This is a genomic window from Aquimarina rubra (assembly GCF_042684305.1).
Lineage (GTDB): Bacteria > Bacteroidota > Bacteroidia > Flavobacteriales > Flavobacteriaceae > Aquimarina > Aquimarina rubra.
Genome location: NZ_JBHULE010000001.1, coordinates 1 through 115,343 on the forward strand (window position 1 = coordinate 1; position 115,343 = coordinate 115,343).

A 115,343-nucleotide genomic window follows, 5' to 3' on the forward strand; every position below is an offset into this window, starting at 1 on the left:
TTTTTTGTTAAATAACTTATAAGTGTTTATTGTTTACATACTCTTTAGTGAATCCTTAAATAAATATTACATAGGTCATACGGCCAATTTAGAAGATAGACTTAAAAGGCATAATCAAGGAAGAAGTAAATCTACAAAACCCGGAATGCCTTGGAAAATTATGTACACCGAAGAATACCAAACTAAATCCGAAGCGTATCAACGAGAAATGGAAATCAAAACACAAAAGTCTAAAATTTATATAGAACGACTGATAAACTCAGCCGGATAGAGCATCCCGATTTCCAATCGGGACGGTCACAGGTTCGAATCCTGTCGCGATCACAAGAACCCCGAAAGTTGCGGGGTTTTTTGTTAAATAACTTATAAGTGTTTATTGTTTACATACTCTTTAGTGAATCCTTAAATAAATATTACATAGGTCATACGGCCAATTTAGAAGATAGACTTAAAAGGCATAATCAAGGAAGAAGCAAATCTACTAAATCGGGCATTCCGTGGAAAATAGTTTATACCGAGACCTATGAAACTAAATCGAAAGCCTATCAGCGAGAAATGGAAATCAAAAGACAAAAGTCTAAAATTTATATAGAACGACTGATAAACTCGGCCGGATAGAGCATCCCGATTTCCAATCGGGACGGTCACAGGTTCGAATCCTGTCGCGATCACAAGAACCCCGCAAGTTGCGGGGTTTTTTGTTAAATAACTTATAAGTGTTTATTGTTTACATACTCTTTAGTGAATCCTTAAATAAATATTACATAGGTCATACGGCCAATTTAGAAGATAGACTTAAAAGGCATAATCAAGGAAGAAGCAAATCTACAAAACCCGGAATGCCTTGGAAAATTATATACACCGAAGAATACCAAACTAAATCCGAAGCGTATCAACGAGAAATGGAAATCAAAAAAAAGAAATGGATCCAGAAAATATTCTTTGAACGCTTTCTTTTCATTATAGCATAGTTTAAAATAAAGCTTTCAACTGTTTACTATAATATTCAGTTAGTATTTTAGCTGTTCATTTTTATCCCAAATGCCCCAATAAGCACCCACATCTCCTTCTGCACCCACTTTCCAGGACTCATCAAAAGACGAGAAAAAGAATATCTCAATATCGTCCTCTGCAGACCATTTTTGGGTATTGATAAAATACTTCATAGCATTTTCGTATGATGGGAATGCACCTTCAAGGTTTGTACCTTCACTTGGCCATCCTGTTTCAGAAATGATCACTTTTTTTCCTTTACCTGCGCGGAGTGCTCTTTGGTACATATCTTTCATATATAACAATGAATAATCCATATCACAACCTTCCCAAAAAGGGTAACAATTCGCTAATATAATATCACAAGCGTCACTAATTCGAGGGTGATCCACAAACTCATAATACGCATCTACATACCCCACAGGGACATTTTTTATTTTTGATTTGGCGTGGTTAATGAAATCCAACAATTGTTGTTCAGTTAAATCACCTCTATACATCACCTCATTGCCTACTGCAGCAATATCAACATAACCTTTTTCGCATAACTCAATAAGATTAGCCACCTCTTTTTGGTTTATCTCATCATCATCCCCAAGCCATGCTCCGACCATCGTTTTTATGCCATATTCTTTCGCTATCTTAGGTATTAACTCATTACCTTCTGTAGTAGAAAACGAACGGACCCATTTAGTATATGGCGCAATGATTTCTATCCTGCGTCTTATTTGTTCCTCTGACAGTTGATCTCCTGGTTTTTGTCCTTCTTCATATGGGCTAAAACACAATCCATGCATACCACTTTCTAAGACTTTCTTGTACATCTCCTTTAAATCGCCTACAGTTTTACCAGTATAGTCTAAACTAGCTAACGTTAAAAACTTTTCTTTTCTAACTGACATAAGATAGATATGATTAATTAATAGTATTAAAGTTCTCCTCTTCGTTCTACCAACGTGGCTTTTATTTCTCTAGCTTTCTTTTCGTTAAGACTATATTTCCACATTACCCAGACAGCTAATGCTGCAGTTACTGAAGGGACTAATATGTCCGCTATTCTAAGCCCATTCATGGTTTCTAAGGATTGTTCACTAACATTAGGGTCAAATCCTACAATACTCAAAATTACTCCACCTAAAACCAGCGCAATAGATTGACCTATTTTAACCATCAACCAATAAATAGCCCCAAATGTTCCTTCTTTACGTGGCATTCCATTTTCTAATTCATCTAAATCGCATACATCTGCCGTCATAGACATCATTAATGTAAACAATCCACCCATTCCGAAAGCAAACAATGGAATTGGCATAAATATAAGCCAAGGAACTTCGCTTCCCGGATCTATGCTAAACCAAGACATGCCGATCTTATCCAGTATAGGATTTAAAGATTCGAAAATCGAACCTATTCCTTCATTTAATGATTTACCTAATCCCGTTTGATTGAATTGATTATTAAGTTCTTTATCAAAACCCCACCATTTTAAAAGATATCCTACTATTGATAAAACTGTAGAAATTATAAAAGCTTTTTTCTTCCCCCATTTATTAGCCATTTTTGAAATAATTGGTATGACAATAAATGCGGTAATCATTGCATTAATCGTGTTGAACCATGCCGGCCAAGTACCCGCTAACTCATAACTACCATTATACATATAAAATACAATGATGAAAACGCCAAATGCCGCAACCAATTGAAACCCGTTAAAAACCAAAAACGTAGCTCCACATAATTTCATAAAAGGTTTGTTTTTAGAAACCTGAACAATTCCTGCAAATAAGTCTTTCAAGTTAGCAGTAAGCGTTTTGAAATTAATCTCTTTTCGATTTTCCATATGTGAAGAATCAATACCTTTACAAAATAATGCAGGTAAAATTCCAAAAACTGCACACATGAAACCTACAATGAGTGCCATAGTACGTACTCCTTCTGCCTGAGTATTAAATGTATTTGTGTCTGGAATAATAACATACAGCCACGGCACAATCATCCAGGCTATTTGTCCCATGGTATTAGAAAATGCCATCAAACGTGTTCTTTCATTATAATCAGATGTCATTTCATAACCTAACCCAACTAATGGAGTAGCAAACATGGTATTACCTATAAGGAATAGTAATTGAACTATCATCACATGCCAAATAATATAGGATTGGGTTGCATTATCATCAATTTGCCACATTAAAAAGAAAAGAATACCACTTATAATGGCTCCAACAAAAATATAAGGTCTTCTACGTCCCCATCTAGATTTGGTATTGTCCGAAATAAAACCCATTATTGGGTCTGTTATCGAATCAAATATTCTTGGCAAGCCACCTAAAAGCCCTGCCCATAAAGGATCAACTCCCCAGGCTGTTAATAAAAAGAATTGGATAAAAACTTGTAGCGTTCCCGGTAAAATATTTAATATAAAATGACCAGTACCAAAGGCGGCTTTTTGACCTACGGGGACTTTATCTTTCACGGCAGTTTTGATATTCGACATAGTTTTAATTTTTAGTTGACAATGACTATTGTTTGAATAGCCTGTTCATTAATAGAAATATCTTTTGATTTTTCACCTAGAGCCAATGAAAATTGTTTTAATTTTTCCGTAGGATTGAATACAACCACCGCAATGGAACCATCTGGGTTTTTTGCCGCGGTAATCATAACTTCATCGTCTGTGACCTTAACATCAATTACTTTCGCATCCGGACGAATATATTTACTGAAATGTGCCATAGTATAGTATAAAGGTGTAAAGTATACCTCATCATTATCCGGGTCCACAATTACTGGTGCTACACACCAGTTTTTAAACCAGTTTGGTCCTCCTTGTTTATCCAGCACCATGTTCCAATCAACCCATCCATCTACCCAATTATTTAAACAACCAATGATATCTCTAGCATAGCGATAAACAGGCACATATTTGGGATGCAAATGTTTCTGGTCTTCTGGAGCCCAATCCCAACCCCAATCAGTTGCTTCTTTAGACCAATACCAGGCATCATCCTTCCATTTAGGAACTTCTGCATCCACACAAGCTTCGGTTTGAATCAAGTATTTATCCGGTGCTTTTTTATGAGCATATTGTAATGCTTCCGGAAAATAATCAAAGGTGCTCTCATACCAATGTACAGCAGTACCATTATAATATTTAGAGGATGCTTCATCTTTGTACATCACATCTACCCATTCTTTTAAACCTTCTCTATTTTGATCATATCCTAGTATGATTTTATCTCCTTTACCATCTTTTTCTAATTTTGGCCCCAAATGATTTTGCACAAAATTTGTCATTTCTTCTGGCGCAAAATGCATACTCTCCCAGTTATCACCATTGCCATGAGGTTCGTTTTCTACTGTAAAGCCCCAAATATTGATTCCTTGTTCTTTATAAGCATCAACATACTTAGAAAAGAACAATGCCCAAGTATCGTAGTGTTCGGGCAACAACTTTCCGCCAACCCAACCTTTGTTATCCTTCATCCAAGGTGGTGCTGTCCAAGGAGATGCAAAAATTTTAAAACCATCTTCTGAAGCTACCATTGCCTCTTTAATCATTGGGATTAAATCATCCATATCTTCCTTTACCGAGAAATCTTTTAACTCTTTATCCTCATTAGGAGTATATGAATATTGGCTTAATGAAAAATCACAAGAATTCATATGTGTTCTTGTAAGCGAATAATTAGCGCCTTCTCTTCCGAAGTATGCTTTTATAATTTTATCTCGATTTTCTTTACCCAATTTATTAAGTAGATAGGCTGATGACTCTGTAAAAGCTCCTCCGAAACCTGTAATGGTTTGATAGGTTTTGTCTGGATTTAACTTAATACTTGCTCTTGTTTCTGTAGTTGAAAACTCTGTAACTTTCGTCAACTTGTTACCGTTTGCAGAAGTTTCATAAACCTCTACTTCCAGATTTTGTTCGTTAATGCACGCATTCATCGTTAAAACAATTAGTAGTATTATGTAAACCTTTTTTCTCATCTTTTTAAAAACTAGTAGTCATTAGTTCTTTGACTGCTGGTAGTTCTACATCTTTCATCATCTCGTTTTTATTTCCATTATAGGTTTTGATAATTGGGTTCCCTCCTCTGGTTAATCCTTCAAAAACTCCTCTATCTACCATATCCCATAGTGCATATTTTGCTTTACCATCAACAGTGAATAATCCAAAATGATTTTCTGAGCCTTTCTGATTGTGAGCATCTTTCCAAGGTTCATCAAAGGCCTCAAAATAAAAACACGAGATACCTTCTTTATTGGTCCACTCCCTGATGTATTTGTAATACAACGCCTCTTTAAACTCATCTGTAGCCTTAGAACCATTTGGTCCATAGTGTCCGTTAGAGATAGTAGCCCAACCTGTTTCTCCTATATGAATTGGCTTTTTTAATCCTAAACTTTCAACATAAGCTGAAACTGCTTTATATTGTTTTTGTGCAAATTTTAATGCTCTTTGCATCGCAGCTTCCAATTTTTCTTCTGAAGAGAGGTGTTCTTCATCATCATCTATCCCCCAAAAATCAGGGTTATAATGTGTATTATGATATGGATACGTATGCATTGATACATAATCCACCGCTTTAATTAAATCTTCTAAATCTTTAACCTGATAACTTTCTTCGCCTCCTCCCCAAGAAGCAAAATCATCTGAAGAAGTGATCCATAAATCTTCTGAGAGTTTACCTTCCTTCTTTAAATTCTGTAAATAATCAACCCACTTCAGTATTACGTTTGGCTGCACATAATAACTGGTTGCCCATCTTATCATGGCTTCATTACCTACCGCGATTACTTTTACAATATCCGGGTATTGATTAGCCAGCGCTACAGCTCTATTGATTTCACTTTCATTTTGTTCACTTTCTACGTTATGATCTGGTTCTTTATCAGTCCAGGCATTCTTGCAATCAATCCAGGCACCAAGCATTACATACATCTCAAAAGTTTCATCTTCTGCTTTTAATTGACGAATTGCCTTTAATACATTAGAAGCCTGCGCCAATTGCACATTATACGTCCTTAAGACTTTAATATTCATGGCCTTCAGGATTTTCATGTCTTCTTTTAATTGAGCAATTGTAGGCTGAAACTCTCTCGATGTTTTACGATAACCGCCATAGGATATTGCCTGATAATTAGAGTTGCCTAAAATGTCTTTTGCTGTTATGCTTTTTTGGGGACGCATAGATTTTTTAGTTTTTTGTTCTTGATTACAAGACAGGATAAGCACCGCAAAAAATAATGTAAGTACTATGTAATGTCTTCGTGTCATTTATTTTTACTTTAAAATAGTTTTCTCGATGTTTACTTTTATGCTTTCTATTTCACCTGTTCTTTTAAATATTTTTTGACTAATAGATGTATTTAGATTTAAGCCTGTATATGAAGTTATCGAACTATCACTGTAAGTTACTTCTAGACTATTCTCTCCTGATAATGTGTATACAACAGGTACTTGACAATAGGTAAAAGCCAATTCGTGTCTATATAATTGCAGTTGTTTTTTATTTTGATATATGTCTACGTATTCAAACATCTTTGGATTTTTTAAAAACTCTCCTATTCTTAAGAGACAGGGGTAGAACTGCAATTCACCATTTTTAACGGTAACACCCAACTCTCCTATACGGCTTAGAATATCTTCTTTTACTTGCCCTGTCATACCCGGTTGCTGTGCTCCTTTGCCAGTTGGTGTATGTGAGTAAGGGTCCGTCGGAAAAGCTCCATATAGCTCTGGAGATTTGTGAACTCCTATGCCTTCATTAATTTCATAATAATGTTCTAGTAATCTTCCTACTACTTCACCAGATTCTTGATCATTTATAGCTTTTAAACAACATTCTTCTACTGCCAGTAATAATTTTGAAACCATATGCCAATAAATAGAACCTAACCCTTCATAGCCATAAAAGGTTCCGGAACGTCCGGTAAACGCTTTATGATTAAATACTTTTTCAAAAGTCTCTAATACTAAACCTCTATATTTTTGAACTAAACTAAAATACCCTTTAGTCGATAAATTTTCTAATTCTTGTTTTACACTCTCTGCGTTATTGAAACTTCCGTTGAAATGATAATTTCCGTTTACATCTTTTTCAATAATTTGTGTATTATTATCCGCAATTAATTGCGTTAGCAATGCTGAGTTTTCCACAAACTCTTTAGGAATAATATTTTTTTCTGTAAATTTTGGTAACTCTTTATTTGGATACAGTAAGTAGCTATATTGATCTGCTCTAAACAATGCACTGTTTTTCATAGCATCTAATAAATTCAAGTTATCCTTTGCTGATAGATATCCTGAACTTAATACAGCTACTTGGCCTTCCAACATTTCATCTAAATAGGTAATGGAAATTTCGTTTTCATTATCCACAGTCATTAGATTATATGCGTGGTACATATTATCATCCCTCTTATTAGCCTTTATCGAATGATTTAGATATTCTAATGTTAAATTTATAAAAGCTTTTAAGTCTTGTAGGGTAAGAGTTCCCTTTTTACCAGACAAAGCTTCGCTATAAACTTTAGTTCGATAATCGCTTCCGGCTCCACCTAAGTCATCAAGAATTTGCTTTCTCTCTTTATTCGATAAATTACGAGATAAAACTCCTTGATAGTTTTGGAAAGTATTGTGTACGCTATTATAAAACTCTAAAAGTTCTTCAGAAACTTCTATGTCCGTATTTACTGTATTTTCAAAAATAGTTTTAAAGAACTGTAAGAAACGCCTCAAGTAATAAAGTGTCACCATAGAAACTCCATTACCTACTAAGGCATTATTAGCATCATTCCATTCTGGGCGCTGTGTATTTAACCAAATACCTGCTTCGGGTATAAAATTAGACAACTTAGCCAAGGTCGTTGTTACTATTTTTTCTATGAAATTTACCTTATGAATACTATCATTTTCATCTCGTAACAACACTCCGTCCGCTCCAATTTTGGCACGTTTTGCCTGCACTTTTTTATCAAGATCATGATCAAACTCTATTGTATCTTTTGGATTCTTTAAGATATCTTCATAAGTCTTAATTTTATAGGGAATATTGGCATACACAAACATATCCTCTTTGAGGAAATTCTGAAGCCTGTTTGGGTAATGATCTTGAAAAAATTCTAAAAATTTTAATAGGTAAATTATTTGATGATCACCCCAATAACCAATGTAAGACCAAGGATCGTGCTCCTCGATAACTTCCCAATCTATACCGCCTTTTGTGATTCTATATGGATTGTACCCATCAAACGTACTGGCGTTCAGGAATTTGTGAATCATACTTTCTACAAACTCAGGATACGAATGTGCAAGCGCTTCCCAATTTTGAAAAATATCTCTCCAGTTACCTTCATAATCCAATATTTTAGAACCATCTATCTCGTCCCTTGTATTTATTGAAAATCTATTCCAGGGACGGCTAGGATCCCCGTGACGTCTACTAAACTTAAGAGGCATATACTCTAAAGCGAGCCTCCTGAAGTCCATATCCTCATTTTGATGTGCTATTTCTCTAAGATCGAAAAGTGTAAAAGTCTCCGGAAAATCCTCTAACAACCCTTTATTATTACTATATACTTCTTTATTTGCTGATGCAAAATAGTCCGTAAAGTCCTCTTTTTCTATAACATAATTAGCATCAAAAATACCACCGCGCATTATATTGAACAGAGTATTTGAATAGTGTCTGCTATTTCTCTTTTTATCTGCTGTTAACTGAAGTCCATCTGACGCTGACACCAAATTAATCAAACGTTGTGTTCCTAATTCTATATCATCATTAACCTTCTGAATTAAATCATTTTCAGTTTTGATCATTTCAGAAATTTCACTTACTTGAGAAGGTCCCTGATTGACATCAGCAACTATCATCCAGTCTTTACTTTCTCCTGCCGATAAAGTGATTTTGCAATTGACAAAATATGCCCCTTTTTCGGCTTTTACATCAATTTCTTCATCTATATGATATCCATTTCTATAATTATTCAACTGTAAGGACGATAGGAGATGCTTCGGATTTTCAAGACCGGTAGACCATACTATATTTGCTTTCAAAGCCTCACTTGGTTCTGCGCGGTCCACAATAATAGCACTAAGCGCATAAATACCAAGTTTACTTGCTTCTACAAGTTCACTTCTTTTATAAGCATCCACCAAGTTGCTTCTTATTGCTTGTAAATCCGTATTAACTCCATAAGGAAGGATATTCTGTAAACCGTCCAAAATTTCCACATTTATAGGTTCATTGGAGTTATTTGTTAATGTACTTTTTCTAACGAAACCGTACTCATCACTAGAACACCACATATACCTGTAGGTCAAACCTGCATCGTGATTTATTTCTTCGAATAAGATTTTATTTCCATAGGCATTCTTATAAATATTTCTGGAATATTGATAGGTTCCAGAAAAACGTTCAGAAAAAGGTTCCCATATCAACAACTTATCTTCTTTTTTTATTCTAAAAACGGATTTACTACCTGTAATGTCATACGATTCTGTAATCTTATCATCGGTGTAATATGGAAAAATAGCATTACTCGAATCTTTCCTTCCCGCAGATAATCCTCCATTACTAGATATAAACATCCAATGATTAGAATCACTAACGATACTCATAAAAAAGGGACGCATTGCATCACTATTAGAGATCATATAAAATCCCTCATCATTAATAGTAACGTGTTGGAGTTTTACCTCTTTGTCTCTTATTCTTTCCTGCATAATAACCAAATTATCTTTCATTATTGAATGAAAATTTTTAGAGATGTTTTTTTAAAAGGTCGAGAACTCTACTTCTCGACCTTTTATTTGATAGACTTAGAAGACTATTAAATATTAATTTGCTGTAATATTAAAATCATCTACATAAAAAGTAACGTCTGCCGGTGTAGAACCAGGGTCTATATTACCTGGTTTTACCACTAACATGGTGTATACTGACTCGTCTGATGCATTAGGGAATCCATTAACGGATAAGTCAAAAGACATTTCTACCCAGTCATTTGCTGTCGTAAGCGTTTGGGTATATGGCGCAGGATTACCAATGGATCCATCATTAGGAATGGCCACAATCTCTAGACGAATTTCCTGGTTTGGTAATGTCGAATAAATCTTGAAGGTAATGGTGGCATTGTTTGTAAAGGAACCAGCATCGAAAATGTTTTGAAAACCACCAAAACCGTCTGCACCCGTTAGCTTTGTAAATTGATACACTTTATCAGAAACGTTAATTCCTCCAGATACTGGATTATCAACAATTTCTCTTGATTGATTAGATCCAAAAGATACATTAAACCCTTCACAACTTTCAAAATCTACAGGAAAAGCAGCCACATCTGTTGTTGGACCTCCCGTACAACCACCAGAACCACCATCATCCAAGAAAAGGGATACATTATCAATATTTACTAAACCTATTTCTGCTCCTGAATCAAATAAAACACGTGCATCAGCAGCTCCAAAACCAGAAGCAGTGAGTGTTAATGTATATGTCTGTCGATCTGTAGTAATATTAACAGGTTGAGAATTATTCGCAAAACTTCCTCCGCTCAATCCAATCCCTGCAACGATTGATCTCGCCCTATCAGACCAGGCATCAAAGGTCAATACATATGTTTCATTTTCAATAATTTCCAACTTTTGACTTACGTTAACATCAAATGAATTTCCTGCAGCCTCCACATTCACAGAGTAAAAACTATTACTTCCGTCAGACACTACGGGAGCTGGGTCTGTGCCCACACCAATAGTCCAAGGTTCAGCACCATTTTCAAAATCTCCATTGGTTAATAAACCATCATCAAATGGTTCTGGAATAACCACTGAAACTTGTTCTATATCATCTACATAAAAAGTTCCTGCGGCGGTACCTGGGCCATCCACAAAAATTACCATATCATTATACGAAGCAGGAGAATTGAGTATAAATGTTAATTCTTCCCAACCAGTACCTCCATGGTTTTGTGCATTCTCAACAGGTGCTTCGGTACCATCCTCGAATTTTAATAATACTGGAAGCGCTTGATTCGAAAACAACTTCATTCTTACCCCTTTATCTGTAGAAAAATCAATAGCTGTATCCAAATTAAAGAACGCGTTTTCAAAATTGGCTCCTACATTTGTAATTCTACCAACCATCGTTGGTTCACTATTTATACCTGATAATTCTGGATTATCTACCACAGTAAATGATACGTTACCAACAATTTTAGTTGCGTAATCAATACCATCACAGTCAAAATCAATAGGAATTTCTAATAAGGTATCTTGACAAGGAATATCTGCAGTATCGATCTGTGAAATATCATCTATATAAAATGTTCCTGCGGTCGTACCCGGACCATCAACAAACATCGTGAATCTTGAAAATGCACTAGACGAATCGAATGTAAAGAATATTTCTTCCCAACCTGTTCCGCCATGACTTGCTGTAGTTTCTACATCTGCTCCTGTCCCTTCTTCTAGTTTCAATAAAATATTTATTGGAGTATTTGACCAGAAAAGAACTTTTATGGATTTTAGTTCAGTTAAATCTATTGCATCTCCTAAACCAAAGAAGAAGCCTTCAAAAGGAACTCCACTGTTGGTAATTTGCCCTACATTGGATGTACTTGGATTTGCTCCTGATGGATCTGGATTTTCTACAATTTCGAAAGCAACACCATTAAATGTGGTAACATCATAGTCTACATTAGTATCGTCAAAATTAACAGGGAATGTTACAGGAAGAGGGATATTTATAAAGATCTCATCTTCAAAGGTACCTTCTGCTCCTGCTACGTTTTTTGCTGTTAGTTTTACAGTATAGTTACCTGTTGGATATATTTTAGTAGGATTAATTTCGGTAGACGTTGTGCCATCTCCAAAATCCCAAATGTAACTATCAGCATTTTCGGAAAGGTTGATAAAAGATACTATACCGGTGTCTGCATTTATGGTTTGAGCAAAACTTGCGACAACTGTTGGTAAAGTAGCATCATCATCGTCCTCACATCCAAAAAAAGCAACAGCTACGATTAAAAGCCACATTATCTTTGTTCTTGTGATAAACTGTTTCATAGATATTATTGTTTTAGAAGTTACATGTAACCTGCCAAGTAATCATTTCAAGGTGTATCAAAATTCTTTTAATGGCTCGTTTCATGATTTCGTATTGATTAATTTTAGTTTGAATTAAAAAGGTTCGTATACTCGTACATAGTCAACGACCATAGTTTGCGGAAATACTGTGTCTTCATTTGGTGGTCCCGGTAATTGGCCACCAACAGCCAGATTTAGAATAATATAGAAGGATCTATCGTTAAAAACCCATTCACCGGCTCCATTAGTTTCTTCATCTACGTCTTCAGGAGTTATTTGGTGATATAATACATTATCTACATAATAGTTTATGTAATCTGGTCCCCATTCTATCCCATATATATGAAAGGCGGTATCCACTCTGGAATTATTGAAGTTATACGTTTTTGATATGGAATTTCCACCGGAAAATCCAGGTCCGTGTACAGTACCAAATATTTCTGTTGGCGCATCTCCGGTATTCTCCATAATATCTATTTCGCCTATCTGGGGCCAAACGCTACCATCGCTATCATCTCCCAACAGCCAAAATGCAGGCCACATTCCTTGGCCGAAAGGTAAGCGTATACGGGCTTCAAAACGTCCGTAACGTTGTTGAATTTTTCCTTTGGTTTGTAATCTGGCAGAGGTATATTGAGAACCGTTAAAATCTTCTTTTCTAGCGGTAATCAATAGAAAGCCGTTTTCTACAGTAACGTTTTCAGTTCTGTCTGTATAATATTGTAACTCATTATTACCCCACCCAGGGATGCCTTGTTCTGAGCCATCGCCAATGTCAAAATTCCAAAAAGAGGTGTTGATTTGGCCATCCTCATCAAAATTATCTTCAGCTACTAAATTATTGAATCTTGCTACCGTTTGAGTTTCGTCAGTTTCGCAGCCCATTATTAAAAGGCAGGAAATAAAAAGAAATCCAATTATCTTATTTAAATTCTTATTCATTTTTATTTTTTTTTATTCTCTGTAGAAATATATATTATCAACTATAAAAGAACTGCCATTAGAAACCAAAACAACTCTCGCTATATTATTTAGATTTGGAGAACCAGAAAACCCTCCTCCTGTAGCTTGAGTGAAAGCGTTAATTGGTATGTCAACACCAACCCAAGCACCTTCTGTTAGTTCTGAACTCGCTACGACAAACCCTCCACCTGTATCATCTCCACCACCCTCAGAGTTATTCGCTCCAAAATCAATAAGCTCAACGGTGAGTGCTGGACTTGTAGAACTAACTAGTTGCACATCTACGTGCAGATGTGTCATGGCGGATACATCATTTGTTCCATCCCAGCCTAGTCCAACAAAGATTAGATTCTCATACGTAACAATTTGGTCACCATTAAAATTTTGCGTTTGGATCTGTATGTCGTCATTATTAAATACAGCAAGATTTAAGTTAGTAACACTGTTATATGCATCACTAAATATCGATATGACATCCGCGGGATCCCTTATAGGAGGTGTGTCTGCACCAACAAAAGTACCAAGGACTTCTAAATTCAAAGATCCTTTGGCTAAGACACCGTTAAGTTGCCCTGTAATAGTAGTTGTACCCTCGCCAACGATTTGAATTAATCCCAATTCATCAACAAATGCTACATCGGTATCTGAGGACGAAAAATCAAAATATCTCGGTGCAGCCCCGACAGTAATATCTTCGCCGGTAGGAGCATTAAAAGTTGCTTCTAAATCAGTGATTGATCTAGTCGAACCTACAAAACCTTGTTCTGTTAAATCTTCTCCAGCAAATATAGATGGCCTTAGCTGGGCTATCGTGCCTAGATTTTCAAACTTTAATTCATCAATCCAAAAGGTAAAGCCAATTTCGTTTCCGTTAGGCACTGAATCAACTACATCTAACCCTCCTGCGGAGAAAATGAACATCCCTTTTTCTTGTACTAATTTTGATGGATCTGGAATCGGTACAATGTATTTTCGCCAATCTGTAGATAGCTGTATATTTGATCTTTCAACAGCAAATTTATTTTCATCAAAGTCAGTTCCAAAACCAACTAGTCCAATATTAGCTGTAATCGAACCCTTGGCCCAAAAAGATAATGCGGTATAACCTGTTAAATCTCTTCCTTCTCCTCTATCTAAAAATATACCTCCAACAAAACTTCCGTTTGGATCGTTTGCCGCTGGTACATCAATTCTAATTGAAGAGTTCCCTGCAAAGGCTACATCATCATCTGTTCCAAAGGCCTCTGGATTAGCTCCAAATGCCGGATCAAAGGATATAAAAAATTCGTCTGTAAGACTTACTGGACTATCCGTAAAAATATCGGCAGTATTGGGAAATGTAGCAAAAACTGCTTCGTCTGAAAGATCTCTTTCACAGCTAAACAGTAGTCCTAAAACCAATGTTAAAGAGAATATGGTTTTCAAGTTGATATGTTTTCTATTCTTCATTTTCATTGTATTATTTTCCGATGTTAATGTGTACATATGTTCTTATTTCCCATTCCGTACCGTTGTCAAATCCGACTGGACTTAATGTCGGTTCTGGCGGAAATGTATTTGGTGGTACCGCAGTAGGAGAATAACGAGGAGAAAACTCATTTAATGAACGCCAAGTTCCTCTTATCCCTATTCTAGTACTTGGTAGGATAAACCAATCTGGCTTGCCAATAGACGTGGACACATCTAGCATTAATTGTACCGGATATGTCAGGTTGAAATCTCGGTGATAATCATATGGTCCCCAATCATCTATTTGGAAAGTATGTTGAAACATCCATTTTCTATAGATCACCCGAATATCACCTCCCATTCTATCAATTTCTCTGGCATCACTACCATTTGCCTGACCATTCCCTACAAATAAGTTTGCGATTAGCCCTAAATCTGGATTTATTTTAGATACGATACGTGAACGAGCTTCCCATAAATCTCTAGCGGGTGCAGAATTGGGGAACGCGAATATGGTACGATCCGCTAGGAATCCAATATGTGCATCCATTGTTGTGGGAAGATGCCAATACGTAAATCCAAAATTAAAAGCCAGTTTAGCATCTTCTGATCTATCGTTATCCCATTGATAAAACCATGATCCAGGAGTAGGATCATAGGTAAACAATATTTCACCAGCTGTTGTTTTTCTATTTGCTCTTACCACAAAAGGATCTACAAGTATATTTCTTAATCTTGCGGTTCCACCAGCCTCATTTGGTATAGCATCTACTAGTGGTTCTTGCCATAGAAAGTTTGGGGCTATTTGCCAATTCCCAACAGAATATGTAAAACCTGTTAGAAAACTATTTTGGTTTCCACTCCCATTGTCTCTAAGCCTCCAACCCGCGAAGGATTGTGTTTGATCTGCTCCTCCATTTGCTACCAACCCGGTAGTGGCACCTTGAGCATACCAATTAAACTTTCCTTTAGAATATGTTATTTTTGCTTTAGCACCCCAGTTATCTTTACTATTTACCTTGTCTTGATATACGACATAGTTTCCTGCTTCTCCTCTAATATCTTGATAGGTAATATCATTTAACGGACTACCTGCCCATATCCCTCCGAGTGTGACCCCAAATGCTCCTAAGTCTCTCTCTACAACAAGGGTAGCTCTCTCGGTTGGCCAGGGTGGAATTACACCGCTTCGTACCTGATTTGCATCCAGAACGCGACGCCCACTTTCATCCGACTGTATATCGGTCTCAAAATCTCTATGGTAAATACCGGTGATATCGAACTTTTTTATCTTGGTACGATACTTCAGTAGCGCTGTAGGGTTAGCTCCCCACCACAATTGCGGTCCGAATGCAGCTTTTAAACCATTTAGACTGCCCTTACCATTTAGTTCCATACCTAAAATTTCACCATTATAGATATCTAGGTTTGGGCCATAATTAGCTTCTGGATACAATCCGAAAAAATCACCTTCATAGCCCCAATGGTAGTGCCCAGTTCTATAGAATCCTTTTATATCAACAATTTTAGTATTCCATTCATATTCTGCGTTATACACCCTTAACCTATTAAAGTCAGATATTTCTACACCTAAATCATTTCCTCCTTCTACTCCTTCTACACCTTGTACTACAACTGGCCTACCTACACTTTCGTAAAATAATTCATTGATAGGATTCCCGGCAACATTGCCAAGAATATTAAAATTAACGTTGGCTCGCATACTTGGAGAAGGTCTTCCTTCTACGCCTATATAATAAGATTGCATATGGTCGAAACCTTGTTGATTAGGAAAATCATTTGCATTGGGATCTTCATTTTCGGGGGTTGTAATTAATTTACCTCCAGTATTGAACGTAGTAAATTCTGCTCTTAGTTGGCTTAATCTTATTTTCCCTCCACGCTCGGCTTTTAAAGCAGCTTTATCTCCTCTTGCTTTCAACATTCCTTCCATGATTTGAATGTTGCTAAAATAATTATTGATAAAATTGAGGGTCATTCCTTTTTCATATGGATTAAGTCGATGAGCTTCTTTTAAAGCATAGTAGGCAGCACGTGGATATAATTCATAAAGCCCTCTTTCATTAGTTGGCCCTTTGGCACAAATACCAAACCACTCTTCGTTCATATTATTATCACCTTCTTTTGCCTGATCACGGTTATAACCTCCATTAGACCAAGAAGCGGCATTATCGTGGACGTCTAAATTTTCTGTTTGCTTATACTTCCACCAACCATCACTAAACTGAAAGGTGAAACCTCCAATGGAGTTTCCCGCTTTTCCTAGTCCGGCGGCGTTTTCGTAAATTTCTTTCCAATTTCCTAAGTTATAATATGCCTGAGAGTATTGATCTTCTTGGTTATCTCTTGCGTTGAACGCATCTGCACCAAACTCTGAGAAAAGAATAGGTAAGTTTAGTTCGTCTTTAACTTTTTGAAATGCATCTCCAAAAGAAATTCCACGATACATATTGGTTCCATAGATATCTATATCTGTACATTCTTCTTTTACTATGTCTAAAAAACCTAAATCTCCATTACAAATAGCTACCGGAATATTAGCATCTATTTTTTTAACCTCTTTGGTGGCTTCATTAAATGCACGATACAAAAATCGAGCAGCTAGTCTGCCTGTATCTCCTTTATCTGCAATAGGTATATCTTCTGTTTCGGCACCAGACCAAAATAAGTGATAGTTATTTTCATTACCCAGCATATACATTAATAATCCGGGAGTCCCTTTATAGGTATTTGCCATATCTCTGGCTTCCTTCATTAAGACTTCTTTCGTATCTTGATCAGCATAATCCGTTTGTGGTACCCAAGCTCCATTTATAGTAAGTCCATAAGCACCAAACGTAATGTTAAGCATGGTATAAATACCGTAATTTTCGTAGATGTATTTAATCCACTTGGGCTTTAGATTGTATGTGCGGATGGCATTAACACCCATATTTTTTAATAAGGACATCTCACCATCTATCGCTGATTTTATTATATCATCGGACTTTGCCCAAATTCCGGCATCGGTTATAGTGGATCCGATCGGGACATAATCCCAATTCACCCCATTAACCACGAAATCTTTTCCGTTGACTACTAATTTTATCCCTTGATCGTTATTTATTATCGATACCTGATCCGCTTGTGAGTAACCAACTATCGTAAATAAGAGAATTATTAATTGTAGAAAATTAGTTCTCATTATACTTGTTGTTTTTAAGAATGACTGTAAAAAATATGAAGAAGCTTCTTTTGCTGTATTCGCCCCAAATACTACTTAGCATGATTATTTTAGATTAAATTAAGTGACTGATTGTGTTTTGTTATTCGTCTGTTGACTTAGTAAACTTATTTTAAATAAATGCGAAATCATCAAAAAATACCTCAACAAAAAACATACATTGTAAAAAAATAAGGTTTTTATTAAACTATTCTTACTTAAGTGCCCGTGGCACAATGGTTTTGGCAAACCATTAAACAACCGTTAAAAAAAGATTATGATATAGTGTTGTATAGGTAATGTTGAGGTATTTAAACTTCTTGTATAGGCATTATAGCTCTAAAATATAATTCACCAGGTTTTCTTCGTGTTGTAGATTTAATTTTTTCCGAAGTCGATAACGTTTGATCTCGACACTTCGAGCGGAGATATTGAATAATGGAGCTATTTCTTTTGAAGACAAGTTTAGACGTAAATAAGCACAAAGTTTTAAATCATTTGGAGATAAATCAGGATGTGTCTTTTTTAGCTTTTTCAAAAATTTTCTATCGACATTATTAAATGCTTCTTTAAACATTTCCCAATTGTCATTATGATCGAGATTCTTGTCGATAACACCAATTACCTGTTTAACAGAGGCCTTATCCGAAATCTTAGTAAGTTGATTTTTAATTTGTGTAAGTAGTTCATTCTTTTTTGCCACATCTATGGTTGAAGCCGCCAGTTCTTTACTCTTAACTTTAAATTCTTTTCTTAATTGTTCATTTTTAATTCTAATAATCTCCTTCTCATTTCGAACCTTAGTCAGCTCAAGTTTCCTTTTGTTTTTTTCGATTAATTCCTGTTGCTTTTTCTTATAATATCGCTTGTACATTATGTGCATAAAAACAGAAAATAAAATAGTAGCCAACAAATAAATTGTCAGCATGATGTTGGTAATATACCAGGGTTTTCCAATCTTAAAAGAATAGCTTGCCGTGTTATCAGAAACTTCGTTTCCAATTTTGGATTTTACATTAAAAGTATAGCTGCCAAATGGGAGGTTTTCAAAGAAGGCTGTAGGATTCTCGGACCACTCACTCCAATCATCATAGATTCCTAATAACTGGAATTGATATTTTGGTTTTACGAACTTATTAAACTCGGGAGCGTAAAAAGATATTTTCAAATTATTCTCTGTACTCTTGAAATCACCTTCTAAATTCTTATCAATAAATTTTATTTCTTCTTTGTTTCTCTTAGTACTTCCATTGGTGATATTACCTATTTGGACCTTAAAACTCTTGACATTGAGATTATCTATATCCACCGTTAAATACCCAGAACTTGTACCCAACAAATAGGTGTTTCTATTCTCAAAATTCATTACACTTTCATATCCGGCAACACTTTTCCGTTCTTCCTTTGTTATAGGAATTTTATTGATCTTTAGTGAATTTGTTAACATCTCCTGGGTAACAAAACTTATATTAGAGTTTGTGAAAACCCATAAATTCTGGTTCCTTTTATCCACAATCAGTTTACCCGACACGTATTCTTCATCCGAATATATCGTGCTCAAAAGACTATCCCTTACAAACTTTTTTTTAACGTTATCGTATTTTAAAATTCCTTTCTTAAATGCATACAACAAATTATCATCATATCTTATCAGTCCCGAATTAGAACCTTTGATTGATGTATCTATAGTGACATTTCGTGTTTCAAAGAAATCTGTATCCACCTTTATTCGAAAAACACCATTGTATTCGTGATTTACAAAGATTTCATTTTTAACAACTTCAAAATAACGAGATGAATTATTAAAACCTCTGATCTTATTTCTGAGCTGCCAATTATTATTTACTTTTTTTAAAACATAAAGACCATCATAGTTTCCTTGTAGCAAAAGCTCCGGCTTATCATTTATTTTGCTAATCTTCCAAGTTCCAGGGACATTAGATACTTTTTTTACTTGATTATTATCTATAATAAATGTCCCCGCATTGTGTCCGCAAAATAGCGTTCCATCAATATTTTGTAGATCCCAAACCTGTCCTTGAGTACCTTTGACAAACTTAAAATCATCATTACTTTGCCTTTTTTTATAGAAAAGTCCTTGATTTGTTCCTAGATATAAATTATCATTAGTAGTGGCAGAAGCATAAACACTTCCCAGAATCCCCAGATTATCGCTGTATATCTTAAAAGGGGAATTTAGATTGATATAACTTATTCCGTTGTCAAGACCTAACCATATATTATTATCTACATCTTCAAATAGCGATAAAATAGTATTGTTTAACAATCCTTTGTTTTGATCTACTTTATACAAAAAATCACCTTCTTTACTTAGGTAAATTAAACCACGAGAAATTGTTCCTAACAGAAAACTACTATCTTTTAGTCGAATAGCATTGTAAATGCTGATTCCTGACAGTAAATTTACTGTACTTATATCCCATTTGGTTAGCTTCTTATTTTTAAACCGATAAAAACCATTGTCTCTTGTTAAGATTGTCAAGTTCTTGTCAGTACCAAAAACATTAACCACCTCGCTATTTTTAACAACCTCATCTTCAACAACTAAAACATCTTTACCATATTCGATTTTGAATAGACCTTTATTAATAATTTGAAAATAAATACTTCCGCCAACTTCGAATATTTTGGTTATGGTATTATCAGAATATATAGTATTAATAGATCCATCTTTAACGTTATAAATGTATATTCTCTTCAAAGATTGGAAAATAATGGAATCATCGATATCTATTATATTCCAAAACTCTTCATCATCAATTAGTTTGATATTTATTTTTTGGGATATGGAAGTATACTGTAAGACTCCTAAAGCATCTTTTTGCCAATAACCAAACTCCATATAACATCCGGTATACACTCGATCACCAACGACTTTTACTGATCTTATAATGGATTCATTGGGGGCTGCATACAATTTCCACGTAGAACCATCAAACTCCAACAATCCTTTATTATTTGCAACATAAATTAATTTCTCAGAAGATTGAGAAATAGCCCAGTTCTGGTTTTCTGCGTGGTAATCCTGAGGTGAATAATTTTGAATAGGCGGTAACTCCTGTGCCGTTGCGCAAACACAGAGAACAACTATTGCGAAAAATGATATTACTTTGTTAAATCCCAATTAAGAAAAGAAATATGATGTTAATGTAGCAATACGAATTATTAATTCAAAGTAAGATTAACTTAAATTTACATACAAACATAAAATTCAAAATGCGTATTCTAATAAAAACTTGGCACATTAGTTGATATTTCCCGATTGGTGTGATTAATTCTATTGCACTATATAGCATAATTTTAAAAATTAAATATATTTGCAACCATTAAAAAACCTAATTATGAAAAAACTATTATTATGTGCCATTCTTATGGCGACCTCAATCACCTTTGGTCAAAAGAAATTAGAAGGAAGTATTAAAAACCTAAAAGGAATTTCTGAATACAACCTTGTTTTTGATTACGAAAATTTAAAAGTTCACAAATTCGATACGGAAGAAGATTTCCTAAAGGATAAAATGGACAAAAGAGAAGAAAAACACCCAGGAGAAGGTAGAGGTGAGAAATTCAAAAAATCTTGGTTTGCTGATCGCGAGAATTTATATGAGCCTAAATATATAGAATCATTCAACAAGCGATTCAAGAAACAAGAAGTAAAAGTCGACAAAGGTCTTGAAACTGCTAAACACACAATGGTAGTAAAAACAACTTGGATTTACCCTGGTTACAATGTAGGAGTAATGAAGCAACCTTCTAAAGTAAATGCAACTATTACTGTTTATGAAACTGCAAATCCGGACAACATTCTTTGTTCTGTAGCTTATAAAAACATGCCTGGAGCAACTTTTGGTGGTGGAGACTATAACTCAGGAATTAGAATTGCTGAGAGTTACGCTAAGCTTGCTAAAGAAATGGCAAAATATATCATTAAAAAGGCTAAGTAGTACTTTAGTAAACATCTTATAGAAACGGCTGAAGTTTTGAATACTTCAGCCGTTTTATTTTTACGCTCATTTAAAATACACGTTATAGGCATTTTTTGGTCATTCTATATAAACCTTCAAGACTGGTAAATTAAGTTTCTTAAAAAGTATCTAATTGATCGTTCTTTGTAATATTAGTTATGACTACCTAAAAAACAAGTTATATCCAACCAAGAAAAAGATATTGTTTTTTAAGAAATATTAATAATACCAATACCTTCATTACCCAATTAACAGATAAACTAGCGGATCATTCAATATTAGACTCAAGATTGATTTTAACCATAACAGAAAATATCTGAACAAAAAAACCTGTAGAACAAAATTCTACAGGTTTTATTATTTCGATTTTCCTCTATTTCGACTTAGTTAATTTGTAGTCGAAAATTGTATCGTTTCTGTATTCTCTGACGAATCACCTTTTAGCATTAATAAGTAGTTGGTCATTGGTTGAATATTAGCCTGAGCTGACATATCAATAGTGATAGTATTACATCCTTCATCTAAGCTTTCTGAAACCGCTGGTCCAACTGATGTCCCATCCATTGTATAAATTTCGCAAGTAACAGGCTGAGCTCTGTTCACAGCAATATCTACATTCATTAGTCCCGAACTACTAACAGGAATTGGAAATGCTGTTGCTTCGAACACTCTGCTAAGACAAGGATCTGATGAAACATTTACCGTAACACTGTCTTCTGCAATACATCCATTCTTAGTTACAGTAACTTTATAGGTTGTGGTTACATCAGGTGACACTGTTATTGAAGCTGTTGTCGCTCCAGTAGACCAGAGGTACGATTCTACATCTCCCACTGTATTGGCTGTTAAAGATACTTCAGCATCTCCCTGATCCATTGATTTATCATCTCCTGCATCAACTGATATATTAGAAACCGACACCATTATTTCGTCTGAAGCCTCACATCCATTTTGATTCACAACTACCGAATAGGTCGTATCCTGAGTTGGTGTTACTGTGATATACTGTGTAGTTTCTCCCGTAGACCATAAGTAAGAATCTGCTATTCCGGCATTTAGTTCTACTGCTTCTTCTGCACACATATTTATATCAGCTCCTAAATTAACAGTTGCATCATTTACAAACACATTTACCTCATCGGTTGTTGTACAATCTGCACAATTAGAAACTGTAACAGAATATGTTGTATCTTCTGTTGGAGATACGGTGATACTAGATGTAGTTTCTCCTGTAGACCATAGGTACTCAACCCCGTTCGACTCAGTAGCAATACAATCTCCAAGATTGATATTAAAATCTCCAAAAGAAGTAGGATTTCCTTCTAAATTAAACCAACCGGAACCTCCATACACAGCAGGCGTGTATTCAAAAACGTTTGCTCCGTTTCCTAATTGGAATGCTTCACCTCTTCTAGAAATATCATAGCTTAACGATCCGTTTATTTGGGTTACAGAACCACTTAACTCAGTATAATACACCCAACCAGATGGATCTTCTGTTTGACAAGAACTAGCTTTTGGACTACCTACCGGCGGTACACTTGTAAAACCAGAATACGTGGCATCTACCATAAATGCTGTATTCGTAGAGTTGTATTCAAAAACTTCTCCTTTTAAGGTAGCGGTTCCATCCGCATACTCTTTCCAAACCAAATCAACATTTCTCATCCATAGTCTCGTACCTTTATCATTAATATACACCACAAACTGATGGTGTCTACCTCTACAATAATCAGTGTCCTTGATGCCGTACTCTACACAATCTTCGCACTCTCCTTCTCCTGTAACAGCCGCGCTTAGTGTAATTTCTTCACCTTCACAAATGAATTCATCCGCTCCTGCATCTACAGTAATCACTTCAACTTCTTCGATTGTAAAAGTTCCGAGGTCAACAGGACAGTCTTCATTACCCCATCGTACCCATAAATTATAATCTCCAACTTCTAAGTCATTAAAACTGAATGAACCTGAATCGTCAGGAACTTCTGTATAGGTAACGCCTCCATCAATAGAAAACTCAATATGTGTGCGTTCTTCTACATCTTCAAAAGTTAATTCAATATCTCCTGTAGGATCTGTACAATCTGCATTGGTAAGAATTACTTCGGCAACTGGAGCTACTCTTACATGCAGGTCTACACTATTAGAATACACATAGTCTCCACATTCTTCGCTTTTTGCACCTCTTCTATACCATAAAGAACCTGATTCTATACGAGGAGCAGTATAATTTATTTCGTTAGCCCCATCGATGTCTTCCCAAGATTGTCCTTGTTCTCTTTTTACCTGCCATTGGTATACTACTGTCAACCCGGTTTCGTCTTCGAGATCGTTTCCTGTAAACTCTTCAGGATCAAAAGCTTCACAATTTACTTGTGTTTCTTCTATTTCACCACCATCTTCTAGCTCTTTGGTATAGGTAACTTCTACGCTATCAGTTGCTTCACAATCATTACAATTTTTTACAGTTACGGAATAAGAACCTGCTTCATTAACGGTAATACTTTCTGTTGTTTCTCCTGTAGACCATAAATATGTTAAGTCATCTTCATCTGTTGCAATGCAGTCTCCAAAATTAATATTAAAATCTCCTACATTATATTTTTGATCTGTAGTATCAAACCATCCACAAGCACCAAATTTACCTGCTTCAGTTTCAGTTTGATTAGCTCCATTTCCCATTTGGAATGCTGGTCCTCTTCTTGATAAATTAACAGACCAAGAACCATCAGTACTTTTAACTGTGCCTATTAATCCTGTGTAATATGTCCATCCAGTACTGTCTTCATCATTACAAACATGCTCTTTTGGACTATCTGCAGGAGTGTTTACAGTTTTTCCTGTAAATAACGCATCTACTTCATACGTTTTTTGTTCTAAAGTATGATCATAAACCGTTCCCGAAAGTTTTGCTGTACCATCTGCAAATTCCTGCCATTGAAGGTCTACGTTAGAAAACCATCTTGGGTTATTTCCATCGGTTAACCACATTACATAACTTTCATTACGATTACAGTTGTCTGTGTTCAAAATGCTATAGCCAACACATTCATTACAAGTTTGATTTCCTTCTACCGAAGCTGTTAAAGTAACCTCTTCTCCTTCGCAAATTTCTACATCCTCTCCTGCATCGACAGTAATTGATTGGTCTTCAATAGTCACTACTCCAAGATCCACTGGACATTGGTCACTACCCCAACGCACCCATACATCATAGCTCCCCGAAGCTACATCTTCAAATGTGAAAATTGAAGAATCGTCTGGAACCGTTTTATAGGTGATTCCTCCATCCATTGAAAATTCTATATGAGATCTATTATTGGTGTCTCCAAAAGTAAAGGTGATTGCTCCGTCTTGCTTTCCACAATTAGCATTCTTTACACTAACATCTGCTTGCGGAAGTACTATTACATGAATGTCTACTACATTTGAGAAATAGTAATCGTGACAACCCTCTATTTTAACAGCTCTTCTATACCAAACGGATCCTGATTCTCTATAAGGTGGCTGATAATTTTGAGCATTTGCTCCAGCAATATTTTGCCATTGTCCTCCTCTATTTTCTTTAATCTGCCATTGGTATTTCACATTTCTATGATCTCCGCTTGTTACGGCAGTTCCCAAAAATTCTTGAGGTGTGAATCCACCACAATTTCTTTGTGTACTCTCGATTCTACCAGCATTAAGTTCGCAATTATTATAATTCAAAACCTTTACTTCGAACTTTTCCCAGGAGCGAGCCTTTTTCCTATCGCATATCATCGGTTTTTTTCCATTCTCTGAAGAAACATACTTTCCGTTATGTCCTTTTAAAGCAATTTTACCGTTTCCAAATTGTATCACTTTAAACTTTTGCCAAGTACCCAAATGATTTACATTACAGTGCATCGGTTTTTTTCCGTTTTCAGAAGATATGTATTTTCCATTATTACCTTTTAGAGCAATCTTTCCATTACCTGCATCTACTACTATAAATTTCTCCCAAGAACCTATTCTTGTTCTATTAGCTATTATTGGTTTTTTCCCATTCTCTGAAGATACATATCTACCATTGTTAGCTATCAATGCTATAGTTGACCCGATTGGAATGTTCGTGTAAGTCTCATCTACACTCTCAAAAGAGTTAATTTCGTTTCCTGCCTGTGTTGTAAACGACACAAAACATAATAAGGCTAGTAATATGCTAGTCATACTACTCCTCTTTGGTTTGTAATAATTGAAAGTAATTTTCATCATACGGTTGGTTTTGTTGTTAATGATTTATGTTAGTATACAAATAAAAGCGGCTCCAAACTTAAAAAAGAAAAGAGCAAAAAATAAATAATGAAAATCAGAAATAAATAGAAAAATTGACAATTAAACACTAATTATCAACACGTTAAAAATGATTTAACAATAAAAATTCACCCCTATTTCCCCATGCAAATATTGTGATTTATTGAACGTTAAAGAAGAAAAAAAAACGAAAAACGTTAAAAAACAGATTATCACTACAAAATGTTAAAATTTATAATTAAATGTTAAATTGTAGTAAAAAACTTACCTGTTTTAAGTGTCATACATTTTATCGAAAAATCAACATCAAACATCCTCATTAAGGTTGTTTCCCTTATTGTATCTTATCTATGTGTAAGAATTTTAAGTCTGTAAATCATATTTTCTCAAAATAATAAAAGTGGCTTAAAGTATTAAACCACTTTTATTTACACCCTATTAAAAAAACTTATTCTTTTACTAATTTAAAACTTTGTTTGAATGAATCCCCAGATAGTATCAAAAAATAGATTCCGGCTTCTTTTTGCATTAAGTTTAATTCAATACTTTCAATTTCCTTACCGATTGGTGCGTCTTCAATTATTTTTCCAGAAATATCTAATACTCGATATCCATAATACTTATGTGCAGAAGACAGCACAATTTTTGTTTGATCCGTTAGTGGGTTTGGATATATTAAAATTTCAGATTTGTCTTTATCTGGATTCGATACCCTGTTACCATTACAAGAACCTACAGCAAAGTCATGTTTTGCATTTGCTGTATTATTCTCACCTCCTGTTGGCAAACTATAGGTGTAATAAAAATACACCTGCTCTCCTTGAATGGCATTTATCTGAAAAGGAATATTAGGTGTCACACCATATCCAGGATACGTCCCAGTTGGAGAAGTGCTGTAATAAAGTATGCATACATTATCTCCCATTCCGTTTATTTCAGGTATAAAAGTAATTGTTGGATTATTAGTATCCGTAGACACTTGATACATGTACTGACCATTTGTAGCCGTTCCCGAGCAAGTTGTTCCTCCTCCTGTTGTATCTTCAGCAGCTTTGAATTCTACAAAATTAAGATTTAAACCATTCGCATCAAATACTACCCTCACCTCATGCGAACCTTCACTAATAGTAATATTGCTTATTGTTATAGTTTCATAATTCTGCCATCCGTTTGTATTAGGAACGGATATTATATCAGTAACAGAAATTCCATCTACTTCTAAATGAAATTTGCCATTACCGTTTGGTGACGCTACTCTAAAATCAATATCATAAGTATTAGAAGATGCCGTAGCATTAATATCATATGCTAACCATTCTCCAGAGCTAATCCATCCTATATTATAATTTTCGCCAGCGGTATCTCCTGTATTTTGAATATCCACATTATCTTCTCTGTATGCTCCCCCAATATTTCCTATACTCGTATCATGATATCCTACACCTTCGCCTCCTTCGTTATAATCTTCAGCTTCAATTAAACCTGGTATATTGCTACTATTAGTAGGAGGATTAATAATAATTCCATTTCCATCGGTAGTAATTAAAGTATTCGCAGGAACGGTAAATGAATCTATCTCATCTCCATCTCTATAGACTCTACAGATTTGCTCTGTATCTTTTGGGTTATAAACAACATACATTACCTTTCCGTTTTTCAGAAAAGCGCTACTCATTGGTAAACTCAATCGGTAGTTCGATTGTCTGAGTCCAAGATTTTGAGAATTATGTGCATAGTAATACGTTAATGCGCTCTCATTAGAGTTATGAGCTACATTGTATTCCTGAGAACCACCTGGGCTATTCCAAAATTGATCAAAATTACTAGTCACTCCTTCAGGATCAAAAAACAATTTGAATCCCCAGGAAACATTCATCCAATCACCACTTAGATTTCCTAAATCAGCCGTCATATTATTTATAATTGGATCTACTATTGCATTGGCCTCATTTGGTGTAAGGAAGTCATTCCAGAATCCATAGGCAGGTGAAATTGGCAACCATTGTATTCCATGAATATACGTGTCTTGTGCTCCAAAAAAAGTTCCATATACATATCTATTCATTTCTAAAATCCCAACAATAGGCTGGTCATATCCTATTTCTTCAAATACACCACTTTCATTATACCAATAATCCGCTATAGCTCTTCCCTCCATTACATAGCCATAAGCAGCTGCATCTCTCATAGCAGTATTTTCAGTTATTTCACCTGTCATATACATTCCAGCCCAAGATTGCATGGCCTCTGAAGTAGATTCTTGATTATTTCCTATTGCGTTTCCTAATCCATTGGCAAAAGAATGTCCCATCCATGGACTAAATGTTCTCATATATGGAAATTCTGTATCGTTTCTATCCCAGTTAGCGTATGTCTTAATAACTTTAGTTAGCATTGGCCAATAATCATCCATAGATCCTGGCTCAGCCATTTCCAACAAAGCTCCAGCATGAGCTAGATATCCATAATGAAAATGATGATCCGTAAAAAATCCAGAATAGTATTCTTCATTAAATCCAACTAGTGCTTTCCAAGCTGGATAGTACGCATAATAAAAAGAAGTTTCACCAGGTGTATACGTTAACCAATCATAGGTTTTTTCTTTTGCAAAACTCAATAAGTCAGCAAAGTCAGGATGGTTTATTTCTTTAGCTATAAGTGTATATTTAATTAATTGAACCAATGCTTTTCCGCCCCAATAGGTGCCGTTGGCAAAATTATCACGATTCAATCCTGCGCTATAATTATCCACCATCTCTACCAATTTTGCTTTCTCATACGGATTGGCGTCAGCACTAACAGTAATTGGTTCATTAAAGTGCGGTAAAAGATCAGCATTGAACTCATAATTAAAGGAAAAACTGGTTCCCGAAGCCAGTTTTACTGTTCCTCTCGGTGTTGCACGATATTCTCTTCCGTTAAGAAAAGAAAAGGTATTGGCATTTCCTCTATAATGATGAGGGATGAATCCTTGCAAAACATTGGCTTGATTTCCTATAATATTCGTCTTTTCTACTTGATATGTAACATTCACCAAACCATTTTCTGGCTGATAATCGTACAAAGCCTTTGTGTCGGTTGGTCTTGCAAAAGCATAGTCGTGTAAAAAGTTAAGATCTGATATCTCAGTCAATGCCGAAAACACAACGTATTTCCCATTGCTATTTGCTAGTTCTAGATCTCCATCTATTCCATTTTTTGGGGTAATATTGGTATTCTCTGTAAGATGAACACCATATAAATTACCATCATATTCTATGATAAATCGATCCACAGTAGCTGGAAAACTAAGCTCATTTCCATTTGCATCATAATAAGTCCTGACTCCTGTGTGAATAGATTGAATAATAGCATCAAATCCGTTTGGTTTTGTCCAGACAAAAGGCATTCCTTGTGCTAAAGTAACATCGATGGTTTGATTGCTATTATTGCTTGACTGTACTTCTAAATTTACGTGCCAGTCTGACCAATTTGTTGCGATAGTTTTATTTGCCGTAAAATTATCACCAGTCAATGTTACTAAATAATCCACGCTAATTCCCACACTTTCATCGCCACCCCAATCTTTTGCTGTTCTATGTCCAATCTGATAACCTTCGCTATTAGCGCGGGACAATAAAGGATACGTCCATAAGTTTCCTCCATTTCTGGAACCATCTGCATTTTCATTATATAAAACACTTGTCCACCAATCATTAGTCGGAACCGGTTTTCCTATCATATTAGGACCAATATCTAATGTAGGGTTTAAAGCTATGGTTTGGAACATAGGCTGTGTAGGATCATTGTTAATAAATTCGTGTGCTGGTGGGTATTCTGCATAAGATCCGCTACCTACAGGAATTACATTCTGTGACCAAGTATGAATACCTGGAATTAAAAATAGTAGTGCCACTACTATTATTTTTCTAAATCTTTTTGGTTTTTTCATGAGTAAGATATTTATGTTAGTTTGTGCTAATATTTCGCATATAAAGATTGTGGCGTAAAAGGTTTAAAAACCTAAACACCTTATTTTAAGAGCATTGATCAAACGTGCTACATCAGGATACTCTTATAAAAAATAATGCGACAAGTCTGGATAATCGCAGCTAGGTGCATAAGGAACAACTTCTTTCTCAAAGCTGTTCCTTATTATAAAAATGGTTACTTCTTAAGTATTTTATGAATTGAAGGCTCTATGTTTTGACTATAGGTTTTAATTATATAAAAACCTTTGGCTAAAGAACTAACATCCATATTTAGTTGAGTTTGGGTTTTATTCACAGATTTTGTTAATACCATTGTACCATTTATACTGTAAACATTAACCCGATATGCGTTATCTATACCAGACAATGTGATTGTATTAATCATCGGATTTGGAAAAACAATTATATCAGCTGGATTCTTTTCATTACCTATATCTGATCTATTTACACAAGAACCAACTACAAAATCATGTTTGGATGCTGCCGTATTATTTTCTCCTCCCGTTGGTAAACTGTATGTATAATAGAAATAAATCTGATCTCCTGAATTTGCATTTATTTCAAAAGGTACATTGGGATTTACGGTATATCCTGGATATGGCCCAGTGGTAGAAGTATCGTAATATAGTATACAAATATTATCTCCTATTCCATTAATTTCCGGAACAAAAGTTATGGTCGGATTTGTCGTATCTGATGAAATCTCGTAACTATACTGATTATTATCAGCTATACCAGAACAACTATTTCCATCTGTTGACCCTGTAGCGGCTATGAATTCAAAACTATTAAGATTTAAACCACTAGAATCAAATACCACTCGCAATTCATGTGAACCACTACTTACAGCTATATCCTTTACTTCTATAGTTTGATAATTTTGCCATCCATTTGTATTAGGTACAGATATCACTTCCGTAATGGCAACTCCATCCAGCTCTAAATGAAATTGACCATTGCCATTAGGTGAGGCTACACGGAAGTAAATATCATAACTATTTGTTGATGCAGTTGCATTAATATCATACGCTAACCACTCTCCTGTAGCGATCCACCCAACATTATAGCCTCCTGTTGTATTCTGAATATCTACATCATCTTGTCGATAGGCACCTCCTGTGTTTCCTGCGCTGGTATCATGATATCCAACTCCTTCTCCTCCTTCTTTATAATCCTCAGCTTGTAATATTCCAGGAATTACCGCAAAGGATCCTGAATTCTCATTTACGGTTATAGATGTAGAACCAGTAACCAGGCCACTGGTTGCTGTAATTATATAGTTTCCAATATCCGACCCAGTATATAAACCATTAGTGTCAATAGAACCGCCGGTTGCTGTCCAATTAAAATTAGCAGTAAAAGGTTCTCCATTTTGATCAAACCCTTGCGCACTGAATTGTGCTGTTTCTCCTTGATTAATTTCAGCGCTATTAGAAGAAACTACAATCGAAGACAACACTGGAGTTTGTGTAACATTTTCTTTACTCAAAGATCTTAGATTATCAATATAAAATGTATCTCCATTGTTACTATTAGGGTCAAATAGGAAAACAATATTATCGATTTGAGCATCACTTACTACTAAATCCGGGGTTCCTGTAAGTATAAATTCTAGGGTATGCCAGTTATTCTGTTCTTTTACGGTAGCTTGATATACGCTATGTCTTCCTGATGGAAAATTAGCTGGGGTAGCTATAGAACTGGATTCTAATTGCCAACTAATTACGGTTCCTACCGCAGCACTGGTGTATACATCCATTGCAAATCTTTTCTCATCAGCAACATAAGCACTGGCATCATTAATAAAGTTTGTATCAAAAAATAACACATCATATAACTCACCTGTATTCCTTGTATAGCTAGCCGCTTGTGAAGAATTATTAACAGGATTCGCTTCAGGATTAGAAACATTTGCAGCATACGATCCAGTAGTCAGAGAATCGAATGTTAGATTGTTACTGCCATTATAATCCTGAATCATTTCAGAAAAACTATATGTTGGAGGTAAAACTGTTACTCCATACTTAAAATTATCAAAGTAGTATGTGTCTGATGAATTAGAATTTGGATCAAAAAGTATTGAAATTTCATCAATTGCCAGATTAGATGTTCCTGCATCGGGAGAAGTAGCATGAGTAAACGCAATCGTATGCCAAGAATTTTGTTCTGAAACTACTCCTGCATATTGACTATTTCTTCCTAATGGAAATTCCCCAGCCGAGGAAACTTCATTTTCTAAACTTATATTTATTTCTGTACCAACAGCAGCAGAAGTATACACATCCATAAAGAAAATATAATCTCCGTCTTTAAATGGTCCGCTATCATCGATAGCCGATGTGGAAAAACTAACTACATCATATTGAGAAGAAGCATCTCTCACATATCGAGCTACATTAGTACTATTATTTACTCCATTAGAACCTGGATTAGCTACATTCGATGTATATGTTCCATTTTCAAAAATTGGATTTAATTGATTTACTCCATCATAGTTTGCTATAATAATTTCGTCTAATACAATTGCATCTTGCTCGATCATACTACGTATGTTATCAAAATAGATTGTATGGTCTGTATTACTATTGGCGTCGATCAATAATGCAAATTGGTTGGTCTCAAAAGCTCCAACTGTAACATCGGGTCTGTCCAATAACTCAAACTCCATTGTTTCCCATTGATTTTGTATGGTTGTTTTTGCAATATACCTACTATGCCTTCCAGCTGGCCAATCACCCAAAGATAAAGCACCGTTTTCTAGCTGTAATATAAATTCGGTTCCCACGGGCGCATCACTATATACTTCCATCCAGATAGTCCTTTTGCCTGATATAAATTCTAACGAATTACCTATATCTGCAGATTCCATGAACAATACATCATATTGAGAACCAGCGTCTCTCTGGTATCTACCTACCACAGAAGAATTGTTAGTAGCACTTGATCCCGGATTCGCAATAGATTGGGTAAAAATTCCAGAAGTAGTAGATCCGTACGTAAGATTTCTATTAGATTCGAAATCCTCATATATGAAGCCCAAAGTCCTCGGTGGGTTCACAGAAACACTTATTTTATAGTCATTTACACCACAACCTGCTACATTAACCGATACAGTTACATCACCCCCAGAAGTTCCCCAATTCACATTAATTGAATTTGTTCCTTGTCCTGAAACAATTGAAGCTCCTGCTGGTACTGACCAATTATAGGATGCTCCTGCTATTGGTGTAATTGAATATGTTTTGTTAGTTTCTCCTTCATACACTGCATTATCTCCACTAAGTTGCGTATTAAAGGTTCCACTGTACACCCTAACATAATCTACTTCCATTTGAGTAGGATAATCAGCTGGTGTAGGTTGAATATTACCTGTATAAGGAGTTCCTGGTCCTCCTACGGCAACATTAAGAATAATATACCAATCTCCTTCACTAAAAGGCCAAGGATCTACCGTATTCGCTGGTGTAACTGCATGATATAACTGATCATCCACATACCATCTAATCTCTGTTGGCTCCCATTCTACTGCATATTCATGAAATCCTTCAGAAAGATCTAATCCTGCATTGAACTCTCTACCATTATATTGCCAACCTCCGTTAGAATAATGAACAGTTCCTCCAATACTTTCGGGATTTTTGTGTTGCGCTTCCATAATATCTATTTCGCCTGTAAAAGGCCAATTTCCATTCTCAGGCAACATCCAGAATGCCGGCCAAATTCCTCCTGCAGAAGGTAGTTTTATACTCGCTTCATATCTTCCATATTTAGAATTAAACTTTCCAGAAGTAATTAACTTTGAAGAAGTAAATTGCTTACCACCTGCAGATTCATTTTTAGTAGTAATTATCAAGTTTCCGTTTTGAACAGTTGTGTTCTCTGGTTGATACCATTGTTCTTCGGCATTACCCCAACCACAAAGAGTGGGACATCCATCTCCATTATCAAAACTCCATTTACTAAGATCTACTGAGTTACCGGAAAATTCATCATTAAATATAAGTTCTGAACATTGAGAATGTCCTATTTCTACAAGAAATAGCAACGTGATACATGTTAAAGTGGTTTTAAAGAATATAATTGTTTTCATCATTAAAATGGTTTGTGTAAATAAGTTAGTTTTCAAAATTTTATATACGTAATCCTTTGTCATATGTATTTCACATATACAACATTACTATTTTTCATATCCAGATTGTTTCAACCAAACAATCCGAACACTAAATATGTTTTTCCCAAGTAGTCCTGATAACTAGAAATACAGTTATGTACTTTAATTATCTATTTCCGTATTTGATATTAAAAAAATATCATCATCTTAAATCTGATTCCAGTTGTATAGTGAATATATACGCTGCTGAAACCAAGGGTAGAGCTGAATTAAATATTCCTTGTTGTAGCGGTACTTATTTCCAGATTTTGATATAATCAATCTCAAACTGCTTTGGAAAGATAGTATTATCAACTTCTGGACCCCCAAAATTACCACCAATGGCAAGGTTTATAATTATATAAAATGGCTTATCAAAAGGCCACGTTTTATCATTTTTTTATTTCTGGAGAAAATGTATAAACCAGTTTAATTTAATATCCTCAAATTTAGTTATGAATATTAAGAAATCGTTAATAACTAACCACAACAAAAATCCTACAGTATAGCATAAAAATCAAAAAATTAATAAATTATTTGCATAAATCCTGATTAAAACGGCTGATATTAAGGATTTTACAACTCCTGAAAAAAAGTAAAGAATATAGTATTGTAATCATACTATAACGTTACAGTATAGGTAATGTAGAGGTGATTTAAGGTGATGTATGGTTTTAAATTTCGAGGATGTAGCTCACTAAACTGTCTGAATGTTCTAATTGCAACTTTTTTCTTAGACGATAACGTTTTATTTCTACGCTTTTAACTGAAATATTAACCAATGAAGCAATTTCTTTGGATGATAAATTTAGTCTTAAGTACGTACAAAATCGTAAGTCGTGAGGAGTTAAATTATCATGTTTCTCTTTTAGTTTCTTAATAAAGTCTTTATCTACACTATTGAAAGCTTCCTCAAAATGTTTCCAATCATCCTTATTGTTTAAGTTTCTATCAATGATTCGTTCTACATTCTTTACCCCACCTTTTTCGAATTCGGATTTTTGAAGTTCTTTTTTGATAGTATTTAAAATCTCATTCTTTTTGATAATATTCATGGTAGACGAAGCAAGTTCCCTATTTTTGCTCTCTATATCCTGAGTCAATTTTTCATTTGTAAGTTTCATTATTTCGCCTTCACTCTCCAGTTCTTTGAGTTCCAATTGTCTTTTGTTCTCTTCTACTAATTTTTCTTTTTGTTTATTATAATAGCGTTTATAAGCTCTATGAGTTATTAATAATAGAATTAATAATAAAGTAGAATAAATAATAATAGCTACTTCCGAAAAATACCAGGGCTTTTCGATAATAAAATTATACATTACAACATTCTTACTTAAAACATTACCTGTTTTTGCTCTAACTTTAAACGTATACTCTCCGAATGGCAAATTTTCAAATACTTTATTGGTTTTGGATGTCCAACCACTCCAGTCTTCATAAAAACCTTCTAACTTATACTGAAACTTTGAAATAAGGAATTTATCATATTCGGGAACTGTATATAGAAAAGAAATAGTATTTAAATTAGATTTGAATATTGGAGGAGAATCCGAAACCTTAACCGGTTTAAATTCTGTAGTTTTTTGTTTTGCTGAAACCTTTTCAAGAATAATAGTATGTTCTTTAGAATTTAATCTGGATACATCCAAAATCATATATCCATAGGTAGTTCCTAATAAATACCTCTCCTCTTCAAGGTGCATAATATTTTCGAAACCACTCATTTCTTTTCTTAGCAAGTAAGGGATAGGCACCTTCGTTACTTCTAAATTATCAGAAAATTGGCTTTGAGAAATATAGCCTAATTCTTCATCAGTAAAACTCCAGAGTCCTTCTGTATTATCTTTTATTAGTCTTCCAACATTTTTATCTTTGGCTTCAAAAACTTGATTTACAATATTATCTTGATCAAAAGCTTTGCTTTCCTTGTTAAAAAAAGACACCCCTTCTTGATGCGCATAAAAAAAATCGTTTTTGTATTTTGCTATGCTTGAGCGTTTACCTTTTATAGTTAGTGTGTCTTTGACCACTTCAACTACTTTAGAAAAATCATCATCTACCGTAATGCTAAAAAGCCCTTTGTATTCGTGATTGACCCACAATTTACCATCATATATTTCCAAATATCTAGCAGAGTAATCAAATCCATCAATTTTTTGTTTTAATCTCCATTTCCCATTTTTTTTTACCAGCACACTCAATCCTTCATAATTGCCTTGCAACAACAAGTCAGGATGATCCTCAATAGTGCGAAAAATCCAAGTTCCCTGAATCCAACTTATAAGTTTGGATGTATTATTTTCTATTAAAAAAGTACCATCATTATGTCCGCAAAACAATTTCTTGTCATAAGAAAAAAGATTCCAAACCTGTCCTTTAGTACCTTCAACAAAACTGAATGGCTCATTCTTATTAATGTTTTTATAAAACACTCCTTGATTTGTTCCAAGATATAAAAAACCTTCAAAAACTATTGAGGTATATACAGTACCGATAGTTCCCTTATCGTCATTAAAACTTTTAACTGGCGATTTTATGTTTATACAATTAATGCCTTTATCCAATGCTAACCAAATATTACCGTCTATATCTTCAAAGGAAGACAAAACCGTATTATTACTTAATCCTTTATTCTGATTAATTTGATATACAACTTCTGCTTTTTCTGAAAGATATAGTAGTCCTTTGGAAATGGTTCCTAAAACAAAGCTTCCGTCTTTAAGTGTAATACTACTATAAATGGTAGAATTGCTTAATAAGCCATCAGATGGTGTATTCCATTCACTAACTTCTCCATTCGAAAACTCAAAAAAACCTTTGGTACTAGTTAGTAATAGAATTCCGTTTTGAGACTTCGAAATATTTACTATTTTATCATTAACTACTTCAGCTTCATCTATAACTAATGTCGGGCTCCCTTTTTCAATTTTATAGATTCCGTTATTAATATCCTGATAATATATCTCCCCATAAACATTAAATATATTCGTAATGGCTATATTAGATTCTATAATAGAGATCTTCTCATTGCTAATATTATAAAGATAAATTCTATGAAGAGACTGAAATAATATCCAATTATCTTGGTTGACAATGTGCCAAAACTGTTCATCTTCGATAAGGGTTTCTGTTATATTTTCGCTTAGTGAAGTATATTCGAGATTACCAAACTCGTTTTTTTTCCAGTACCCAAAGTTCATATAGAATCCCGTATAAATGCGATCCTCCACAACTTTGACTGACCTAATCACAGTCTCGTTAGGGGTTGGATAGAGTTCCCAATTAGCTCCGTTGAACTCTAAAAGTCCTTTATTATTGGCTACATAAATGTATTTATTATCGGCTTGAGAAATGGACCAATTTTGTGTTGCTCCTCCATACTCATCCGGTAAATAGACTTCTATCGGCGGTAATTCCTGTGCGGTAACTATCGTCGTAAATAGAAAGAATAGAAATAAAAATATCTTTTTAATATATTTCAATTAATTAAAATAGATGTAGGTAGATATCACAATTAAACATATAATAGCACCTACTATCTTAGTATATTTCCAAGGTGTAATATCCACTTCTTTGGTATATTGCTGCTCGTATGCTTGTTCTCTTGGATACAGTTTACCTATAATTAACATGATAATGATGTTGAGCACAAAAAGAATGGCCATTACATGGAGGAAATGAGGTAGCTCTTTATTAATAAAAACAAACTCATCCAGTAATATGTAAACTACGTACAATAATACTCCGGAAATCATACCTACTTTTGCTGCAATTGCCGGAACACGTTTTGTAAGATATCCTACCACTATAATGGTCAAAATTGGGATGCTATAACATCCATTAATTTTTTGTAAATACGTAAAAATACTTTCGGCTTGGGCTAAAAGTGGTGCAACCAACATTGCCAAAACTGCCAAAATTACCCCAAAACCCTTACCTGCTTTTACCACTTGTTTTTCGCTTGCCTCTTTATTAAAATATTCTTTGTAAATATCAATTCCGAATAAGGTTACTGAACTATTTAAAGCACTATTAAATGAACTGAGAATTGCACCAAACAATACAGCTGCAAAAAAGCCCACTAAAGATAGTGGCAAAACTCTACTCACTAATTTAGGATATGCTTCATCTGCGGTAGTCAACTCTCCTTTAAAAATATGGAAAGCTATAATCCCAGGTAATACCACTATAATGGGTCCTAATATTTTAATGAATGATCCTAATAAAAGCCCTTTCTGTCCTTCCTTTAAATTTTTTGCTCCTAAAGCTCTTTGAATAATAGCTTGATTTGTTCCCCAATAAAATAATTGAACCAACATCATTCCGGTAAAAATGGTTGCAAAAGGAATAGAAGAATCGTTAGAACCAACAGCATTAAATTTTTCAGGGTTTGAAGTCATTAGAATGTTTATTCCTTCAGAAATACTTCCATCACCAATTTCTAGTAAACCAAAAACCGGAATCATAATACCACCTATCAATAACCCTATTGCATTAATTGTATCTGATACCGCTACCGCTTTTAATCCGCCAAAGATTGCATATATAGATCCTATAACACCGATCCCAAACACACATATCCAAATAGAAGTCCCTTTTGAAACACCTAACAATTCAGGAACATCGAACATAGTTGTTATTGCAAGAGAACCTGTATACAAAACAACAGGTAAAAATACCACAACATAGCCAGACAAAAACAATACAGATGTAAATGCTTTTGTAGTAGTATCATAGCGTCTTTCTAAGAATTGAGGTACTGTTGTGATTCCTCCTTTCAGATATCTTGGTAATAAAAAAATAGCCGTAACCACCATTGCAATGGCTGCTAATGTCTCCCATGCCATTACTAAAATCCCTTCTGAATATGCGGATCCATTTAACCCAACAATTTGTTCTGTAGATAAATTAGTTAGTAATAAAGAACCTGCAATTACCACAGCAGTTAAACTACGGCCACCTAGAAAATAACCATCAGAAGATGTTTCGTCAGTTTTTCTGGTAGCAATGTATGATATGATTGCAACTAAAAGTGTGAATCCTATAAAAGAAATAATACCCATATCTAAATTTTAATGATTTGTTAAGAATCATAAAAATATCAGATATTATTGAAGTAGTGTTAACAATAATGCTAAAAAATTAACACTGTATAGATTTTGTATAGTCACTTTATTAAATAATTGATTGATATACAATTGATTAAAAAAACTACTTCTTATAATGTATAGTATATCGCCAATATGAGAAAGCACCTAATATTGCCCACGCAAAGAAACTATAATACACTGCAGAAGGAGTGACCACCTGATCACCACTAGCATAAGAATGTAGCCCTTTTAGATAAAAATTTACTCCAAAATAGGTCATTAAAATAGACCCAACCGCTAACACCGACATTAGATTAAAGAACCACCTGCTTCTTAGTCCTGGTACTAATCGCATATGAATTACAAAAGCATACACCATTATACTAACAAGTGCCCAGGTTTCTTTTGGATCCCAACCCCAGTAACGTCCCCAACTTTCATTAGCCCACATTCCACCTAAAAAATTGCCAATAGTTAGCATAACCAATCCTATCGTCAATGCCATCTCATTAATAATGGTAATCTCTTTGATATTAAGATCCATTCGCTTTTTATTAGACTTGGTAGTTAGGGTCATCAACAATAATGAAAGTATTCCTAAAATAGCTCCAACAAAGAAAGGACCATAACTTGCCACAATAATCGATACGTGAATTAATACCCAGTAAGAATCCAATACGGGTTGCAAATTAGCAATAGCAGGATCTGTCCAGTTTTGATGTGCAAAAAACAAGATAATTGCAGCTACAAAAGCTGTGGCTGCAACGGTAAGGTTACTCTTTTTACCAAAAGCTAAACCTAATGCCATAGTCGCCCAAGCTACATATATCATAGATTCATACGCATCACTCCAGGGTGCGTGACCGGAAACATACCACCGGATAATTAATCCAGAAGTATGTACCATAAAAATTAATACAGTAATCCCCATAAAGATGTTTATCAACATCTTTATAAACTTGTTCTTGTAATAGAATATTCCAAAAATGATTATTAAAATAAATAGCACACTAGTAACACCATAATACCTATATAATGTTCTAAATATATCATATTTATTTAATGCGATTTCAGCTTTTATTTTATCGTCTGCAGGCATCACTTCGCTACCAAACTTTGTCTGAAACGATTTGATACTTTCTATATATTGATCAGGCTTGCTATAATCCCCTGTTTTTCTTGCTTCCTGTAATGATTGTATATAAATAGGTACGATCTGTCTGGTGTACACAGAATCCATACCTGTAAACTTATGCTCATTAAGCTGTGGACCAGAAACCCATTTATTACCTTCGTCTCCCGGAACCGGAAAAATTCTAAGTATTCCTCCACCTAACGCTTGATTTAAGAGATAAAATTTTTCGTGTGTTTTCAGAAAATCTTTCTCAAAACTACTTGGGGTGTTTGTGCTACTTGCTTTCTCTAAGTAAGGATCTAGCTTATAAGAGCCATCTTGTTCCACGAGATCTATTAAAGAAACTCTTCTTTCAGATTTAGAAACACCTAATATCCTGCGAATACTGTCGTTTTCTCTCTGTATTTCAATAATTGGAACACTATACCAAATAAAAGGATTTTCGACCATTGATACAAAAACCTGATCAGCTGTTAACCCTTCATAGGTATCTTTTTTACTCAATTTACGCAGTAATTCTGAAGAAAAAGTATTAACCGGTTTCATCCTTCCTCGTTCATCCTGAATCACTATACTACCAAATTTTGCCGCGTGGTCTTTACTAACCGCATTCGCTTTAATAATGGAATCCAGCTTTGCTTTGCTAGGTAGCGTTTGTAAATGATTTACGTGATCTGTCTTTTGCTGTGCAAAAGAAAAAGCGGAAACAAATAATGCTAATATTATCGTTAATTCTTTCTTCTTAGACTTTACTTTATTTAACATTTGCTCCAAATCCTTAAACCTAGATCCTTTTGTAAATAGAATCAACATTAATCCTAAATAAAGTAGTATATAACCTATATAAGTAACTTTGGTTCCCCAGTAATCGTGATTTACCGATAGTACAGTTCCTTTTTCATCGGGATCAAAAGATGCCTGAAAAAAACGATATCCTTTATGATCCAATACATGATTCATGTAGATATCATAAGGACGTGGGGTTGCATTTTCTTCCACAATATCGACTTTACTCATAAATGACTTATATACTTTTTCTGTTCCCGGTTGTTTTTCCGCAATAAAATCATTCAATTTTAAAGCAAACGGAAGTTCTAATCGCTTAGAACCGTAACTAAAATACATATCCAGACCTCCTAAAGAAATCTTTTGCATATCATTAGCATATCCCTTTCCTCCTAGTAATTTTACTTCTTTGGTTTCTCCATTAGTAGTTACATCAAAAATAAGCGCATCTTGCTGCCCTTTTTCTTTTACTTCAATAGGCACTATATCATACGTTCCTGTTATTACCGGTTCTGGAATTACAAATTGCATTCCAGCAGTTTGGTATAAAGATCGTAACATAAGTGGCTGTAAACTATCCTTTATCACCAGACCTTGTTTTTGATCGGCCATTCTCATATAAGAGCCATCAAAGGGTGATTCTATATAATACTCATCATTCTCATATGTGATATTGATAGCTCCTTTTGTAGGTATATTAAAAGCGACCAGAATATTATGAATATTGGATACTTCTCCTTCTTTTAAATAGTGATCGTGCCTATTTCCGTCTCCAGCCTCAACTATTTTTAGATAATTCTCTCCATCTTCAGTTTCTACCAACCCCATTTCTGCTCCGGTGATGTAGTTTTTATATTGAATGGTAACCGGTTGTTGGTTATAATCTGTTTCTATTCTGAAATTATTATCTGTAGCTTCTGTCAATTCCAATTCCTCTGAAATTGGTCTTCTGCGAGGTTCACCATTAATTTCTCCATCTAAGAAAACCGTTAAATAGGTGCGTTCTGAAAGAAATTCGGATGTGGTTTCTCCTTCTCGAATCGGCATCACTCCTTCATAACTAATATAGCGGGTTATAAAAGCACCTAAGAGTATCAAAATAAATGAAAGGTGTAACAATAGTGTCGCCCACTTTTCTCTTTTGTACAATCTATAGCGAACAATGTTTCCACAGAAATTGATCATAAAAAAAGCCATAATTGCTTCGAACCACCAGGTGTTATAAACCCAAATTCTAGCCGCAGTAGTGCCATAATCATCTTCCAAAATTGTACCAACTGCCATGGAGACTGCAAACACAATAAATAGAATTGCCATTAATCGGGTAGAAAATAAAATACTCGCCAACTTCTTTTGCATCGTAATTTTTTTAGCTCGGCAAATTTAGTGTTTTTAAGAGGATTATTGATCATTCTAAGAATCCTATTTATTGGTTTTAACAGAACTATAAAACTTGTCTAATTTTTAAAGTAACTTCCTTATTTTAGCCAAATGAATTCTATAGTTCTTCTTGGTGCCGGAAATGTTGCTCAGCATCTGTATGCTGCTTTTTTAAACCAAAAATCAGTAGAGGTAATTCAATGTTATAATCGAAAAGGCATCAAACTGCATAAAGACCAAAAAGCTGATACAATTACAACCGACATAACAAACCTGAAAGAAGCGGATGTATATATTCTGGCAATCAGTGATGATGCCGTAGAAAAAGTCTCTAGCGCGTTACCTTTTATGGATAGATTAGTTGTTCATACTTCAGGGAGTGTTCCAATGAAATCTATAGATAATAGGAATCATCCGGGAGTTTTTTATCCTTTACAAACATTTAGTGCTACTAAAAAAGTAGATTTTAATAAAATTCCTTTTTGCATAGAAGCAGAACGAGAGACAGATGCAGTTTTCTTAAAAAAACTAGCCTCCAGATTATCTCAAAAAGTATATGATATCTCTTCTGATCAAAGAAATATATTACACGTGGCAGCAGTATTCGTCAACAATTTTACCAACTATATGTTTACCATTGGAAATGAGATTTGTGAAGAAAATAAAGTCCCTTTCGAGATTTTACATCCACTAATACAGGAAACAGCAAAAAAAATACATGAGATAGAACCGGATAAAGCCCAGACGGGACCTGCTGTTCGTAATGATTTTCATACTATAGAAAGGCACTTAGGAATTCTAACAAACGATTTACAAAAACAACTATACGAAACACTTACCAAAGCAATACAATCTAAATATGGAAAAGAGCTATAAAGAATATTTACAACATATTACTACGTTTATCTTTGATGTAGATGGTGTTCTGACCGACGGAACGGTCATCATTAATACCGATGGGGAATTACTAAGAACAATGAATATTAAAGATGGTTATGCATTAAAAACGGCTGTACAACAAGGTTTCAATGTGTGTATTATATCAGGAGGAAAAAATGAAGGTGTCAGAAAAAGATTAGAAGGGTTAGAAATTAAAGATGTTTATTTGGGCGCACATCATAAAGTAGATCAGTTAAACGAATACATGGATAAGAATGGTATTAAAATAGAAAATGTTTTATATATGGGAGATGATATTCCGGATTTACCGGTGATGAAAATGGTAGGATTGCCCACTTGTCCGCAAGATGCCGTTGCAGAAATCAAAGAAGTATCAAAATATGTTTCCTTTAAAAAAGGTGGTAAAGGCTGTGTGAGAGATGTGATTGAACAAGTGCTTAAAGTGCAGGGCAAATGGATCGAAAATTATGATGCTAAAGCCTAGTGGAATAATTAAAGTCAAAACATTATTTACGAAATGAAATTAGTATTTGCCACCAATAATCTTAATAAGCTAAAAGAAGTACAGGCATTAATTCCTTCGCACATTCAATTACTAAGTTTAACAGAAATAGGTTGTACCGAGGATATACCCGAAACATCTCCTACTATAGAGGGAAATGCGATACAAAAAGCTGAATACATCAAAAAACACTATGGCTATGATTGTTTTGCTGATGATACCGGATTAGAAGTGGACACTCTTGATGGAGAACCTGGTGTGTATTCTGCTCGATATGCCGGTGAAGCAAAAGATGCTGATGCCAATATGAATAAACTTTTGGACAACCTAAAAGGAAAAGAAAATCGGAAAGCACAATTCAAAACGGTTATTGCGCTTATCATTAATGGCAATTTAGAAACATTTACAGGTATTTGTAAGGGAATGATTACCAGAGAAAAAAAAGGTGATCAAGGTTTTGGATATGATCCTATATTTTTACCTGAGGGATTTAAGGAGACTTTTGCTGAATTATCACTGAAAGAAAAAAATAATATTAGTCACAGAGCAAGGGCAGTAAAAAAACTAGTGAAATTTCTAAATAGCTAATCTGCCGTCGGAAACGCAAGCATCTCTCCCATTCCAACCGTAAATAACCAGTTACCATAAATTGCGTGTTCTATGGATACGAGAGTGGTAGATTTTGTTTTCTGATACGTAAATGCAAATAACAAACCTCCTAAAAAAGTAAGTAGCTGAACCAAAAAGCTTCTTAAAAACATATGAGCTAATGAAAAAAGAACAGCATTTATAAAAACAAATAACCATTTGTTTTGAACCAAACTTTGATATCTGTTGTAAAAAAAAGTTCTATAAATAATTTCTTGGGGCCAAACAGACAAAAATGTATACACAAATAAGATCATTACCCACAAGTATGGTTTTTTAATAACTATAGAAAATAATTTATCTGGTGCCATCCAAAAAACATATAGACTGGTTATAATAATCACAATCGCTAATTTTATAATAGTTTCTCTCCAAAATGGTTTCCAATGTGATCTATTTGGAAGTTTTAACTTTAAAAGCCCTGACCTTTTAAGGTGAACCAAAATGTAAACAAAACCAGCGACTGTTAATATCACTTTTAGTAGGATTGGATACGTAAACAAAAAGCTGACAGGAAGTAATACGAATAGTAATAACAGTTCTAATCCTCGAGTAAAAGTAGGTTGCATCGTTTTGGTTTTGCACTAATTTCAGGATAAAAAACGAAACAAATTATTTTTTAACAAATAAAAAAGCCTCTGGGCAAGAGGCTTTTAATTTAGGAAACCAAATTTGGGGAATATTCGATTTACAATTTTGGGGTAATTAATGCTGGTATCGGGGGATACCATAAAACTAATTCAACTTATATCAATCATTAACAACACTTCAAAAGTACATCAGTTGGAAAGAAAAGTGATGAAATAGCTAAATGAAAAATCAAAAAATATCGACAAAAAACATAATTAATCGACAAAATACATTTTCATATAATAAATTCGTATTTAAAAAGCATAGATAGTTTAATTCCCTTTCATTTTTTCAGTAAATCTTATATGCTATATTTCCGGAAATGATATTAGATAGTAGATATGTAGTACAAAAAAAAGCCTCTTGGGGTATGAGGCTTATTAGTAGGTAATTTGGGCAAAAAAAGTTTAGTTCTCTAAATTTTGGAGTATTCTAATTATTAGGGAGCGAAACATTAAAACTAATTCAATTAGTAACTCTTATTTTTCACACTTCAAAAGTACATAACAGACTGTATTTTAGCAGTAAAACGAGAATCAATAAATATTAAATAATCGATAAAAAGCATTTTTATCAGACAAAAAGCATAATTTGGTTATTTTTTTATAAAACTCGAATGAATCCATTGAATAAACAACTTTCATATTAGGGTATAAAAAAAGCCTCATTTCTGAGGCTTTGTAATTTGTCAAATTTAACCTTGGGGGAAATTAAATTTGTCGGGGTAAAACGTAAACAATCAATTCCAATTCTTCTCTTTCACTATATATTTAATTTCTTGATATCTCTCTTTCGATGGTCCAAAGATATTTCGGTTATATCTTTTTACAATAATTTCTGGTCAAATATACATTTAATTATCGATAAAAATCAATTTTATTCGATAAAAAGCAAAATATCTTTATACAAACTAAAACCTACTTATCATTTTTATAATTAAACGAGGATAATACGTTGCATAAATTTTATTAATATCGTAACATTACATCCTTAAAATTTCGAATACTATATATGGAAAGTCAAAACATCACTCCTACTGATCCCCAAAACGAAGAAATCATTGAAAATAGAGAGCTAAATATTTGGGAAGCACTAATTCCAATCGTAGCACTAGTGGGAATGTTGTTCTATAATGTATATTATGCCTTTGGAGATGATGCATTAAGTGGAAGCAATCAATTTATTTTACTCCTTGGTGCAGCTGTGGCGGCAATTGTTGGCTTCTTTAATAAGGTATCATACAAACAAATGATGGAAGAAGTTGCTCGAAACGTAAAATCTACAACTGGAGCGTTACTCATATTATTAATGGTTGGATCGTTAGCAGGTACTTGGCTCATTAGTGGTATTATACCTACAATGATTTACTATGGATTACAGATTCTTAATCCTACCATCTTTTTAGCAGCTTGTGTTATTATATGCGCTATCATTTCAATAGCAACGGGTAGCTCCTGGACTACCTCTGCTACAGTAGGTATTGCATTAATCGGAATTGGAGACACATTAGGTATTTCTTTAGGAATGACTGCAGGTGCTGTTATTTCTGGAGCATACTTTGGTGATAAAATGTCTCCTTTATCAGATACTACTAACCTTGCTCCTGCTATGGCGGGAGGAGATTTATTTTCGCATATAAAATATATGACATATACTACTGTCCCAACTATAGTTATTACTCTTATCGTATTTATAATCATTGGTTTTACATTAGACACATCAGGTATTCCAGAAATAAGTGAACAGTTAGCTGCTATAGAAGGTGCTTTTACTATTTCCCCTTGGCTATTTATCGTTCCTAGCATAGTAATTGGTCTTATCATCAAAAAAACACCTCCTCTAATCGCGTTATTAGCCGGTACATTACTTGGTGCTATTGCCGCAATCATTGCGCAACCAGATATTGTTATGAATATAGCAGGAAGCGAAACACTAGATTTTAATTCAGCTTATAAAGGTGTGATGAACGCTATGACGGTAGATACCGCTGTAGAAACTTCTAGTGAAGAATTGAATGATCTATTTACTGCTGGTGGAATGTCTGGCATGTTAGGTACCATTTGGTTAATTGTATGTGCTATGGTATTTGGTGGTGTTATGGATGCTATCGGTGCGCTAGCAAGAATTAGTAAAGCATTATTAAGCTTGTTCGATTCAGTTTTTGGCCTATTTGCCAGTACGGTAGCCAGTTGTCTTGCGTTAAATGTTACTGCTTCTGATCAATACCTAGCAATTGTAGTGCCAGGAAGAATGTATGCAAAAGCATTTAGAGATAAAGGCCTTGCTCCTGAAAACTTAAGTAGAACCCTGGAAGACTCAGGGACGGTAACTTCTGTACTAGTCCCCTGGAATACCTGTGGAGCTTATCAAAGTGGTGTATTAGGAGTTCCTGTTGTTGACTATTTCTTTTTTGCAATCTTTAATTGGTTAAGTCCTTTTACCACATTGCTATTTGCAGCTTTCAGAATAAAGATTAAACAATTAGGAGATAAATAAGAAAATTTTTTAACTAAAATAAATTATTAAATGTATCCATCTTAGTGGATACATTTTTTTATTCTTGATTATCAATTATTGGAATAGGCTGTTTATCATTATCAATAGCTACAAACTTAAACATTCCTGAAACAGCGATCTCACGGTCATAGCTATACATTTCTTCTTTGTAAATATCCACTTTAACTATACAACTGGTTCTTCCTACTTCATGAATTTTGGCTACCAATTCTATAATAGTACCTTCTGGAATAGGTATTGAAAAATCAATTTTACCCGTAGAGATTGTCACCACTTTTTTTCTGCTAAAACGAGTAGCACATATAAAAGAAACCTCATCCATTAATTGCAAAGCCGTTCCACCAAATAACGTCTCATAATGATTGGTGGTATTAGGAAAAACAGCTTTAAAGATTCTGGTCTCAGATTTTTGGATCAATTCTTCTATAGTATTCATATAAGGTGTTATAGTTTTTTCTTATTAATTTAATGTTTAAAGGTAAATGTTATACCTGTATCTTTGCTGTAAATTTTTTAAAAAACTAGGATGAAAATTATTGACAGCCTACAATGGCGATATGCCACAAAGAAATTTGATAACACTCGTATACTACCTCAAGAGAAAATAGACATACTTACAGAAGCATTTAATCTTACAGCAACTTCTTACGGGCTACAACCATTGAAATTAGTAGTTCTCCAAAATAAAGAAGTCCAAAAAGAACTCACAGAACATTCCTGGAACCAGCAGCAGGTAGCAGACGCATCACATGTTTTGGTTTTTTGTATTGAAAATACAGTTGGAGAAGAATATATCACCAAATATTTTGATAATGTAAAGGCTATTAGAAATACCGAAGAAAAAGTATTGAAACCTTTTAGAGAACAGCTGGTAGACTCTTTTAAAAATAAACCCGTAGAAGAAGTCTCTAACTGGGCTTCAAAACAAGCATATCTAGCTATGGGAAATTTATTAACAGTTTGTGCTATTGAAAAAATAGATGCGTGTCCGATGGAGGGTTTTATGCCTGCAAAATACGATGAAATTTTAGGTCTTAATAGACTTGGACTTACTTCTGTTTTGGTATTACCTGTTGGATATCGTGCTGATGATGATATGTTTGCTGATTTCAAAAAAGTAAGACGTTCTATCGAAGAAACAATAATTGTCTTATAACCAGAATCTTGGCAAGATATTTGGTGTTCTAAAAATAGTATATTTTTGTTATACCCAAAACATAATAAAATGAAAAAAGTAGTTCTGTTTTTATCTTTAATTATAGCTACGTCTATATTCGGTCAAGAGAATGACTTGCAATGGCTAACAGATTTTGAAACTGCAAAACAAGTTTCTAAAGACAATAAGAAACCTATTCTAATGTATTTTACCGGCAGTGATTGGTGTGCTCCCTGTATCATGCTAAAAGAAGATTTTTTTTCAACAGAAAAGTTTAAAAAGCAATCACAAAATGTAGTTTTATTGATGGTAGATATTCCGAGAAGAATGGATATCATTTCTGAGGAACAACTAAAAGCCAACAAAAAATTATTAGGAATATATAACAAACAAGGTGGTTTTCCTAACATCATCGCTTTGGACCATAATGGCAAAGTACTTGGCACTCAAGGTTCTTATAGCTCTTCTCTACGTGATCCAAGTAGATATTTCAGTTTCGTAACTATGATTATAGACGATTACTAATTAAAAAGATAAGTTTCACATTATATATTCAAAACTCTTTTCGGTATTTTTGCCTTAAAGAGTTTTTTAATTTAACACTGTACCTATGCCGGGATTCGAGCTATTTGGAGCTGAAGAAAAAAAAGAAGTTCAAGACGTATTAGATAATGGCGTTTTAATGCGTTATGGTTTTGATGGTAATCGAAATGGACATCATAAAGCCCTGGAGCTCGAAAGAGATTTAGCTACCAGAATGCAAACTAAATATGCGCAAGTAGTATCAAGTGGTACAGCTGCATTAACAGTGGCGTTAGCCTCTGCAGGTGTGGGATCAGGTGATGAAGTAATCATGCCAACTTTTACCTTTGTGGCCAGTTTCGAAGCTATATTATCCGTTGGGGCTACTCCTATCTTATGTGATATTGATGACACATTAACACTAGCCCCAGAAGCTGTAAAAGCAGCCATCACTTCTAGAACTAAAGCAGTGATGCCTGTGCATATGTGTGGCTCTATGGCAGATCTTAAAGCATTAAAAGCTACATGTGATGAGCATAACTTAATTCTATTAGAGGATGCTTGCCAGGCTATTGGTGGTTCATACGAAGGAAAGCCTTTGGGAAGTTACGGAGACTTAGGATGTTTTTCATTTGATTATGTAAAAACCGTAACCTGTGGAGAAGGTGGTGGATTAATTACGAATTCTAAAGAATATGCAGAAAATGCCCATAAGTATCAAGACCACGGACATGATCATATTGGCAATGACAGAGGAGCAGAAACACATCCGTTTTTAGGATACAATTACAGACTTTCTGAATTAAATGCAGCTGTAGGGATTGCACAATTAAGAAAGTTGGATCAAACATTAACACTACAGGAAAAAAATTATACAATACTTAGGAAGACTTTATCCTCTATTCCTGAAGTTAGTTTTAGAAGAGTTCCGGAAACCGGAGTTGAAAGCTATGCATTTTTAAATATCTTTTTACCAAATGAAGAAATAGCGAGAAAAGTACATAAAGCGCTTGGCGAACATGGCGTAGATGCTTGTTTTTATTGGTTTGATAATAATTGGCATTATTATAAAAAATGGGAACACTTATTAGAGCCTTCATCTTTAAACAAACTCTCGGCAGAACAACAAAGCGGGCTACAAAAGAATAATCGATCTTTTGATGCCAGTGATGCCTGGATGGGAAGAACGATTTCGTGCTTGATAAAAGTAGGCTGGTCTGAAAAAGAAGTAAAAGAAAGAGCCTCAAAAATGGTTGAAGCTCTTCAAAGTATTCTATAAATAAAAGTTTTTCTAATAATTCACATATTCCACGATTTCTAATCCGTATCCAATCATACCTACACGCTTTTGTTGTACTGTGTTGGATACTAATCGTAGTTTATGAATATTCAGATCATGTAATATCTGTGCTCCTATTCCAAAATCTTTGGTATCCATTGCTATCTTTGGAGCCTTTACGATATCTTCACCATTTTGAGCCTCGTTTAATGCTTTCAATCTATTCAATAAATTAAAAGATTGACTTTCCTGATTAATAAAAACAATAGCACCTTTACCTTCTTTACTAATGCGGGTAAACATAGCATCTAATCGTTCATCTGCATTATTAGTCAACGTTCCTAAAATATCATTATTAAATAAAGTAGAATTAATACGGGTTAATACAGGTTCATTATCAGTCCAACTTCCTTTGGTTAATGCTATATGAATTTGATTATTGGTAGTTTGCTTGTAAGCCCTTAATCTATATGTTCCGAACCGAGTAACGATATCAAAATCTTCTTTCTTTTCGATAAGAGAATCGTGCTGCATACGATATGCTACCAAATCCTCTATAGAAACCAATTTAAGATCGTTTTTCTTAGCTACTTCTATCAACTGTGGAAGGCGAGCCATTGTACCATCCTCATTCATGATTTCTACAATTACACCCGCAGGTTTTAACCCTGCTAATCTTGCAAAATCGATAGCAGCCTCTGTATGACCAGTACGCCTTAACACACCACCTTCTTTTGCTTTTAACGGAAAGATATGACCTGGTCTCGCTAGCTCGTGTGGTTTAGTTTCGGGATCAATCAAAGACAAAACAGTTTTAGCACGGTCACTTGCAGAAATACCAGTAGTGACTCCATTACCTTTTAGATCCACAGAAATGGTAAACGCAGTTTCCATTGGATCTGTGTTGTTATCGACCATCATATTTAATTTCAGGTCTTCACAGCGTTGTTCTGTGATTGGGGTACAAATCAATCCGCGCCCGTGGGTTGCCATAAAATTAATCATTTCCGGAGTTACCTTTTCGGCAGCTGCCAGAAAATCTCCTTCATTCTCCCTATCTTCATCATCTACCACGATAATCACTTTTCCCTGGCGAATATCCTCAATAGCTTCTTGTATAGTGTTTAATTTGATTTTGTTTTTAGTCTCCTTAACCTCTGACATAGTGATGCAATTCTTATTTTGAAAGCAAAGGTAATTTATATAATGCTGAAATGGAAAAGTATCCAGAATTATCTGATTTTATTCAAATCTTTATTCAATCTGCTCTTATAAAAGAAATACACCAATGGATACAATGGAATACCCGCAATAAAAAACAATAACAAGGAAGGCTTATCTATAATTCCTTTGAAGTGTTTGTAAAAACTCTTTAGATTGAAATATGATTTTAGATAGAACATTATGTAGGAAACAACTCCTACACCACTAAAAAGTAATAACATCACTTTACTATCTCCCGAACCTTTTGATATCAGAGCAATAACCACATTGACTAAAATCAACATTACAAATAAAGCAATAACCACTGCTGAATTATCTTGAAAATGCCTTTTATCTTTTTCAGCCTTTATTATAGTATTTTCGTCAACGACAATATCAACCTTCTCATTTGTAACGGTTGTATTTTGGTCTTTAAACTTATTTACTTTATTTGACCTTTTTTCAAAAAAGTCTCGTATCGGTTGTACCAGGATATCAAAACTTACGAATCCTCGATCTCGTGTTGCTCTATACGTCAAAAAGATACTTAATGGGAATATAATAAAGGTAGATAACCAAGATCCTACAAATGCAGGGATTCCTCCTTCTTCTGCTCCATTCTTAGCAAAAATTCCGATAAAATGATACGTAAGAAATAACACCACTCCGATCACAATCGGTAATCCTAAACCCCCTTTACGAATAATTGCACCCAGTGGAGCACCCACAAAAAACAATAATACGCAGGCAATACCCAAGGCGTACTTATCGTGTAAGGACATTTCATATTTATTAAGTGCTCTTTTTTTAACTTCAAGATTCCTTTTGGCACTTTGTATTCTTCTTATTACTCCATCGACATTAGAAAACGCCAAATTGTATATCTGTGATTTTTGTTTTACGCTAAAACGATCATTAATTAGGTCTAAGGTATCACTAGTTGCTTTTTTGAGTGTGTCAATTTTTAGATTTCGATTTAATTCTTTGAATCCATTTCTTCTATTTACATCATCCTCTGCAGATTTCATCTCTTCATTAACCTGAATTGATAAGGTATCAATCTCATTTCTGAGCCCATTTACATTTAACATATTGAATCCTTTGCTGTACTGCTGGGCATCCATATCCACATTGTCTAACGAAGACAAATCGATATTAAGGACATATTGCTGAAAATAAGTTTTAGCAAAAGGTAATTTTTTCCTTTGTTTAGGAGATTTTTGTTGAACCTCTGTGTAATAATTTCCATCGTTGAGTACCAGTGTGATCAGATCAGAATCTATACTACCTTTTAATTCTCCATCAGTAGCTTTTATCACAGTAAAATTGCCGGCCCTTGCCTCTTTTTTATGAATAATTACATCCTTAATAAATTGGTCATTATCCCCATATTTTTCAGAGACTCGTATGTTGATATCTCCCAGATCATTAAACTGATTGGGCGTAATAACCATAGCGGGTTTGACCTTTACTATATTTTTCCTGAGGTTGACAAACTTACGTTCTGAGTTAGGAATGACGGTATTAGAAAATAAAAACGCACCAATCCCTAAAAAAAAGATAAATACAGACAATGTTCTCATGGCTCGTTGCAGCGATATCCCAGAAGATTTCATCGCCGCAAACTCATAATTTTCCGCAAAATTACCAAAGATCATAATCGATGTAAGTAAAATGGTAAGTGGCAATACCATAGGTATTAACCTAGGTGTAGCATATGTCAAAAACTTTATAATAACTGAAAAGTCCAGGTCTTTACCTGCTAATTCTGATATAAACAGCCAGATAGTCTGCAATAACAGAATAAACATGATGATAACGAAGAGTGGAAAAAACGTTTTAAAAAAAGTCGTTAGAATATATCTGTCAAGTATTTTCACTTATTTGCTACTAAAATAAATCCCGAAATCTTCGGGATATGTATGGATTATAAATTAATGCTTAAATATATTACTAATCTAAACGATTGATGTAATAATTACTATACTTTGATTCATCAAAAACAAACAAAGTCTTAGAAAGTGGTTGATTTGTTTTAAAACTATTCACCGTAATGGTAATGTTAGTACCATTATTCTGCATTAGAATCAATTTATAAATATGCTTTGTTTGCTTGTCAATTCCTAATAAAATCTCTTTTAAATCACTGTTAGAGTCAATAGGAATTAATTTTACGAATTGAATTTTTCTTCCTTGTACATCCTGTACAATATCCAATTTAGACGTATATCCTTCTTCATAAAAAGTAAGCATTTTGGATGGAGTAACACTAGCTTCATCTTCAGCGCTTTGAGAAGAAATATTAATCTCCTCATCTTCTGGTATAATGATGTGTAATTTTTTTCCGTCATACATTTGCTCAGTACCCATCAGGTTCAATAAATATTTATCACCCAATAAGGTAACATCTCCTCTAGTTTCCTGAGAAACATTTTCTGCCGGATTATTAAGGGCGTATTTAAATCCAATTACAATATTATCATAACTTCTCACCTTTGTAGACACTTCATCCAAGAGTTGTTTTGCATCTTGTGCCTGAGCGGTAGTAATAAATAATGTAACTACTAAAAATAATATTCTCTTTATCATCTATATATTTCTAAATATTAAAACTTCTTTTCTACGCTTGGTTTATTCAGCGTCTAATAATTGTTTTAAGGCTACCAAATCGGTCACTAAAACTTGTCTCGCCTTACTTCCTTCAAAAGGACCTACAATACCGGCTGCTTCTAATTGATCGATCAATCTTCCAGCTCTATTGTAGCCCAATTTAAGCTTTCTTTGTAATAAAGACGCTGAACCTTGTTGCGCTGTGACAATAACTTCTGCTGCTTCATTAAAAAGTTTATCTCTATCTTTCACATCTATATCAAGACTTGTGCCACTTTCTTCTCCGGAATACTCCGGTAACATATGAGCATCCGGATATGCTTTTTGACTTCCGATATAATCAGTAATTCTCTCTACCTCTGGTGTATCCACAAAAGCACATTGAATCCTTACCAGATCATTACCTTGTGTATATAACATATCTCCTCTACCTATCAACTGATCCGCTCCACCGGTATCCAAAATAGTACGAGAATCAATTTTAGAAGTTACTCTAAAAGCAATTCTGGCTGGGAAATTGGCTTTGATCATACCGGTGATAACATTAACCGAAGGTCGCTGAGTAGCTATAATTAAATGAATCCCGATAGCCCGTGCCAACTGAGCTAATCTCGCAATGGGCGTTTCTACTTCTTTACCTGCAGTCATAATTAGATCCGCAAACTCATCTACTACAAGTACTATATAAGGTAAAAACTTATGGCCATTTTCCGGATTGAGCTTACGTGCACGAAATTTTGTATTATACTCCTTGATATTACGGACCATTGCATTTTTCAATAGGTCATATCGAGCATCCATTTCTATACAAAGAGAATTAAGTGTATTAATTACTTTATTATTATCCGTAATAATAGCCTCATCAGTATCAGGTAATTTAGCCAGATAATGTCTTTCTATTTTATTAAATAATGTTAATTCTACTTTCTTGGGATCTACCAAGACAAACTTAACTTCGGCCGGATGTTTTTTATACAATAAAGAAGTTAATATTGCATTTAACCCCACAGATTTACCTTGTCCGGTTGCTCCCGCCATCAGTAAGTGAGGCATCTTTGCTAAATCAACTACAAAAGTTTCGTTAGATATCGTTTTCCCCAGCGATAGAGGCAATTCCATTTCTGCTCCTTGAAACTTAGATGAAGCGATTGCTGATCGCATAGAAACAATCGTTGATTTCTTATTTGGCACTTCGATACCAATGGTACCTTTACCAGGAATAGGTGCTATTATCCTGATTCCTAATGCTGCCAGAGAAAGTGCGATATCATCTTCGAGGTTCTTAATTTTTGAAATACGAATTCCTGCTTCGGGAACTATTTCATACAAAGTAACTGTAGGTCCTACAGTTGCCTTAATCTGGGCAATCTCAATCTTATAATTTTTGAGTGTTTCTACAATCCGATTCTTATTCTCTTCAAGTTCTCCTTGATCAATCGTAATTCCACCATTTTGAATCGAATAATCTTTTAATAAATCAATCGTTGGGAATTTATAATTACCCAGCTCTAATTTTGGGTCAAACTCACCAAAATCTTTCACCAACTTGGCGCTTAAGTTTTCTACTTCTTCTTCTTCCACTACGGTCTCCACCTCCATTGCAATATCCTCTGGATTATCCTCGGATTTTATAATTAATTTTTCGGGAATCTCACCAGATTGATTTTCAGGATTCCCATAAAATTCATTTACAGTGGTCTTTGTTGATTTCGTAAATTTATCATTATCAACAAGCGGAGTTTTTTCTTCAACTTTTTCTGTAACAGTATTAATTGAAAGATCCTTAGAATCTCCAGGAGATAAAATTTCTTTCTCTACAACCTCTTCTTCCTTTTCTTTTCTAATACTCTTTGTACCATTTATTTTTTTTGCCGATTGATAGTCCTTGGTGATTTCTGTTTGTGTCTTTTTTAATGAAGCGGAAATTTTTTCAGGAGTATAACGCAAACGAACGACTATGTATACAATCGCAAAGAACGCAAGTACCAATACAGTTCCTATAAAACCAATATAGTCCTGCATAAAATCATTCACTTCATACCCAATAACTCCTGCGAATAAACCGCTTTCTTTTTGGATAAATCCAAAAATTACCGAAATCCATAACATCACCAAGGTTCCCCAAAACCAGAATCCCGCAAGTTTCTTCCTATTTAAGTCAAAGAACAGATAAACCCCAGTTAAGGAAATCAAAACCGGAAGAATTAGAGCAGATATACCAAAACCTCTAAAAATGAAAAAATCACTAACCTTTGCTCCGGATATACTAAGCCAGTTCTTTGCTGAAGTAGTCCTATTTGGAAACTCAGATATTTCACTTTGATCTATTTTCCAATTAAAGAAAAAAGAAACAAATGCGAAGAATAATGCAATCCCTAAAAAAAATAAAAAACTACCCAAAACAACCTTTTGTTGTCTTGATAAAGTAAATCTTTCTTTTAAAGGAGTCTTTGGTTTTTTAACAGTTTTCCTTTTTGTTGCTGCCTTTTTTTTTGCCATTTTTTGGGTGTGTTATCGCAAAAATACGAATATCTATTATGGAACGTAGAAATGCCAAAAAAATTTTCTAGAATAAATAGGGAACGTAAATAAGACAACCAATCACAACGGCTGTTATTGCAGCAATAAAAACCGCTCCTGCTGCAATGTCTTTAATAAAACCAATTTTATCATGAAAATCTGGATGAATAAAATCTGCAATTGCTTCTATTGTGGTATTTAACCCTTCTATGCTCATTACAAGACCGATTGCAAAAGTCTGTAGGATCCACTCTGTTGTTGTAATATTCAAATAGAAACCTAAGGCTGTCATAATGATTGCTATGACAGCCTGAACTTGTATACTTGGTTCTGTTTTAAGCAACAATAATGCTCCTTTAAATGCATATCCACAACCTCGTAATCTTCCAATAATAAACTTTGAGATTTTACTCATACAATTAAACCAACGTCTTTATAGCATCAGCATAGTTAGGTTCTTGTGCAATTTCAGGTACTTGTTCCGTATGAATGATAGCTCCTTCTTCATCAACTACAACAACTGCTCGAGAGTGGAGCCCTTTCATCGGGCCATCTATAATATCCAAACCATAATCTTTTCCGAACTTTCCATCTCTAAAATCTGAATGATTCACTACGTTTTCTAAACCTTCTGCTCCACAAAATCTGGCTTGAGCAAATGGTAAATCTCTGGATATACAAAGTACTTTTGTGTTTTGTAAATCGCTAGCTTCTTTATTGAATTGTCTAACGGATGCGGCACAAACTCCCGTATCTATTGAAGGAAAAATATTAAGAACAACTCTAGAACCTTTATAATCTGATAGTTTTGAGACCGATAAATCAGTATTTACTAATTCGAAATCCGGTGCTTTCTCTCCTACTTTTGGTAGTTCTCCGCTTGTGTGTATTGAGTTTCCGCCTAGTGTTATTGTAGCCATAATAGTAAGTTTTAATAAGTGATGGAAATACCTATTTATTTCCTACCTCAATTTTACACATATCAAAAGAAATAAAAAAATTTTTAGGGATTTTCTAATCTCAAATGTTTTAATTGAAACGTACTTCAACAAATAATGAGAAAATTACAACTATTAACCAAAGTATTTCTTTTGGGGTTATGCATAAATGTATACGCCCAAAAAACACCGGATCAGATCGCACGAGAATGGATAAAAAGTAATCAAGTTAACTTGAAAGTTACATCTGAAGAAAACTTTATTTTAAGAGCCTCCAGAAGCAGTTTATCAGGTCATACTATGCGATATCAGCAGACCATCAATGGAATCCCAGTATACGATACAGAGATTACCATTCACGTATCTAAAAAAAATAAAGTAACCAACGTAGCTAATAACTACGACACAAAAGTATCCAAAATTAATACGACTCCTTCAGTTTTTAAAACCTCGGCTTTGGATATGGCAAAAGCTCATATCAATGCACAAGGAAGTTTTTCTAGAGAAGAATCAAAATTATACGTATATAATAAATTAGGAGATACTCGGCTGGTTTATGTAAATAAAATTAGCGCCACCTTGCCTGTTGGATATTGGGAAGTGATTATAGATGCCCAAACTGGCGAAGTATTAAAAGCAGAAGATATTTCGATTAAAAGAAACCCTGATCTAAAACCAAAAATTGATCACCAAAAGGCAGAAAATTCCATTCTTAATCAAAAATCAAAAAGCAATCCCTCTAAAAAAAATACAGTGGCTTCTTTTTTAGTTGATGGGACAGGTATGATATTCGATCCTGATCCATTATCAGCAAGCGGTCAAACTTATGGGGGTTCTTATGCTGATAATAACGATGCAACAAATGCTCAATTGGATGCTGCCAGATCTTCTGTAACGTTAAAAGATCTTGATTTTACGGGTGGCATCTATACTCTAAAAGGCCCGTATGCTGAAATTAGAGATATTGAAGCCCCAACCAAAGGTATTTTCACTCAGAATTCTCCCGATTTTAATTTCAACAGAAACGATGATGCTTTTGAGGCTGTTAATTGCTACTATCACCTTGATAAGAGTCTTAGATATATCAATGAAACTTTGGGTATATCGCTAGTTTCTACATTTAATGGAGGTGTTGTAGAGTTTGATCCAAGCGCATGGAACGGTGCTGATCAGTCATCTTATGGTGGAGGTCAATTGAATTTTGGAGAAGGCGGTGTAGATGATGGTGAAGATGCAGATGTTATTCTTCACGAATTAGGTCACGGACTGCATGATTGGGTCACTAATGGTTCTTTATCTCAAGTAGAAGCCCTAAGCGAAGGATGTGGCGATTATTGGGCTCAATCTTATAAACGAAGTTTAGGACAGTGGCAACCATCAGATGCATCGTATCATTTCGTTTTTGGATGGGATGGTCACAACACCTTCTGGGGAGGAAGAACAACAGATTACAATGCCCAATATCCAGATGACCTCATAACAGGATTCGCCCACGCTAACGGGCAAATCTGGTCTACAAGTCTGATGAGAATTTTTGATATCATAGGACGCGAAAAAACAGACAAAGCCTTTTTAGAAGGACTCGGAATGACAAATAGTTCTACTAATCAGGAAAATGCAGCGATTGCAGTAAGACAGGCAGCTATAGACATGGGTTATAGCTGTGCTGATATCGATGTATTTACTACCGAATTCACAGCAACGGGTTATAATTTACCTGCCATTCCGTTAACTATGAATTGTCCAGAAGATCAGACTACCGGAACTGATGCTGGTTCTTCCACTTTTACGGTTCCCGATTACACAGGAATGGGAAATGCGATCAATGAAGGATGTACCGCTACTGTTACACAGAGTCCATCACCAGGTACTACTTTGAGCGAAGGTGTTCATACAATTACCTTAACAGCAACTTCTGGAACCACTGCTAACTGTACCTTCCAACTTACGGTAGATGCTGTTTTAAGTGTAGATGATTTTGTGATTGCTTCCGGAGCATTATTATACCCCATTCCGGCCTCTAACAGTATAACTTTAGAAGGGAAATTTATTAAACAAGAAACACTTCAAATTTATAACTTGGTAGGGCAAAAAATGATCACTACCAATATCTTAGAAAATAGCACCAAAATTGATATTTCGAAATTGTCAAGAGGTGTTTACTTTGCCAAATTTAAAGATCAGAAAGGAGTTATTAAATTCATTAAGAACTAAAAGTTCTCTAAAACATATAAAAAAAAGTGCTGCCTTTCTTTTAGATAGAAAGGCAGCACTTTTTTTAAACATATAGTTATACGCAATTAGGTATCTATAGACCCCATTACGCGTTGCATAAAACTATTTAAAGCTTCTTTTCTTGGAGTACCGCTTTTAGTCATTTTGTGGACTTCAATAGCTCCGTACATATTAGAGATCAACTCCCCTATTACATCCAGCTCTTCATCTTTTAACGAAGAAACTTCGGTTAGCGCTTCTAGGGTTTCAATAGTCTCTACAAGAAAGTCCTCATCATTTTCTTCAATGAAAGATGTAAGATGTTTAATTATTGGTAACTTCATTTACTAATTCTTTTAAAACATCAAATTTATTTGTCTGAACCTGATTTACAAAAGCTCCATTTTTAAAAGTCGCAAAAGTAGGAAGATTATCAACCGTTGCCATTTTTCTTGACTCAGGATTTTTTTCAGCATCTACCATCATAAAAACTACATCATTATTTTCTGATGCTAACTTCTTAAATTTAGGTTTCATAATTCTACAATTACCACACCAGGTAGCAGAATATTGAACTATAACAATAGTATTATTATTTACAATTTCAGAAAGGTTATCCGTACTTAACTCTTGAACCATTACTTATAAATTAGATAGTGAAAAATAAACTTCTCCTGACAAAACTGCCATGAGAAGTTTATCCTATAGATGAATATACATCTTAGTGAGAAGCTAAATAAGAAGCTACTCCGTCTCTGTTAGCAGACATTGCATCTTTTCCTTCTTCCCAGTTAGCAGGACATACTTCTCCATTTTTCTGAACGTGTGCATACGCATCAATTAATCTTAAAAACTCTGCAACGTTTCTTCCTACTGGCATATGGTTAACACCTTCGTGAAAAACTGTTCCTTCTTCGTCAATTAAATATGTAGCTCTATACGTTACATTATCACCTTCTACAGTTACTATTCCTGTTTCTTCGTTATATGTTTCGTTTGTAATATCCAAAATACCTAATGTATTAGAAAGATTACGATTTGAATCAGCTAATATGGGATATGTAACTCCTTCAATACCTCCATTATCCTTCGACGTATTTAACCACGCAAAATGAACTTCTGGAGTATCACAAGAAGCACCAATTACGATCGTATTTCTTTTTTCAAATTCTGCCAGAGCCTCTTGAAATGCATGCAATTCTGTTGGACACACAAAGGTAAAATCCTTTGGGTACCAAAAAAGTAAAACTTTTTTGTTATTATTTTTAGCTTCCTCTAGTACGTTAAGCTTAAAAGTATCTCCCATATCATTCATTGCGTCAACGTCAAGATTTGGAAATTTTTTACCTACAAATGCCATTTTTTGTTTTTTTAACTGTGATTAATATTTTTTTTCGAAGTCGCAAATATACACCTCATAATCGAACCATTATATAGTGATAATTTTAATTTTCTATTTCTCTATAGTTTTTCCTAATAGATCATAATTCCTTCATTACTCTTTGGGAAATCCTACAAAAAAAGAAAAAACCTTACATAAATTACGGATTAATTGTCCTTTTTACACGATGATTTGCACTTTGTAAGCGGTATTTTTGTATTTTCGCTTATAACCAATGACTAAAAATTTAATAAGTTGAGTAACTCTCTTAATCAAATAGTTATATTGTTTGTTGTATTTATTTCACTAAATGCAATGGCTCAAACTCCCTTGGATGGAAGTAGTATTCAATCACATATTGAGCAAGCCGAAATTTTACTGGAGGAATATAAGTATGAGCAGGCTTTAGAAAAGGCTCAAATAGCTTATAAAACTGCAAAATATAACGATGACGAAAAAAATCTGGCTAAGATTCACGATATTATCGCTAGAGTTCATGAACTAAATGGTCAGGAAAGCGAGGCTATTACGAACTATACGATAGCAAAAACCTATGCTTCAAGTTCTAAAACTATTTATCTAAAGGCCAAACTTTATAACAATCTCGGAAACCTATTTATTCGAAACGAATCTACGAAATACAAAGGAATTAATCATTATAAGAAAGGTTACGAAATTGCAAAAGAAATAAAGGATACTTTAAATATGGTCAAGCCTTTATTAAATCTTGCCGATTATTATATTAACAATAATGATTACGAAACAAGTGATGAATACTTGACCAAAGTAAGAGCCTTTATTGGTAAGGATATGAATATCGCAAGTCCTCAAAAAACCAAGTTAAGTAATTTACTTGGTAGGTATTTTTTGCAGGTAAGAAGATATGAAAGAGCGGATGAACATGTTCAAAATGCCATATCTTTTGCTAAAAATGAAATTGAAAACCCCGAAAACAACAAAAGCCTGATTTCTACTTATCATAAAGAATTAGCTACCTCCTATCTTACCAAATATAAAATTTATAAAGCTCAAAAAGAGTTTGAATCAGCCACACCATACCTAGAAAAGCATTACGAAAATCTTTTGAAATCAGAAGATCTGACAAAAGAAATTGCCCTACAGAGAGCAATTATAGAGTTTAAAGTTGATCAAATGAAAGATCAAGTTGAACAAGCCAATAAGAAAGATGACGAAAACTACTCTAAAGAAATCAAATGGCAGATTAGTATTATTCTTGGTGTTGTTTTGATATTAATCTCTTTAGCATTCTTAATTAGTTCGTACAAGAATAATTTACAGAAGAAAAAATTGAATAATGATCTAATTGGAAAAAACAAAGAATTGATCAACGCCAAAGAAACAGCTGAACAGGTTTCTACGCTAAAATCACAATTTATATCTACCGTAAGTCATGAATTAAGAACTCCGCTGTATGGGGTGATAGGTCTTACTTCTCTCTTAATGGAAAACCCAGAAGCAAAAAAGAAAAATGAATATTTAGAATCTTTAAAATTCTCAGGAGATTACTTACTTGCATTAATCAACGACGTACTTCAGCTAAGTAAAATTGAGACAAATGAAGTTAAACTCGAGAAAGTTTCGTTTGATCTGAGATCTTTGGTAGAAGGAATAGTTAATTCCTTGCATTCTAAACAAAAAAACAACAATAACACTGTACATATTGAAATAGATTCAACCATAAAAACTACATTACTTGGAGACTCTGTACGATTGTCCCAAATATTAATTAATCTCATTGGTAATGCGCTGAAGTTTACAAATAATGGAAATATTTGGATAAAAGTAAAGTGTCTTGACTATCAGGATGATAACTACCACTTACGCTTTATAGTTAAAGATGATGGTATCGGAATTCCTAAAAGTAAGCAAGAAACGATTTTCGATAATTTCGCTCAAGTTAAAAACCAAAACCAAGAATATGAAGGCACAGGACTTGGTTTAGCCATTGTAAAGAAATTAATTCATCTTCATAAAAGTGAGATTTTCATTAATAGTGAAGAAGGTGTTGGTTCAGAATTCACTTTCGATCTGAGTTATGAAAAAGCTATAAAAGAACAGGATATTTCTTCTCAAACGGGTGAATCAATTAGTATTGGTACTACCAATTTTAATATCCTTATTGTTGACGATAATAAAATTAATCAAATTGTAACTCAGAATATCCTAAAGAAAAAAGGGTACACCTGTAATTTGGCTAGTAATGGGATGGACGCCATAGATATGGTAAAAAATGAAGATTTCGATTTAATCCTAATGGACATTAACATGCCAGAAATGAATGGCCTTGATGCAACCACGGTAATTCGAACATTCAACACTCATATCCCAATTATAGCACTTACTGCTGTAGAAGAGGGTGAAATAAGAGATCAGGCATTATCAGTAGGTATGAATGATGTGATTATCAAACCCTACGATACGCAACAATTCTTCCAGACAATTATGAAGAATATTTCTAAAGTGAAATACATAAATTAAAATCTCGACAATTCTAATCAAACAATTTATTCTGTTAAAGGATATCCTATTTATTCGTGAATATATTATTTTAGAGCACAAATTCTAGCTTAATACACGAACATGAACTCAAAAAATACTGGTTTTAATACAATTTGCACCCATGTTGGGGAAATTGAAGACAAGCAATTTAAAGGAGCTATATCTCCCATATACCTATCAACTTCATATGCATTCGAAGATGTAGATATCAAGCGATATCCTCGTTATTTCAACACTCCAAATCAAGAAGCATTATGTAAAAAAATCGCGCGACTCGAAAAAGGCGAAGCATCGCTTATTTTTGGCAGTGGAATGGCAGCAATTAGTACCGCTCTTCTAGCTTTTCTAAGAAAAGGTGATCATATTGTTTTACAAAGGACACTTTATGGAGGTACCGCTAACTTGGTCAACGAAGAATTCAGCAAGTATGGTATAGAATATTCGTTTGTAGATTCTCAGGATGCTCGTGGATTTGAAGATAAAATCAAAGAAAACACCAAAGTAATCTACATTGAAACTCCTTCTAACCCTTTATTAACAATTACCGATATAAGCGCCATTTCGGCATTAGCAAAAAAGAAAGGAATCATCACAATGATTGATAACACATTTGCTTCTCCTGTAAATCAAAATCCAATCGAGTTAGGTATTGATATTGTGATACATTCTGCTACAAAATATTTAGGAGGACACAGTGATATATTAGCCGGAGCTGTTGTTTCTTCAGAAAAAAATATGGACCAAATATTTCATTTAGCGAAAAACCTAGGAGGTAGCTTAAGTGATTTTACGGTTTGGATGTTAGAACGAAGCATAAAGACTTTAGGCCTACGCGTAAAACAACAAAATAAAAATGCCAAGAAAATGGCAAAATGGTTACAAAAACATACGGATATCAAAGCAGTTTATTATCCAGGCTTGAAATCACACCCTGATTATGAATTAGCAAAAAAACAAATGAAAGGATTTGGAGGTATGCTGTCTTTTGAATTAAAAGAAGGTCTGGATGCAAGTAAATTTCAAAAAGAACTAAAACTAATAAAAAGTTCTATGAGTCTTGCTGGAGTAGAAAGCACTATACTGTCTCCCACTCTTACCTCTCACGCCTTACTAACTGAAGAAGAAAGAAAACACCAAGGAATTAGTGATGGATTGCTAAGATTTAGTGTCGGAATTGAAGAGAGTGAAGATTTAATGGAGGATATAGAACAAGCATTACAAAAAATTAAAATATTAGAACTTGAACACTAATATGAAATTAGACATTTTAGCTGTTGGGGCACATCCCGATGATGTAGAATTGAGTTGTTCCGGCACCTTGGCAAAAGAAACAGATAGAGGTAAAAAAGTAGGAATACTGGACCTTACTCGCGGAGAACTAGGAACTAGAGGAACTCCGGAAATAAGAGATCAAGAAGCAAAAGATGCTGCTAACATTCTGGGGGTATCGGTGAGAGAGAATTTAGGTTTTAGAGATGGTTTTTTCGTAAACGACGAAGCACATCAACTAGAAATCATTAAAATTATCAGAAAATACAGACCAGAAATTGTTCTATGTAATGCTATAACAGACCGTCATATCGATCACGGTAAAGGAAGTAAATTAACAAGTGATGCATGCTTTTTATCCGGCCTCCGCAAAATAGAAACTTCTATTAATGGCAATTCTCAAGATGCGTGGAGACCCAAACAAGTATATCATTATATTCAATGGGAAATTCTGAAACCAGATTTTGTAGTGGATATCAGTGGGTATATGGACAAAAAGATGGAAAGCGTACTAGCTTACAAGTCACAATTCTATGATAGCAATAGTGAAGCTCCGGAGACACCTATATCAAGTAAAAATTTTAAGGATAGTGTGCAATATCGGGCTGCGGATTTGGGAAGGATCATCGGTGTTGAGTATGCAGAAGGATATATAGCAGAACGTTATCCGGCAGTCGATTCTATTTTTGACTTAATTTAATTTGATTTTTTCTTTTGTAAAATAAAGAAATACCGTATTTTTGCAGCCGAAATTAAATGGTGGTTGTAGCTCAGTTGGTTAGAGCGCCTGATTGTGGTTCAGGAGGTCGTCGGTTCGAGACCGATCTTCCACCCTTTACAAAAAAAAGACTCTGTGAATGCAGAGTCTTTTTCGTTTTTGGGTATTTTTTAAAATTATTTTACTCCTTTCCGATACCATCCACAACTAATCTTTTTTCTCTATTTGCTACTTCCCAAGCGGTATAAAAAACTAATTTGGCTCTTTTGGTCATAAGATCATACTCAATCTTGTCCGGAGTATCCGTTGGTTGGTGATAATCCTCGTGAACTCCATTAAAATAAAATATAATGGGGATATTGTGTTTTGCAAAATTATAGTGATCACTCCTATAATAAAATCGATTAGGATCATCTTTTGCATTATAGGTGTAATCTAAATTTAACTGGGTGTATTTCGTATTCATTTCCTCGCTTAGCGTATGTAATTCGGTGCTTAACCTATCGCTTCCTATTAAATACACATAATCTTTCATATCTTCTGATTGGTGAGCTTCATCGATACGACCAATCATATCTATATTTAGGTTTGTAACCGTATTTTCTAATGAGAAAATAGGATTCTCTGTGTAATATTTAGAACCATACAATCCTTTCTCTTCTCCTGTGACGTGCAAAAAGAGTACTGATCTTTTGGGCCCTTGACCATCTTTGGCTGCCTTTGCAAAAGCCTCTGCAATTTCCAAAAGACTAACCGTTCCTGATCCATCATCATCGGCACCATTATAAATATTACCTTTACTATCCACACCTACGTGATCATAATGAGCAGATAATACAATAATTTCATCCGGTTTTTCACTGCCTTTTATGTAAGCTAATACATTTTCTGAAGATTTAATACCTCCTCTAAAATAACTTTCGGGTATTTCCTGAAAATAATTATCTCCTCCCATTGGAGATGGAATATTCATTCTTTTATATTGTTCCTTTAAATACTCTGCAGCTTTTTTCTGACCAGCTTCTCCGGTATCTCTACCCTCAAAATCATCTCCTGCAAACGTATACAAGTAATCCTTAAGCTCTTTAGAAGTTATTGTTTCTGCGTAAGAAGCAACATCCAATTTATCCTCTTTTGCATTAGAAGTGCCTGAACTACCGGTATTTGATGAATTTTGCGAACTACCACAAGAGTATAGAATAGATAAACCAATTACAAATAAAATATTTTTCATTGAATTCCTTTTTTATAACACATGCAATATACAGATTTAGCGGGAGATGATTTTGCGAATGTTTTCTTAAAAAATTACTCAAATTAATTATAAAAAATCTTCTTAGAATTAAAAAAGGTTATTATATTTGCACCCGCATTCAGGAAATACCTGATGAGACTAGACACTGGAGAAATGGCAGAGTGGTCGAATGCACTGGTCTTGAAAACCAGCGAGGGTCACACCTCCGGGGGTTCGAATCCCTCTTTCTCCGCAAAAAACGCTTCATCTTACGATGAGGCGTTTTTTTTTATTTCAATTTTTAAAAATAGTTTTAACTTTAAACTCTTGATAATTAAAATAACCTAGAATAACATCTTTTCTTTGTTTTAGAAAAACAAAGAAAACATAATCCTTATCATAAACTTCTTTTACTGTTATCTCAGGAATTCTTGAAAGGAATAAAACTGGTATCTTCGGGTTGAATTGAATTCAATTATATTCATTTATCCTAATTTAGCTATCGAACCAAAAGACCACTATCTATAAAGCATTAAAGATTAGCACATATATCCATTCGAAAATTAAACTTCTCTAAAGGTCCTGGTCTGGTTATTTCAGTAGGTTCTACCAATAAAAATGCATAATTAGAAGAATTTTATAGTTATTTTTTCCCTGAACATATAGGGAATTATCCAAAAAAAGTACTTTTTTAATTAAAATCATCGTTTTTATTGGTTTTTTCACCTAGGTATTAACGTGTGGTTTTGCCGTAAAATAGAGTTTTTTTTGGTTTTGTTTTTGAAGACAAAAAACTGTGTTAGCAACTGAAAAATAAGTGTTTTTTGGGGTTACTAACAGCTTTGTTTATATCTTTTTTTAAAGACTCAAAATACTGATAATCAATGATTTAAATAGTTTTTAGTAAATCTTGATTTTTATAGGTTAATTCCCTATTTGTTGAAAACTTTGTTTAAAACGTTTTTTTTTAAAATGTGAAAGGACTGAACAGAATTGGTAATTTTACTTCAGAAGATATTAAGGTACTATCCAGTCCCATTAGCTGTAAAAAGAGTCTCATTAGCTCTGTTAGTATCGAGTGTAGAAGACTCAATTGATATTACATATAATTATTTTTTCATCATTAGAAAAAATATAGACCAATAAAATTAAGTGTGCGGTTTCTCATTAGAATACGGCTTAATAACTTAAAGGTCGGAAAAGGGGTTAGCGGCAACTAACTCCTTTTTTCATTATGATCAAATATAAAAATAATTAATTAGAACCGTTCTAAATAGATTAAAATTCGCAAAAAAGGAGAAAATTAAAAATTGTTCATAAGCTTGGTACCTTTGGCTAATAAAGAAAAGTTACTGACATTGTTGTTAATAAAATTCACTTAGTAAGTTATCAACAATACTATTTTTTTACCAAATTTTATTCATCCATTCCTATGCAGATCTCTGAGAAGTTTTTTATATCAATTTAATGTTTTAGGGGCTTTTATAACTTCTATTTTCGGATCAAGACCAATTGTTGTGTTTATGCAAATATTCTGGTTAATCTAAAGAGGAAGAATTCTACATTTTTATCTATAACCACGACTCCCTACAACTGTTCCCACATTTTATCAGCATTAAGCCTAAAAGTTCCCAAATGATCAAAACTACACTCTGATGGTGCGATGATAGATAGAAACGGTTCTTCTTTTCTATTTCGGTAAAGGTGATATGTTTCGCCTACTATAGGCTCAAAAGTAAATTTAGCATTGTAAACCAAATTATTATACTCAAATTGCTCCATCAAAGCATCGTATTGCGCTCGTAGCTCTTCATACTTAGCTTTTACCTGTTTATTTACTTTGTGGACATTTGTGTTTTTCCAGGCTACGGTATCTGGTATTGTTATCACAGGAGCACCTACATCTGTAGCATAAGGTTTTAATGCTGCATCATAACGATTTTCCTCTTCATTATAAACTACCTGGTCTGGTTTTTTATCACTCATCATTTATCTTTTTGAAATTTTATTATGGGTTATCTGTTTTTGTCTGGAACATTTAAATCTTCCTTCTTCAAAAATACGTTTTTTAAGATGTTTTGTTTTTCGGCCTTGTACTCTTTTTCGCCACATTCTAAAACTAGATGGCTTCATTTCTTTGCGCATCAGATTGATTACTTCCTGTTCTTTAAGTCCAAATTGCATTAAAATAGCATCAAAAGGCGTACGATCTTCCCAGGCCATTTCGATTATTCTATCTATATCTCTTATTGTTAATTCCTTTTGCATTTAAGTTTAGATTTTTCTATTAGGTAATGTATGTTTTTTTAAAATTCGATAGCCTTCCTTTTTCACCAGAGTATCTTCTTTCATTGCCCATAAAGTATCGCTTGCCTTTTTTCGAGTCGTGTTCATATCGACTATAGGAAATGGATAATCTTTTCCAATTTCGAAGTTATTAAATTGTTGTTCTAAAGGTGGCATTTTGTGCGGTTCATGGATATAAGCATCAGGAACATTTCTCAATTCCGGAACCCATTTTTTTATAAAGACTCCATCGGGATCATGCTCTATACTATTCTTTACAGGATTATATATTCTAAGTGTATTAATTCCGGTTTCTCCTGCCTGCATCTGTAATTGCGGAAAATGAATTCCCGGTTCAAAATCCAAAAACATACTGGACAAATGTGCACTAGCATCCTGCCAGGGTTGCCAAAGATTATGCGTAAAAAAAGAAACCACTAAAGCTCTCATCCTAAAATTGATGTATCCCGTTTCTTTTAAACATCGCATACAAGCATCTACTAGTGGGTATCCTGTTTTACCTTCTTTCCAGGCTGTTTGGTATGCTTCAGAAATTTGCTTCTTTAGTTTTCGATATCCCTTATTAATACTTTCAAACTCCATAATATCTTCCATCTCGAACTTCTGAATAAAATGTACTTGCCATTGCAATCGGGAAGTGAATGCATCAATTTGTTTTTTATTTTCAGATGATTCTCTTTGTTTTATAGCATATTGCCAAACTTGTCGAATCGAAAGATTTCCCCATGAAATATATGGAGACAGACGACTACAACCTTTACGTGCAAGTTCTGGTTTAGATATATGAAAACTATAATTCTTATAACGTCCGTTAAAAAAAGATAATAAATATTCATATCCTTTTGTCGTTCCCCCTTGCTGAAAATTCATGTTCGTAGTAGTATCTAAATCAACAACATTGAAAATCTTCTCAAGTTCTAGTATCTTTTCAATTGGAACAAAACTATCAGCCTTAGGACTAAATTTAAATTGAGGTTGGTTCATATAATGCTCGCAATCTTCTCTCCAATTCTCTCTATTCTTTAGTCCTCTATGAATACCATTATTAGCATTCTCCACCCACTGAATCAAATTATTTTTACAAAAACGAGAGAAAGATTTATCTCGCTCATAGGTAATTCTAATTCCTGTTTCCTGATGAGAGAATACTTGATCAATTTTCCAAAATTGTTGTAAAGTTCCAATTGTATGGATAACCTCTGAAGAAACACATAACACTTTGGTTTTATAAGGTGTTAACTGAGCATTAATATCATTTAGTGATTGCTTTATAAAATTCCAGTGGCGCTCGCTATAGTGTTTATCTTCCCTCAATGAATTTTCAAAAACATATAACAACAAAGTTGGCGTATCTGCTGCTATCGCATTATACACCGCTTCATTATCCTGTAATCTAAGATCTCTCTTAAACCAGACTATGTTGATATGTTCTTTATTAATATTCATTGGGATTTTCGATAATATGATTAGCTCTTACTTTTAACTCATGTAATTTTTCTTTGTCCATTTTATGCAATAGGTTGAGCATCATGGACATCCGTTGATTATCTTTAAAATATTCTTGCTTTTCATCTAAAAAGTTCCAATAAAGAGAATTGAAAGGACAAGCGTCTTTTTCGTGTTTCTTTGAAACTTTATAATGACAACCTTTACAATAATTACTCATTTTATTAATGTAGCTCCCGCTAGACACATAGGGTTTTGTTGCCACCAATCCACCATCTGCAAACTGACTCATACCACGAGTATTTGTAATCTCCACCCATTCAATAGCATCTATATAAACGCCCAAATACCATTGATCAACCTCATCAGGATCTGTCATTGTTAATAACGCATAGTTACCTGTGATCATCAAACGCTGTATATGATGTGCATAAGCATCATCCAGACTTTGATTAATTGCAGACTTCATACAATTCATTTTAGTCTCAGCTGTCCAATAAAAATCCGGGAGTTTATTATTGTTATCCAACTTGTTTAGCTCTTTATACTTTGGCATTTTTGCCCAATACATACCGCGCATATATTCTCTCCATCCCAAAATCTGACGTACAAATCCTTCTACTTGTGATATATCTATTTCATCTTTTTGTTTTCTCCAATGATCAATAACTTTAGTTATTACTTCCATTGGGTGAAGCATTTTGGTATTCATTGCAAAAGATAGTCTACTATGAAATAAATATTTCTCATCTGGGTGCATCGCATCTTGATAGTCTCCAAAATGCACTAATAAATGTTCGCAGAAATATTCTAAAATAGATAAGCATTCTTCTCTCGATGTTGGCCAGTTAAATTTCTTTTCTTTTATATTACCAATGGTTTTGACCCCTTCTTTATGAATTAATTCAACCAATTCTGTTACATTGTTATTTAAATCTTTCTTTCCTGGAACCATTGGACTTCCTTTCCATTTCTTTCTATTGCTTTGGTCAAAATTCCATTTACCACCTTCGGGATCTTTTTTGGTTATCATCATGATGTCGTATTTCTTTCGCATGTCACGATAGAAATATTCCATTGTATATTGCTTCTTACCTTCGAAAAAATTAGCAAGATCCGTTCTGGATGTCAGGAAATGTTCTGTATCAAATGCTTCTGTTTCTATTGATAATTGATGGCTGAAATCTTTCAACTGCACATCCAATCGATATTCATCCGGAAGTTGATATTCGAACTTTGTAATCTTCTTTTCTTCAATTAATCTTTCTAGATTAGCCACTAAATCTTGCTGATTATCCTTATGATCCAAGGTATAATAAATCACATTACACCCCTCTTTTTCCAACCAAGAAGCGAAATTTCGCATACTCTGAAAAAACCCTATTACTTTCTGAATATGATGTACAGTGTAATCGGTTTCCTGACGCATTTCTGCCATAAAATAGCAAACGTTGTCTTGTTCATCACCATACCAGGAATGCTCATAATTTAATTGATCACCAAGAAGTAAACGTAGTATCATAAACTAAAATAATGTTGGTTGTAGCCAAAGATTTTGAAACTTTTGATTCGGATCATATCTTTCTGCTTGTAGTTTTATATTAAATTTTCGATCTCTGGGATCATTGCCAACTCCCGAAACATATTGCCAGTTTCCATAATTACTATGCACATCGTAATCGATCAGTAACGATTCAAAATACGCTGCTCCTATCCTCCAATCCAGCTCTAGTTCTTTTGAGAAATAAGAGGCCACATTTTGTCGACCACGATTACTCATCCAACCGGTGTTTTTAAGCTCTATCATATTTGCATTCACAAAAGGTTCTTTAGTTTCCCCATGAATCCATTGATGAATCTTTTGACTGTCTTGTGACCAAGAATAGTCTTTGTGAAGTATTCCCCCTATCTTAAAAAGGTCATTACCATGTTTTATGGAAATGTATTTAAAAAAATCTCTCCAAATTAATTCAAAAACTAACCAGTACGTGCTTTGATTTTTTTCTACTTCTTTTTCATACGAGCGTAATTTGTGGTATATCGTTCGAGGAGAAATACATCCATTAGCCAACCAGGCTGAAAACTTAGAACTATAATCTTTTCCTACTAAGCCATTCCTAGTTTTTTTATAATATGATAGTCTTTTAGTATTCCAAAAATAGTCCTCTACCCTTTTCAACCCCATGTTCTCTCCTCCTTTAAAAGGAAATGCGGTTCTAGAATCTGTTTCAAAATCCTGAAAACCAAGATCTGACAATGAAGGGATTTGCGTAGCGTGGTTAATGATATTTTCAGAGGACATTGGATCAATTCGAACTTCTGGTCTTACCGTTGTTAATTTTTCACATTGCTTTCTAAATGCTGTAAATACTTGTGGTATTTCGTGAAAATTAAAGGATATGTCTTCTGGATGAAAAAGAAATTGATCATATGACTCAATCCATTCTATATTTAGATCATATGTTTCTTTTTTGATCTTTGCTAATATTTCTGTTTCTTCTGTGGTCCACTCTTCTTGAAGGTAAATATTATTTATATGGTAGTCATCAATGAGTTTGGGTATAACTTTTTCAGGTTTATCATTATAAACCAAAAGTGTGATATTAAGATCATTCAAATTTTCTTTAAGCTCAGCAATACTTTCAATAAGGAACTTAGCTCTGAATTTCCCTGTTTTTTCAAACCCAAATCGATTCTTTTCGAATAACCTTGGATCAAAAAAGAAAGCCGCAATTACTTTATCATTTTCAGACGTTGCTTTGTACAAAGAATTATTATCAGTAATTCTCACATCATTCCTAAACCATATAAGTCCTGTCTTAGTCATACTTCTGAACAATTTAATGTCACTATTTTACTGTATTAATCCTTTGTTTATTGTTTCTGCATTTATTACTACAATACTTTACTTCATCCCACACCTTTTCCCACTTTTTCCTCCAGGTAAATGGTCTTTTACATACTACACATATTTTTGAAGGAAGGTTGGATTTTTTCATTTTAAAAACGTTTAACTAATTTACAAAATACTTAAACAAAAATACCTTAATGAGAGAGTTTTAACAAGATATAAACGTTATTAGAAGAGAAAAGAATACAATAGACGACCATCTATACCATAATATATAAACTCCAGAAAAAAATCAGTGTCCACAAAAGCGTTCGTAACCAATTAAGACTTGTTAATCTGTTCATTAGTTTCTTATCAATATCACCATGAGAGATGCTAGTATGTAGTGGAACAAACTGCAAAAAAGTAGACATCCATACACCAATTATAAATAACAAGTCTATTAAACTATAAAAGTCAAAAATCGCATAAGCTTGAATTACACTTAGTGCAAGCTGGCCAATCATTAATGGCATAACGACTATACCTATTCGCGTGGTATAAGCACTATGCCATCTCATCAAATCTTGTTTTTGAAAATGCTTAAAACTTGGATATATAATGAGCTGTACTATCCATATTAAAATCAATAATCCAAAATCAAAAAGCAACCTAATTATTGTAAAATCCATGTTACTTAAAAATCTGGCACATCTGCTGCTCTAGCGTAAGGATATTCTGCTATTTTTTCTAAAGCATAATAGGTGTTCAATCCAGAAATACCGACTGTATCTGTAATACTTAAGTCTAAATCCAGATGTTCTCCTATAATTTTTTCTGGCACTATCAAATGTTTTATTTCTCCAATCATTAAAATAGTACCATTAAGATTAATATCGATGGCTTCTTTAAATTGCAAGCCTATTTTAAGGTGGCTTTCTTTTACAAAAGGAGCACTAAACCCTGAAATATATTCTTCTCTCAATCCACATCTTTTAAACTCGGAATCATTTCTATCCAACTTAGCCGAGGTATAATGTGCTTTTTTAGTAAACGACCGATGTATATGATTAATGGTATATTGACCATTTTGCATAATATTTTCATAAGTATGTCTTGGGACTTCTCCAATGGGTCTCATAATAAAACCCATAAGCGCCGGATCACTTCCTAAGTGGACCACAGAACTAAAAATTGCAACATTGGTCTTCCCATCATCTGCAATCGTTCCAATAAGGTTTGCCGGTTTAATACCCGATACAGCATTTATAATTTTCAATCGCTTTACGCGATCCATCTTCTCAATCTCTTCCTTTTTATAATGCATATTGTATTAGAAATATTTCGTCCTTCCTTAATGAATTAATTATTAATATAATTCTGTAATTCAGCAATCTTATCAGGTGTATTAAAAACGCCTCCATAGTATGAAGTTACCGTCGCCGAAGTATCATCCTTAATTCCTCTAGAAGAAACACATAAATGTTTTGCATCTATAATTACGGCAACATCCTCAGTATTTAAAATCTCTTTAAGCTCTGTGGCGATCTGATTTGTTAGTCTTTCTTGTACTTGTGGACGTTTCGCATAATACTGTACGATCCTATTAAGTTTTGACAGACCAATAACTTTACCAGAAGAGATATAGGCGATATGTGCTTTGCCAATTATAGGCACAAAGTGATGTTCGCAGTTAGAATAAAAAGTAATATTCTTTTCTACAAGCATCTGATTGTATTTATACTTGTTATCAAATAATGCCACCTTAGGTTTATTCTTTGGATCTAATCCAGAGAAAATCTCATCGATATACATTTTTGCAACACGCTTAGGGGTTCCTTTTAATGAATCATCTGTTAAATCCAAACCCATTACATCCATAATCTCAGCAAACAAATTAGCTATACGGTCTTTTTTTTCTGCATCAGATAGCTCAAAAGCATTTTCTTTTAATGGCGTCTCTGACCCTGTACTAATATGATCATCCCCTATTTCCTCAATTGAAAAACCATTCAAATTATACCCATTAGTCTTTAACAATGTTTCTGTTCCTATTTTCATTTGGTTCTTTATTGTATTTTGAAGATGTAATTAATTTTTCTGAAGGAATACCCAAAAGAAAATCTTTATATCATCAAAACGATTCGTAAACTTTCTACATCAAAACTACGCAATTGTTTAACTTTACACACCATTAGTTAAACAAAAATTAACATTTGATGAACTTTACTTTTATTATTTCTTGAATTCATCGAGTCTTTTAGAGTAATGGTCGATTTCCATACCGATTATTTGTGCAATTAAGAGTTTGTTGTATTTTTGACTTCTGTTATGATTTAAAGTTTTATCTTAGGTCATTTCTGAGCCCCATAAATTTTTCGAACTTTCCTAATTGCTTTCCGGTGAATAATTATGTTTATTTTTACCAATTACAGAAGCACGAATCTTTTAACCAAAAACCTTTTTAATGAAATCTTTTCGATTTTTTCTTTTATTTTTTTCTCTTTTCATTATTCAATCCGGATATTCTCAGGTAAGAAATGAGTACCAAATTTCATTTGAAAATGCCGTACACCACGAAGCTAATATTACAGCTGTATTTTCTAATTTAGAGAGTGGTACTATTTCGCTTAGAATGAGTAGAACTTCTCCGGGAAGATATGCGTTACACGAATTTGCGAAGAATGTCTACGACGTTAAAATTACTGATAGTAGAGGAAAAGATGTTACAGTTACTAGGCCTAATCCTCATCAGTGGGACGTCTCTGGGCATGATGGCACACTTAACGTTAGTTACACTTTGTTTGCAGATAGAGGAGACGGAACGTATTCACAAATAGATGAAACACACGCACATTTAAACATACCCGCGACCTTTATGTACATTCCAACACTCAAAGATCGCCCGGTACAAGTAACATACTTAGTAAGGGAAGATCTTAACTGGAATGTAGCTACACAATTAATACCATTAGGAGGTAACAAATTTTTAGCTCCTAATCTTCAATATTTCATGGATAGTCCTGCAGAAATTAGTAATCATACCGTCAAAGAATTCAAAGTTGATTCTCGCGGCACTGAATACATCATAAAACTAGCGCTGCATCATCAAGGAACTGAAGAAGAAGCAGATCAATATTTTGAACAAATAAAAGCAATCGTAGAACAGGAAAAAGCAGTTTTTGGAGATTATCCAAACTTTGATTACGGAGAATACACTTTCCTAGCTTGTTATATGCCTAACGTTTCTGGTGACGGTATGGAGCATCGTAACTCAACCATTTTAACAAGCAAAACAAGTCTTGCAGATGGTGGAATGGAAAAAAACATTGGTACAGTGTCTCACGAATTCTTCCATGCTTGGAATGTAGAACGTATTCGTCCTATCTCATTAGAACCTTTTAACTTTGAAGAAGCAAATATGTCTGGTGAGCTATGGTTTGCCGAAGGATTTACAAGTTATTATACCAACCTTATCCTTTGTAGAGCTGGTATTATCACTCAAGATGAATATATAGAAGGATTGAGTAAAACCTATAACTATGTATGGAACTCTCCTGCCCTGCAGTATTTTAATCCTGTAGAGATGAGTTATCAGGCCCCTTTTGTTGATGCGGCTACATCTGTAGATCCTACGAATAGGAGCAATACTTTTGTATCTTATTACTCCTATGGAAGTATGTTAGGACTTGCATTGGATCTTTCTTTGAGAGATGAAGACGATTTAAATCTTGATGACTATCTAAAACTTGTTTGGACCAAATACGGAAAAACTGAAATCCCATACACTATTGAGAATTTGTTTTTTACTCTAAGAGAATATGCAGGAGAATCTTTCGCAGATGATTTCTTTGAGAAATATATATTCGACAGTCAAACTCCTGATTTTAAAAAGTTATTGGCTTCAGTAGCTATCTATCCAAAAACTGATAGTAAAAAAGCCTATTTAGGAGTTGATATAGCATTTAATGATGACGATAATGCTGTCATCTCAAAATATGTAAAAAAAGGAACGCCTGCTTACTTAGCTGGTCTAGAAAAAGATGATGTAATTGTAGCTATTGACAATCAATCTTTTTCAGACATTGATCAGTTTAATGAAGTTTTGAAAAAATATAAACCAGGAAAAAAAGCAACTGTGGTTTATAGAAGATTAAGTGAAGAAAAGAAGGTATTGATCAAGTTTGGCGTTAATCCTGAAGTAGAAATCACTCAATTTTCTAAACCTGGTAAAAAAGCGTTACTAAAAAGGGAAAATTGGTTGAAAGCTAAATAGCATTAGTTTACTCCATATTATATTAATATTAAAAGGTGTATGTTTTAAAACATACACCTTTTTTTATATTTCACAGAGAATTACTACTTATAGAGAGTAGTCTAAATACTACCTACATCTAGCTCTCACTAAATCTAAATCACTCTGAGTTCTTTCTAATCGCTCTCTTGTCTCACGTAATGCCGTTTTATATTCTTCTAGTTTTTCGAACTCTTTCTTTTGTTTAGCAAGTAATGCTTTCATTTCTTTAATTTGCCTATAAGAGCTGACTATATTAACATACATTTTATATCTGTAAGTCGTATCATTGGGATCAATCGTTTCACTTAGATCCCCAATTTCTGATTCTAAAGATCTATTGATATAATACAAATCTTCTTCTTTTCCTGGTCTGTTAAGCGAGTCAATCAATTTTTCTATTTTAAACATCCCTTTGGAAAAATCCTTTTGAAATCTCACATCTCCTTCAACAGCAGATAAATTTTCTCTCAGTACTTTATTGTCCCATAAAGGAACTCGATCAAAATCGAAAAAGAATGCCGTAACAATTAAAGCGACTGTAAATAAAAATAACAAGGCAAATTTTAAAATACTATTTCTTCTTTCTTTACTGTTCTTTGGTTTCATTTTTGTAAATTATATTATTAACACACATTAATCTAATAAGAAACTGCGTCTATTTTTAACATCTGGTTTTGCGATAACTTCTTCCTTAACAAAGATATTAGAATCTGATTTTTTTCCAATATAATCAAGCTCGTTTAATTTCTTAAACAATGAAAGCATCAATTTGGTAAAACTTGACACATTATGCAAAGCTTTATTTATATCAGTATGTTGATATTCTAAATCCATCATTTCTACCAATACATTCTCAAACGCACCTTGATTTAGATCACACCAATCCGAAAGATAATTTAATAGCTCTTCTTTTCCGGTTCCAACATAAACATCCATGTTATTTTTTATAACTCTGGCTAGCGCCATTAGTTTTGTAATCATGGTAACCGGTGGAAGATGTCTATCATACAATCTAAACTCTGGTAACATTCCTCCTAAATACTGTAATGTATTCTGAGTTAAGGTTAACACCATGGTAGCTAATTCATTAGATTGCTTTTTTTGATATATTTTCTGAATTATATTCATAGAATATTTTTCAACAGCGTTGAAAAATGTATGAATTTCTGTATAGATATATCGAAGATCCTGATGACTTTGAATAGAAACACAAGGAGGAATAAAATCTTCTGCTAAGGATGCTACACCATCAGTAAATTCAATTTTACCAATAGTAATATGATGTTTTCCAAATTCTTCTTCATTAGCTTCAGTCGTATTGATAACGTGTAAACTATATTCTGGCAATACAAATGGATGTCTTGGCGGTTCTTCTTCGGGATCTGCATCACCTACGGGAACTCTCCCATACGGGTCCACACTAAGCACAATATAACATTCTTCTTCAGTACTATTGATCTTATACTCGGTATTAATAATGCTTCCTATTTGTTCTAATGTAGAAGATATTTCTGGAGTAATATTAATTATGTATCCTCCTTTAGTAACCGCCCTACATCTATTTAACTGAACCTTTATAGTATCTTGACCGTCCATAGAAAAAACCATATCTACCGCATCATCACCTACTAAATCCGGCAACAATCCATAATTAATTCCATTGATATCTTTAGAACCTATAAGTTGCGAAAAATTCGTGTACGCATTGTCAGCTTCAATAAAGTGATTTTTATTGATCTTCATACCATCAATCCAGTTGACACGATGATGATTTTTATTCTTTAATTCCATCTTTTTAAAATATACTTTTATTGATCATTTAACTAAAAGAGACTTGTCTTCTTATAATCAACTACAATGTTCTTTATACAGTTGTTTTTTTCGTGTGTTAACTCTAATTCTTTTATCTTAATACCTCTTCCTTTGATTTTTTCACAAAACTCAATAAAGGTGGTACGTTTTCTGTTAACGATAATTGGTAGATCAAGATTTCCACATAGATAATCCCTAAAATCTTTTACACTTGCTTTTTTGGTCGATACCAGAATCAATTTAGCTTTAAAGGAATCATTACTGATAAAGGGTGCTTTAAACTCATCTTTGGGATCCTCTCCGATTGGGTCTTCTCCAATTGGATCAACAGGAATTGTAGAGACATCTCTAACTACCGTTTCATCTCTTTTAATTTTTTCTTCCTTTTTAGGTAAGACCTCTATGGTTTGTGTTGTCGCATATTTAAGCTCTCCATTCACTATTAAAGTAATTGTCTTCTTACCTTCAGTGTTATAAACATACTCTGGATTTTTTTCTTTGGATGTACCACCCAAAGCATCTTCAAAATTCCATTCCCAAGTTCTTGCATTAAGTGTATTATCTTCTACTTTCAGTTTTTCTCCAACCCTAATCCTTGGGGTAAGAATTTTAAACTTAGCTTTCTTAAGCGGATCTAAGACTTCTTTTTTCTCCAGAACAGTAATTTTCTGCATTTTAGGACATTTCCCATTAACAATTAATGAAACGTTATACTCCCCTGGTTTTTTATAGGTGTGATACGGTTTTCTTCTCGTATCAATAGCGGTACTATCACCAAAATCCCATTTCCACTCTAGTGCTCCTACTGTTTTATCTTCAAATTCAATAGACTCATCTACCCTCACTTCTTTATCCTTGAACGAAAAATCCACAATCATACAAGGAGTATAGTTAACATACTTAAATGCAAAAACCGTTGCTGTCACCAATATTGTTATAATAAAAAACAATATTACACTTTTGTCCAAATGATAATTTGTTTTGTTACTTGATGTTTTCATTACTATTTGTTTTCAAAATATAATTATTCAATTACTGTAATCTTATACGGAAAAACATTCAGAGATTGTTGTTCCAAAATAGACATAATGTTACTCTTCAAAGAATTCCACTCATCAGAAGAAGTAGTTTCTTTTTCATTTGCAAAAAGCATCACCTCGATACAAGGTATAAGCCCTTTAGAGATATGGATATCTGTCTTAAATCCTTTAGACACTTTTACTTCTTTTACTTTATTACTACACAACTCGTAACAAAGAGCTTTTACATCTTCTCTAGTTACTATTCGGTTTCTGGATAAAAGCGCTCTGCGATATGCATTAAGTCTTTCTTCCATCCCTAAGTTATTCTTACCCTGAAATGTAGAAGTCAAAAATAAGCTTCCTTTTTGTTTCAGATCGCTTCCCTGATAAATACTCAGTGAGTTACCCGATTTAATCTGATTGGCATCCTCTCCATTTGTTACCCAATACTCTACCAGTAGTGTATCCTTCTTCTTGTAAGGTTTTACCGAAACATAATTGGTTTCCTCTGAAGACTTTTTCATATCAGACACTTTCTTCTCCAAAAGTGATATGTTCTGATTAAGCTCATTTATATTAGACTGTAAAAAATCATTTCCAAAAAATGAAAATGAAGCACTTTCGTCTTTTAACAACTCTATTAAATGTAATAAGTATTCTCTCGCTTTTCTATAATCTAATTTACTAACATTATCTCTTCGGATTACATAAGTTCCTTTATCATCCATAGATGAATCATTTTCTCGTAACCTATACTCTTTTCCCGATGTATTAGAAATCGATTTTATATCCAGAAATAATTCTTGGGTACTTATGGGCACAATATCAATGTAATCTTTAAGCTGATAAGAAATACTTTCCCATTTTCTATTCAATGCCGGAAAAGCATTGAATGTACAATAAACACTTTCCAAAATAGTATCATCTATTATTCTGGGAAACTCAATCTTTATCCAATTAAAATCAACTAATTCTTCAAGATCTTTCCCATTTATAAAGTTAGAAAATTCTTCTGGTATTTTGGCCTTTGTATGTAATGAAATATTAGATTTGATAGAAATAAAGTGCTTTTTATAAAGCTTCTTTACCTGTTCTTCAATATTTCTTGTTTTGTTAGGTTTATAATTAAATATGGACTCCAGGTTAATTCGTCTGGATACATTACTGTTAAAATAACCTGATGAAACATCAAAGGGCTTACCTTCAAAATAAAAGGTTGCATTTTTTAGATGATGATAAAAAAGCTCATTTTCCTGCACATCCAACAGTTCAAAATAAAAAGAAACATCTTTTAAGGATATTTTATCATGATCAGATTTTACCCCAAGATATAATGTGGAAGGAGGCAATAAACCACCTTTGTTCATGGATAATGAACTGATCGTTTTTCTCTTTCCTTCTAATTCATACATCTTATTGCCGCATATCATCCGGCTAATGGAAGCATCAATAAGTTGACTCTCCTGAATTGGAGAGAAGTATATATTTTTTAATTCATTACTCGCATTTTTTGTCTTTACCCTTTTCTTGTAGTACAATAGATGCTCTGGAGTAAGAGTCGTCTTTTTTTCGATTGGATCTGTATAAATAATTCCGTGTGCCGGGCGCGATCCATATAATGTTTCTGGAGTCATTAACTGAATCAAACGCTCTGTTATTCGAGTTTGAGAATTATCAATTTCACTTGAAATTTTTTCTATTTCTGAGGCACAAGCCGCAATAAGAAGAGATACAACGGGATCAAAAGAGCTTTCTATTTCATTTGGGGAAACTCCCCAAAGTGAAGCCGCCTTTTTAATCATTCTGTTCTTAATCTGAACCTTATTTTCTACACCCATAAACCCTTTTAAAATGAAAGCGGAGCTATATAAAACCTTTCTAGGCAGGAGAATTGCTCATTAGTTCTACTAACTACACCATTCACCTTTATATCTACACGTTTCTTAATTCTATTTAAACTCCCTCTGTTCTTGAACTCTTCTTGTTGTATCGCCACTTCTACAGTAACCTTTTTCAACCTTTTTTCCTGAGAAACGATACTCTCTACCAAAGATTCGGAAATTGTATTTCTTAATTTATTCGTACTTGTAAGATTATCAAAATCCACATTCCAAATAGAGCAACCAAATGATTCGTCAAAAGTACACTCCCCAAAATATGAAGTAGTAATCAAATGAATATAACCGACTATCGATTGTTTTAGATCACAACTCTCAACCTCCTGATTTTTAACAATTTTAAAAGTATCCAGCGGTAATTTATAATAAGAAGTAACCATATATGATAATTTGTGCGCTTTAAATAACCCTATTTCAAATGCAATTTAATAAAGATTTTATTTATCAGCACCTCATAATTCAAGAAAGTAACCAAAAAAATGCTAATCTCTTATTTTCTTATTTTATTTTAGTGTTATCACCGCATGAAGACTAGAAAATAACCATAAGTTTTTTATATTTGTGTAAATTTTATCTTTAACATGGGTACACTTTATAAAACAATAATTTTATTTGTTATTATTGTTGGGGCAATGAGTTGCGGAGGCGCAAAAAAGGCAGAACAAGAGGCATTAGCCCAAGCAAGGAGAGATTCTATTGCATTGGCTAAACAGAATGCTATATTACCAATTCAGAAAAAATACGGGGCCATTCTTGGAGTTCCTCCAAAAGAAATTGATAATATCGCCCTTTTCGAATTTATAGACGATTGGATGAATGCCCCTTATAAACTTGGTGGTAATACTAAACAAGGAATTGATTGTTCATATTTCACTCAGTATATTTTTCACGATGTGTATGGTAATTTAATTGAGCGTACTGCTCAGAAACAATTTGATGCACCTGATACTAATAAATTTAAAGGACTACATAATCTGAAACAGGGAGATTTGATCTTTTTTAATAATAGAGGGTCAGAGTTTCGTGAAATTACTCACGTAGGATTCTATCTTGGCAATGATAGATTTGTTCATTCTACTTCTAGAAAGGGAAATTCTGGAGGAAATGGAGTGCAAATTAGTAACCTACAAAAACAACCTTGGAAAAGAATGTTTGTCGCTGGAGGAAAAAAGCCTAAATTTAACAACAATACCACAGAAAATTAAACCAAGTAACATTCCTTACACCAACTAACGAATGAGCGACAACCAAGTACAAGAAGTTTATCAGGAACTAATCAGTACTTATCAAAATCTAAAAGCCGAAATTTTTGTTACAGAGATTTTGGAAAATTCGGATTTAGATTTAACTGATATAGATATCTTTAATCAAAGTACGTTTTCCAGATCATACAGGAGAGATGTCATTAATTTCAAGGTTGATTCTTATTCTGCCAACACAGATAAGTTACAGTTTAATTTAGCAAGAAATGGTCTTTACGACACCTTGCCTGAGGGGCTTTTTCATGAACCCGTTAAAGCCAAAAGCAATCTATCTTATACAGAACTACACCAAAAACAGAAAAAACAAGAAAAGGATGCTCGTTCGTTTTTCGCACCTTTGGAAAATGAGTTCTTTACCCAAAAAGTAAGCATAGAAAAAAACGAAAGAAAATTAATCAACGAGTTTACCAATTTAAAGACAGATTTTCTTTTGAAGTTTTGGAATTTAGACCCTGAAATTCCATCAGACTATAGCATAAAACTTTTACAATTGCTACCCTATGTTCACAAAATATCCGGAGAAATTGAGCTTACTGCTTTGAGCCTGGAAAAAATTATAAATGAGAAGGTTACGATTGAAAAGAAATACCACACAGCGGACAAAAACATTAACAACTTATCTTCGCAACAACAACTGGGAGTCGATCTCGTGTTAGAACTGAAAGAAACCGTTATATCTTATCCCTGTTGGGAAATTACCATAGGTCCCGTAAGTGATAAAAATATTGACAAATATATAGTGAGTGGTATTTCTAAAAAATTTATTACTATCTTTTGTGACTATTTTATCCCTATGGAAATAGATACAAAAATTAATGTAACATATTCGAGTAAAGAAGAAACATTTGTATTACATGAGACTAACAGTCCCAGAATGGGTCTAACAACTATGATATGAGTTTGATATTACAATCTGCAGCACTAAATGCTGATTTTTTTAAGGTGGGAATAATACTATTAGCCGTTAGCGTTATATTAATGGGATTTGTTGCCGGACTAAAGAAACTTTTTGTTAAAAACAAAAAGAAGTTCTTCCTATATATGCTGGTGGTTCTTTTATTATTTGCCGCAACAGCTTTATTAAGTAATGAGAAGGTTCTTAATGATGTTCCTTTAAACAACTTTATTGGATTTCAGGTCATTTTTGTGCTTTTAGGATCCCTGCATGTGTATACAATGCGTAAGTTTTTCCCTAATTTATTAGACGACAATCCAACTCGTTTCTGGCCAGAATTCTTATATACGATTGTTACCATATTTGTAGGCTTGATTACTTTTCTTTTAGTTGTTGGTATTTACAAACCAGAATACAAATATATATTTGCTGCATCTGCTATTTGTTTTCTTATTCCTCTTATGATCGTAAAACTATATGAATTTGCAGTTTCTATACCGGTTCCTATATATAAGAAGTGGTTCTACCCGATCGATAAAAAAATGAAAGATCCTAAAGATGAAGAGTTAGCAAATCCTCTAGTAATTTCTTTTGAGTTCAACAAAGGAGAGAGTATAGAAGAACTCAGTAACTTTAGATTAAAAGCCCCTGAAAAAATGGAGTTCGGTAAGCTTTTCTATTTCTTTATTAATGATTATAACGATCGACACCCTGAGGGAGAAATCGAGTTTCTTGATGATAAAAACAATCCATATGGATGGATTTTCTACACCAAACCTAATTGGATGGGGATGCAGTCACATATTGACTACACAAGAACTATTGAAGGAAATAACATTAAAGAAAATGATGTGATTATTTGCAAAAGAGCATAAAAAATAATTGTTAAAATTTTGTTAAAAAAAGATCTCAAATTACTCGTTGAGATCTTTTTTTTGTTAGATAAACTTCACGACGAAGTGCAAATTCCCTGAAAACCGTGTAGTCCTTTTCTTTCTCAATTCACTGATTTTCGTCATGTTATCTAAAAGACAAGGGTAACACTTTATATTATTTTAGTATCTTTACAGTGTACAAGTTACATTTATTATTATACTTTATTATTATTATTAATCTAAAAATTATTTATTATGTCTTTTAAAGCAAAATTAAAAGTTGGTGGAAAAGAGTACAACGTTTTGAGTTGTAACTATGGTTTATCTCAAGAAACTGACGCAACAGGTCGTCCTTCTTCTGTTACAAGAGGAGGTATGGTAACTATTGAGGTTGAATCAACTGCAGACACTAGTTTATCTGACTGGATGTTCAATAACTTCGAAATGAGAAGCGGTTCAATTGTTTTTCTAAAAAGAGATACTGAAGCAACAGCCAAAGAACTAAAATTCACTGATGCTTACGCAGTAAAATATGTTGAAAATTTTGATAATGTTGGAAAAAATCCAATGACTGAAAGGTTAACAATTTCTGCAAGAGAAATCTCCGTAGGAAACGGTGAGCACATCAATGAGTGGGTATAATCCCTTTTCATTGAAATAAGATTATATTTTAAAGGGAGTGGTTTTTCACTCCCTTTCTTATCTTAAATCATCATTTCCTCTTATTTACATATTGTAAACAATAATGGATTTGATAAGTAGTTATTCATATTAAAATTATTACTTATGTCATTTTTAGCAAAACTAGATCTTGATGGGGAAGAGATAAATATTTTGGATTGCTCTTTCACCTTCAGACAAGACACAGATTATACAGGCAGACCTTGTGCAAAGCCACAAGGAGGGCAAGTTAGTTTATTAATAGAATCCACAGCAAAAACCGACTTCCTGGATTGGTCTATATCTCCGACAATAACCAAAAGCTGTAAAATTACTTTTTTTAGAAGAGACAATATGTCTAGTCTTAAAAATGTAGAAATTAAAGATGCTTATTGTATCGAATATACAGAACACTTTAACGCAGAAAACTCTAAACCTTTACAAGTACACTTGGTGTTATCTGCAAAAGAAATCTCGATTAAAGGAACTACATTTACTAACAATTGGCCTTCCAAGGCATAAACTGTTGATTGATTATAGTGGTGTAACACTAGTGAGAAGTAAATGGTTTTCATAAAGCACCTGATCTTTATAAAGGTTTATTAATAGTTGTAATAAGTAGACTGTTTACCAAAATGTAGTGTTTAAAAGATCCGTAGGGCTTTATTTCGGAGTACATCTCAGATCTCTAATCAATGTTACTTTATTAGAGCATTTATAAAAGTTTATGTTAAGAATTAAATACTTTTAGTACTAAAGCATCTTTTTTTTAAACTACATCCTTGATTCTTGCGTTATCTTTTTACAAACAAAAAATGCAACCTGTTACCTCAAAAAAAATAACAGGTATTATTAGTTGCCAGCACAAAAGTGGTAACTTTATAAAAACTGAGTAAAATAGGTTATCGACTACTAGCGAGCGATACAATACATAAAATAAAAACGTATGGCATTACAATCTAAAACACAAATATTTATTGGAGGAACTCTAATAAATGCTTACAAACGATTAATGCTACATCAGGAAATTGATGCGCACCATATATTAGAATTAGTTTGTAGGATGGATGTCCTCGAGAACATAACCGGAGATATCGCATCACAAACAAAAAATTATCTAGGAGAGATTATTACTGTTCAAATATCATCAATTGGTGATTTTTCTGGTTATAAAGAATTTGAATTCAAAGGAGTGGTTACTTCCGTGAATAGTACTATGGGATTCCACCAACAAAATGGTGACTTGGTCACTATAAAAGCTCATAGTTGTAGTGTCATTGCTGATGATGGACCACATTATAATTCTTTTAATGATGTAGACTTGGCTACTATTTTAGATGAAACCTTTAAAAGATATGATCAATCTAAACTAGAGACTATTTTTAGTCCTGCCGGTATGGAGAACATTCATTATAGTGTACAGAACAAGGAAAGTGCATTTGAATATGCCAGTAGATTAGCGGCACAATACAGCGAGTGGTTTTATTACGATGGAAATGCTCTTGTATTTGGAAAACCAGAAGATCAAGAAGAAGTTACACTTACCTATGGGCATGATCTACAGGAATTTTCGTTAGATCTTAAACCTTCATCAAATAGTTATAAGTACTTCACCAATGATTACCTTACTGATGGGCAACACGAAAAAGCCACCAGTGAAATAAGTTCGGGAGTAAATGGATATAATGGGTTTACAAGCAATAAAGGAGATGAACTTTTTCCTAATGAAACTAATGTCTACCTAAACTCCTATAACGATCCTTCTCTAAAACAAAGATTAGACACCCACGTAGAACAACAGAAAAAAGCAGAAGAACTAAAACAAGTAGTATTTAAAGGATCGAGTGATAACCCTGGTGTAAAAATCGGTCAGGTAGTGTCCATTAAAGGAGATAAAGCAAGTTATGGAAGTTTTAGGGTTACTAAGGTTATCCATACCAATACAGAAAACGGAAGGTATCAAAATAGATTCGAAGGAGTTACAGCAGATTTAGATGTATATCCAAACACAAATCTGATGGCGTTTCCAAAAAGCGAAACTCAGGTGGCTATTGTGAAAGAAAATAGTGATCCGGACGGAATCGGAAGAATCCGTGTACAGTTTCCTTGGCAAAAAGATACTGGGGAGTTAACACCTTGGTTACGTATAGTGACACCTCATGCTGGTGGCGAAAAAGGATTTCATTTTATTCCGGAAATTGACGAAGAAGTGCTTATTGGTTTCGAAGGTGGTAATGCCGAAAGACCTTATGTTTTAGGCACACTATATACAGGTGGTGCTAACCCGGCAAGCTGGAACACGCAGAATAATGATGTAAAAGCACTTCGTACTCGCAGTGGACATACAGTAGAATTGAATGATGCTGATGGCTCGGAATTTATAATGATCACAGATAAAAACAAAAATATAATTCATATAGATACTGCCAATAATGACATTACCATTTCTGCTGGAGAAAACATGACGTTGAATGCTAAGAATATGCAAATCAATGTAGATGAAAATTTAGATATATCTGTAGGTAAGAATAAAAACGAAACGATTTCGGAAGATTATTTCATAAGTGCCACCAACGAAGATCGTCAAATTGGAGAAACGATCAAGGTGATTAGTAGTGAATACAAACAGGAAGCTCAAGAAATCACTACCGATGCCAGCGGAGAGATAAAAACAAACGCGGGCGGCAAAATTACAATTGCCAGTGCAGAAACTGTGGAGTATGGAGAATAAAAGCATTTAGGAAGTTATTTTTTAAAGTTTGCTATAATTAATAAGATTTATGGGAAGTATTGGGTTGACAGCGACATCATCAGGAGCACAAGAGACTAGTAAAAATGTACTTAGCGGAGTAAATGTACAAACTGCTCCCGTTCATGTTGGTAATGCTGAATATGACGAGTTAACTCCGGAAGACTCTGCTGATATAATAGTCGGTATTTTTTTTGATGGAACTTTAAATAATCGAGCCAACACCAGAGCAAGGCTTGAATATACTAATAAAACTAACCGTCAACCATATGATAGAAATTCTGCTGACGGATATACAAATTGGATTGGTATTAAAAGAACGGGGAGTTATGATAATGATTACTCTAATGTATCCAGAATGGAACCTGCCTATGAAAAAATAAATGAAGAAAAAAAACATCAACTTTCTATTTATATAGAAGGCATCGGAACGGAAGATCACGAAGGAGACAGTACCTGGGGGAAAAGCATGGGAAAAGGTGCGACAGGAGTTAAAGGAAAAGTAAAAAAAGGATGTGAGGAAATTGCTAAACTAATTAATGAGTTAGGAGTTGAGAAAATAAATAGTATTCAGATTGATGCTTATGGTTTTAGCCGAGGAGCTGCTGCTGCAAGAAATTTTGTTTTTGAAATTAATCAAAGAAAAGGAGATCGAAAAGAGATTCTAATGGATGGATTGTATCAGTATACAGGGCAACTATACCAGGAAGATGGGGGCGTTTTAGGGGAAAAATTAAAAGAACTTGGCCTAGAAACCCGGCTCAAACCTCAAGCTAGATTTGTGGGATTATATGATACTGTAGCGTCTTTTGGAGCATATCACCAAAATGATGTTAGACAACTCAATTTGGATGCAATAAAAAAAGCTCGCTTCACATTTCAGTTGGCAGCTAATGACGAACATAGAAGTAATTTTATGTTAACCAAAATCGGTAGTGCCAGAGGAAAAGAAAAATATCTTCCCGGAGTACATTCAGATATTGGCGGAGGATATACCGATGAATATAATGAAGAAGTTACTCTGGATTATGGAGGATATTTACCTACATTAGAAGAAGAACGTACCAGACTAATTGAACAAGGATGGTATTTACCACTTCAAATTTGGGTAGATGAGTTTTGGGGAACCCTAAAAGCTGAAAGAACAGGAATCTCTAATGAATATAGCTACATCCCTTTACATATTATGGTAGAATACTCCATAAAGAAAAAATTGGAGTACGATATGGGCCTCATTGAAAGTGATTATCCTATTATTGATGATTCTGAAAAGAGGGTTAAACTTACCGAAGTAAAAAAACGTTTGGATCAGTATGTAAACGATCAAAATAGTGAACTTGGATTCGACAATGCCCAAGATGAAGAAATGCTAAAAGCATTACGTAACGAATATTTCCACTTCTCTGCACACTATAATGATCGAGTACTAGGAGTTGTGCCTCCTATGAAACCTAATAGAGAAAATGGTGTAAGAACGAGAGGAACACTAGAAGGGAATTTAAATGACTAGAGGATATTTTTTATTTTTAACACTAACCTTGATTTACCTGAATTCTTGTAAAAATTCAGATAAAATTAATATACCAGAAACTGGATCTATAATGACAACTACCCAAAAAGATAAGAAATACGAGTGGCTACCAACGGAATGTGCTCCAGAAATATATCCCGTTAGAATTAAAGAAGGATATTTTATTATGGAAGACGGAAGCTCGATAGAAATACCTAGTGGTGGCAGAACTGTTCATAATGGATGGGGACAAATAGGATCTACCTATATAGTTGGAGATGATCTTAAACCAATACCCCGAAAATTAAAAATCACTTGGATTTCTTATGCTGAAAACAAGTTTTATAGTGGTGATTTTGACCTACCCTCAGAAGAAATCCAACGATTTTTTGAAAAAGGCTTTCTTGACCGAAGAAATAAACAAGAAAACTATTCTAGAATAGTGGTTGGAATGGCTCCTGGAGGGATTGTATCTATTTGGCTATTAGGAGCAGGTTCAACTGTAGAAATAGGACAATATCTCGCCAAAGAAATCAACATGGAAATTAATGATTTATCACCGAACACAACTTTGGATAGAGAAACCTATGTAGCCAATAGAATCAATAGTCTAAAAGAAGATAAGCTCAAAAAATTAAAAGAAGTTGGTATCAGAACTGATATCTGGAAAACATACAGGAAACGTTACTCTTGGAAACCGGTTTATAATTTTAACAGCCAAGCAGAAGCAACCAAAACTCTTGTTGATTTTTTTAATGGAGAAAGCATACATACGTTTAGCAAAAATCCATTGTTAACATCTTTTCAGGAATTTGCGGTTCCAAAATATACCCGATTTTATTGGATGGATAAAAACAAAAACGAATTTGGAAGTAAAATATATTTTGATGAAAAGGAAATGTATGAAACTTTTGATAAAATCTTTGCAAATCCTAAAGTTAAACAAGCTGTTTTAAATTTTGAAGTAGATAAATACAATAGTAATATAAAAGTATTTATTGAAAGTGACGTTGAACGTTTAGAGTTAAAAAAAGCAACGATAAAAGTATATGAAGCTTCTAATTAACAGTATTCTATAAAAATAATGCAACGTGCCCTATCCCATACCAGCCAAATTATAAAACTCAATGGAGAAAGAATTACGCGCACATATACTGCAGAAGTTATAAACCTTATTGAACAAGGCAAAAATAAATCTCATTCTGGAGTAGCTATAGAATTTGACCTTACATTTTATGGAATGGATCAGGATGGACTGTTAAATTTCCGAATGGAGGTTCAGAAACGGTTTTTACTCAATGAAAAATTCAGTATCATCCGCAAAGTAGATAAAGCTCAACATATAGCGCTCAAAGTTGCAAGCATTAATGATGTCTTAGAATTTAGAGCAGATAAAACCTTCAAACTAAACAAAGTACTTAACACGAACGAAATTAGACAGAAATGGAGAGATGTTAAGATTGATTTGTTAGAAGAATATCCGGATTTGCTAAAAATGGCAAGCGATTTTGACTGGCAACTGCAAGAAGACAATATTCAGCAAGTGTTTTTAGATGATAACTTTTATCAATTCTTTTTTGCAAATATTTTCTATCAAGAGTTTGAAAATAAAAAACCAATCCAACAATCCAAAGTGGTATCTAATGCATTAGGTACTATTAACATCCCGATTGTAGAACAAAAAATTATCAATAATCAGGATGTTGGATTTACCAAGGTAGTAATTGCGTCTGATGCAGAAATGGATATAGATCATAAAAAGTTTCCGTTGGCGAAACTAAACGGTTTCCTCGGAAAGTTACCTACCAATTCGGGTGACAAACATACCTTGGATTTCGAATATAAAGGAACATATAAAGTAAAACCTCAATACGGTTTGGTAACAAAAGGAAAGTTAGAATATACCTTTGAGGTAAAAGATTTATATAAAAAAACAACTACCATAACCTTTAATTTAGAAAAAGATGAGTAGTAAAATATATGTATTAGATGGTGCATTATTACAATGTAATCAAGGTTTTGTGCCAGCTAAGCTTTTGGTGACACAAAATCAAAAGGTAAAGATTCAAGGTAAATTTAAGGCAACCGATATGGACAATCAGGTGCCTGCTACCTTTGGCCAGTGTAAACTAAAACCAACGAGTGGAGGATATTTACCATGTATACCAGCTTTGCAGAAGTGGACAAAAACTACTAAGACTGCTACTTTAGGAGGTAGTAAAAAATTCTTATACGAAGATTCCGAGTGTATGTGCGCCACAGGTGGTAAAGTGACCATTATGCAGCCTATGCAAATCAATACTGCAGGAAGTGCCTCAGAGAAATTTAAAGAGATCGCCATGACCATTCCGGGTGCGATGATGGGCAATGACAAGGCCCCAAAAGTTGTGGAAAGTTACTGGATGGATGAAGCCGGAAAAGAAAAAATTGATCGAATCAATTATGGAGAGAAAGCGACCATCTTTGTAATGACAGAAAATATGGATCCCGGGAAGAGTTTGAAAGTTAATGTATCTGAAAAAGAAGGAAAACAAATCGATGGAAAAAAAGATCAACTGGTATACTCAGGAACTGTAAAAGCTGATGGTACAGCAGAATTAAAACTTCTGGAAACAGAAGAAGACTGGAATAAAGAAAAATAAACTTCTATAGAATTATGGGTGGCAGAACAAGAGAATTATCATTGCAAATAGAAGCTGAAGGAAGAACTTTTGATTTTAGCGACCAAACATTGGTCTTAGAATGTAAAGCCGAACCTAATATCAAACTTCATTTTTTAAGATTTGGTAAAGTATTAGATGAACCAAAAAAAAGCCATCTACAAGCCAAAGTAAAAACTGAAGCAGGAAAACCTCGAAAAGATGAAAACGGTAATATCATCCTAGAAGAAGTTATCATTTCAGATCCTAAATTAGAAAATTTCTACACTGTACATACCGGTTTAAATCCCGGATATGTATACATTATTGACGAAAATAAACCTGATCAACCGATAGAATTTGAAGTTGATGAATTCGGTAATTTTAAGTCAGTTTCTTGGAAAAAGGGTGAAGAAGGTTTTCCGGATATTCGAGTTACCGATGGAAAAAATAACAATAATGGATATTATGAAGCTGAGTACGAAGCTGTAGTCTGGGCTGCCTACTCTCCTATTCAATGGACAAAAGCTTATTATGACTCCCTGACTAGTGATGCATCTAAGCGCAAGGAACGAATGACGCAAATACAAGCTAGCGGATTTCCATTAGAAACCAACCAAAGTACTACGAACCATATTCCATATACTGGTATCACCGCATATTTTTCTTCAGAAAACAAAAACCTTTGTCGTAGTATACAACAAAAAATAGATACGATTCAAAGAATCGAAGAAAAGAGACAACAAAACCGAGACAAAAACCCTAACCACCAGGAACCAGAAATAATGACAGATATGTTTGTTACTTTGGATGATCCTATTGGGAATGCTAATGAAATTGCTGATAAATTAGCAATCGAAATCATTAGACATCGTGCTATTTTGGAATCTATACAAACAGCATCCGATGTAAACGGGATACATAAGAGAATGTTATCTCGTGGGCTTCCTGGAAAGTTGTATGGTGAAAAAGAACAAATAAACGCCATGTTTAACCTTGCACTCACTACCTATCAATTAGTCTATAATAGTGAGGATATGATTGATGACTATGATGGAGGGAAAATTAGAAGATTCCGTGGAATTTACAAACCAAAATTGTTAGCAGTTCTTGGTGTTGAAGAACGAAAAGAACAAAGAAAAAAAATAAATAGTTATAGAGATGATCTTGGAGCTTTTCTTAGCGCTGGTTCATACAAAGACGCTTATGTAGATTATCTGGAAGGATCTGTTCTTAATATTCTTGACGGTAAATACACCATCATGCAACATATTAGGCTGCTAGCTATTAATCCGCATGATATAGATCGTACCTTAGATCTGAAAAATGAATATGAAAAGAATAACAAGTGGGATGCTTTGATAGAAGATTCTTTAAAAGAGGGAGATGACTTTTCTTATAAAGCGGTTCTGAACAAAGAAGCAACACTTGATAAAGATTTAGTAAAACAAGGTGTAGATGTTTCTAACAAAATGGCTGATTTTGCTATTGCCAGTTTAGAAGCTTATGCCAAATTTGCCTTAGAAGATGTTGTAAAAGTTGAATCCTATATCCAACTTAAAAAAGTACCAGTTCAGGGTAGGTATAAATTAACGTTGAACCGAATGAACACCATCAACCTAAAAACCAAAGGACCCGATGGTGGTAAAGTAAAATTATATCAGGTTAGTGCCAAAGAAATTGTAGAAACCTTAGGGGACGAAGGAATGAAATTAGATTCTTCTAAAGATATTTTCGGTTTTTATAGAGGAAAAAATAAAGATGTTGTAAGATTTAAGACAAACACACCAGAGATTGTACTGGTAGAACTAGAGTCTACTAGAGGAAATCATGTTTTTGACGTCCCTGTTATCGAGGAAGTAGAAAGAGAAATTAAGCAATATCGAAATATCACAACAAAACAGCCTACCAAATTAGCAAATCGTGTGGGTGCATTTGTAAATGGCACCCCCTTTAGGGGAGTTGTGGCTTTACTTCAAATATTGAATGTAACAGCAGCTTATGATTCCCTTTCTGATGAGGTAAATAAAAAAGATAAGAGTACAGAAGACATTATGAAAGCACGAACTGCTCTTGCTGGAGTAGGCTCAGAACTTGTAGCTGCAACAGGATACTTTTCAAAATCCGTTTTTTCTAAGACAGCCAGTGAAGGAACTTTAAGGTTTATAGGAAAATGGGCATTAAGAGCGGAAATTGCTGGAAGTGGTATCACTGTGATTATTTGTGGTTGGGAAGCTGTACAGAGTTATGGTAGAAGAGATCAGGATGCGATGTGGGCTTGGATTGGAGCAGCAGCAGCTTTTTCAGTTACGACCGCTGTTGCAGCTTCAGGAACTGTTGCTGCACTTTTAGGACCTGTAGGATGGATTGCTGCGGGGATCGGTGTTGGTTTGGTCATCCTAGCATATTATTTAAAAGATTCTCCTCTGGAAACATATTTTAAACATTTTGCCTTTAGCGATGAAAAAGCACTAGACAAAAAATCAGGGGAACTTACCTGGGAATACAACCAACGCTTTTATGATAACAGAGTAGCACTGATAGGAGACCTAGATAACGAATATCAAAATTATACGGACTTTAAATTAGCTGCGGCGGAGCTTACTGACTTAATCGTTTGTGCGGATATCCGACTAACTCCCGGTGAAGTAATTAATAAAAAAGAAGAATACATCCAATCATATAGCAGACACTCCGTAGGTACCACCATTAAAGAAGGGGATATTAAAGATTTCACGGCATCCATAAGTTTCCGTCAATTTTTTACAGATCCGAGTCAATTATGTTATGAAGTATATTATTACCAAAACGGGGTGCGTAATGGTAGCGGTATCAAACTAGATATCAACGCCGCGGTAACCCGAAAAAAAGGCACCAAAGAAAAACCACCACAGGCTGTCATCAATTTTGAAATACCGGATCAATATCTAGTAGGCGATAATAAAAATAGTCAGGTATTACTGATATGCTATCTGGATATTGGCGAAGGTAAATACTATCCAAATCGATATAATGGTTCAGAAAGATATATAGGTGTTATTGGTGGTGTCAATGAACTAAAATCCCAAACGATTGGCAGTGTGAGTGTTACCAACATGAATCATACCTATCATAGTAATGTACGAGTAAATACACTAGATAACCTTAAGTCAGGAAACGCGTGGAAAAAGTAAGTTCTTCAAAATCAAAATGGGATAATTTAAAAAAATTTCTTAAAGGTCATTTAAATACAGAAATATCTATTAAACCTTCAGATGTTCATCAAAAATTGGTGAGCAAAAAAATTTATAAAAAAGTTAATGAAAATAAAATCGTTTCCGTAAGCGATGCCCAAAGCTCACCTCAAGGACTAATTATTATTCCTTTGGTTATATTCTTGTTTCTTTATTTTTTAGGCCCTGATGATATGTTTTCTAGCTCTGCTGGTTTATACATATCTATAGGTTTGATTTCCTTGGTAATATTAGGTATAATCTATTATTTTACCATTCCTGATAAAGATATTATACTTAATAGGAACGAAGGAAAAATCACTGTCCCTGGTTTTATGTGGAAAAAAGGATTTTCTATGGATTTTGATAGAGCACGTTTTGGATGGGTTGGAACCGGCGGTGCATCTGGAAACTTAGATATGATCTTAGCGGTAAAACATCCGGATTATGTATTAAAAGGATCAAAACTATATGGACACATAACAAAATTTGATGAATTATTATCATTCTATGTATGGTATATGGATAAAAACAGGCCATTACCTCCTGGTTCAGCTTTTGATCCTTATAGAGAAAAAGATTTTCTGAGACGCAAAGCCGAAGGATTTCCTCCGCCTCTTTACAAAAGTTATATTCCAACTCCCGAAGCTACTCTGGATCAGCAGGCAGAACGAGAACAATACTGGACAGACGAACAATACACCGAAAAATTTGAAAGAGAAGAAGGTTCAGAATGGTATGATCCACAAGTCCATAAGGATTGGGAGGAAACTTCTTTCTATGAACCTAACACAAAAATCCCGGTTGCAAATACATACGTTAAATTTATTTTCAATGACGGAAGCATTATATATTCCCAAACAAATGAAGATGGAAGTCTGTATGAACCATCAGAAAGTGAAGACTTTGAAATGCAGTTTATAAATATCAAGAAATCATAGTCCTCTTTAACTTGTCAGTATGAGCGCTACCAATATGAACCATACCTATCATAGCAACGTACGAGTAAATACGTTGGACAACCTAAAATCAGGGAATGCGTGGAAAAAGTAAATCCAAAAACCTCCAGATTACAAAAGTTTAAAAAAATTTTTGACAATAAGCTAAGGCATCAAATAGAAAATTCACCACCCGATGTCATAAAAAAATATATACATGGATCACTATTTAAACATTTAGATGACAGTAAAGTAATTATTTGCAGCCAAGCACAAGGTAGTCCATTGGGGATTGTTTTTCTTGCTCTATTTATTTTTTTGTTTTTAGGTTTTTTGAAAGGTTTTAAAGAAATGTTTCTATTTCCAGGTAGTATTTTCAGTATAATATGTTCATTATTAATTCTATTCGGCATTATTTACAAATTTACAATACCTACTAAAGAGATTATATTAAATCGTGAAACAGGAATGTTTACATTTCCTGGTTATATGTGGAGAAGAGAAGCAACCCTTCCTTTTCAAGAATTAATCGTTGGCTGGTTTGGGGCTGGTGGAGTAACTGGAAACCTTCAAATGGAATTGGTATGTCGGCACCCAAAAGAATGGAAAAAGGGTGCAAGATTGTATGGGCATTCTAACTTGTATTATGAAAATTGGTCTTTCTATGTGTGGTATATGGACAAAAATAGACCATTACCACCAGGTGATGCTTTTGATCCTTATAGAGAAAAAGATTTTTTAAGACGAAAAGCTGAGGGCTTCCCTCCGCCTCTTTACAAAAGTTATATTCCAACTCCCGAAGCTACTCTGGATCAGCAGGCAGAACGAGAACAATACTGGACAGACGAACAATACACCGAAAAATTCGAACGAGAAGAAGGATCCGAGTGGTATGATCCTGAAATACACACTGATTGGGAGGAGACTTGGTTTTATGAACCTAATACTAACATTCCGGTAGCAAATCGATATGTAAAATTTGTGTTTAAAGACAGGCGTATCATATATTCTAAATCTAAAGAAGATGGAAGTCTGTATGAACCACCAGAAAGTGAAGACTTTGAAATGCAGTTTATAAACATTAAAAAATAATGTTTTGATGATTGCTAATTTTTTAAACCAAAAAATAACAACTTACAGAAAAATCTTTTTCTTCATCTTAATAGGATTTTTAGTCTTACGATTTTGCAACAAAATTATTGAAAATAGTAGATACGATAGAGATAAAACATTAACTTATATAAAGAAAATATATCCTAAATCTGAAAATTTCCTTTCAAAATATAATCATTATAGATAATGATCTAAAATATAGTGGTGGTTGTACTTCTTCCTATTATTACGAACAGGCAAACACATATATTAGTAATGGAAAGCTCAGATTAGAACCTAATTATAGCTTGCTTTATGTATTATTTCCTACTCTCATTGTAATATGTGTGTCCTATCCTCAAATAAAGAATATAAGATTGTTAGAAATAAGAAAAAGTGTATACAAAAAGAACTGAGTTAGGACTTTCTATATATAAAATCTTTAATACTAAATGCAAATTCCTACCGCATATTCATAAAACATTTCCCCATATTTAGGTAACAATTATATTAACACGTGTATCTAAGGTTGATTACTCTAAAAAACAAAGGGGAAAACAACCCATTTTAATGTAAGAAAACGTAAAAATAACGTTGGTAACTATAACGCTTTTAAAAAATTAAGTATTTTTATAATAGATTAGTTAGGTATTATTTTTGATAGTTTTTAAATAATTTGAATAATCGTATTCTTCCCCCAAATCGTTCGGATTATTTTAGATTGTTAACTATATATACAAATGGTACACTAAAGTATATTTATATATAGAATTTCATTATAAGAATACTCTATAAAACTGAAAATAAACAAATCATGGCGCTGCAATCAAACACACAAATTTTCATAGGAGGATCTCCGATCGAAGCTTATAAAAGATTAATGCTTCATCAAGAAATTGATGCCCATCACGTGCTGGAACTCTTATGCCGAATGGATGTATTAGAAAATATAGCAGGAGAAATTGCTTCAGAAAGCAAAAATTATCTCGGTGAAATTCTAACAGTCAAAGTTTCCTCTCTTGATACCGCGAATGGATATAAAGAATTAGAATTCAAAGGGATCGTAACATCGGTAAGCAACACCAAAGGATTTCATCAGCAAAGTGGAGATATGGTTTCTATAAAAGCCCACAGCTGTAGCATTATAACTGATGATGGACCGCATTACGACTCTCATAGTGATGTAGGACTCTCTGATATACTAGATAAAACATTTCAGGGATACGATAAATCCAAACTAGAAACAAATTTTAAACCTCAAAACTCAGAAAGTCTTCATTATAGTGTACAACATAATGAAAGCGCTTTTGAATACGCCAGTAGATTAGCTGCTCAATATAGCGAATGGTTCTATTATGATGGAAGTAAACTGGTATTCGGAAAACCTGAGGATGACGAACCTACAGAACTCAATTATGGTCATGATTTGCAGGAATTCTCTTTAAATCTGCAACCTACCCCCAATAATTTTAAATATTTCACCAATGACTACTTAACCGATGAGCAGCACGAGATGGCTACAGCTCAGGTAAGCTCTGGTGTCAATGGGTTTAATGGATTCACCAGTGAGAAAAGCGAAGCCATCTTTGCAAAAGAAACGAGTGTATATGTTAATTCCTATTATGATCCTCAGTTAAAAAAACGATTGGATAAACACGTAGAACAACAAAAAAAGGCTACAGAAATAAGACAGGTTCAGATTCAGGGAGTAAGCGATAATCCGGGAGTAAATTTAGGTCAGGTAGTTAAAATAAAAGGAGAAAAATCTGATTATGGAAGCTTTAGAGTCATAAGCGTTTCGCATTCATCCACAGAAAATGGAAAGTATCAAAATCGTTTTGTAGCTCTCACTGCAGATCTGGATGTTTATCCAAATACAAATATGATGGCATTTCCAAAGAGTGAATCACAGGTAGCAACCGTTATGGATAATGCAGATCCGGATGGTATGAGCCGAATCAAAGTTCAGTTCCCTTGGCAAAAAGCTAGTGGAGAAGAAACTCCTTGGCTTCGTGTATTAACTCCTCATGCCGGAGGAGGAAAAGGTTTTCAGTTTACTCCAGAAAAAGATGAAGAAGTTATTGTAGGTTTTGAAGGCGGTAATGCAGAAAGGCCTTATGTAATGGGAGCACTTTTTACGGGTGGAAGCAATGCCGGTGATTGGAAAACCGAAAAAAATGATATCAAAGCTATCAAAACTCGAGGAGGCCATACATTATCTTTCTCAGATGAAGACGGAAAAGAAACCATTACGATTACTGATAAGAATGGCAACTCAATAATTCTAGATACTTCTAAAAAAGAAATCAATATAAGTGCGCCGGAAAAAATTAATTTTTCATCCAAAGAAATTAATATCAATGCTTCAGAAACAGTTAATATAGACGGCACTAATAATGTAAATGTCAAATCGAAAGAAATTCTGAATGATGGAAGTGCAAAAGTTACCGTAAACAGTGGCGCTAAAGTAGAAATTGGTGCTCCAAGTACATTGGTAGAAGGAAAAGCAGAGTTAAAGCTTACCAGTAAAGGAATGACCGATATCGATGGTACGGCTATGACAAATGTAAAAGGAGGATTATTAAACCTTAACTGTGGGTAATCCATCATGAATAACGAACATAATCCCATAGCACAATTAATTACAACAATTCAGCAAAAATGGATTGATGAAGTAAGCCCATATGATCATATCAAATTGGTTCGATGGTTAATAAAACCGGATCAAGCTAGATTATATGAAGGTTTCTTACGTTTAGAATCTACTCCAAATGGAGGTTTATCGGATGTCCCAATTGTGCTCTTAACGGCTTTTGAAAATAAAGAAACACATAGCAAAAAATTAATAAAAGATTGGATTGAAACGTTTAAAAAAGACGAAAAACTGCAGAAAGATCTGGATGCCAGAAATCTAAAATTTGATTGGAGTGTTTCAGAATATGAGGCAAAACTCGAAAATGAAAATACAGATTGTAATGTATTGCTGTTAGAAATGCTAAGTACGTTTCAAAAAGCAATGCCCAATCCCCAATTGCACTTGGCGTTGTCTCTGTATCCCTATTCTATAGAAGAAACTGCAGCATATGGAAAATGGATTGATATCCTTTTACAGTTAGGGCTACCTGATAAAGTACGATTGATGTTTTTTGATTATGTTGAAGAAAGATATTTTGATAAGCTTACAAAAACACATAATGACATTTCTAAATCATTAGCCGTACCATTAGATTTACAGGGTGCGATAAATAAAATAGCTTCTGCCGGAGACCCAAACGACCCAGAAGTACAATTTAGACAATGCATGATCGAAATGTCTAAAAGTGTTACAAAAAAGAATCTACCCAGACTTCATGATTGGGGAAAGAAAGGATTAATGATTACACAGAAATCTGGTAGCAAATCTGCTTTTGCAACAGCTCATGTAATTTACGCCGGAATGCTTTTTAATTTTAAAGAGTATAAAATTATAGAAGAATTGCTGCAAAAAGGCTTGGCAATAGCAAAACAAGGATTATCCACTGGAGAAGATACTTGTAAACCTATCATCATACAAAGCTATGGATATCAAGCTAGTTGTAAACAGTTACAAAAACAAAAAGACATTGCAGCTGACTTGTTCTGTAAACAAGCAAATATCTCTATTGAATATGGTTTTGGACCACAAGCGTTAACAGCCTGGTGGTTGGGATATAATGTTATTAAAAAACGAGATAAAAAAAGGTATTCCGATATTGTTACTGAAGCATACCAATATGGTGTTTCGTTGGCTCCAGAAATGATTAAATCTACCTGTATGGCATATATCGCAGCAGATTATTACAACATCTGTGACCAAAACAGAAATAAAGAAGAATGTGAATCTATAAACATCTATATGACAGAAATTGAAGGTGAGGGTTGGAGAGAAAAAGTAGAGGAACATCGCAAAGAAATGGAAAAAAAGAGTCTTTCAATATTAAACTGGTTCTAGATATGTTATTAGCAAGTAAACATTTTACCCCTGTTATCGGAATTGATATTCATATCGTGATCATTCCTCCCGGAGTTCCTGTACCCATACCTCATCCGTATATCGGTATGGTGGTAGATCCTATGGATTATGTTCCAATAATTGGCTCTACAGTAAATGTAAACTGTGTTCCAAAGGGGAATAGTGGTACCGCTGGAATGATCGGCACTATGATTCATATTCCTATGGGTGGACCTTTTGCTATGGCTCCGATGATAGGTCACGACTCTATGAACTTTTTTGGAAGTACAAAAGTAAGTGCTGAAGATGCATACTTCACTCCTGCCGGATATATGACGATGACCTGTAATGATATCGGAATGCCGTTATCTTTGACGCCAGGTAAGAAAATGAAGCCGATACCAAGTTTATACTTACCCTCATCTATGAGTGTTCCGCTACCTATGGGGAAACCCGTAAATGTTGGAGGCCCTTATGCTCCAGATTTAATGGGTATGCTAATGGCGCTGGTGATGTCTTATGGTTTTGGAGCATTAATGAAAGGTGCCGGAAGAGGTTTAGCGAAATTGAATAAGAGTGTGTTGCAAAAATTCCCAGCAACCCAAGGACTAGGTAAAAAATTGTGTAAAATGGGATTCGAGCCGGTCGACCTTGTTACCGGTCGCATGGTATACGAAGGAGAAGACTTTAGCATTGCCGGACAAATACCAATCCGTTGGGAACGTAATTGGTACTCAGATTCTGGATATGAAGGAATGATGGGACACGGAATGCATTGTAATTATGATCTTGCCTTGCACATCGATTATGATGAAGATGCGATCGTAATGCGTCTGCCAGATGGAAGAATTACTTCATTCCCTATGTTACTCACAGAGAACCAATCTTTTTACAATAGAACCGAAAAACTTACTCTAACATATATTGATGGCACTACGTATGAAGTTACTGATCATCAATCACAAGAAATATACACATTTACCAAATATACCGACACATTATATAAACCAACCAGCTTAAGAAATCCCGAAGGTTTTAAAATCCAATTCATTTATAACGCAGTATATCAATTAGAACAAATTATTGATACTGCAGGTAGAAAAATTGACTTAGAGTTAGATGAAGAAAATAGAATAACCGAAGTTACAGCAACTCATCAAGGAGAAACTCGAACATTAGTTCAGTATGCATATAATGAAGAAGGAGATTTAACCAAGATCATTGATGCATTAGATCAAGCAACCGTAATGGAATACGAAAACCATCTGATGATCAAAAAAACGGATCGAAACGGTCAAGCTTTCTACTGGAAATATGACGGAAAAACTACCGGTGCTAAATGTATTGAGACTTGGGGAGATCAAGGGATTCTTTCAGGAACCATCGAATACAACAAAGGATATAATATAGTGACCAATTCACTAGATCAAGAAAGTATTTATTATTTTAATAACTTGAATCTTTGTACACAGGTTACAGATCCCATGGGTGATCATATTTTCCATGAATATACACCTTATATGGAACCCTATCGTGATATCGATGAAGAAGGAAATATAACAGGATACAGTTACGACGAACGAGGAAATTTAACCGGTTTACACCAACCGGATGGTTCTGTTATTGGATTTGTGTATGACGACAAAGACCGATTGGTGCTTACAAAAGATCCCGCAGGTGGATCTGTAGTAAAAACTTTTGAAAATGATCGCCTACATGCGGTTATAGGTTTGGATGGCGGTGTTACCTCTTTTGAATATAATGAGCAAGGGTTAATTAATGAAGTTAGGGATAATGCAGGAAACAGAACCAAACTAGACTATGATGAAGATCATAACTTACATAAACTTATCTTGCCCAACGGAGCAGTATCTAACTGGGAATACGATCCTTGGGGAAGATGTTTACATACTAGAAACTCAGAAGATCATCAACAGCAGTTCTTCTATGATGAACTAGATCGTATTTATCAAATAAGACAAGCAGATACTAATATCATCAAACTAAAATACAATGCCTATGATGAGGTCATCCAAACAATAGATCAGAAGAAACGTAAGGTCAATTTTGAGTATACTCCGTTGGGAAGCCTCAAAATGAGAGAAGAAAACAGTGCAAAAGTCTATTTTAAATATGATACCGAAGAGCAACTCAATACCATTACCAACGAACATAATGAGTTTTATCGCTTCTCCAGAAATGAAAAAGGTGAAATTATCCGAGAAATTGGTTTTGATGGATTGACCAGAAAATATGATCGTGATCGCGCAGGAAAAGTATTAAAAGTAAATCGCCCTGATGATAAATATACAGAGTACGAATATGACCTAAACGGAAGAATTACTCGAGCAGAACATAGTGATGGCACCTGGGAAACCTATAGTTACGATCTTAATGGAAATCTGATCGAAGCCGTTAATGAAAATAGTCGTGTACAACTCATAAGAGATACTGCAGGAAGAATTATCGCAGAAAATCAAGATGGACATCTGGTAGAAAGTGAGTATGATTCTTTAAGCAATAGAACCAATATTACCAGTAGTCTGGGAGCAAATATAGCACTTACCAGAAATAAACTAGGACTCATCGAAGAGATAAACGCCACGAGTTCTTCCTCTTCGGAAGGAGAGATGTCCGCCTCAGGCGGACAGAGAGGTTGGCAAGCTCAATTTGCTCATAACAGCTTAGGAATGGAAGTAGAAAGAATACTTCCTGGTGGTATCACAAATCATATTGAATACGACAATGCTGGTAGACCAATCCAGCATAAAGTTACTGCTGGTAACAGAGAAATGCGTCATCGTACGTATACCTGGAATGTTAATGATCGATTGACCAAAATGGTAGATCAATTAACCAAAGGTACTGTAGCATATGGGTACGATGAGTTTAACAATCTGGCATCCGCACGTTATGAAAATAAACAGTTTGATTATAAGCTACCGGATGAAGTAGGTAATTTATATAGAACCGAAGGCAAAGGAGACCGTAAATACGGAACCGGAGGACAACTTCAAGAAGCCAATGGTAACAAATTTAAGTACGATTCTGAAGGAAATCTGATTACCAAAATCACTGCAAAAGGAAATTGGGACTACGATTGGTACGGCAACGGAATGTTAAAATCTGTCACGGACCCTAAAAATAACAAAACCGAGTTTGAATACGATGCACTCGGCCGCCGTACTGCCAAAATAACAAGTGGAGCCCTGAGCGGAGCCGAAGGGCGAAATAGTAAGATCACCAGATGGGTCTGGGACGGCAACGTTCCACTCCATGAATGGAAATACGATCTCAATCAAAGACCCGAACTGGTAGTAGACGAATACGGCATGCTCAAAGAAAGTAAGCCCGAGCCTATAGAAAACCTAATAACTTGGGTATTTGATGAAGGTACCTTTAAACCAGCTGCCAAGATTACAGAAGATGACTCCTACTCTATCATTACCGACTATCTCGGTACTCCTGTAGAAATGTATAATTCTAAAGGCGAAAAAACTTGGCAGGTAGAATATGATATTTACGGAAAAGTACGTAAACTTGTAAAAGGTTCATTGAATGGTTGTCCGTTTAGATATCAAGGACAGTACGAAGATGTAGAGACTGGATTGTATTATAATGGTTATCGCTATTACAACTGTGAAAGTGGAACATACATCAGTCAAGACCCAATAGGTTTAAATAGTAGAGAGTATAATTTATATACCTATGTACTCGATAGTAATTCAGTAATAGATCCCTTAGGTTTAGATTGGAATTATGTTTTAGAGGATTCAAGTGGGAATCCCTATTATCATGGGAGAGCATCAGATAAACAGAGCATGAAAGACGTAGGGAGAAGACACTCCAAAACAAAAGGAACTGATGGTGCTAGATTTGGGAAAGGTGATAAAATGAGAAGAGTAACTCCTGTTGGAACACCAAAGGATTCAGTAAGAGGTGTTGAACAAAAAGGTGTTGCTGAAAATGATTTATTAGGCCGAAACAGTGATAAAGCAAGAGGAAATAAGATAAATGGTATGTCAGAAAAGAAACAAAAAACGACCAAGGGTAAAAGAAGACTTAAAGCTGCAGATAAATTACTAGATGGAAAAAAACCTAGTCAGTTGCCTTCACTAGATGAATTAGAATTTAAAGATTTAGGATGTAAATAATTATGAATATACATAAATTACTAGAAAATGAACTTATCACTCATGATGATTTAATAGAAAGCATTTTTGCTGAATATAAAAAAGCTGATAAAAAAAAATATGTTGCTCTATTCTTATCTAGTTTTCATTCTAACAAAATTGAATGTCGTAGTGGTTTACCGGTTTTTGCAATTCTTCAAAGCTTTCCAGCTCATGAATTCGAACTTAGAGAAGGTCAGAAACTTTCACGGATATCACCATGTAATATATGCTCTAATTATCAAAAAATAGAATCAGATACAGAATTGATTGAAGAATCATTTGAAGATGTCGGTGGCTTGACTGGTTTCCAATTATTGGATTATTCTTACTATTTAAACCAAACAAACCAATTAGAGACCGTAACACCAACTGAAGAAGATTACAGAATATTCTCGGAAATTTTAGAAATATTGAGTACTGCTGATAGCGATGAAACCGTTAAAAAAACAGTTCAAAAAAATATATCTAAAATAAAAGGATTTAAATCTGATTCTGAACAAAGGCAAGCACTTCTAGAAACTTTAGGCTACTGTAGTATATTAGAAACGAATGAACATAAGGGTTTGTTAAATCAATATACTAATTTGGCTGTTGCTCCAACAAAAACCCATAGCTCTGACTGGAACTATCCGGTAGATTTTTGGTTAGGCAAAGATGGAATTAATAAAGAAGCACTGAAGTTCTGGTTTGGAGACCATGCTGAACTTCAGAAATTCTGGGAGTAAACTATGAATAACCTTTTAGAAGCCGTAAAAGATAAAGTAGGCTCTTTTTTAATAGATAAAGGATATACAAAAAGAGGTAAAAACGATTTTATTAAGAAAGAAAAACTTCATAAAAGAGAAGAAGTGATTTCTTTTTCTTCCAGAAAAGGAAGAGCCCCGCATACAGATCAAACATATATTGGTGTTACATCTGGCATTTATTATAAAGAAGTGAACTCTTTAGATAAAAAAATAATTCAGGATTTTTTAAATTCATATCCTATAATTACTGGATCCATCGGTCATTTTAAAGACACAGATAACAACTTTATTTCCATCCCTATTAATAATTCGGATCAAATAGAAAATGTTGCCAATGAAATTATTCAAAATATTGAGGATGGTGCTTTTAACTTATTCAACAAGTTTCCAACACTAGAAAATATTTTAAAACAAATTGACAACAAACATGAATGGCTTAATGATTACCATAAGTTTAAAAAAATAAGACGCCAAGTAAGAGTCGCTGCAATGCATCTTCTAGCCTATGATAAAAGTACTGCTATACATTGGTTTAAAGAAAACTCCCTAGATACTGAAAAATCGAAATCAGAAATCATAAAAAAAATGGAAGCTAATTGGTGAATTCGATTATGTTTTTCGATATTCCTGAATCTACATGTAACCTAATCACCTGGGTATTTGATGCGATCGAAAGTTAAAAAATAGTCCCGTGGACTATTTTAGTGAAGAGGAGAGCCTGTGCGTTGATAAAAACCTGCCGCCAAAATCACAGAAGACAACTCCTACTCTATCATTACAGACTATCTCGAGGACAGAACGTAAAGAAACAGTCTTATAGATTGTGAAAAATTAAATCATTTAGGCAAAAAACCAAAAACACTTTTAAACCATTGAAACTAATGTAGATTTCATTAAATCAAATTCTTTTTCCTACTTCTTTTTGTATCTTTAAAAAAGATAATAACTTAATAAAGTCTTTACCCTACTAACTGATTTATGAATAAACCGATATATGTTTTGGGTACAGGTCTTTCACATAATGGATCAGCTGTTTTACTAAAAGATGGTAAAGTTTGTGTCGCCATAGAAAAAGAACGATTAAGTCGTATTAAACATGATGGAGGTAACGATTATTTGGCTATACAATACTGTCTTGATGCAGAAAATATAAAACTAAGCGATATTGATTTGGTAGTACAATGTGCTAATTTCGAAATTCCTGAACGAAATCAATATAAAGGGAAACGAATTTTTGCCAATACTGATTTCCCAAAAATCGTAAATATCTCTCATCATTTAGCGCACGCATATAGCGCCGTGGGGACTGCTTCTTTTAATGAATGCAACGTAGTAGTTATTGATGGATGCGGTAGCCCTTTAGACCAGTTTTTACAGCTACATCCAGAGCATAAACATCTCATTCAACCAGACATTATTAAGGAAACCAAGATGCAATGTGAGAAAGATAGTTTCTACTATTTTAATGGGCAAAAACTAATTCCCTTATGGAAAGATTTTAGTGTTATGTCTCCTTTTTCAGAAAAGAACCTTTCAACACCAACTACCAAGCATTCCATTGGAGGGTTTTATGCTTCTGTCAGTAAATATGTATTTGGTGATATGCAGGATGTAGGTAAACTAATGGGTTTAGCTCCATATGGAACTTCTGGAGTGTATAAGGTTGATGCTTTTGAATTTAAAGAGTCTCGCTTATTTATACACCACACTTGGCAGTATCATTTTGACAAACCTTCAAAAGGGTATTCTTATTTCAAGAAACATTTTAGCTATTACGCCAATGTCGCAAAATGGGCACAGGAACAGGTAGAGAAAGCCGTGTTAGAATGTATACAATATAGAACAAATTCTTATCCATCTCAGAATTTATGCTATTCTGGAGGAGTAGCATTAAATGCCGTCGCCAATTCCAAATTACTAGATCTAAAATTGGTAGACAACATCTATTTTGAACCTGCAGCTGGTGATAATGGTTTAGCACTAGGCTGTGCTTTTTATGGATGGTTAGAGCATCTAAACAAACCTAAAACATACCATAACGGTAATACTTGTTTTGGAAAATCGTATACTGATCAAGAAATTGAAAAAGCCATTTCTAACGAATCAATTCATTTCAAAAAACTAGAAAACGAACTGGACTTACTTCATTATTGTGCAAAACAGTTACAAAACGGAAAAACAATTGCTTGGTTTCAGTCAGGTTCTGAATTTGGTCCTCGAGCTTTAGGTAGAAGAAGCATTTTAGCACATCCTGGAATAAAAGGCCTTAAGGACCATATAAATAAAAACATAAAGTTCAGAGAAGATTTTAGACCTTTTGCACCTGCTATATTAAAGGATAAAGTAACAGAATATTTCAAATATGGAAGAAATAGTCCTTATATGATTTTAGTAGACAAAACGAAACCCGAACATGTTGAAGACCTCTTAAACGTTACACATTATGATGGTTCATCCAGAGTACAAACGGTTGAAGAGACTTGGAACCCAATGTTTCACAAACTAATAACCGAGTTTTACAACGTAAGTGGTATTCCGATGGTATTAAACACCAGCTTGAACAAAAAAGGAACACCTATTGTAGAAACTCCTAAAGAGGCTATTAAATTATTTAAAGAAACTGCCATTGACATCTTAATAATTGAAAATTATTTGATTGAAACTAAATTACAATAATAAATGGCTATCAATTTTATAGTTTCTGCTCTATCTAGTTCTCCTTACCTCGCGCAAATAACTCAGAAAAATCTGATTTTGTAATCCAAAAAAAATGGTAAAATATAAAACAATGATTGCTAGAAATGAGGTATAAAAATGTTATTTTAGAGCTAAATTTAATAACAATGCTTTCCCCTAACAGTAAAACCTATCTCCAAGCATACAACACAAAACAAGATAAAAGTATTCCGTTATTAATAATGCAAAAACTAATACAATGGATAGCTTCTACACATCAAATAAAACCTCTTACCATAGTATACGAAACACCAATTGAGTATAGAGGAAGTGCACCAAGATTAACCGTAATCTTTGAGCATCCAGAGGATCAAAAAGTATTCCTTAACAATGACGGTTTCACAGAAAACCAAATCAAAAAACAATCCATATTAAAAAAGTTCATTTCATTAGTTAATGAACTAAATCTTCAAAAGAAATACGACACACAATCCCTTTTTATAGTTTATGATAATTTTTCAGATGCATTTAAGAGTATTTGTTTAAACAAAACAATTCACAAAGGAAAAGGAGAAAATATCATTAGAGATACATTTCCTGAGATAAATTTACTTCAATTTATAACGTATAATTATTGTCTTATTTTATTCTTGGAAACAGAGAACGATCTAACAAGTGCAGCTAACAATGGGATAACAAATAGAATCAAGAAAATCTTATACGACCTAATCAAAAAACAAGATTTATTTAATTACATTTCTTATAAAGATTTTCCGGTGCATTTTGATAGTAAAGAAAATTTAGATAAAAAATTTGGCGGAAGTATGCGAGCCTATTTTAATTGATGAAATATCATTTCCAAATCTATATACTATATAGTATCTTAGAGTTCTAATAACCATCGATGAAAAATCTTAGACTCTATTGCGCACTTGTTTTTTTGCTTTGCATACCTTTTTTAGGAATAACACAAGAAAGTGATTCGGGCTACATTGAGACCGAAGCAATTATAAAAGAAATAAATTTTAAAATTAAAAGTCGTCGCTCCTCGGCTACTGCAAAGGTAACTTATAAGACACTGGAAGGCGATAGCCTTACTAGTACTGTCAAATTAGCACACATTCCATTTATTGGACCATTGGATAAAGAAGGAGATAGAATCACCATTTTGTATAACAAAGAGACACCTCTTTTGCTCACTACCAAAAGTACTTCGTTTTGGCAATCATACGGATTGTATATCCTTATTGGGTTTGGTATCTTGATTCTAGGCTATAGATATCTAAAAAGATCAAAAAGTTAAATCTCTTCATTTTTGTTTATTATAAAATCATTGTACTATAAGTTTAGTACGAACTATTAATTCCCTCAGCGGAAATCAACGTTTCTTTATATGAATCATTTTCGTAACTTTAAGAATAGAATTACCTTCTAGATATATGGCATTTTCAGCGGACGAATTTGAATTTCTAACAGATAAAACTTTATTATTTCTGATTATTTTAGATGATAAAGGAAACATTCTTAAAGTCAACAAACGTTGTGAAGTCCTATTTTCATTACCAATAGGTGAAATTATTGGACAATCTATATACAAATATTTACTGGATGAAGATGAATCAGAATTCAAGGAAACAATTTCTGAACTGTATCGTAATAAATCAAAACTCAATAAAACATTTGGATTTGCTACCTTAATTTCTGATGCTGTTTTATATGTAAAATTTGATCTTGTTTATTATAAAAACAAAATTTATGCTTCAGGAATAGATGTTACTGAAGAAAATGAAGAACATAATTTTTTAATATCCTTATCTAGATTAACAAAAACCGGCGCATGGAATTTTGACCCGATTAATGATAAACTATACTTTTCTAAGGAGTGCTATCGGCTTCACGATTTAAAACAGGGAACTCCTATAACGATGCCTGAAGCTCTCTTGTTTTATCCCAAAGAATCCAGAGAAAGGATCAAAAACTATTGGGATGATCTTATTAATCACGGAATTGCTTACGACTATATAGACCAAATCATCACTAAAAAACGAAAGCAAAAGTGGATACGGGTTATTGCAGAACCGGTTCTTCACAACGGCAAGGTCATTTTTATAAACGGAAGCTTTTCTGATGTTACCGAACAGCACAATTATATAGAGCAATTAAAACACAATGAAGAAACCAAAAAACTAGCGCTTAAAGGTATAAGGTCCGGTTTATTTGATCATTTGATAGAGACAAATATGGTCTTTTATAGCTTAGATTTTAGAAAAATGTTGGGATTACCAATCAGAAAAGATTTTGTACCTGAAGAAACCTTCAGAAAAATGATACACCCTGATGATGTTGATCAAGCTGTAGAAAGACATTTGGAAAATCTTAAAAAATCCGGAAATCATTATTTTAACTACTACCGACTTAAACATTTGGATGGAGGATATCGTCACTATGAAGTACATGGATATAGAAAAAAAAATGAAAAAGGCGATACCATCCGTATGATCGGTAACCTGATCGATGTACAACAAAAAAAAATAAACGAACGTACGATTGCAGAAAATCAAAGTCGATTATTAGCTATGATTAATAATGGATTTGCTTATACAGTTTTACTGGATACAGCCGGAAAAATATTAATGGCAGATGAAAATTCGATAAAGATCATTAAAAGAGATTTTGGAATAGATCCAAGAGTAACCTCTTCTCGTTTTATCGATGTAATGCCGGTTAATTTTAAAAACACCTTTGCGCACGAATTTAATGAAGCTTTAAAAGGCCATACTGTCAAAAAAGAAATCGAAAGAATAATGCACAAGGGTTCTATTCAATGGCTAGAGTCAAAATACACTCCGATTAATGATCAAGAAAACAACGTTAATAGCGTACTTGTAAGCTTTCACGATATTACTGAACAAAAATTAGCCGCACATGCCATAAAAGAAGCACATATAAAAGAACAGGAATTAAGTAGTTTAAAATCAAATATCCTATCAAATTTTAGCCACGAAATCAGAACTCCGCTTAATGGTATCATGACTATTAGTAATCTACTATTACTCGGTGAAGAAAATCCTAAGGAGCGTAAGAAATTAGCCGCTTATTTGGACGAAAGCAAAGAACGTTTGCTTACTACAATAAACAACTTGTCTCACTTTAGCGAGATAGAAACAATTCAAAAAAATCTTAATCTCGTTGAAGTTGATGTAAACTATACAGTAGAAACCTCTTATCGAGAATATCGTCATTTTGCAAATTCAAAAAATCTAAAGTATATTTTGGAATTAGACGAGAGGTGCCCATCTGCCATTATTGACGAAGATATTTTTCATACTGCAATAAATAATATCATTCATAATGCGATTAAGTATACCAATAAAGGAAAAGTAATGGTTAAGGTGAAGGCAAAGAGAAAAAGTATCAAGATCGTAATAAAAGATACAGGAATTGGTATCGGGAAAGGGAATCTACGGAAAATATTTGATCCTTTTATTCAAGAAAGTATAGGTTTGAGTCGTAAATATGAAGGTACCGGAATAGGCTTAAGCTTATCCAAAAGATATATTGAAATCCTTGGTGGAAAAATTAAAGTTATTAGTAAATTAGAACACGGAACAGAGTTTATTATTAGAATCCCCAGAAATATATGAATATACTTTACGTAGAAGATAATAAAATCAATGCGATGGTGATGAATAAAATGCTATCCAAAAACGGATCGAATGTCATTATTGCTGAAAACGGTTCATCGGCATTAAAAATTGTAAAGCAATCACCACTTGATTTAATACTGGTAGATATTAACCTAGGCTTAAATCAGATGGATGGTTGTGAATTATTAAAGCGTTTTAAGAAACTGGATGCCTTAAAAGATATTCCTATATATGCGGTAACGGCCTATGCAATGCCTGGCGATGCTCAAAAATTTCTCAAGATCGGTTTTGATAAATATTTTTCGAAACCCGTTAATTTTGAAAAGCTATTATCTGCTATTTCGAAAGTAAAGTCCAGAATAACATAAAAAAAACGAGCGCTACAAAGTAACGCTCGTCTTTAAACAATTAATTTTCATTGTTCTTATTGTTGCTCATAGTCAGAATCCCAATCCGTTCCATCATCTCCTTTCTGACCATCCATTTTTATCATGAAGTTCTTAGCAGGGAAATAAGGTTTCATATGAATATCTAAATATACTCTATCCTTTTGATTAGGATCCTGCTCAAAACGCTTTATCGAAAAGTCCTCGATTAACTGATCCGGACCAGTAATTCCGTCAAGAAATTTAACTATTTGTCCCATCAACTCTTTACGTGTTCTGGCATTAAAGTTTTCAAATGCTCTTCTATTCAAGAAGTCCATAAGCACTTTAGTCACATAATCAAATACCCTAACTACAGAATACGTTTGTAAACCTAAGTTATCTCCATTAAATAACGTTTTTGCAGAAAAAGCCATTACTTTTCCATATTCATTAACCATAGGAACCAATCCTAATTTTTCTAACTGGGCAATTTCACTTTTCTTTAAATCAAATCGAACTCCATCGACTTCATTAATCCCACCATGTTTTTTACCCGCAGCTACTTGAGACATAAGCGTTCTGTACACTTGTCCAGCTAATGCACTAGATGGTGGCACAAAAAGATCATCCTCTTCTCCTACTTCATCATGTTTTCCTCTTCCTACCAGCCAGTTACAAGCCATCATAACATTTGATCTGTACTTATCACCACCTGTTAGATTTGCAGCTTCAAACATCTCCATAACATCATCCGGTTCATCAAGGTGTTCAAAATCAGTAATCATCATTACCTTATTTTCGTGAGCAATTTTCGCCCATTTTTCCACAACTTTATTTGATCCGAGATATCCAGGTATCACCAAAATACCGTAATTATCTCTTAGATCCAGACGATCATATCCTTGTACCAACTCTTCCTGAATTGCATCTATAAATCTAGTGTTATCAAGATCTTTTAGCTGCTCGAGTTCGGCATTCATAATATTGATATTCTTAACTTTTTGCGACTCTGTATTCTTAAAAAATAAAGCTACAGATCTATAAGATTGCTCCAATTCTCTGGTTTGCT

At 34.1% G+C, this 115,343-nt stretch carries 82 protein-coding genes and 4 tRNA genes (1 of these 86 running past the window's edge); 43 read left to right on the forward strand and 43 right to left on the reverse strand.

What is annotated here, in order from left to right:
• Positions 1-22 precede the first annotated feature (22 nt).
• The 5 genes from ACFSR1_RS00005 (at position 23) to ACFSR1_RS00025 (ending at position 971) form a co-directional block, all read left to right on the forward strand.
• Positions 23-271, forward strand: a complete 249-nt coding sequence (locus ACFSR1_RS00005; RefSeq protein ID WP_378288379.1) for a GIY-YIG nuclease family protein — start codon at positions 23-25, stop codon at positions 269-271.
• Positions 253-324 (forward strand) — tRNA-Gly (locus ACFSR1_RS00010). Before ACFSR1_RS00005 ends, ACFSR1_RS00010 begins: the two co-directional genes overlap by 19 nt.
• Before the next feature lie 45 nt (positions 325-369).
• Positions 370-618 carry a GIY-YIG nuclease family protein gene (locus tag ACFSR1_RS00015; protein ID WP_378288381.1) on the forward strand — a complete coding sequence of 83 codons (249 nt, stop codon included), beginning with the start codon at positions 370-372 and terminating at the stop codon, positions 616-618.
• Positions 600-671 (forward strand) — tRNA-Gly (locus ACFSR1_RS00020). Before ACFSR1_RS00015 ends, ACFSR1_RS00020 begins: the two co-directional genes overlap by 19 nt.
• Positions 672-716: 45 nt before the next feature.
• Positions 717-971: a GIY-YIG nuclease family protein gene (locus tag ACFSR1_RS00025; RefSeq protein WP_378288383.1), complete on the forward strand. Its 255-nt coding sequence runs from the start codon at positions 717-719 to the stop codon at positions 969-971.
• Positions 972-1,010: 39 nt separating this feature from the next.
• Here the strand turns inward: ACFSR1_RS00025 and ACFSR1_RS00030 are convergent, their stop codons facing one another.
• From ACFSR1_RS00030 to ACFSR1_RS00075, 10 genes are all read right to left on the reverse strand, one after another.
• Entirely contained in the window at positions 1,011-1,895 is an 885-nt protein-coding gene (locus ACFSR1_RS00030) for a glycoside hydrolase family 17 protein (protein ID WP_378288385.1), read from the reverse strand.
• Positions 1,896-1,921: 26 nt separating this feature from the next.
• Positions 1,922-3,487, reverse strand: coding sequence for an MFS transporter (locus tag ACFSR1_RS00035; RefSeq protein ID WP_378288387.1), 1,566 nt, complete (start codon positions 3,485-3,487; stop codon positions 1,922-1,924).
• 11 nt (positions 3,488-3,498) lie between these two features.
• Positions 3,499-4,938, reverse strand: coding sequence for a glycoside hydrolase family 30 protein (locus tag ACFSR1_RS00040; RefSeq protein ID WP_378288622.1), 1,440 nt, complete (start codon positions 4,936-4,938; stop codon positions 3,499-3,501).
• A gap of 46 nt (positions 4,939-4,984) precedes the next feature.
• Complete coding sequence (locus ACFSR1_RS00045) at positions 4,985-6,271, reverse strand: glycosyl hydrolase family 17 protein (RefSeq protein ID WP_378288389.1); 1,287 nt, start codon at positions 6,269-6,271, stop codon at positions 4,985-4,987.
• Positions 6,272-6,277: 6 nt separating this feature from the next.
• On the reverse strand, positions 6,278-9,742 hold the full coding sequence (locus tag ACFSR1_RS00050) for a hypothetical protein (protein ID WP_378288391.1): 3,465 nt from the start codon (positions 9,740-9,742) through the stop codon (positions 6,278-6,280).
• Between the two features lie 93 nt (positions 9,743-9,835).
• On the reverse strand, positions 9,836-12,058 hold the full coding sequence (locus ACFSR1_RS00055) for a carbohydrate binding domain-containing protein (protein WP_378288393.1): 2,223 nt from the start codon (positions 12,056-12,058) through the stop codon (positions 9,836-9,838).
• A 114-nt stretch (positions 12,059-12,172) separates the two neighbouring features.
• Positions 12,173-13,021: a glycoside hydrolase family 16 protein gene (locus tag ACFSR1_RS00060; RefSeq protein WP_378288395.1), complete on the reverse strand. Its 849-nt coding sequence runs from the start codon at positions 13,019-13,021 to the stop codon at positions 12,173-12,175.
• A 12-nt stretch (positions 13,022-13,033) separates the two neighbouring features.
• Complete coding sequence (locus ACFSR1_RS00065; protein WP_378288397.1) at positions 13,034-14,491, reverse strand: glycosyl hydrolase family 16; 1,458 nt, start codon at positions 14,489-14,491, stop codon at positions 13,034-13,036.
• 10 nt (positions 14,492-14,501) lie between these two features.
• Entirely contained in the window at positions 14,502-17,696 is a 3,195-nt protein-coding gene (locus ACFSR1_RS00070) for a glycoside hydrolase family 2 TIM barrel-domain containing protein (RefSeq protein WP_378288399.1), read from the reverse strand.
• Positions 17,697-18,045: 349 nt separating this feature from the next.
• The gene (locus ACFSR1_RS00075) at positions 18,046-20,859 is read right to left on the reverse strand and encodes a helix-turn-helix and ligand-binding sensor domain-containing protein (protein ID WP_378288401.1); all 2,814 of its coding nucleotides are present in this window, start codon (positions 20,857-20,859) and stop codon (positions 18,046-18,048) included.
• 217 nt (positions 20,860-21,076) lie between these two features.
• On the opposite strand from ACFSR1_RS00075, the gene ACFSR1_RS00080 reads away from it, so the two are divergent.
• Complete coding sequence (locus ACFSR1_RS00080) at positions 21,077-21,679, forward strand: hypothetical protein (RefSeq protein WP_378288403.1); 603 nt, start codon at positions 21,077-21,079, stop codon at positions 21,677-21,679.
• A 408-nt stretch (positions 21,680-22,087) separates the two neighbouring features.
• On the opposite strand, the gene ACFSR1_RS00085 is transcribed toward ACFSR1_RS00080, so the two are convergent.
• From ACFSR1_RS00085 to ccsA, 6 genes are all read right to left on the reverse strand, one after another.
• Complete coding sequence (locus ACFSR1_RS00085) at positions 22,088-25,936, reverse strand: hypothetical protein (protein ID WP_378288405.1); 3,849 nt, start codon at positions 25,934-25,936, stop codon at positions 22,088-22,090.
• 487 nt (positions 25,937-26,423) lie between these two features.
• Positions 26,424-29,906, reverse strand: a complete 3,483-nt coding sequence (locus tag ACFSR1_RS00090) for a glycosyl hydrolase (protein ID WP_378288407.1) — start codon at positions 29,904-29,906, stop codon at positions 26,424-26,426.
• Positions 29,907-30,121: 215 nt separating this feature from the next.
• Positions 30,122-34,036, reverse strand: coding sequence for a family 16 glycosylhydrolase (locus tag ACFSR1_RS00095; RefSeq protein WP_378288409.1), 3,915 nt, complete (start codon positions 34,034-34,036; stop codon positions 30,122-30,124).
• Between the two features lie 734 nt (positions 34,037-34,770).
• A complete protein-coding gene (locus tag ACFSR1_RS00100; RefSeq protein WP_378288411.1) occupies positions 34,771-37,578 on the reverse strand; it encodes a helix-turn-helix and ligand-binding sensor domain-containing protein in 2,808 nt (935 codons plus the stop codon).
• Positions 37,579-39,159 carry a solute:sodium symporter family transporter gene (locus ACFSR1_RS00105; protein WP_378288413.1) on the reverse strand — a complete coding sequence of 527 codons (1,581 nt, stop codon included), beginning with the start codon at positions 39,157-39,159 and terminating at the stop codon, positions 37,579-37,581.
• Positions 39,160-39,307: 148 nt separating this feature from the next.
• The gene (gene ccsA, locus ACFSR1_RS00110; protein ID WP_378288415.1) at positions 39,308-42,466 is read right to left on the reverse strand and encodes a cytochrome c biogenesis protein CcsA; all 3,159 of its coding nucleotides are present in this window, start codon (positions 42,464-42,466) and stop codon (positions 39,308-39,310) included.
• Positions 42,467-42,598: 132 nt separating this feature from the next.
• On the opposite strand from ccsA, the gene ACFSR1_RS00115 reads away from it, so the two are divergent.
• Genes ACFSR1_RS00115 through ACFSR1_RS00125 form a run of 3 tightly spaced genes read left to right on the forward strand, consistent with a single transcriptional unit; the run spans position 42,599 to position 44,477 of the window.
• The gene (locus ACFSR1_RS00115; protein WP_378288417.1) at positions 42,599-43,363 is read left to right on the forward strand and encodes a Rossmann-like and DUF2520 domain-containing protein; all 765 of its coding nucleotides are present in this window, start codon (positions 42,599-42,601) and stop codon (positions 43,361-43,363) included.
• A complete protein-coding gene (locus ACFSR1_RS00120) occupies positions 43,347-43,871 on the forward strand; it encodes a KdsC family phosphatase (RefSeq protein WP_378288419.1) in 525 nt (174 codons plus the stop codon). Before ACFSR1_RS00115 ends, ACFSR1_RS00120 begins: the two co-directional genes overlap by 17 nt.
• Before the next feature lie 33 nt (positions 43,872-43,904).
• Positions 43,905-44,477, forward strand: a complete 573-nt coding sequence (locus tag ACFSR1_RS00125) for a non-canonical purine NTP diphosphatase (protein WP_378288421.1) — start codon at positions 43,905-43,907, stop codon at positions 44,475-44,477.
• Here ACFSR1_RS00125 and ACFSR1_RS00130 read toward each other — a convergent pair.
• Positions 44,474-45,106, reverse strand: coding sequence for a CPBP family glutamic-type intramembrane protease (locus ACFSR1_RS00130; protein WP_378288423.1), 633 nt, complete (start codon positions 45,104-45,106; stop codon positions 44,474-44,476). The two genes, ACFSR1_RS00125 and ACFSR1_RS00130, sit on opposite strands and share 4 nt — an antisense overlap.
• A 1,072-nt stretch (positions 45,107-46,178) precedes the next feature.
• On the opposite strand from ACFSR1_RS00130, the gene nhaC reads away from it, so the two are divergent.
• Complete coding sequence (gene nhaC / locus ACFSR1_RS00135) at positions 46,179-47,663, forward strand: Na+/H+ antiporter NhaC (RefSeq protein WP_378288424.1); 1,485 nt, start codon at positions 46,179-46,181, stop codon at positions 47,661-47,663.
• Between the two features lie 58 nt (positions 47,664-47,721).
• Here nhaC and ACFSR1_RS00140 read toward each other — a convergent pair whose 3' ends face one another.
• Positions 47,722-48,120: an acyl-CoA thioesterase gene (locus ACFSR1_RS00140; protein WP_378288426.1), complete on the reverse strand. Its 399-nt coding sequence runs from the start codon at positions 48,118-48,120 to the stop codon at positions 47,722-47,724.
• A gap of 90 nt (positions 48,121-48,210) precedes the next feature.
• Here ACFSR1_RS00140 and ACFSR1_RS00145 point away from each other — a divergent pair, with 90 nt between their 5' ends.
• From ACFSR1_RS00145 to ACFSR1_RS00155, 3 genes are all read left to right on the forward strand, one after another.
• Positions 48,211-48,840, forward strand: coding sequence for an NAD(P)H-dependent oxidoreductase (locus tag ACFSR1_RS00145; RefSeq protein WP_378288428.1), 630 nt, complete (start codon positions 48,211-48,213; stop codon positions 48,838-48,840).
• Positions 48,841-48,909: 69 nt separating this feature from the next.
• A complete protein-coding gene (locus tag ACFSR1_RS00150) occupies positions 48,910-49,365 on the forward strand; it encodes a thioredoxin family protein (RefSeq protein WP_378288430.1) in 456 nt (151 codons plus the stop codon).
• 85 nt (positions 49,366-49,450) lie between these two features.
• On the forward strand, positions 49,451-50,641 hold the full coding sequence (locus tag ACFSR1_RS00155; protein WP_378288432.1) for a DegT/DnrJ/EryC1/StrS family aminotransferase: 1,191 nt from the start codon (positions 49,451-49,453) through the stop codon (positions 50,639-50,641).
• A 12-nt stretch (positions 50,642-50,653) separates the two neighbouring features.
• Here the strand turns inward: ACFSR1_RS00155 and ribB are convergent, their stop codons facing one another.
• From ribB to tpx, 6 genes are all read right to left on the reverse strand, one after another.
• The gene (gene ribB, locus ACFSR1_RS00160) at positions 50,654-51,805 is read right to left on the reverse strand and encodes a 3,4-dihydroxy-2-butanone-4-phosphate synthase (protein WP_378288434.1); all 1,152 of its coding nucleotides are present in this window, start codon (positions 51,803-51,805) and stop codon (positions 50,654-50,656) included.
• A 68-nt stretch (positions 51,806-51,873) separates the two neighbouring features.
• Complete coding sequence (locus ACFSR1_RS00165) at positions 51,874-53,724, reverse strand: LptF/LptG family permease (protein ID WP_378288436.1); 1,851 nt, start codon at positions 53,722-53,724, stop codon at positions 51,874-51,876.
• 73 nt (positions 53,725-53,797) lie between these two features.
• Positions 53,798-54,430 (reverse strand): LolA family protein, encoded by a 633-nt coding sequence (locus tag ACFSR1_RS00170; RefSeq protein ID WP_378288624.1) that lies wholly within the window; start codon positions 54,428-54,430, stop codon positions 53,798-53,800.
• 45 nt (positions 54,431-54,475) lie between these two features.
• Complete coding sequence (locus ACFSR1_RS00175) at positions 54,476-56,953, reverse strand: FtsK/SpoIIIE family DNA translocase (protein ID WP_378288438.1); 2,478 nt, start codon at positions 56,951-56,953, stop codon at positions 54,476-54,478.
• A 67-nt stretch (positions 56,954-57,020) separates the two neighbouring features.
• A complete protein-coding gene (locus ACFSR1_RS00180) occupies positions 57,021-57,389 on the reverse strand; it encodes a diacylglycerol kinase (RefSeq protein ID WP_378288440.1) in 369 nt (122 codons plus the stop codon).
• Between the two features lie 4 nt (positions 57,390-57,393).
• Positions 57,394-57,894 (reverse strand): thiol peroxidase, encoded by a 501-nt coding sequence (gene tpx, locus ACFSR1_RS00185; RefSeq protein WP_378288442.1) that lies wholly within the window; start codon positions 57,892-57,894, stop codon positions 57,394-57,396.
• A gap of 135 nt (positions 57,895-58,029) precedes the next feature.
• On the opposite strand from tpx, the gene ACFSR1_RS00190 reads away from it, so the two are divergent.
• Entirely contained in the window at positions 58,030-60,126 is a 2,097-nt protein-coding gene (locus ACFSR1_RS00190; RefSeq protein ID WP_378288444.1) for a T9SS type A sorting domain-containing protein, read from the forward strand.
• An 86-nt stretch (positions 60,127-60,212) separates the two neighbouring features.
• On the opposite strand, the gene ACFSR1_RS00195 is transcribed toward ACFSR1_RS00190, so the two are convergent.
• From ACFSR1_RS00195 to ACFSR1_RS00205, 3 genes are all read right to left on the reverse strand, one after another.
• Complete coding sequence (locus ACFSR1_RS00195; protein WP_378288446.1) at positions 60,213-60,470, reverse strand: DUF6952 family protein; 258 nt, start codon at positions 60,468-60,470, stop codon at positions 60,213-60,215.
• Positions 60,451-60,765 (reverse strand): thioredoxin family protein, encoded by a 315-nt coding sequence (locus ACFSR1_RS00200; RefSeq protein ID WP_378288447.1) that lies wholly within the window; start codon positions 60,763-60,765, stop codon positions 60,451-60,453. Before ACFSR1_RS00200 ends, ACFSR1_RS00195 begins: the two co-directional genes overlap by 20 nt.
• 82 nt (positions 60,766-60,847) lie before the next feature.
• The gene (locus ACFSR1_RS00205) at positions 60,848-61,486 is read right to left on the reverse strand and encodes a peroxiredoxin (RefSeq protein WP_378288449.1); all 639 of its coding nucleotides are present in this window, start codon (positions 61,484-61,486) and stop codon (positions 60,848-60,850) included.
• 276 nt (positions 61,487-61,762) lie between these two features.
• On the opposite strand from ACFSR1_RS00205, the gene ACFSR1_RS00210 reads away from it, so the two are divergent.
• The 4 genes from ACFSR1_RS00210 to ACFSR1_RS00225 all read left to right on the forward strand — a co-directional run bounded on the left by ACFSR1_RS00210 (position 61,763) and on the right by ACFSR1_RS00225 (position 66,130).
• Positions 61,763-64,006 carry a tetratricopeptide repeat-containing hybrid sensor histidine kinase/response regulator gene (locus ACFSR1_RS00210; protein WP_378288451.1) on the forward strand — a complete coding sequence of 748 codons (2,244 nt, stop codon included), beginning with the start codon at positions 61,763-61,765 and terminating at the stop codon, positions 64,004-64,006.
• Between the two features lie 102 nt (positions 64,007-64,108).
• The gene (locus ACFSR1_RS00215; RefSeq protein ID WP_378288453.1) at positions 64,109-65,278 is read left to right on the forward strand and encodes a trans-sulfuration enzyme family protein; all 1,170 of its coding nucleotides are present in this window, start codon (positions 64,109-64,111) and stop codon (positions 65,276-65,278) included.
• Between the two features lies 1 nt (position 65,279).
• A complete protein-coding gene (bshB1, locus tag ACFSR1_RS00220) occupies positions 65,280-65,996 on the forward strand; it encodes a bacillithiol biosynthesis deacetylase BshB1 (RefSeq protein WP_378288455.1) in 717 nt (238 codons plus the stop codon).
• A gap of 58 nt (positions 65,997-66,054) precedes the next feature.
• Positions 66,055-66,130, forward strand: a tRNA-His gene (locus tag ACFSR1_RS00225).
• Between the two features lie 65 nt (positions 66,131-66,195).
• Here ACFSR1_RS00225 and ACFSR1_RS00230 read toward each other — a convergent pair.
• Positions 66,196-67,248 (reverse strand): M28 family metallopeptidase, encoded by a 1,053-nt coding sequence (locus ACFSR1_RS00230; RefSeq protein ID WP_378288457.1) that lies wholly within the window; start codon positions 67,246-67,248, stop codon positions 66,196-66,198.
• Between the two features lie 168 nt (positions 67,249-67,416).
• Between ACFSR1_RS00230 and ACFSR1_RS00235 the strand changes: the two genes are divergently transcribed.
• Positions 67,417-67,501: transfer RNA gene (locus tag ACFSR1_RS00235), tRNA-Ser, on the forward strand.
• Between the two features lie 1,334 nt (positions 67,502-68,835).
• Here the strand turns inward: ACFSR1_RS00235 and ACFSR1_RS00240 are convergent.
• The 9 genes from ACFSR1_RS00240 to folE form a co-directional block, all read right to left on the reverse strand.
• A complete protein-coding gene (locus ACFSR1_RS00240) occupies positions 68,836-69,237 on the reverse strand; it encodes a DUF2452 domain-containing protein (protein ID WP_378288459.1) in 402 nt (133 codons plus the stop codon).
• Complete coding sequence (locus ACFSR1_RS00245) at positions 69,238-69,516, reverse strand: TIGR03643 family protein (RefSeq protein WP_378288461.1); 279 nt, start codon at positions 69,514-69,516, stop codon at positions 69,238-69,240.
• Between the two features lie 6 nt (positions 69,517-69,522).
• Positions 69,523-71,001 (reverse strand): cryptochrome/deoxyribodipyrimidine photo-lyase family protein, encoded by a 1,479-nt coding sequence (locus ACFSR1_RS00250; RefSeq protein ID WP_378288463.1) that lies wholly within the window; start codon positions 70,999-71,001, stop codon positions 69,523-69,525.
• A complete protein-coding gene (locus ACFSR1_RS00255) occupies positions 70,991-72,523 on the reverse strand; it encodes a cryptochrome/photolyase family protein (RefSeq protein ID WP_378288465.1) in 1,533 nt (510 codons plus the stop codon). The genes ACFSR1_RS00250 and ACFSR1_RS00255 overlap by 11 nt, the downstream gene beginning before the upstream one ends.
• A gap of 3 nt (positions 72,524-72,526) precedes the next feature.
• A complete protein-coding gene (locus tag ACFSR1_RS00260) occupies positions 72,527-73,828 on the reverse strand; it encodes a DASH family cryptochrome (protein WP_378288467.1) in 1,302 nt (433 codons plus the stop codon).
• Between the two features lie 22 nt (positions 73,829-73,850).
• Entirely contained in the window at positions 73,851-74,000 is a 150-nt protein-coding gene (locus tag ACFSR1_RS00265; protein WP_378288469.1) for a DUF2256 domain-containing protein, read from the reverse strand.
• 112 nt (positions 74,001-74,112) lie between these two features.
• The gene (locus ACFSR1_RS00270; protein WP_378288471.1) at positions 74,113-74,412 is read right to left on the reverse strand and encodes a hypothetical protein; all 300 of its coding nucleotides are present in this window, start codon (positions 74,410-74,412) and stop codon (positions 74,113-74,115) included.
• Between the two features lie 116 nt (positions 74,413-74,528).
• Positions 74,529-75,158 (reverse strand): flavin reductase family protein, encoded by a 630-nt coding sequence (locus ACFSR1_RS00275; RefSeq protein ID WP_378288473.1) that lies wholly within the window; start codon positions 75,156-75,158, stop codon positions 74,529-74,531.
• 35 nt (positions 75,159-75,193) lie between these two features.
• Positions 75,194-75,892, reverse strand: coding sequence for a GTP cyclohydrolase I FolE (gene folE / locus ACFSR1_RS00280; RefSeq protein ID WP_378288475.1), 699 nt, complete (start codon positions 75,890-75,892; stop codon positions 75,194-75,196).
• 406 nt (positions 75,893-76,298) lie between these two features.
• On the opposite strand from folE, the gene ACFSR1_RS00285 reads away from it, so the two are divergent.
• The gene (locus tag ACFSR1_RS00285; RefSeq protein ID WP_378288476.1) at positions 76,299-78,107 is read left to right on the forward strand and encodes a M61 family metallopeptidase; all 1,809 of its coding nucleotides are present in this window, start codon (positions 76,299-76,301) and stop codon (positions 78,105-78,107) included.
• A 108-nt stretch (positions 78,108-78,215) separates the two neighbouring features.
• Here the strand turns inward: ACFSR1_RS00285 and tssO are convergent, their stop codons facing one another.
• From tssO to ACFSR1_RS00310, 5 genes are read right to left on the reverse strand one after another with little or no spacing between them, the layout of a single operon-like run.
• Positions 78,216-78,734: a type VI secretion system TssO gene (gene tssO, locus ACFSR1_RS00290; protein WP_378288478.1), complete on the reverse strand. Its 519-nt coding sequence runs from the start codon at positions 78,732-78,734 to the stop codon at positions 78,216-78,218.
• A 27-nt stretch (positions 78,735-78,761) separates the two neighbouring features.
• Positions 78,762-79,919, reverse strand: coding sequence for a hypothetical protein (locus ACFSR1_RS00295; protein ID WP_378288480.1), 1,158 nt, complete (start codon positions 79,917-79,919; stop codon positions 78,762-78,764).
• A gap of 32 nt (positions 79,920-79,951) precedes the next feature.
• Positions 79,952-80,941, reverse strand: a complete 990-nt coding sequence (locus ACFSR1_RS00300; RefSeq protein ID WP_378288481.1) for a PKD domain-containing protein — start codon at positions 80,939-80,941, stop codon at positions 79,952-79,954.
• A 23-nt stretch (positions 80,942-80,964) separates the two neighbouring features.
• A complete protein-coding gene (locus tag ACFSR1_RS00305) occupies positions 80,965-82,800 on the reverse strand; it encodes a type VI secretion system baseplate subunit TssF (protein WP_378288483.1) in 1,836 nt (611 codons plus the stop codon).
• A gap of 8 nt (positions 82,801-82,808) precedes the next feature.
• Positions 82,809-83,240, reverse strand: coding sequence for a GPW/gp25 family protein (locus ACFSR1_RS00310; RefSeq protein ID WP_378288485.1), 432 nt, complete (start codon positions 83,238-83,240; stop codon positions 82,809-82,811).
• Positions 83,241-83,441: 201 nt separating this feature from the next.
• Between ACFSR1_RS00310 and ACFSR1_RS00315 the strand changes: the two genes are divergently transcribed.
• The 23 genes from ACFSR1_RS00315 (at position 83,442) to ACFSR1_RS00425 (ending at position 114,274) form a co-directional block, all read left to right on the forward strand.
• Entirely contained in the window at positions 83,442-84,065 is a 624-nt protein-coding gene (locus tag ACFSR1_RS00315) for a C40 family peptidase (protein WP_378288487.1), read from the forward strand.
• Positions 84,066-84,096: 31 nt separating this feature from the next.
• Positions 84,097-85,020: a hypothetical protein gene (locus ACFSR1_RS00320; protein WP_378288489.1), complete on the forward strand. Its 924-nt coding sequence runs from the start codon at positions 84,097-84,099 to the stop codon at positions 85,018-85,020.
• Positions 85,017-85,892 carry a TssN family type VI secretion system protein gene (locus ACFSR1_RS00325; RefSeq protein ID WP_378288490.1) on the forward strand — a complete coding sequence of 292 codons (876 nt, stop codon included), beginning with the start codon at positions 85,017-85,019 and terminating at the stop codon, positions 85,890-85,892. Before ACFSR1_RS00320 ends, ACFSR1_RS00325 begins: the two co-directional genes overlap by 4 nt.
• A gap of 255 nt (positions 85,893-86,147) precedes the next feature.
• Complete coding sequence (gene tssD / locus ACFSR1_RS00330) at positions 86,148-86,534, forward strand: type VI secretion system tube protein TssD (RefSeq protein WP_378288492.1); 387 nt, start codon at positions 86,148-86,150, stop codon at positions 86,532-86,534.
• Positions 86,535-86,678: 144 nt separating this feature from the next.
• Complete coding sequence (gene tssD / locus ACFSR1_RS00335; protein WP_378288494.1) at positions 86,679-87,074, forward strand: type VI secretion system tube protein TssD; 396 nt, start codon at positions 86,679-86,681, stop codon at positions 87,072-87,074.
• A gap of 424 nt (positions 87,075-87,498) precedes the next feature.
• Positions 87,499-89,283 (forward strand): type VI secretion system Vgr family protein, encoded by a 1,785-nt coding sequence (locus ACFSR1_RS00340; RefSeq protein WP_378288495.1) that lies wholly within the window; start codon positions 87,499-87,501, stop codon positions 89,281-89,283.
• A 49-nt stretch (positions 89,284-89,332) separates the two neighbouring features.
• Positions 89,333-90,811 carry a T6SS phospholipase effector Tle1-like catalytic domain-containing protein gene (locus ACFSR1_RS00345; protein WP_378288497.1) on the forward strand — a complete coding sequence of 493 codons (1,479 nt, stop codon included), beginning with the start codon at positions 89,333-89,335 and terminating at the stop codon, positions 90,809-90,811.
• 91 nt (positions 90,812-90,902) lie between these two features.
• Complete coding sequence (locus ACFSR1_RS00350; RefSeq protein WP_378288499.1) at positions 90,903-91,877, forward strand: DUF2931 family protein; 975 nt, start codon at positions 90,903-90,905, stop codon at positions 91,875-91,877.
• An 18-nt stretch (positions 91,878-91,895) separates the two neighbouring features.
• Positions 91,896-92,783: a hypothetical protein gene (locus tag ACFSR1_RS00355; RefSeq protein WP_378288501.1), complete on the forward strand. Its 888-nt coding sequence runs from the start codon at positions 91,896-91,898 to the stop codon at positions 92,781-92,783.
• On the forward strand, positions 92,776-93,453 hold the full coding sequence (locus ACFSR1_RS00360) for a DUF4280 domain-containing protein (RefSeq protein ID WP_378288503.1): 678 nt from the start codon (positions 92,776-92,778) through the stop codon (positions 93,451-93,453). Before ACFSR1_RS00355 ends, ACFSR1_RS00360 begins: the two co-directional genes overlap by 8 nt.
• 14 nt (positions 93,454-93,467) lie before the next feature.
• Entirely contained in the window at positions 93,468-96,623 is a 3,156-nt protein-coding gene (locus ACFSR1_RS00365; RefSeq protein WP_378288505.1) for a toxin VasX, read from the forward strand.
• A complete protein-coding gene (locus tag ACFSR1_RS00370; protein WP_378288506.1) occupies positions 96,611-97,603 on the forward strand; it encodes a hypothetical protein in 993 nt (330 codons plus the stop codon). Before ACFSR1_RS00365 ends, ACFSR1_RS00370 begins: the two co-directional genes overlap by 13 nt.
• A 99-nt stretch (positions 97,604-97,702) precedes the next feature.
• Positions 97,703-98,692, forward strand: a complete 990-nt coding sequence (locus ACFSR1_RS00375; protein WP_378288508.1) for a hypothetical protein — start codon at positions 97,703-97,705, stop codon at positions 98,690-98,692.
• 814 nt (positions 98,693-99,506) lie between these two features.
• The gene (locus ACFSR1_RS00380; RefSeq protein WP_378288510.1) at positions 99,507-101,294 is read left to right on the forward strand and encodes a type VI secretion system Vgr family protein; all 1,788 of its coding nucleotides are present in this window, start codon (positions 99,507-99,509) and stop codon (positions 101,292-101,294) included.
• A 6-nt stretch (positions 101,295-101,300) separates the two neighbouring features.
• Positions 101,301-102,662 (forward strand): hypothetical protein, encoded by a 1,362-nt coding sequence (locus ACFSR1_RS00385; RefSeq protein WP_378288512.1) that lies wholly within the window; start codon positions 101,301-101,303, stop codon positions 102,660-102,662.
• Positions 102,590-106,816: an RHS repeat-associated core domain-containing protein gene (locus ACFSR1_RS00390; protein ID WP_378288513.1), complete on the forward strand. Its 4,227-nt coding sequence runs from the start codon at positions 102,590-102,592 to the stop codon at positions 106,814-106,816. The genes ACFSR1_RS00385 and ACFSR1_RS00390 overlap by 73 nt, the downstream gene beginning before the upstream one ends.
• Before the next feature lie 2 nt (positions 106,817-106,818).
• Positions 106,819-107,562, forward strand: coding sequence for a hypothetical protein (locus ACFSR1_RS00395; protein ID WP_378288515.1), 744 nt, complete (start codon positions 106,819-106,821; stop codon positions 107,560-107,562).
• A gap of 3 nt (positions 107,563-107,565) precedes the next feature.
• Positions 107,566-108,186: a hypothetical protein gene (locus tag ACFSR1_RS00400; protein ID WP_378288517.1), complete on the forward strand. Its 621-nt coding sequence runs from the start codon at positions 107,566-107,568 to the stop codon at positions 108,184-108,186.
• 375 nt (positions 108,187-108,561) lie between these two features.
• Positions 108,562-110,259, forward strand: a complete 1,698-nt coding sequence (locus ACFSR1_RS00405) for a carbamoyltransferase family protein (protein WP_378288519.1) — start codon at positions 108,562-108,564, stop codon at positions 110,257-110,259.
• A gap of 167 nt (positions 110,260-110,426) precedes the next feature.
• On the forward strand, positions 110,427-111,104 hold the full coding sequence (locus ACFSR1_RS00410; protein WP_378288521.1) for a hypothetical protein: 678 nt from the start codon (positions 110,427-110,429) through the stop codon (positions 111,102-111,104).
• Positions 111,105-111,163: 59 nt separating this feature from the next.
• Complete coding sequence (locus ACFSR1_RS00415) at positions 111,164-111,562, forward strand: hypothetical protein (protein ID WP_378288523.1); 399 nt, start codon at positions 111,164-111,166, stop codon at positions 111,560-111,562.
• A 136-nt stretch (positions 111,563-111,698) separates the two neighbouring features.
• On the forward strand, positions 111,699-113,903 hold the full coding sequence (locus ACFSR1_RS00420; RefSeq protein ID WP_378288524.1) for a PAS domain-containing protein: 2,205 nt from the start codon (positions 111,699-111,701) through the stop codon (positions 113,901-113,903).
• Positions 113,900-114,274: a response regulator gene (locus tag ACFSR1_RS00425; protein WP_378288526.1), complete on the forward strand. Its 375-nt coding sequence runs from the start codon at positions 113,900-113,902 to the stop codon at positions 114,272-114,274. The genes ACFSR1_RS00420 and ACFSR1_RS00425 overlap by 4 nt, the downstream gene beginning before the upstream one ends.
• Before the next feature lie 56 nt (positions 114,275-114,330).
• Here the strand turns inward: ACFSR1_RS00425 and ACFSR1_RS00430 are convergent, their stop codons facing one another.
• Positions 114,331-115,343: the 3' portion of a DUF5458 family protein gene (locus tag ACFSR1_RS00430; RefSeq protein ID WP_378288528.1), read on the reverse strand. It continues 340 nt past the right edge of the window; 1,013 of the gene's 1,353 nt are visible here — the last part of the coding sequence; its start codon lies off the right edge, out of view; it ends in the stop codon at positions 114,331-114,333.

What these genes read in the sequence shown, in the direction of transcription:
- ACFSR1_RS00030 (WP_378288385.1), bottom strand. Translation starts at nt 1,895, where the DNA reads ATGTCAGTTAGAAAAGAAAAGTTTTTAACGTTAGCTAGTTTAGACTAT.
- ACFSR1_RS00035 (WP_378288387.1), bottom strand. Translation starts at nt 3,487, where the DNA reads ATGTCGAATATCAAAACTGCCGTGAAAGATAAAGTCCCCGTAGGTCAA.
- ACFSR1_RS00040 (WP_378288622.1), bottom strand. Translation starts at nt 4,938, where the DNA reads ATGAATGCGTGCATTAACGAACAAAATCTGGAAGTAGAGGTTTATGAA.
- ACFSR1_RS00045 (WP_378288389.1), bottom strand. Translation starts at nt 6,271, where the DNA reads ATGACACGAAGACATTACATAGTACTTACATTATTTTTTGCGGTGCTT.
- ACFSR1_RS00050 (WP_378288391.1), bottom strand. Translation starts at nt 9,742, where the DNA reads ATGAAAGATAATTTGGTTATTATGCAGGAAAGAATAAGAGACAAAGAG.
- ACFSR1_RS00055 (WP_378288393.1), bottom strand. Translation starts at nt 12,058, where the DNA reads ATGAAACAGTTTATCACAAGAACAAAGATAATGTGGCTTTTAATCGTA.
- ACFSR1_RS00060 (WP_378288395.1), bottom strand. Translation starts at nt 13,021, where the DNA reads ATGAATAAGAATTTAAATAAGATAATTGGATTTCTTTTTATTTCCTGC.
- ACFSR1_RS00065 (WP_378288397.1), bottom strand. Translation starts at nt 14,491, where the DNA reads ATGAAGAATAGAAAACATATCAACTTGAAAACCATATTCTCTTTAACA.
- ACFSR1_RS00070 (WP_378288399.1), bottom strand. Translation starts at nt 17,696, where the DNA reads ATGAGAACTAATTTTCTACAATTAATAATTCTCTTATTTACGATAGTT.
- ACFSR1_RS00080 (WP_378288403.1), top strand. Translation starts at nt 21,077, where the DNA reads ATGAAAAAACTATTATTATGTGCCATTCTTATGGCGACCTCAATCACC.
- ACFSR1_RS00085 (WP_378288405.1), bottom strand. Translation starts at nt 25,936, where the DNA reads ATGATGAAAATTACTTTCAATTATTACAAACCAAAGAGGAGTAGTATG.
- ACFSR1_RS00090 (WP_378288407.1), bottom strand. Translation starts at nt 29,906, where the DNA reads ATGAAAAAACCAAAAAGATTTAGAAAAATAATAGTAGTGGCACTACTA.
- ACFSR1_RS00095 (WP_378288409.1), bottom strand. Translation starts at nt 34,036, where the DNA reads ATGAAAACAATTATATTCTTTAAAACCACTTTAACATGTATCACGTTG.
- ACFSR1_RS00105 (WP_378288413.1), bottom strand. Translation starts at nt 39,159, where the DNA reads ATGGGTATTATTTCTTTTATAGGATTCACACTTTTAGTTGCAATCATA.
- ccsA (WP_378288415.1), bottom strand. Translation starts at nt 42,466, where the DNA reads ATGCAAAAGAAGTTGGCGAGTATTTTATTTTCTACCCGATTAATGGCA.
- ACFSR1_RS00115 (WP_378288417.1), top strand. Translation starts at nt 42,599, where the DNA reads ATGAATTCTATAGTTCTTCTTGGTGCCGGAAATGTTGCTCAGCATCTG.
- ACFSR1_RS00120 (WP_378288419.1), top strand. Translation starts at nt 43,347, where the DNA reads ATGGAAAAGAGCTATAAAGAATATTTACAACATATTACTACGTTTATC.
- ACFSR1_RS00125 (WP_378288421.1), top strand. Translation starts at nt 43,905, where the DNA reads ATGAAATTAGTATTTGCCACCAATAATCTTAATAAGCTAAAAGAAGTA.
- ACFSR1_RS00130 (WP_378288423.1), bottom strand. Translation starts at nt 45,106, where the DNA reads ATGCAACCTACTTTTACTCGAGGATTAGAACTGTTATTACTATTCGTA.
- nhaC (WP_378288424.1), top strand. Translation starts at nt 46,179, where the DNA reads ATGGAAAGTCAAAACATCACTCCTACTGATCCCCAAAACGAAGAAATC.
- ACFSR1_RS00140 (WP_378288426.1), bottom strand. Translation starts at nt 48,120, where the DNA reads ATGAATACTATAGAAGAATTGATCCAAAAATCTGAGACCAGAATCTTT.
- ACFSR1_RS00145 (WP_378288428.1), top strand. Translation starts at nt 48,211, where the DNA reads ATGAAAATTATTGACAGCCTACAATGGCGATATGCCACAAAGAAATTT.
- ACFSR1_RS00150 (WP_378288430.1), top strand. Translation starts at nt 48,910, where the DNA reads ATGAAAAAAGTAGTTCTGTTTTTATCTTTAATTATAGCTACGTCTATA.
- ACFSR1_RS00155 (WP_378288432.1), top strand. Translation starts at nt 49,451, where the DNA reads ATGCCGGGATTCGAGCTATTTGGAGCTGAAGAAAAAAAAGAAGTTCAA.
- ribB (WP_378288434.1), bottom strand. Translation starts at nt 51,805, where the DNA reads ATGTCAGAGGTTAAGGAGACTAAAAACAAAATCAAATTAAACACTATA.
- ACFSR1_RS00175 (WP_378288438.1), bottom strand. Translation starts at nt 56,953, where the DNA reads ATGGCAAAAAAAAAGGCAGCAACAAAAAGGAAAACTGTTAAAAAACCA.
- ACFSR1_RS00180 (WP_378288440.1), bottom strand. Translation starts at nt 57,389, where the DNA reads ATGAGTAAAATCTCAAAGTTTATTATTGGAAGATTACGAGGTTGTGGA.
- tpx (WP_378288442.1), bottom strand. Translation starts at nt 57,894, where the DNA reads ATGGCTACAATAACACTAGGCGGAAACTCAATACACACAAGCGGAGAA.
- ACFSR1_RS00190 (WP_378288444.1), top strand. Translation starts at nt 58,030, where the DNA reads ATGAGAAAATTACAACTATTAACCAAAGTATTTCTTTTGGGGTTATGC.
- ACFSR1_RS00195 (WP_378288446.1), bottom strand. Translation starts at nt 60,470, where the DNA reads ATGAAGTTACCAATAATTAAACATCTTACATCTTTCATTGAAGAAAAT.
- ACFSR1_RS00200 (WP_378288447.1), bottom strand. Translation starts at nt 60,765, where the DNA reads ATGGTTCAAGAGTTAAGTACGGATAACCTTTCTGAAATTGTAAATAAT.
- ACFSR1_RS00205 (WP_378288449.1), bottom strand. Translation starts at nt 61,486, where the DNA reads ATGGCATTTGTAGGTAAAAAATTTCCAAATCTTGACGTTGACGCAATG.
- ACFSR1_RS00215 (WP_378288453.1), top strand. Translation starts at nt 64,109, where the DNA reads ATGAACTCAAAAAATACTGGTTTTAATACAATTTGCACCCATGTTGGG.
- bshB1 (WP_378288455.1), top strand. Translation starts at nt 65,280, where the DNA reads ATGAAATTAGACATTTTAGCTGTTGGGGCACATCCCGATGATGTAGAA.
- ACFSR1_RS00230 (WP_378288457.1), bottom strand. Translation starts at nt 67,248, where the DNA reads ATGAAAAATATTTTATTTGTAATTGGTTTATCTATTCTATACTCTTGT.
- ACFSR1_RS00240 (WP_378288459.1), bottom strand. Translation starts at nt 69,237, where the DNA reads ATGATGAGTGATAAAAAACCAGACCAGGTAGTTTATAATGAAGAGGAA.
- ACFSR1_RS00245 (WP_378288461.1), bottom strand. Translation starts at nt 69,516, where the DNA reads ATGCAAAAGGAATTAACAATAAGAGATATAGATAGAATAATCGAAATG.
- ACFSR1_RS00250 (WP_378288463.1), bottom strand. Translation starts at nt 71,001, where the DNA reads ATGAATATTAATAAAGAACATATCAACATAGTCTGGTTTAAGAGAGAT.
- ACFSR1_RS00255 (WP_378288465.1), bottom strand. Translation starts at nt 72,523, where the DNA reads ATGATACTACGTTTACTTCTTGGTGATCAATTAAATTATGAGCATTCC.
- ACFSR1_RS00260 (WP_378288467.1), bottom strand. Translation starts at nt 73,828, where the DNA reads ATGACTAAGACAGGACTTATATGGTTTAGGAATGATGTGAGAATTACT.
- ACFSR1_RS00265 (WP_378288469.1), bottom strand. Translation starts at nt 74,000, where the DNA reads ATGAAAAAATCCAACCTTCCTTCAAAAATATGTGTAGTATGTAAAAGA.
- ACFSR1_RS00270 (WP_378288471.1), bottom strand. Translation starts at nt 74,412, where the DNA reads ATGAGATGGCATAGTGCTTATACCACGCGAATAGGTATAGTCGTTATG.
- ACFSR1_RS00275 (WP_378288473.1), bottom strand. Translation starts at nt 75,158, where the DNA reads ATGCATTATAAAAAGGAAGAGATTGAGAAGATGGATCGCGTAAAGCGA.
- folE (WP_378288475.1), bottom strand. Translation starts at nt 75,892, where the DNA reads ATGAAAATAGGAACAGAAACATTGTTAAAGACTAATGGGTATAATTTG.
- ACFSR1_RS00285 (WP_378288476.1), top strand. Translation starts at nt 76,299, where the DNA reads ATGAAATCTTTTCGATTTTTTCTTTTATTTTTTTCTCTTTTCATTATT.
- tssO (WP_378288478.1), bottom strand. Translation starts at nt 78,734, where the DNA reads ATGAAACCAAAGAACAGTAAAGAAAGAAGAAATAGTATTTTAAAATTT.
- ACFSR1_RS00295 (WP_378288480.1), bottom strand. Translation starts at nt 79,919, where the DNA reads ATGGAATTAAAGAATAAAAATCATCATCGTGTCAACTGGATTGATGGT.
- ACFSR1_RS00300 (WP_378288481.1), bottom strand. Translation starts at nt 80,941, where the DNA reads ATGAAAACATCAAGTAACAAAACAAATTATCATTTGGACAAAAGTGTA.
- ACFSR1_RS00305 (WP_378288483.1), bottom strand. Translation starts at nt 82,800, where the DNA reads ATGGGTGTAGAAAATAAGGTTCAGATTAAGAACAGAATGATTAAAAAG.
- ACFSR1_RS00310 (WP_378288485.1), bottom strand. Translation starts at nt 83,240, where the DNA reads ATGGTTACTTCTTATTATAAATTACCGCTGGATACTTTTAAAATTGTT.
- ACFSR1_RS00315 (WP_378288487.1), top strand. Translation starts at nt 83,442, where the DNA reads ATGGGTACACTTTATAAAACAATAATTTTATTTGTTATTATTGTTGGG.
- ACFSR1_RS00320 (WP_378288489.1), top strand. Translation starts at nt 84,097, where the DNA reads ATGAGCGACAACCAAGTACAAGAAGTTTATCAGGAACTAATCAGTACT.
- ACFSR1_RS00325 (WP_378288490.1), top strand. Translation starts at nt 85,017, where the DNA reads ATGAGTTTGATATTACAATCTGCAGCACTAAATGCTGATTTTTTTAAG.
- tssD (WP_378288492.1), top strand. Translation starts at nt 86,148, where the DNA reads ATGTCTTTTAAAGCAAAATTAAAAGTTGGTGGAAAAGAGTACAACGTT.
- tssD (WP_378288494.1), top strand. Translation starts at nt 86,679, where the DNA reads ATGTCATTTTTAGCAAAACTAGATCTTGATGGGGAAGAGATAAATATT.
- ACFSR1_RS00340 (WP_378288495.1), top strand. Translation starts at nt 87,499, where the DNA reads ATGGCATTACAATCTAAAACACAAATATTTATTGGAGGAACTCTAATA.
- ACFSR1_RS00345 (WP_378288497.1), top strand. Translation starts at nt 89,333, where the DNA reads ATGGGAAGTATTGGGTTGACAGCGACATCATCAGGAGCACAAGAGACT.
- ACFSR1_RS00350 (WP_378288499.1), top strand. Translation starts at nt 90,903, where the DNA reads ATGACAACTACCCAAAAAGATAAGAAATACGAGTGGCTACCAACGGAA.
- ACFSR1_RS00355 (WP_378288501.1), top strand. Translation starts at nt 91,896, where the DNA reads ATGCAACGTGCCCTATCCCATACCAGCCAAATTATAAAACTCAATGGA.
- ACFSR1_RS00360 (WP_378288503.1), top strand. Translation starts at nt 92,776, where the DNA reads ATGAGTAGTAAAATATATGTATTAGATGGTGCATTATTACAATGTAAT.
- ACFSR1_RS00365 (WP_378288505.1), top strand. Translation starts at nt 93,468, where the DNA reads ATGGGTGGCAGAACAAGAGAATTATCATTGCAAATAGAAGCTGAAGGA.
- ACFSR1_RS00380 (WP_378288510.1), top strand. Translation starts at nt 99,507, where the DNA reads ATGGCGCTGCAATCAAACACACAAATTTTCATAGGAGGATCTCCGATC.
- ACFSR1_RS00385 (WP_378288512.1), top strand. Translation starts at nt 101,301, where the DNA reads ATGAATAACGAACATAATCCCATAGCACAATTAATTACAACAATTCAG.
- ACFSR1_RS00395 (WP_378288515.1), top strand. Translation starts at nt 106,819, where the DNA reads ATGAATATACATAAATTACTAGAAAATGAACTTATCACTCATGATGAT.
- ACFSR1_RS00400 (WP_378288517.1), top strand. Translation starts at nt 107,566, where the DNA reads ATGAATAACCTTTTAGAAGCCGTAAAAGATAAAGTAGGCTCTTTTTTA.
- ACFSR1_RS00405 (WP_378288519.1), top strand. Translation starts at nt 108,562, where the DNA reads ATGAATAAACCGATATATGTTTTGGGTACAGGTCTTTCACATAATGGA.
- ACFSR1_RS00410 (WP_378288521.1), top strand. Translation starts at nt 110,427, where the DNA reads ATGCTTTCCCCTAACAGTAAAACCTATCTCCAAGCATACAACACAAAA.
- ACFSR1_RS00415 (WP_378288523.1), top strand. Translation starts at nt 111,164, where the DNA reads ATGAAAAATCTTAGACTCTATTGCGCACTTGTTTTTTTGCTTTGCATA.
- ACFSR1_RS00420 (WP_378288524.1), top strand. Translation starts at nt 111,699, where the DNA reads ATGGCATTTTCAGCGGACGAATTTGAATTTCTAACAGATAAAACTTTA.
- ACFSR1_RS00425 (WP_378288526.1), top strand. Translation starts at nt 113,900, where the DNA reads ATGAATATACTTTACGTAGAAGATAATAAAATCAATGCGATGGTGATG.